The sequence below is a fragment of the Pseudomonas sp. MYb118 genome (genome assembly GCF_040947875.1).
Lineage (GTDB): Bacteria > Pseudomonadota > Gammaproteobacteria > Pseudomonadales > Pseudomonadaceae > Aquipseudomonas.
This window is the reverse complement of record NZ_JBFRXN010000004.1, coordinates 518,873-632,756: the sequence shown is the minus strand read 5'-3', so window position 1 is coordinate 632,756 and position 113,884 is coordinate 518,873. Positions and strand designations below refer to the sequence as shown.

Sequence of the window (113,884 nt, the reverse complement as noted above, 5' to 3'; positions counted from 1 at the left end):
GGCCAGACCACGGCGGTTGAACTGGTCGAGGCCTATCTCGCCCGTGTGGACGCCTACGACGGCGCCGACACCCCCACGGCCCTCAACGCGGTCGTGGTGCGTAACCCCGAGGCCATCAACGAAGCGAAAGCCTCCGATGACCGCCGGGCAAAAGGCCAGACGCTGGGCCCGCTCGACGGCATTCCCTACACGGCCAAGGACAGCTACCTGGTCAAGGGACTGACCGCGGCTTCCGGCAGTCCGGCCTTCGCCAACCTGGTGGCCTATCGTGACGCGTTCACCATCGAACGGCTGCGCGCTGCCGGGGCGATCTGCCTGGGCAAGACCAACATGCCGCCCATGGCCAACGGCGGCATGCAACGCGGGGTCTATGGTCGCGCGGAAAGCCCGTATAACGCCGGCTACCTGACCGCCCCCTTCGCTTCCGGTTCGTCCAACGGCGCCGGCACCGCCACCGCCGCCAGTTTCGCCGCGTTCGGCCTGGCCGAGGAAACCTGGTCGAGCGGTCGCGGCCCGGCGTCCAACAACGGCCTGTGTGCCTACACCCCTTCACGCGGGGTGATCTCGGTCCGCGGCAACTGGCCGTTGACGCCGACCATGGACGTGGTGGTGCCCTACGCGCGGACCATGGCCGACCTGCTCGAAGTCCTCGACGTCGTCGTGGCCGAAGACCCCGACACCCGTGGCGACCTGTGGCGCCTGCAAACCTGGGTGCCGATCCCGAGCGTCGCCTCGGTGCGCCCGGAATCCTACGCCGAACTGGCGGTGAAGGCCGACGCACTGGCCGGCAAGCGCCTGGGCGTGCCGCGCATGTTCATCAACGCCGACCCCGAGGCCGGCACCAGCGAAGCACCGGGCATCGGCGGGCCGACCGGGCAGCGCATCGACACCCGCCCTTCGGTGATGGCGCTGTGGCAAGCAGCCCGCAAGACCCTGGAAGCGGCCGGCGCCGAAGTGGTCGAAGTGGATTTCCCGCTGGTGTCCAATTGCGAGGGCGACCGTCCGGGTGCACCGACGGTGTTCACCCGTGGCTTGGTGTCCAAGGAGTTCCTGCATCATGAGTTGTGGGACCTGACGGCCTGGGCCTTCGACGATTTCCTGCGCGCCAACGACGACCCGAAACTCAACCGGCTGGTGGACGTCGACGGCCCGCTGATCTTCCCCCACGACCCCGGCACCCTGCCCAACCGCGAAGGCGACCTGGTGGCGGGCATGGACGAGTACGTGCGCATGGCCGAGCGCGGCATCACACCGTGGGACCAGATCAGCACCGTGGCCGACGGCCTGCGCGGCCTGGAACAGACCCGGCGCATCGACCTTGAAGACTGGATGGACCGTCTGGGCCTCGACGCGGTGCTGTTCCCGACCGTGGCCGATGTCGCCCCGGCCAACGCCGACATCGACGAGGCCGCCGCCGACATCGCCTGGAGCAACGGCATCTGGGTCGCCAACGGCAACCTGGCCATCCGTCACCTGGGAGTGCCAACGGTCACCGTACCCATGGGCGTCATGGCCGACATCGGCATGCCGGTCGGGTTGACCTTCGCCGGGCGTGCCTATGACGATTCGGCGCTGCTGCGTTTCGCTTCGGCCTTCGAATCCACCGGCAACCTGCGGATGATCCCGCCACGTACCCCGCCGCTGTAAGCCTCGAAAAAATCTCGAACTCGCCGTTGGCCAGCACATCCAATGTGTGACGCCAACGGAGGTACGAGCCATGAACACTCAAGACCGCGACACCGACGACAAACCCGACGCCGTCGATAAAATCATCACGCCGACTTCCCCCCGCACCAAGGAAGAAGAAGCCGAAGCGCTCAAACGCAAGACCGACGCCATCGAACGCAAGGTCGCCGACGGCAACTAGGCCAAAACGGTGAGGCGCTCGGTCTTGCCGTCCTCGATGTCGCTCATTACAATTGCTAATAATTCTCACTAGCAGAAATTATTGATGCGATGAGCGACTCTCCAATTCACCAGCAGAACGCTCGTTGTGTCGAAGCCCTGTACATCGGTCATCAGGGCTGGCTGTTCGCCTGGCTGCAGCGCAAGCTGGGAAACCGCATGGATGCGGCTGACCTGATGCACGATACGTTCATACGCATCCTCGCCCGGCCAATGCCCGAGATCGCCGAGCCAAGGGCCTACCTGACCTGTGTGGCCAAGGGCATCCTGGTGAACTGGTACCAGCGCAAGGCCCTGGAGCGCGCCTACCTGGCGGCGCTGGCGCAGATGCCCGAGCAGCACGCCCCGTCGCCGGAGTTGCGTTGGCTGATCCTGGAAACCCTGCATGAAGTCGATGCCATGCTCGACGCCCTGCCCCCGCAGGTGAAGCGCGCGTTCCTGCTGTCGCAGATCGGCGCGATGAAATACGAAGACATCGCGGTGAAGCTCGACGTCTCGCTGATTACCGTCAAACGCTACATGAAACAGGCCTTTTTGCAGTGCCTGACGTTGATGACCGAATGAAAACGCCTGCGATGATCAGCCCGGCCACCCTGGAAGAAGCCGCCGAGTGGCTGATGCGCCTCAATGAACGCTCGCCCAGCCCCGAAGAACTCGCACAATGGCACCAGTGGCGGGCCAGCAGCGCCGAACGCGAAGGCGCATGGCAGCGCGCCGAAATGCTGCTGGGCAAACTCGGCGGCCTGCCGCCGGAGCTGGCCATGCCGGCCCTGGATCGCCCCGCCAACCCGCAACGCCGGGCCATGCTCGGGCGCCTGGCGGCGTTGCTGGCGCTGGCACCGGCCGGTTGGGCCGGCTGGCAGTTGAACGAACGCCAGGGCTGGACCGCCGACTACCAGAGTGCAATCGGCGCACGTGGCCAGATCACCCTGGTCGACGGCAGCCAGTTGACCCTCAATACCGACACCGCGATCGACGTCGACTACAGCGCGCTGCAACGCCTGATCCGGGTTCGCCGGGGGGAAATCCTGGTGCAGACGGCCCCGGACATCCAGGTGCCCGGACGACCGTTTCGTGTGTCGACGCAGCAGGGCCTCATGCAGGCGCTGGGCACCCGCTTCAGCGTTCGCGAAGACGCCGGCATCACGCGCCTGGCCGTGCTGGAAGGCCAGGTCCGGGTCGAGCTGGAAGGCCGCCCACAGGCAACGCCGACGATCATCGTCGCCGGACAGAAGACCACGTTTTCCGCCACGCAAATGGGCCCCCTGACCCCGGCGGACAACTCCCTGACCACCTGGACCCAGGGCATGCTGGTGGCCGACCGGATGAACCTGGCGGAATTCGCCACCGAGCTGGCCCGTTACCGGCACGGCATCGTGCGCTGCGATCCGGCCGTCGCCCGGGTGCCGATCTCCGGCGCGTTCCCGCTGGACGACACTCGCCGCGCACTGAGCATGCTGGCCTTGACCTACCCGGTGAAAGTCACCACTCACCTGGGCGGTTATTGGGTCACGATTGCCCCGGCGTGACCCTCTCGAAAAAATATTTTCCACGCGGTGATACTTTTTCCGCGGTGGGCTGGCAAGGGAGAACACCCCCTATCCCTGACCGACAGGATTCCTTCTCGATGCCCGTTTACCGCACGCCCCGACTCAGCCCAGCACTCACGCCCAAACTCCGCCGCACAGCCTCCCAGGCCCTGTTCAGCCTGATGATCTCGGGTGCCTGCACCCTGGCCTGGGCCGCAGAACCGCCAGCGTCAGCCCGTACCGATGCGCGCAGCTACCAGATTCCGGCGGGCCCGCTGGGCGTATCGCTGTCACGCTTCGCCGCCAGCAGCAACATTGCCCTGTCGTTCGACCCCAGTCTGACCGATGGCCTGCAAAGCCCCGGCCTGTCCGGCACCTATTCGCCCCTCGAGGCGCTGACCCGGCTGCTCCGCGGCACCGGCCTGGAACTGGTGCAACGCGCCGACGCCAGCTACACCCTGGTCCGTTCCGCCCGCTCCGATGCCCTGCAACTGGGCGCCACGTCGATCACCGGCGAGCGCCTGGGCGTGAACACCGAAGGCACTCATTCCTATACCACCAACGAAGTCAGCATCGGCAAGGGCAACATCAAGCTCAAGGACATCCCGCAGTCGGTGTCGGTGGTCACGCGCCAGCGCATGGATGACCAGAACATGAACAGCCTGCAGGACGCCATGCGCCAGGTCACCGGGGTCACGATCAAGACCTACAACTCGGGGTCGAGCCTCAACGACGTGTACATGCGCGGCTTCCTCGTCGATCAGGTCCAGGTCGATGGCGTGTCGCAACCCACCGGCCAGGGCGACCTGGGCACCAGTTTCGACCTGGCGATGTACGACCGCGTCGAAGTGCTGCGCGGCCCGTCCGGCCTGTACCAGGGGGCCGGCGAACCCGGCGGCACCATCAACGTGGTGCGCAAGCGCGCCCTGGGCAACTTCGCCCTGGGTGGCGAAATCGCCGCCGGTTCCTATGACCACTACCGTTCGATGGTCGACGTCACCGGCCCGCTGAACGACCAGGGCACCCTGCGTGGGCGTTTCATCACCGCCTACGAGAACAACAAGTCGTTCGTCGACTCCGCGCAGAATGAACGCCCGATGGTCTACGGCCGCCTGGAACTGGACCTGGACCCTGCCACCACCCTGTCGGTGGGCGGCGCCTACCAGCAGAACCACTCGACGCCGGCGTTCGGCCTGCCGGCTTTCGCCGACGGCAAATTGCTCGACGCACCGCGCTCGACCTTCGTCGATGCCAGATGGAACACCCTCAACGAGAAGGTCTGGGAAACCTTCGCCGAACTCGACCACGCCCTGGACAACGGCGGCCAGTTCAAGACCACCCTGACCTACCGTGACGCCGAAACCCCGCAGCGCAACTTCACCTGGGCCGACGGTGCGGTCGACCCGGCGACCGGCGACAGCTGGGCCGTGGCCTACGACTACTACACCCACATCAAGACCATCGGTGCCGACAGTTTCGTCACCACGCCGTTCGAGGCCCTGGGCCGCACCCATGAATTCACCGTGGGCGCCGAGTACCAGCATCTGGACAAGGACTTCGCGTACGGTGGCGGCGAGTACTTCCCGATCAATGTCTATGATCCGGACAGCATCGACATTCCGAAAAATGACTACGAGCGGGTCAACGGCAACTGGTCCAAGTCCGATCAGTACGGCCTCTACACCCGCGCCAAAATCAACGTCACCGACTGGCTGGAGCTGATCGGCGGCAGCCGTGTGACCTGGTACGAGAGCGACGCGAAAAACGCCAACGCCTTCTTCGACAACTTCAGCAACGTGCATACCAGCATCAACCGCAAGGTCGTGCCCTATGGCGCCGCCATCGCCAAACTGACCCCGGAACTGTCGGCCTATGCCAGCTACACCGGCGTGTTCAAGCCACAAAGCGAGATCGGCAATGACAACACCCCCATCGGCCCGCGCAAAGGCAAGCAGTACGAGGTCGGTCTCAAGCGCGAGTTCTTCGACGGGCGCTTGAACGCCAGCATCGCGATGTTCCGCATCTACGATGAAAATCGCGCCGAATACGACAACGACACCGCCACCAACAAGGCGCAGGGCAAGGCCCGCAGCCAGGGCTGGGAAACCGAGTTGAGCGGCAACCTCACCGACAACTGGAGCATCGTCACCGGCTACGCCTTCACCAGCACCAAATTGCTCAAGGCCGAGGAAGCGACCGAGGGCAACACCTTCAGCACCATCACGCCCAAGCACAACTTCAACCTGTGGACCAAGTACGACTTCACCGACGGCCCGCTCAAGGACTTCAGCGTCGGCGGTGGTGTGCGTGTGGTCAGCAAGACCTGGTACCAGCGTGAAGTGCGCTTCGAGCAGAGTGGTTACGGCATCGCCACCGCCCAGGTCGGCTACAAGATCAACGACAACCTGTCGGCGACCCTCACCGGCAACAACCTGTTCGATCGCAAGTATTACGATCGGGTAGACGCCTCCTGGGGCACCAACTTCTACGGTGATCCGCGCAGCCTGACCCTGTCGCTGCGCGCGCAGTACTGACAGCGGATCGCTGAGCGAGGCTGCCTGCCCGGCGCAGGCAGCATTTGTCTGTCATCGCAAATGGCTTCATCCTAGGGCTGCGAGAGGAAATTGCCTACGCACCGGGGCGCACGATTGCAGCGCTGCCCCGGCCACCCCATGGAAGAGCGTGAAACATGATCACCTGCTATCTCAAGTACGTACTGGACCCGTATCAGCTCGAAGCCTTCGAACACTACGGCAAACTGTGGATTCCCCTGGTCGAGAAGTTCGGCGGCCAGCATCACGGCTATTTCCTGCCTTCAGAAGGCGCCAACAATATCGCCCTGGCGATGTTCAGTTTCCCCAGCCTGGCGGCTTACGAGCAGTATCGCCAGGACTCGATGAAAGACCCCGAGTGCATCGCTGCCTTCAAGTACGCCGAAGAGACCCGCTGCATCTTGAGTTACGAGCGCAGTTTCTTCCGCCCGGTGTTCGGCGATAAGGCGTAGCAACGCCTGATTCACAAGACTCAGCCAGGAGACGTCCGCATGCGCTGTTTGCCCACCCCTTTCGGCTCCTGGCTGCTGTCGCTGCCCTTGCTGTGCATCGCCAGCAGCGCCGCTGCCGCGTCGGTTCCCGCACACATGGTTTACTTGCGCGCGGTCGACCCGAGCATCGAGCAGGACATTCGCTACGCCACCGCGCACAACTTCACCGGCCATCCACTGGACGGCTACGCCGCAGGTGAATGCCTGCTGACGCGGGACACGGCCAACGCCCTGGCCAGGGTCCAGGCCTCGCTGCGGGCAAAAGGTTACGGGCTGAAAGTGTTCGACTGCTATCGGCCCACGCGTGCGGTGGCCGACATGGGCCGTTTCGCCTCCGAGCCGGGCGACCCGCGCAAGGCCGAGTTCTACCCGCGCGTGGACAAACAGGACTTCTGGCGTTTGGGTTACGTGGCGCGGGTGTCCAACCACTCCCGGGGCTCCACCGTCGACCTGACCCTCATCGGGCCCAAGGCATTGCCGGCCGCGACCTGGACAGCCGGCGCCAGCCAGGCCGACTGCACCGCGCCCTATGCGCAGCGCTGGCATGACGGCGCGCTCGACATGGGCACCGGCTTCGACTGTTTCGACGAACGCACCCACACCGCCAGCCCGTTGATCAACGATGCCGCCAAGGCCAACCGGCAGATTCTGCTCAGTGCGATGGAGAAGGAAGGCTTCGCCGGCTATTCGAAAGAATGGTGGCACTTCACCTACAGCCACAACAGCGCGCCCAACGACGTGATGGATTTCCCGATCACGCCGCTCGACACCAGCACCGCGCTCAACGCCGCCGCGCAATTGATCGTGGTCACCAGCAAAAACTGGAATGACAGCCAGGGCACCGCCCAACGTTATGAGCGTGCCGGCCAGTCCTTCAATAAAATCGGCGAAGCCTTCGCGGTAACGCTGGGCAAGAACGGCATGGCCTGGGGCAAGGGTTTGAACAGCGTCGAGCCCGCAGATGCCCCGGTCAAACGCGAAGGTGACGGCAAGGCCCCCGCCGGGGTGTTCAAGCTCGGCACCGCGTTTGGCTACGAGGCCAGCAGCGCCACCCGCCTGCCCTACCTCGCCCTGACGCCGACCACCGAATGCGTCGATGACAGCCAGTCGCGTCACTACAACGAACTGGTCGACGGCGGGCAAACCGTCAGGGACTGGAACAGTTCCGAACAGATGCGCAACGAAGCCGGTTATCGCCAGGGCATCGTCATCGAGCACAACACCCGCCCGGCCACGCCGGCTGGCGGCTCGTGCATCTTCTTCCACATCTGGCGCAGCCCCACGTCGCCGACCGCAGGCTGCACGGCGATGGACCCGGCAGACATCAACCGTCTGTTCGAGTGGCTCGACCCGCGCCAGTCGCCGCTGCTGGTGCAAATGCCCGAAGCGCAATACGCGCAATGGCGCGAGCGCTGGAACCTGCCGCCGAGGTGAGATCAGCCCTGCTTCAAATCCAGGCAATAGGTGTAGTAGCCGGTGTCGCGCACGTAACCCAGGGACTCATAGAGCTTTTGCGCGGTGTGGTTATCGGTGGCGGTTTCCAACGTCATGCCCTTGGCCCCGGTCAACAGTGCAAAGGCGCGGGCCGTGTTCATCAATTGTGTGGCGACGCCACGACCACGGGCTTCGGGGGCGGTGAACAGGTCGCCGAGCAGCCAGGTGCGGTGCGCGTCGATCGAGGAAAAGGTCGGGAATAGCTGTACGAAGCCCAGTCCCTGGCCCTGCCCGTCCTCGGCGAAAAAGATCACCGATTCATCCCGGGCCATGCGCTCGGCGATGAAGCGGCGCGACTGTTCGAGGTTCGAGGGCTGGCCGTAGAAACCTCGATAGGCGTCGAACAGGGGGGCAACACCGTCGAGGTGGGTGGCGTCGGCGCGATGAATCTGGACATCCATGAACGGGGTCTCCACGCAGCGGATTGGGTGATGTCGATGAAGGGAGTGACGATGAGACTGTAGACGCTCTGGTATTTATCGCGACCCTCTTCACCGATGCCAAAGCGCAGGGGCTCGGGGGTGGACGTGGTGACATGCAGGGTACCGAACATCCAGTCCCACAGGGACAGGTTGGTCGCGAAGTTGCGATTGTGGTGATGCGGCGCGTCGCTGTGGTGGATCTGGTGCTGGGCCGGGCTGTTGAGCACATGCTCAAGCGTCGGGCCGAACGACAGCCAGACATGGCTGTGGCGCAGGTTGGCCGCCAGCGCATTGAAGATGAACACCAGGTACGTCACGCCAAACAGCAAATAGCGGCTGACCTCACCACCGCAGGCGTACCAGAACACCCCCGCATAGGCGCCCATGCCGATCAGCGTTGCCAGCTTCTCGACGATCGTCTCCACGAAATGCACCCGGCTGACCGTTGCGGGCACCAGCACCGGCGCTGAATGGTGCACCTTGTGAAAGGCCCATAGCCACTTAGAGTGAAAGGCGCGATGCACCCAGTAGCCGATGAAGTCATTGACCAGAAACACACCCAACCCGTAGAGCAGGGACAGCAGCAGGTGTTGCTCCACTTGCTCCCGCGCGCCCCAAAGCTGAGTGAAGAACGCTACGTAGTCCCCCGAGCGCAGCAGCAGTGGATCGACCAGGGCGACCACCGGCAGCACCAGCACGACCCTGAGGATCGCCCGCACGAAGTAGTAACGGTAATCGAGCAGCGCCGAGGAATGGAAAAACACCCGCGCACCGCCGATGAACTGCCAGAACGAACGAGCCTGGGTGAGATGGCGATGTTTGCGCACGCGGAACAGCAGGTAAGCGATGCTGAAGGAGCAACACAGGAAGAACAGGCCCATGCGCCCGTTCAGGTCGAACAGCCCGAGAAACTGGCGCACGACCGGGTGGACCACCCACTCGAGCAGGCCGTTGTACAGCAGCGCCAGGAGATCCACCAAGGGCTTACTCCACCGGGCAAGGTCAATAGGGTGCAGTCCATTGCCGGGAGGTTTTTAAGTGTAGTTGTTGTTGGGGATGTTTGAGTGGGATTGTCGGTGTCTGGAAGGAAGTCATCGCGAGCAGGCTCGCTCCCACAACAGGTCTTCAGTGTGATCACTCATGTGGTACACAAATCCCCTGTGGGAGCGAGCCTGCTCGCGATAGGTCCACCGCAAACAGAGCTGATTAAAAAACGATCCCCGCCGCCGGCACCACATCAATCCGCGCCACCGACCCGGTCAGATGCGCCAGGTCCTTGTTGTGCTCGGCAATGATGTCCTCGGCCGTGAGGTTGCCGTTGTCGACGGTAGAATGCGCATCCGCCGCCAGCACCACGTCATAGCCCAGCTTCAGCGCCTGGCGAACCGTGGCATTGACGCAGTAGTCGGTCTGCAAACCGCAGATCACCAGGCGCTCGAAATCCTGGATAGGCAGCAGTTTTTGCAAGGGAGTCTGGTAGAACGAATCGCCGGTGGTCTTGTGCACGTGCCCATCGCCGGGTGCGACATTCAGCCCGGCCGCCAGTTGCCAGCCGTCGGCACCGTGCTTGAACGGGCCGTCCTGTTCCTCATGCTGGACCACCACCACCGGAACCCCGGCCTTGCGCGCACGGGCGCTGAGGTCGTTGATGGTGTCGATGACGCGCGCGATTTCAAAACACTCGTACTCGCCGGCGCAGAGCGCCTGCTGGACATCAATGATTAACAGTGCGCTGGCCATGGTTGCGTCCCTGTAATGTCGGTGAACAAGGGGACAGAACATAAATCCGTCCCCTGGTTCTGACAAGTCCCTAGTAACCCAGCGACAAACCGGTATTACGCCGTGGGTCGTTGGCCCCGTAGAAGCGGTTCTTGCCCACCGGTTTGCCTTCCAGCGACGGCGCACCGACCAGGATCGCCGCCAGGTGGTTGGCGTCCTGGGGACCGGCGAACTTGTGCCCCCAGCTTTCGAGGATCTTCACCGTGTCCGGGCTGGTGGTGAAGGTCTCCAGGTTGGTTTCTTCCGGCAGCCACTGCTGGTGGAAACGCGGCGCGTCCACCGCTTCCTGGATGTTCATGCCGTAGTCGATCACGTTGAGCATGGTCAACAAGGTCGCGGTGATGATGCGACTGCCGCCGGGGGTACCGACGACCATCACCACCTTGCCGTCCTTGGTAACGATGGTCGGGCTCATCGACGACAGCGGCGCCTTGCCGGGAGCGATGGCGTTGGCTTCGCCCTGCACCAGGCCGTACATGTTCGGCACGCCGACCTTGGAGGTGAAGTCATCCATCTCGTCGTTGAGAATGACCCCGGTCTTGCTCGCCATCACCCCGGCGCCAAACCAGTCGTTGAGGGTGTAGGTCACCGAGACCGCGTTGCCCCATTTGTCGACGATCGAGTAATGGGTGGTGTTGCTGCCTTCATGCGGCGCCACGCCGGGCTTGAGTTCGCTGGACACTCCGGCCTTCTGCGGATTGATCGCCGCACGGATTTTCGCCGCGTAGTTCTTGTCCAGCAGGTGGGCGATCGGGTTCTTGACGAAATCCGGGTCGCCCAGGTAGCTGTTGCGGTCCACGTAGGCATGACGCATGGCTTCGATCTGGTAGTGCATGCCCTGCGCCGAGTGGTAGCCCAGCTCTTTCATCGGGTAGCCGTCGAGGATGTTCATGATCTGGCAGATCACCACCCCACCGGAGCTCGGTGGTGGCGCCGAGACCACGTGGTAGCCACGGTAATCGCACTCTACCGGGGCCAGTTCGCGGGTCTTGTACTTATCCAGGTCCGCCTGGGTGATGATGCCCTTGCCGGCTTGGCTGGAGGTGACGATGGCGTCAGCCACCCAGCCTTTGTAGAAACCGTCGGCGCCCTTCTCGGAAATTTCCCGCAAGGTCTTGCCCAGGTCCTTTTGCACCAGCTTCTGCCCGACCTGCATCGGTTCGCCGTTGCTCAGGAAAATCGCGCCGGAATCCTTGATGTCCTTCTTGAACACATCGGTGGCGGTTTCCAGCAGATCGACATCGCCCTGCTCCAGCACGAAGCCGTCTTCGGCCAGCTTGATCGCCGGGGCGATGACTTCCTTGCGTGGCTTGGTGCCGTACTTGCTCAGCGCCAGCTCCATGCCGGACACCGTGCCCGGCACGCCGACCGCCAGGTGGCCGCGGGTGCTGAGTTCGGGTACGACATTGCCAGCCTTATCCAGGTACATGTCGGCGGTCGCGGCCAACGGCGCTTTTTCGCGGAAGTCGAGGAAGGTCTTGCGCCCGTCCGCCAGCTGGATGGTCATGAAACCACCGCCGCCCAGGTTACCGGCGGCCGGGTAGACCACCGCCAGCGCATAGCCGACCGCAACGGCGGCATCGACGGCGTTGCCACCGTTCTTCAGCACGTCCACGCCGACATGGCTGGCCAGGTGCTGGGCGGTGACGACCATGCCGTTTTCGGCGGCCACCGGGGCCACGGAGGCGGCAAAGGCATTAAGGCAGGTGAGCGCCAGGGAGGTCGCGATGAGCGACTTGGCAAAAGGTTCGAACTTCATGGGTCGGTCTCTTTTTGTTTTCAGGCTCTGCGCCGGGCAGAGGACAACGCTTCAAGAGCACAGGCAAGTATGGTCGCGATTGCGTTTTGCGCCTCCCCGATCAGGCAGTATGCTTGCCCCTTGTTCAGCTCTTGGGCGCAGATCCCGGCATGACTTTCACCTGCACCACCATGACCTCGCCCGTGGGCGAACTGACCCTGGTCGCGAACGGTTCGAGACTGGCGGCCATCCTCTGGGAAAACGACAAACCCAACCGGGTCCGACTCGGGCCGATGCGCGAAGCGCCCGACCTGCCGATCCTGGTGACCGCCCGGCAACAATTGACTGAATATTTTGCCGGCAACCGCCAGCGCTTCGACCTGGAGCTGGAGTTCCGCGGCACCGATTTCCAGAAGAAGGTCTGGCAGGCGCTGCTGACCATCCCCTTCGGCGAAACCCGCAGCTACAGCCAGATCGCCGAACAGATTGGCCACCCCAGCGCGGTGCGTGCGGTGGGCGCAGCCAATGGCCGCAACCCGATCTCGATCATCGCGCCGTGTCATCGGGTGATTGGTGCGTCGGGGAAACTGACCGGGTTTGCCGGCGGGCTTGCGGCCAAGGAGTTGTTGCTGAGACTTGAAGGTTTCTGGCTACTGTAACTGTAGGAGCGAGCTTGCTCGCGATGGTCGTCAACGATAACGATGGATGCCTGACACCCCGCGGTGTCCTTGCGCGCATCGCGAGCAAGCTCGCTCCTACAGGGGATCAGGGGATTCGGGAATCAGGCAAACAGTTTTTTCATCGCCGCATACTGCAACAGCATGATGGTCTTCGCGTCGCAGATCTCGCCACGCTCGAACGCTTGCAGCGCGTCGTCGAACGACCACTCCAGCACTTCCAGCTCTTCGGTCTCTTCCTCCAGCCCACCGCCCTCGCCGACCTTCGCCGCGGCGTCGTATTCGGCAATGAAGAAATGCAGCTTTTCCGTGACCGAACCCGGGCTCATGTAGGCCTCGAACACCTTCTGCACATGGTGCACGCGGTAGCCGGTCTCCTCCTGCGCTTCCTCGCGGATACGTACCTCGGGCGCAGCGCCGTCAAGCAGGCCCGCCGCCACTTCGATCAACAGGCCGTCATGGCCGTTGACGAACACCGGCAGGCGAAATTGTCGGGTCAGTATCACGCTGCGCCTGGCGCGGTTGTACAACAGGATCGCCGCGCCATTGCCACGGTCGTAGACCTCGCGGGTCTGGCGTTGCCAATCGCCGTTGTTGCGCAGGTAATCGAAGGTGATTTTCTTCAGCAGGTACCAGTCGTGGGACAGCACCTGCGACTCGATGATGTTGACCCGCTCGGCGGTGTTGGGCATGGCAGGGCGTCCTTCCGTCAGCAAAAAAAGCTCATCAAAAAAACGCCCATCCTAGACAACAGCCACGCTTCATGAAAGCTGCGCCTGGTATTCCTTCTGATACTGCCCGGCGAGGGTTTCCTTCTGCTTGTCGTCGAGCAACTTGCCGGCCATCTGGAAAAATTTCTGCTCTTCTTCCTTGAGGTGGTGATGCACCTTGTCACTGAGCTTCTTCGCCGTGGCCAGCCAGGCCGGGCTGGACATCTCGGTCTCGTCGAGTTCTTCCATCATTTCGTCCATCTCGTGATGCTCGGCGATCGCGTGGCGGCTCAGGTCCACGCCGTTGTCGAACTCCATCAGCGGAATGTAGAAATGCCGCTCTTCGGCCGTTTCGTGGGCCTGCAGTTCCGACTTCAGTTGCTTGTAGGCCTCGACGCGTTCGGGCGTGTCGCCACTGGTCTCGATCAATGCCTTGGCATAGGTACGCTGACGGTCATGGCTTTCGCGCAGGGCTTCAAAAATGTTCATGGCAATCCTCATCGGGCGCGTTCTGAAATGACGCTCTTGAGGCTAGACACCTGCGCGATGACGACGGTTCCGGCGGGGGATGGAACAAACGCGGCAACCGGGATACGCTCGCCGCTCTTCGCCATAAGGATATAGCTGATGACCTTGATCATTGAACACAGACAAGACCCGACCCCGGAAGACCGCGAGGCGATCCTCGCACCGCTGCGCGCCTACAACGTGGCACAAGCCGGTGACGGCAAATCGGAACTGCTGGCGCTGGTGGTGCGCGACGAACAGGGGGAAATCCTCGGCGGTTTGTATGGCCGGTTTTTCTACCGCTGGTTGTTCATCGAACTGCTCTCGGTGCCGGAACAGGCCCGGGGCGACGGCATGGGCTCGAAGCTGATGCGCATGGCCGAGGACATGGCGCGGGAAAAGGCCTGCGTGGGCATCTGGCTGGACACCTTCAGCTTCCAGGCGCCGCAGTTCTACCAGAAGCTGGGGTACAGCGAACTGGGCCAGATCGTCGACTACCCACCGGGGCATCGGCGGCATTTTTTTCAGAAGCGGTTGATCGACAGCATTTGACCCGGTACTGACACTCACCACCGGCCAACTGTGGGAGCGAGCCTGCTCGCGATGGGTGTCCACGACGACGCGGGATGTCTGACACACCGCGTTGTTCGGGCGTTTTTTCGCGAGCAGGCTCGCTCCCACAGTGTGTGTGTGTGGGGGGGGGGGGGGAACCGAGGGGTCAGGAGATCACAGACACGTCGCCAACGCCGCCAGCCGGCGCTTGGCGACGAAGTCATCTTTTTGCGCGTAGTAGTTCAACGCCGTACCCGACGACTCTTCACGGATATCGACGAAGGACTCCGCCGACCGCGTATACACGGTAGAACCGCCGCGCAGGCCCGGCTCCAGGTAGGCGCCGGCATCGACGCCGAACACCGCTTCGTCCTGCCAGGCGAACTGCACGCACTGGGCGACGACTTTTTCCGGTTTGTCCGAGGTCAGGATTTTGGTCGGCGCACCGCCACGGGCATTGTTCATCACAGAACCTGCACATCCGGCCAGCAGCGTTGCTGCCAGGGCCACCATCAGTATTCGCATTGCATGAGCTCGTCAGGAAAAAGCCGACTGTAACACCGTGGGCAGGTGTATCGTTCTGCTTTACTGGCAAATGCCGCATCGTCCTCTTTCAAGGAGCGTCCATGTCGTTACCCGAACAGCAACACGAGCAGGCACTCAAGCGATTTCTCGATGAGCGTCCCGCGTTGCGCGAGGAGCTGGATAACCTCAACCCGCTGCTGGCCCAGGCCAAGGGTGAAACCGCCGCGCAATTTCGCGAAGAGCGCTTGAATGAAGCGTTCGAAGCCGAAGCCGAGCGCCTGGGCTTGTTTGCCTGGGAACTGACCTTGCAACTGACCGCCGCCACCGCCCACGACTACGAAACCCAACGCATGAACGTGCACCGCGAGGTCGCCGAAATGGCGGGGATGGACTGGCGCGAATATTGCGAATTGTATGGCCTGAAACCCTGACCTTCGCCGCTCGAGGAAACCGCCGACGATGCTGCCTTCATCCACCACCGCCCATGCCAGCCCTGGGCACCTGCACACCCAGAAATGGCGCGGACGCGTCGGCCTGACCCTGGTGGCCGCGCTCTCGGTCCTGGCCGGCATGACCGACGCCATCGGCTTCATGGCCAGCGGCGATTTCGTCTCGTTCATGAGCGGCAACACCACCCGCCTCGCGGTGGCCATCAGCGACGGCGACCTCGGCCTGACCCTGCGCCTGTTGCTGGTGGTCGCGACCTTCGTCATCGGCAATGCCCTGGGCATCCTGGTCAGCCGCATCGGCGGACGACGCGCGCTGCCCTTGCTGCTGTGCATCGCCCTGTTGCTGTGCACGGCGGCGGGCTGGCCCTATGACGAGCAACTGCCAGCGCTGCTGGCGGCGATCATCGCCATGGGCATGCTCAACGCCGCCGTCGAAGAGGTGAACGGCCTGCCGGTAGGCCTGACCTACGTCACCGGCGCCCTGTCGCGGTTTGGCCGCGGGCTGGGGCGTTGGCTGCTGGGCGAGCGCCGCAACGGCTGGCGGGTGCAACTGGTGCCCTGGACCGGCATGTTCGCCGGCGCGGTGCTCGGTGCCCTGCTGGAACATCATTTCGGGCTTCAGGCGCTGTTCGCCAGCGGCGTGCTCGCGGGGGTGCTGGGGGTGGTGTCGCTGAAGATTCCGCGGCGGTGGCAGTTGGGGTATATGCCTCGGTAATGGTGTTGGCCTTCAGGCCGCTATCGCGAGCAGGCTCGCTCCCACAGGGGATTTTTGAACGCCATCAATCCATTGTGGGAGCGAGCCTGCTCGCGATGGCCGCAACACAGTCCAAGGCGAACACCTGCCCCCGATAAAGCTTTATCATGGCCGCAGTTTCACAGATCGAGTCCACCATGAAGTTCGCCATCGCCGTATTTTCCGCTGCCCACGCGCCCTCCTCGCGCCGTGCCTTGCTGTTCGCCCAGGCCGTGCTGGCCGGCGGGCATGAGATCGTGCGACTGTTTTTCTACCAGGACGGCGTCTACAACGCCTCCAGCAGCGTGGTCACGCCCCAGGACGAACAGGACTTGCCCAAACAATGGCGCAGCTTCGTCACCGAGCATCAGCTCGATGGCGTGGTGTGCATCGCCGCCGCCCTGCGCCGTGGCGTGCTCAATGGCGAAGAAGCCTCGCGCTACCAGCGTGAAGCCGCAGCAGTAGGCGCGCCATGGGAACTGTCCGGCCTGGGCCAGTTGCATGATGCGGTGCAGGACGCCGACCGCCTGATCTGCTTCGGAGGTGCGTGACATGGCCAAATCCCTGCTGATCATCAGCCGCCAGTCGCCGTGGTCCGGGCCGAGCGCACGCGAGGCACTGGACATCGTGCTCGCCGGCGGTGCGTTCGACCTGCCCATCGGCCTGCTGTTTCTCGATGACGGCGTGTGGCAACTCGCAGCGCAGCAGCAGGCCAAGGCCCTGCAACAGAAGGACCTGAGCGCCAACCTGCAGGCCTTGCCGATGTTCGGCGTCGACGAGCTGTTCGTCTGCGCAGACAGCGCCGCTGAACGCGGCCTGGACCCGGCCGGTTTGGCCCTCGAAGAAGCCCGACTGCTGGCCGCCGGCGAAATCACCGCCCTCATTGACCGTTACGACCAGGTGATCACCCTCTGATGTCGACTTTGCATGTGTTGTCTCACTCCCCGTTCGGCGACGATCGCCTGCGCAGCTGCCTGCGCCTGCTCGGTAGCCAGGACGGGTTGCTGCTGACCGGCGACGCGGTGTACGCGCTGCAGCCTGGCACCGCGCCGTTCACGGCCCTGAGCGAGCGGGCGCCAACCCTGTACGTGCTCGCCGAAGACGCCCAGGCGCGCGCCCTGACCATTCCAGGCCACGCCCGCGCCATCGACTACCCGGCCTTTGTCGAGTTGTCGCTGCACTACGACAAGGTCAACAGCTGGCTATGAACGCACTGACCGTAGGCGAACACGCCATCGCCCTGGACAAGGACGGCTTCCTGGTCGAACTGAACGACTGGTCCGCCGAGGTCGCCAGCGCCCTGGCCGCCGCCGAAGACATCGAATTAAGCCCCGAGCACTGGGAAATCCTCGAGCTGCTGCGTGCCTTCTACGAAGAATTCCAGCTGTCGCCGGCGACGCGCCCGCTGATCAAATACACCGCCCTGAAACTCGGCCCGGACAAAGGCAACAGCCTGCACCTGAACCGCCTGTTCAAAGGCACCCCCGCCAAGCTCGCCGCGAAACTGGCGGGCCTGCCCAAACCGACGAATTGCCTATGACCGACTACCCAGCGTTGACCCTCGAAACGCCTGCCGAGCACCCGTTCGCCCAATTCGTGCGGATCCTCGGCAAAGGCAAGCGCGGCGCCCGCGACCTGACCCGCGAAGAAGCCCGCCAGGCCATGGGCATGGTGCTCGACGAACAGGTCGAGGCCACCCAGTTGGGCGCTTTCCTGATGCTGCTGCGGCACAAGGAAGAGAGCGCCGAGGAAATGGCCGGGTTCACCGAAGCCCTGCGCGAGCGCTTGCAGGCGCCGAAGCTTGCGGTCGATCTGGACTGGCCGACCTATGCCGGCAAGAAACGCCACCTGCCATGGTACCTGCTGGCGGCCAAGTGCCTGGCGCAGAACGGCCTGCGGGTGTTCATGCACGGCGGCGGCGCGCACACCGCCGGGCGGCTGTACAGCGAACAACTGCTGGGCGAATTGAACATCCCGTTGTGCCGCAACTGGCAACAGGTGGGCGACGCTCTGGACCATGGCGGCCTGGCATTCATGCCGCTGGTGGACTGGGCGCCGCAACTGCAACGCATGATCGACCTGCGCAACACCCTGGGCCTGCGTTCGCCGATCCACTCCCTGGCACGCATCCTCAACCCGCTGGGCGCCCGTTGCGGTCTGCAAAGTATCTTCCACCCCGGTTACCAGGCGGTACACCGCGAGGCCAGCCGCCTGCTCGGCGACACCGCCATCGTGATCAAGGGTGACGGCGGCGAAATCGAAATCAACCCCGACGCCGACAGTCACCTGTACGGCACCACCGCTGGCGAAAGCTGGGACGAAGAATGGCCGCAGCTATCGGCGCAGCGCCACGTAAAGCCAGCCGCGCTGGAGACCGCCCATCTGAAGGCCGTATGGCACGGCGAGGTGGTCGACAGCTACCCGCAAATGGCGCTGATTTCGACCATGGCTTTGGCCTTGCGCGGCCTCGGTCAAACCCGCGAGCAAGCCTTCGAAACCGCCCAACATTATTGGGATGCGCGGGACAAATCGAATTAGTCGATAATAACTGTTTAACCTTTGCGCTTTTTTATCGAACCTATCGGAATAGACTCCTCTCCAATCTTTATCGGTTTGAGGAGTCTTGAACATGGGTTTGCTCGTAGAAGGTCAATGGCAGGACAAGTGGTACGAAAGCAGCAAGGACGGCGCGTTCCAGCGCGAACAGGCGCAGCGGCGCAACTGGGTCACGGCTGACGGCCAGCCCGGCCCGAGCGGTGTGGGTGGCTTTGCTGCCGAGGCCGGTCGCTATCACCTCTACGTGTCCCTGGCCTGTCCGTGGGCCCATCGCACGCTGATCCTGCGCAAGCTCAAGGGCCTGGAAAGCCTGATCGACGTGTCGGTGGTCAGTTGGCTGATGCTGGAAAACGGCTGGACCTTCGACCAGCAACTCGGCTCCACCGGCGACAAGCTCGATCACTTCGACTTCATGCACCAGCGCTACACCGCCGACACCGCCGACTACACCGGGCGCGTCACCGTGCCAGTGCTGTGGGACAAGCAGCAGAAACGCATCGTCAGCAATGAATCGGCGGAGATCATCCGCATGTTCAACAGCGCCTTCGACGACCTGACCGGCAATGACCTGGACTTCTACCCCGCCCCGCTAAGCGGCGAGATCGATGCGCTGAACGAACGCATTTACCCGGCCGTGAACAACGGCGTGTACCGCGCAGGCTTCGCCACTTCGCAACAGGCCTACGAAGAAGCGTTCGATGGTTTGTTCGCGGAGCTCGATTACCTGGAAGAGCTGCTGGGGGCCAATCGTTACCTGACCGGCGAATACCTGACCGAAGCCGACATCCGCCTGTTCACCACGCTGATCCGCTTCGACGCGGTGTACCACGGCCACTTCAAGTGCAACCTGCGGCGCATCGCCGACTACCCGAACCTGTCGAACTGGCTGCGGGAAATCTATCAATGGCCGGGAATCGCCGAGACGGTGGACTTTACCCACATCAAGAACCACTACTACGGCAGTCACAAGACCATTAACCCGACTGGAGTAGTGCCGAAGGGGCCGGAGCAGGACTTCATCGGGGCCCATGATCGGGCGCGGTTGAGTGGTAAGGGAGTTTGGCGCAGGGCTTGAGGCCTTTAAAAGCATCGCGAGCAGGCTCGCTCCCACATTGGATCGATGTGAACACAAAATCTGTGATCAACCGATAACCCTGTGGGAGCGAGCCTGCTCGCGATAGGCGCGACGCGGTCTTCAGACCTGCGCCTGCGCCCCCTCGAACCACGCCAGCTTGTCCCGCAACTGCACCACCTCTCCCACGATCACCAGCGTCGGCGCATGCACTTCATGCTCCGCCACCAGTTCCGGCAGGTTGGCCAAGGTGCCGGTGAACACCCGCTGGTTGCTGGTGGTGCCCTGCTGGATCAACGCCGCCGGGGTATCGGCCGCGCGGCCATGCTGGATCAACTGCTCGCAGATCACCGGCAAGCCCACCAGGCCCATGTAGAACACCAGGGTCTGCGCCGGTGCCACCAGGTCGGCCCACGGCAGATCGGTGGAACCGTCCTTGAGGTGACCGGTGACGAAGCGTACCGACTGCGCATAATCACGGTGGGTCAGCGGGATGCCGGCATACGCCGCGCAGCCACTGGCCGCGGTGATGCCCGGCACCACCTGGAACGGAATGCCCTGGGCTGCCAGCTCTTCGATCTCTTCGCCGCCCCGGCCGAAGATGAACGGATCACCGCCCTTCAACCGCACCACGCGCTTGCCCTGTTTGGCCAGTTCCACCAGGTGCTGGTTGATCTGATCCTGGGGCACGGCGTGATCGGCGCGGCGCTTGCCGACGTACACGCGTTCGGCATCGCGACGGCACAGTTCGAGGATCGCCGGAGCCACCAGGCGGTCGTACAGCACCACGTCGGCTTGCTGCATCAGACGCAAGGCGCGGAAGGTCAGCAGATCGGGATCGCCCGGCCCTGCCCCCACCAGGTACACCTCACCCGTGGCCACCGGCGCCTCGCCGGCGATCTTCGCCTGCAACAAACGCTCGGCTTCGGCGCCCTGCCCGGCCAGTTGGCGGTCGGCAATCGGGCCCTGGAACACGTCTTCCCAGAACGCCCGGCGTTGCTGCACATCCGGAAACAGGCCTTTGACCTGGTTGCGGAAACGCGCCGCCAGGCCGGCCAACTGACCGTAGGTCGAAGGAATCCAGGTTTCCAGCTTGGCGCGGATCAGTCGCGCCAGCACCGGCGCATCGCCCCCGCTGGACACGGCAATCACCAATGGCGAACGGTCGACGATCGCCGGGAAAATCACGCTGCACAGCGCCGGCGCGTCCACCACGTTGACCGGCACACAGCGCCGATGGGCGTCGGCAGACACCCGTGCATTCAACGGTTCGTCGTCGGTCGCGGCGATGATCAGCGTGCAGCCGTCCAGATCCGTTTCCAGATAACCGCGCAGCAGGCACTCGCCTTGGCTTGCATCAACCAGCTCACGCAGTTGTGATTCGACTTCAGGAGCAACCACCCGCAATTGCGCACCGGCGTCGGCCAGCAGGCGGGACTTGCGCAAGGCAATCTCCCCCCCACCGACGACCAACACACGACTGCCGCGCAGGTTGTGAAACAGCGGCAGATAGTCCATTTAGCCGATGACCTCAAGGCCACCCATGTATGGCTTGAGGACCTCTGGCACACGGATCGAACCGTCGGCCTGCTGGTAGTTTTCCAGCACCGCCACCAGAGTACGACCGACTGCCAGGCCGGAGCCGTTCAGGGTGTGCACCAGTTCCGGCTTGCCGGTTTCCGGGTTACGGAAACGCGCCTGCATACGGCGGGCCTGGAAGTCGCCGCAGTTGGAGCACGACGAGATCTCGCGGTATTTGTCCTGGCTCGGAATCCACACTTCCAGGTCGTAGGTCTTGACCGCGCTGAAGCCCATGTCGCCGGTGCACAGCGCCAGGGTGCGGTAAGGCAGTTCCAGCAGTTGCAGGACCTTCTCGGCGTTGGCGGTCAGGCTTTCCAGGGCTTCCATGGATTTGGTCGGCTCGACGATTTGCACCATCTCGACCTTGTCGAACTGGTGCTGGCGGATCATGCCGCGGGTGTCACGACCCGACGCGCCGGCTTCACTGCGAAAGCACGGCGTGTGGGCGACGAACTTGATCGGCAGCAGTTTGGCATCGACGATTTCGCCGGCCACGATGTTGGTCAGCGACACTTCGGCGGTCGGGATCAGGTACAGGTCGGCATCGCCTTCGCGGCCGATCTTGAACAGGTCTTCCTCGAATTTCGGCAGTTGGCCGGTGCCTTGCAGCGCCGGGGCCTGGACCAGGTAAGGCGTGTAGGCCTCTTCGTAGCCGTGCTCGGTGACGTGCAGGTTGATCATGAACTGCGCCAGGGCGCGGTGCAGGCGGGCAATCGGGCCACGCAACAGGGCGAAACGTGCGCCGGACAGTTTGGCGGCGGTTTCGAAATCCAGCCAGCCGAACTTCTCGCCCAGGGCTACGTGGTCCAGTACAGGGAAGTCGAACGCGGTCGGCGTGCCCCAGCGGCGCACTTCGACGTTGCCTTCTTCGTCGGCACCGACCGGCACGGACTCGTGCGGCAGGTTGGGGATGCCCAGCAGGATCGAGTCCAGTTCGGTCTGGATGGTGTCCAGCTCGACCTTGCCGGCGCTCAATTCGTTGGCCATGCGCTCGACGTCGGCCATCAATGGCGCGATGTCTTCGCCACGCTGCTTGGCCTGACCGATGGATTTGGAACGGGCATTACGCTCAGCCTGCAGCGCTTCGGTGCGGGTCTGGACGGTCTTGCGCTGTTCTTCCAGCGCTTCGATGCGCGCGACATCCAGTTTGAAACCACGGGAAGTCAGGCGGTCCGCTACGTTCTGAAGATCGCTACGTAACAGTTTGGAATCGAGCATGTCGGTCTCTCGTTATCAAAGTTTGGTCAAGGACAGGCCAGCCCAGGTGGCGAGCAGCCCGCCGAATACGCTGATGGCAGCATAGCCCAGGGCCAGCGGCACTTGCCCGCTTTCCAGCAGGCGCACCGTATCCAGTGAAAAGGATGAAAAAGTCGTCAGCCCCCCGAGGAAGCCAACCATCAACCCGGCACGCACCTCGATCGGTACTTCCGGGCGTATCAAAAAAAGGCCGTACAGGACGCCGATCAGCAAACAGCCGATGATATTAACGGCGAGCGTCGCGGTATAGAAGTGCCGCGGCCAATTGGCGTTGATCCAATTGCCGGTGGCGAAGCGCAACAGGGTGCCGGCCACCCCTCCGACGGACACCGCAACGATCAATGGGAGCACTATTTTCTCCGCTGCCTTGGGCTCAGGCGATCCAGTTGGGCGAGGTGATTGAGCTTCTCGCCGATCTTCAATTCCAGGCCCCGCGGCACCGGCTGATAGAACGGTTGCGGCTCAAGCGCTTCGGGGAAGTAATCTTCGCCGGCGGCGTAGGCATCCGGCTCATCGTGGGCGTAGCGGTACTCGTCGCCGTAACCCAATTGTTTCATCAGCTTGGTCGGCGCATTGCGCAGGTGCAGCGGCACTTCCAGCGAGCCGTGCTCGGCGGCGCTGCGCATGGCGGCCTTGAAGCCCATGTACACCGCGTTGCTTTTCGGCGCACAAGCCAGGTAGGTGATGGCCTGGGCCACCGCCAACTCGCCTTCCGGGCTGCCCAGGCGTTCCTGCACGTCCCAGGCGGCCAGGCACAGACTAAGCGCACGCGGGTCGGCGTTGCCGATGTCTTCGCTGGCCATGCGCACCACGCGGCGAGCCAGGTACAACGGGTCGCAACCGCCGTCGATCATCCGCGCGAACCAGTACAGGGCGCCATCGGGGTTGGAGCCACGCACCGACTTGTGCAGCGCGGAAATCTGGTCATAGAACGCTTCGCCACCCTTGTCGAAGCGCCGACGGGTATCGCCGAGCAGGCTCTGCAACAGGTCGACGCCGATCTCGCTGTGGTCCTCGGCGAGGTCGGAGGCATTTTCCAGCAGGTTGAGCAGACGCCGGCCATCGCCATCGGCGGCGGACAGCAGCATCTGGAAACCTTCATCGTTGATCGTCAGGTGACGCTTGCCCAGGCCACGCTCTTCGGTCAACGCGCGGTGCACCAGTTTGCGCAACGCGGTTTCGTCGAGGCTTTTCAGCACATAGACCCGCGCCCGCGAGAGCAAGGCGTTGTTGAGTTCGAACGAGGGGTTTTCGGTGGTCGCGCCGATGAAAATCAGCGTGCCGTCTTCGACGTAGGGCAGGAACGCGTCCTGCTGGGACTTGTTGAAGCGGTGCACTTCATCAACGAACAGGATGGTGCGCTTGCCGTACTGCCCGGCCTGTTGCTTGGCGATATCCACCGCCTGGCGGATTTCCTTGACCCCGGCGAGGACCGCCGAGACCGTTTCGAAATGCGCATCCGAGACTTCCGCCAGCAACCGCGCCAGGGTGGTCTTGCCCACGCCCGGCGGGCCCCAGAAGATCATCGAATGCAACGCGCCCTGCTCCAGCGCCTCGCGCAAGGGCTTGCCGCGCGCGAGCACGTGTTCCTGACCGACGTACTCGTCCAGGTTGGTCGCACGCAGGCGCGCGGCCAGGGGCTGGGCTATCGGGGCGCTGCGAAACAGGTCCATCACGTGCCGTTGAAACCTCGTTTTGTAAATGCGGCCCTGTAGGAGCGAGCTTGCTCGCGATGCGGTGTGTCAGGTTACAAATACGGAGACTGACACTCCCGCATCGCGAGCAAGCTCGCTCCTACAGGAGACCGTGTTATTCCTGGATCACGTCCGCCCCTTTGGGGATGTCGAACTTGAACCTGGACGCCGGGATCGCTTCGTTGGCCTTCACCCCGGTGAACAGGATGTTGGTGCGCTGGCCGACGCTGTCGATCAGTTGCATGTCATTGACCAGGCCATTGCGGAACGACAGGCGCAGGCTGTCGAACAGGGTGTCCTTGGTCTTTGGCTTCAAGGTGAAGTCGATCACGCCACCGGCTTCCTTGGCGCTGATGTCGAAGCTCTGGCTGATCTTGGACACATCGCCCGACAGCAGCAAGGCCGGGGTCTGGCTCAGGCGCAGGTCGAGGGTCTTGATGGTGGCCTGCTCCAGGTCCGGGTCCCACAGGGTGACCTTCTTGCCGTCGGACACCACGACCTGCTCGGCCGGTGCATCGGTGTGCCAGTAGAACAGCCCCGGACGCTGCACGGACATTTCACCGGCGGTTTCCTGCAACTGGGTGCCGCTGCCGTCGAGGGTCAACTGGGAGAAACGGGCGCTCAGGGTCTGGGATTTTTCCAGCAGTTGGGTCAGGCGCGCCACGTCCTTGTCATCGGCGTGGGCCGAAAGCGTGGTCAGGGCCAGTACCGGCAGCAACAGCATGCGAATCAGACGCATGGGAGTCCTCATAACAGTCGTGGGAGTATGGGCGGCGCCATGGAGGCGCCCCCTGTCAATATCCGATCAGTCGCGTACCGGGCCAGGGGCCAGGACTTCACGCGAACCGTTGGTGTTCATGGCCGTCACGACCCCCGCCATTTCCATGGCTTCGATCATGCGCGCGGCGCGGTTGTAGCCGATTTTCAACTTGCGCTGAACCGCGGAAATGGAAGCCCGGCGGCTTTCCAGGACGAACTGCACCGCTTCGTCGTACAGCGCGTCGGCTTCAGGGTCATCACCATCGCCACCGCCGCTGCTGCCTTCAAAGCCGCTGCCGGCCTCTTCGACACCGTTGAGGATGTCGTCGTTGTACTCCGGCGCACCGCGCAGTTTCCAGGCCTCGACGACCCGGTGAACCTCGTCGTCGGACACGAACGCGCCGTGCACCCGGATCGGCAGGCTGGTGCCCGGCGGCATGTAGAGCATGTCACCGTGGCCCAGCAGTTGCTCGGCGCCACCCTGGTCGATGATGGTCCGCGAGTCGATCTTGCTCGACACCTGGAACGCCATGCGGGTCGGGATGTTAGCCTTGATCAGACCGGTGATCACATCCACCGACGGCCGCTGGGTCGCCAGGATCAGGTGGATACCCGCCGCCCGCGCCTTCTGGGCGATACGGGCGATCAGCTCTTCGACCTTCTTGCCGACGATCATCATCATGTCGGCGAATTCGTCGACGACCACCACGATGGTCGGCAGCTTGCTCAGCAGCGGCGCTTCGTCATGGATGCTTTCGCGCTTGTACAGCGGATCGCTCAACGGCTCGCCGGCCTCGATGGCATCCTTGACCTTGGCGTTGAAGCCCGACAGGTTACGCACGCCGAGCTTGGCCATCAGTTTGTAGCGACGCTCCATCTCCGCCACGCTCCAGCGCAGGGCGTTGGCCGCGTCCTTCATGTCGGTGACCACCGGGCACAGCAGGTGCGGAATGCCCTCGTAGATCGACAACTCGAGCATTTTCGGGTCGATCATGATCAGCTTGGCGTCATCAGGCCCGGACTTGAACAGGATCGACAGGATCATCGCGTTCACACCCACCGACTTACCGGAACCGGTGGTACCGGCCACCAGCAGGTGCGGCATTTTCGCAAGGTCGGTAATGACCGGCTTGCCGCCGATGTCGTGGCCCAGGGCCAGGGTGACCGGGGATTTGAAGTTGTCGTACTCAGGGGTCGACAGCACTTCGGAGAAGCGCACGATCTGCCGGTCTTCGTTGGGGATCTCGATACCAACGGTGGTCTTGCCCGGAATCACTTCCACCACCCGCACGCTGGTCACGGCCAGCGAACGCGCCAGGTCCTTGGCCAGGTTGGCGATGCGGCTGACCTTGACCCCGGCGGCCGGCTGGATTTCGTAGCGGGTGATCACCGGGCCCGGATGGATCGAATCCACCGCGACCTCGACGCCGAACTCCTTGAGCTTGATCTCCAGCAAGTGGCCGACCGCCGCCAGGGATTCAGGCGAGTAATTGAGTTGTTTCTTTTCCGCAGGATCGAGAATCGAGATCGGCGGCAAGGTACCTTCCACGGCGCTGTCGACGAACAACGGCACCTGCTTTTCCTTTTCCACGCGCTTGCTGGGCGCGGCCGGCTTGACCGGTGCCGGGGCAATGACTGGCGGCACCTGCTTCTCGCGCTCCGACATGTGTTTGCTCAGGGCCTGCTCGCGCTCGATCAGGCGCTCCTTGACCTTGGCCTGTTCGCGCTTGTCGGTGACGGTCGGGGCGACCACGTCATGCACGCGGTCGTCGACCTCGCGCAGTTGCGCCACCAGTTGCTTGCGCTCGACCCGCGACGACCACCAGCGATTGGCGGCGCCCTGGACCAGCTCGAACAGGTCGAGGGTGATCTTGCCGGTGAGGTCCATCACCTTGAACCATGACAGGTCGGTGAACACCGTCAGGCCGAACAGGAACAGGGCGATGAACAGCAAGGTGCTGCCCTGGATGTTCAAGGCGTTCTTGGCCAGGTCGCCCAGGCTCTCGCCCAATGCGCCACCCGCGCCAGCCGGCAGGCCGGTCGGGGTATGGAAATGGATGTGTGCCAGCGCCGCACCCGACAGCACCAGGAACACCAGGCCGATCAGGCGCCAGGAGAACAGCCAGCCGCTCCACTGCCAGGGTTCGTGACGCTGGCGGAAGATCTGATAGACCTTGATCGCCAGCAGCAGCGGGAAGATGTAGGCGAAATAACCCAGCACCATGAACAGGATGTCAGCGCTGTACGAGCCGGCCGGACCGCCGAAGTTCTGCACGTCGTCGATTTTGCTGTTGTGGCTCCAGCCCGGATCGTCCTTGCCGTACGTCAGCAAGGCCATCATCAGGAACAGGCACAGGGCGCCGATGGCGATCAATGCACCTTCCTTGAGTCGGTAGTGCAAGTTCTGGCGCCAGATCGGAACGACGGCTGGTTTCGGTGCTGCGGTGGATTTCTTCAAAACGCTTCTTTTCCTGCGCCGCCAACGGCGCGTCCATCTGTTGAATGACTATAAAAAACTGCCCAATCCAGGCAGGTAAAAAAGTTAACGAGCGCAACTGGGACTACTTTTAACATTGCACTCCGGTTTTTATAAACACGGCGTGCAATGCTTATTTTGTTACAAGCCGCATTGTACGGGTTTGTCCGGCCGATGCCATGTTTCACGCGCCTGCATGCAGCATAGCCAACTGTGCGCTTGCTGCGACCCAATTTGAGCATGCATTCTCTTTTGTGACAAAGGCTTATGAGGTGTTTTTATGAGCGAGTCCAAGCATTGCCGCCTGATCATTCTGGGTTCTGGCCCGGCCGGTTACAGTGCAGCGGTGTACGCCGCGCGTGCCAACCTCAAACCCGTGGTCATTACCGGCATACAGGCAGGTGGCCAGCTCACCACCACCGTCGAAGTCGACAACTGGCCCGGTGACGTGGAAGGCCTGACCGGCCCGGCATTGATGGAACGCATGCAAAAACACGCCGAACGCTTTGACACCGAGATCGTTTACGACCACATCCACACGGCCAAGTTGCAACAGCGTCCGTTCGAACTTACCGGTGACAGCGGTACTTATACCTGCGATGCACTGATTATTGCCACGGGCGCCTCGGCGCAATACCTGGGCCTGCCCTCCGAAGACACTTTTGCCGGCAAGGGCGTATCCGCCTGCGCGACCTGCGACGGCTTCTTTTATCGCAACCAGGTGGTCGCCGTGGTGGGCGGCGGCAATACCGCCGTGGAAGAGGCGCTGTATTTGTCCAATATCGCCCGGGAAGTCCACCTGATTCACCGCCGCGATAAATTGCGCGCCGAGAAAATCCTTCAGGACAAACTCTTCGACAAGGCCGCCAATGGTAATGTCCGCCTGCACTGGAACCAGCACCTGGATGAAATCCTCGGCGACGCCAGCGGCGTGACCGGCGCCCGCCTGCGCGACGGCCAGAGCGGGGAAACCCGTGAACTGGCGCTGGCCGGCGTGTTCATCGCCATCGGCCACAAACCCAACACTGACCTGTTCATCGGCCAGCTGGAGATGCATGACGGCTACCTGAAAGTCAGGGGCGGCAGCGAAGGCGACGCCACCGCTACCGCCATTGCCGGCGTATTCGCCGCCGGTGACGTGGCCGATCACGTGTATCGCCAGGCCGTCACCTCCGCCGGGGCCGGTTGCATGGCGGCGCTGGACGCTGAAAAATACCTCGACGACATTCCAACCGTTTGACGGCACACTCACGGTGGGCACACCGCCCACCCCTGCCCTCCCCTTCTGTAAGCCCGGATGCCATGCTGACTTGGTTACAACGCAACTCCCTGACTTTTCCGCCGCTGGAAAAAGCCATGCGCGACCCCAACGGGCTGCTGGCAGCGGGCGGCGATTTGTCTGCCGACCGCCTGGTGCAGGCCTATCGCCATGGCTGCTTTCCATGGTTTTCCGAAGGCCAACCCATTCTCTGGTGGTCGCCGGACCCTCGTACCGTTTTGTTTCCCGACGAACTGCATGTCTCGCGCAGCCTGAACAAGCTGCTGCGCCAGCAACGCTACCAAGTGACCTTCGATCAGGATTTTGCCGCGGTCATTCGCGCCTGCGCCGCACCTCGGGAATACGCCGATGGCACCTGGATTACCGAAGCGATGCAGAACGCTTACCTGGAGCTGCACCGGCGTGGTTATGCGCACTCGGTTGAAGTCTGGGACGATGGCGTACTGGTCGGCGGTCTGTACGGCCTGGCGATGGGCCAATTGTTTTTCGGCGAGTCGATGTTCAGCCGCGCCGACAATGCCTCCAAATTCGGCTTTGCCAACCTGGTCCGACATCTGAAAGACTCGGGCTTCGTACTGATCGACTGCCAAATGCCCACTGATCACCTGCACAGCCTTGGCGCCCGCGCCATCCCTCGCCATGAGTTCGCCAGCTACCTGGCGCGGCACCTGGATCAACCCAACCGTGCCACCTGGGTTTGCTGAGCGACTTTGGCGCGCTTGGCTTACACTTATTCAAAAGCTTATCCCGAGGGTTGATCATGACCGAGTTGGCGCGTTTGAAGTTTTATGCCACTCAACCCCACTCTTGCAGTTATCTGCCCGAGGAGCAGGCCACGACCCTGTTCCTCGATCCCAGCCAGCCCATGGATGTGCATGTCTATGCAGACCTGTCGGAAATGGGCTTTCGTCGCAGCGGCGATCACCTCTACCGACCGCACTGCCAGAACTGCAATGCCTGTGTACCGGCGCGCATCCCCGTGGCGCAATTTGCGCCCAATCGTCAGCAAAAACGCATTTTCAAGCGCAATGCCGACCTGCAGGTGCGTCCCGCCAAGCCCAGGTTCAGCGAAGAATACTTCGAGCTGTATCAGCGCTACATCGAGCAGCGGCATGCCGATGGCGACATGTACCCACCCAGCCGCGATCAGTTTTCCACCTTCCTGGTGCGCGACCTGCCGTTTTCCCGTTTCTACGAATTTCGCCTGAATGACCAGTTGCTGGCCGTTGCCGTCACCGACTTGCTGCCCAACGGCCTGTCGGCGGTCTACACCTTCTACGACCCCGCCGAAGAACGCCGCAGCCTGGGGCGCTACGCGATCCTGTGGCAAATCGCCGAGGCCCGCCGACTGGAACTGGAAGCGGTCTACCTGGGTTACTGGATCAAAAACTGCAAAAAGATGAACTACAAGACCCAATATCGCCCGATTGAACTGCTGATTAACCAGCGCTGGGTCGTCCTTAACTAGAACCCCTTGGCGTAAACCCCATTTTTCGGGCACAATGCACGCCGCTTTTGCCTGGCGCAGTTGCACCGGGCCATTCATTGGACACCGAGGGCTTTACTGCATGTCGAAAGAAGACAGCTTCGAAATGGAAGGCACTGTCGTCGACACCCTGCCCAACACCATGTTTCGCGTGGAGTTGGAAAATGGGCACGTCGTAACCGCGCACATCTCCGGCAAGATGCGCAAGAACTACATTCGTATTCTTACCGGCGACAAAGTGCGCGTCGAGCTGACTCCCTATGACCTGAGCAAAGGGCGCATCACCTACCGCGCCCGTTAATCAAGTCAATACAAAACGCCCGGCTCTGCCGGGCGTTTTTGTTTGTGCGGGAGTGCACTCCCCCTCCCTGTAGGAGCGAGCTTGCTCGCGATGGTCGCCAACGATGACGCTGGGCGCCTGACACTCAGCGGTGTCTATGCGTACATCGCGAGCAAGCTCGCTCCTACAGAGGGGGATGTCGCACATGAAAAAGGCGCCTTTCGGCGCCTTTTTCATTGCAGCAGTCAAACATCAGGCCATTTCAGCCGTGGTCTCGAAATCGAAGGTCAGCTCGCCGTCCTTCAAGTCGATATGCACCACGCCGCCATGGTCGGCCAGTTCGCCAAACAGGATTTCCTCGGCCAGCGGACGCTTGATCTTGTCCTGGATCAAACGTGCCATCGGCCGTGCACCCATTGCCGAGTCGTAGCCACCCTGCGCCAGCCAGCTGCGCGCCGCGTCGGTCACTTCCAGCTGCACGCGCTTGTCTTCCAACTGCGCCTGAAGCTCGGTAAGGAACTTGTCCACCACGCTTTTGATGACCTCATGGCTGAGGCGACCAAACTGGATAATGGTGTCCAGGCGGTTGCGGAACTCGGGCGTGAAGCTCTTCTTGATCACTTCCATCGCATCGGACGAGTGGTCCTGATGGGTGAAACCGATCGAAGCCCGCGCTGCGGTTTCGGCACCGGCGTTGGTCGTCATGATGACGATCACGTTACGGAAATCCGCCTTGCGCCCGTTGTTGTCGGTCAGCGTACCGTGGTCCATCACCTGCAGCAGCAGGTTGAAGACTTCCGGATGCGCCTTCTCGATTTCATCGAGCAACAACACGCAGTGCGGCTGCTTGGTGATGGCTTCGGTCAAGAGGCCGCCCTGGTCGAACCCGACATACCCCGGAGGCGCACCGATCAGACGCGATACGGTGTGGCGCTCCATGTACTCGGACATGTCGAAGCGCACCAGTTCGATCCCCAGCGCCTTGGCCAATTGCCGCGCCGCCTCGGTTTTACCGACGCCGGTAGGCCCGGCGAACAGGAACGAACCGACCGGTTTGTCCGGCGACTTGAGACCGGCGCGGGACAGCTTGATGGCGGTCGACAGCGAGTCGATCGCAGCATCCTGGCCGAACACCGTCAGCTTCAGGTCACGTTCGAGGTTACGCAGCAGCTCTTTATCGGAGCTGGTGACGTGTTTTGGCGGAATCCGCGCGATTTTCGCCACGATGTCCTCGACCTGAGGCACCTCGATGCGTTTCACGCGCTTCTCGCTCGGTTGCAGGCGCTGGAAGGCGCCGGCTTCGTCGATAACGTCGATCGCCTTGTCCGGCATGTGCCGGTCATTGATATAGCGCGAGGCCAGTTCGGCCGCCGCACGCAGGGCTTCATCACTGTATTCGATGTTGTGATGCAGCTCGAAACGCCCCTTGAGGCCGCGCAGGATACCGACGGTGTCTTCCACCGATGGCTCCGTCACATCGACTTTCTGGAAACGTCGCGCCAGGGCACGGTCTTTTTCGAAGATCCCGCGGAATTCCTGGAAGGTGGTCGAACCGATGCAGCGGATATCACCGGACGACAGCAGCGGTTTGAGCAGGTTCGAGGCATCCATGACGCCACCGGACGCAGCACCCGCACCAATGATGGTGTGGATCTCGTCGATGAACAGGATCGCCTGCGGACGTTTTTTCAGCTCGCCGAGCAGCGCCTTGAAGCGCTTCTCGAAATCGCCGCGGTATTTGGTCCCGGCCAGCAAGGCACCGAGGTCAAGGGAGTAGACCACGCTGTTGGCCAGCAGGTCCGGCACCTGATTGTCGACGATGCGCTTGGCCAGACCTTCGGCGATCGCGGTTTTACCCACGCCCGCCTCGCCCACCAGCAACGGGTTGTTCTTGCGGCGACGTGCCAGGATCTGCGCGACACGCTCGACTTCGAGCTCGCGACCGACCAGCGGGTCGATGCGGCCCTGGCGCGCGAGTTCGTTGAGGTTGCTGGCATAAGCATCCAGAGGATTGCCCGAAGCAGAAGACTCACCACCCTCGTCGTCCTGCATATCTTGCTCACCTTCAGAGTGATCGCCATGCCCAGGCACCTTGGAAATGCCATGGGCGATGTAGTTGACGACGTCGATACGGGCAACGCTCTGCTGCTTGAGCAGAAACACTGCCTGACTTTCCTGTTCACTGAAGATTGCAACCAGCACGTTGGCGCCAGTCACTTCGCGTTTGCCCGAGCTCTGCACATGGAAGACAGCACGCTGCAGAACACGCTGGAAGCCCAGGGTTGGCTGAGTCTCGCGGTCCTCGTCATGAACGGGGATCAATGGCGTGGTGGAGTCGATGAACTCCTGCAGGTCATGCTTGAGTTTGTCGAGGTTTGCGCCGCAGGCACGCAAAACGGTGGCGGCAGCCTCATTATCCAATAGGGCCAGCAGGAGATGCTCGACGGTCATGAACTCATGACGCTTCGAACGGGCCTCCTTGAAGGCTAGATTGAGGGTGACTTCGAGCTCGCGGTTTAACATAGCTTCACCTCATACCCAAGTGGTCGGCGATTAACCGTCCTTCTCGATTTCACAGAGTAGCGGATGCTGGCTTTCCCTGGCGTACTGGTTGACCTGCATGGCCTTGGTCTCGGCAATGTCGCGGGTAAACACTCCACATACTGCCCGTCCTTCCGTATGGACGGCCAGCATGACCTTGGTCGCCAGCTCGCGATTCAGGTTAAAAAACACCTCGAGCACTTCGACGACGAAATCCATCGGTGTGTAGTCATCATTGAACAAAACCACCTTGTACATCGGCGGCGCCTGTAAAGCAGGCTTGGCCTCCTGAACAGCAATGCCTGCGGAATCGTCGTCGTGTTCCTCCGGGCGATCATTCTGGAGAGTCGGACGATCCTGATTGAATGTTAGTCGAATCTGGCTGATTGCATGCATGGAAAGAAAGGTTCGTCAGTTGTGCGAATACAGTAGTGGGGGCGGTTTTCAGCGATTTCAACACCGATCGCCGGGTCACCTTGACTATCGGCAAAACGGTGTTACAACCAATAGAACCCACAATGGGTTAAAAAGATCCGCGGAGTCCACTTCTTTTAAGAAAAGCGACTGCGGATGAACTGGATGATACTCCAGTGATGGGGTCTGTTGCAGAGGGATATGAGCATGGCGTTCGGCAAGGTCAAATGGTTCAACAATGCCAAGGGATACGGCTTCATCATCGAAAATGGCAAGACAGAAGACCTGTTTGCCCACTACTCCGCCATCAAGATGGATGGCTACAAGACCTTGAAGGCGGGACAGGCAGTCTCCTTCGAGATCATCCAGGGCCCCAAGGGCCTGCACGCGGTCGATATTCGTGACGCAGCGGTCAAGACAGCTGACGCAACGACAGTCACGGCGTCCAGCATCGCGCATGATACTGCGCTGAGCTGACCGACCCCGTCATCATCCAGTCAAAAAAAACCGCCCGGCTCAATCACTTGAGCCGGGCGGTTCGTTTGTTGCCGACTTACATGTGCTTGATCAGTGCCTCACCGAAGCCGGAAGACGACACCAGCGTGGCGCCGTCCATCAGGCGTTCGAAGTCGTAGGTCACGGTCTTGGCCTTGATCGCGCCGTTGGTGCCCTTGATGATCAGGTCCGCCGCCTCGGTCCAGCCCAGGTGACGCAACATCATCTCGGCCGAAAGGATCACCGAACCCGGGTTGACCTGGTCCTTGCCGGCGTACTTCGGCGCGGTGCCGTGGGTGGCTTCGAACATGGCCACGGTGTCGGACAGGTTGGCGCCCGGCGCGATACCGATACCGCCCACTTCCGCCGCCAGGGCGTCGGAGAGGTAGTCACCGTTGAGGTTCAGGGTGGCGATCACGTCGTATTCGGCCGGACGCAGCAGGATCTGCTGGAGCATGGCGTCGGCGATGGCGTCCTTGACGATGACTTCGCGGCCGGTTTTCGGGTTCTTGAACTTCATCCACGGGCCGCCATCGAGCAGTTCGGCGCCGAATTCATTCTTGGCCACCTCATAACCCCAGTCCTTGAAGGCACCTTCGGTGAACTTCATGATGTTGCCCTTGTGCACGATGGTCAGCGACTTGCGGTCGTTGTCCACCACGTACTGCAAGGCCTTGCGCACCAGGCGCTGGGTGCCCTCCTTCGAGACCGGCTTGATGCCGATACCGCAATCCTGGTCGAAACGGATCTTGGTGACGCCCATTTCTTCCTTGAGGAACTTGATGACCTTGTTGGCCTCGGGCGAGCCGGCCTTCCACTCGATACCGGCATAGATGTCTTCGGAGTTCTCGCGGAAGATCACCATGTCGACGTCGCCTGGTTTTTTCACCGGGCTGGGTACGCCGTCGAACCACACCACCGGACGCAGGCACACGTACAGGTCCAGTTGCTGGCGCAGGGCAACGTTGAGGGAACGGATACCGCCACCGACCGGGGTGGTCAGCGGCCCCTTGATGGAGACGACGTAATCTTTAACGGCGTCCAGGGTTTCCTGGGGCAGCCAGGTGTCCTGGTCGTAGACCTGGGTGGCTTTCTCGCCAGCGTAGACTTCCATCCAGGAAATCTTGCGCTTGCCGCCATAGGCCTTATCCACTGCAGCATCAACCACTTTGATCATTACGGGGCTGACATCGACGCCAATACCGTCGCCTTCGATGAACGGAATGATCGGATTGTCAGGAACATTGAGAGAATGGTCTGCATTGACGGTGATTTTGTCACCGACGGCTGGAACCTGAATCTTCTTGTAACCCATGCTGAACTCCATTGTTTGGATTGAACATCTGGCTTGGTTCGAACATACCCCAGTTGAATCCGCGCGCAAACCCCGGCGGCCACCCATCTGCCGCAAAGCCGCGCAGTTCCTGCCCTACAAGCCTGAAAACCAAGGGAAAAGCGCCAAACTCAAGCACTTTCCCCGACTGTACGCCCCAGGGCCGCCTGCGACCTTTAGACCAATGGACGACAATCGTTGCATATGAACCATCGGCAGATTGCCAGCTACCTATGTATAATGCCGCCCGCTGACCACAGAGTCACGACGGCCGACCTCTCCTGCCACTGTATAAGTAGCCGAGACTTCGGGCCTGAAAAAGCAGGATTGTTATCGCAATCCACACGCTTGCCGCTCGACTGATGCACCCAACATCATCGCGCACAAATCTCGACATTCGGCTCATGGATGACTTTGAACGAACGCGCTTTACCCGGCGCACTCGAGTTTCTGCGCACGCTTTAGCATAGAAGAGAGAGTTAATCCGAATATGCCCACCCGCTCGAAGATCATCTATACCTTCACCGACGAAGCTCCAGCCCTCGCCACCTATTCTCTGTTGCCTATCGTAGAGGCGTTCACCGCCTCGGCCGATATCGCCGTCGAAACCCGCGATATCTCGCTTGCAGGGCGCATCCTGGCCAGCTTCCCCGAGCAATTGGGCGACAAAGCCGTAGCCGACCACCTCGCCGAACTGGGCGCCCTGGCCGTTACGCCTGAAGCCAACATCATCAAGCTGCCGAACATCAGTGCCTCGGTTCCGCAACTGCAAGCCGCGATCAAGGAACTGCAAGCCCAGGGCTACGCCCTGCCGGACTACCCGGAAACCGTGACCAACGACGCCGAAAAAGAAGCCAAGGCGCGTTACGACAAGGTCAAGGGCAGCGCCGTGAACCCGGTCCTGCGTGAAGGCAACTCCGATCGTCGTGCACCTCTGTCGGTCAAGAACTACGCGCGCAAGCACCCGCACAAAATGGGCGCCTGGGCCAAGGACTCCAAGTCCCACGTCGCGCACATGAGCACCGGCGATTTCTACGGCAGCGAAAAGGCCGCCCTGATCGACGCCGCTGGCGCCGTTAAAATCGAACTGATCGCCCAGGACGGCACCACTACCGTCCTGAAAGAGAAGACCACCGTACAAGCCGGTGAGATCCTCGATTGCGCCGTGATGAGCAAAAACGCCCTGCGCGCGTTCATCGCAGCCGAAATCGACAGCGCCAAGCAACAAGGCGTGCTGCTGTCGGTTCACCTCAAAGCCACCATGATGAAGGTTTCCGACCCGATCATGTTCGGCCAGATCGTTGCCGAGTTCTACAAGGACGCCCTGGCCAAGCACGCTGACGTGCTGGCCCAGATCGGCTTCAACCTGAACAACGGCATCGGCGACCTGTACGCTCGTATCAAGACCCTGCCAGCCGAACAGCAAGCCGCTATCGAAGCCGACATCCAGGCGGTCTACGCCGTTCGTCCGGCACTGGCGATGGTCAACTCCGACAAGGGCATCACCAACCTGCACGTGCCGAGCGACGTCATCGTCGACGCCTCGATGCCAGCCATGATCCGTGACTCCGGCAAGATGTGGGGCACCGACGGCCAGCTGCACGACACCAAGGCCGTGATCCCGGACCGTTGCTACGCCACCATCTACCAGGCCGTGATCGAAGATTGCAAGGCCAACGGTGCGTTCGATCCGACCACCATGGGCAGCGTGCCGAACGTTGGCCTGATGGCCAAGAAAGCCGAAGAGTACGGCTCGCACGACAAGACCTTCCAGATCAAGAGCAACGGCGTTGTCCGCGTAACGGACAGCAACGGCGCCCTGCTGCTGGAGCAGTCGGTTGAAGCCGGCGACATCTTCCGCATGTGCCAGACCAAAGACGCGCCGATCCAGGACTGGGTCAAACTGGCCGTCAACCGTGCTCGCGCCAGCAGCACCCCGGCCATCTTCTGGCTGGACCCGATGCGCGCCCACGACGGCGTGGTGATCGAGAAAGTTCAGGCCTACCTGAAGGATCACGACACCGCTGGCCTGGACATCCAGATCATGGCTCCGGTCGACGCGATGAAGCACACCCTGCAGCGCACCCGCGACGGCAAGGACACCATTTCGGTGACCGGCAACGTACTGCGCGACTACCTGACCGACTTGTTCCCGATCATGGAACTGGGCACCAGCGCCAAGATGCTGTCGATCGTGCCGCTGATGAATGGCGGTGGCCTGTTCGAAACCGGCGCCGGCGGTTCGGCTCCGAAACACGTTCAGCAGCTGCTGGAAGAGAACTTCCTGCGCTGGGATTCCCTGGGCGAGTTCCTGGCCCTGGCCGCTTCCCTGGAGCACCTGGGCGTCAACTACAACAACCCCAAGGCGCTGGTTCTGGCCAAGACCCTGGACCAGGCGACCGGCCTGTTCCTGGACAACAACAAGTCGCCATCGCGTAAAGTCGGCAACATCGACAACCGCGGCAGCCACTTCTACCTGGCGCTGTACTGGGCCCAGGCCCTGGCCGCCCAGACCGAAGACGCTGCACTGCAAGCGCAGTTCGCGACCCTGGCCAAGACCCTGACCGAGAACGAAGCAACCATCGTTGCCGAGCTCAACGCCGTCCAGGGCAAGCCAGTGGACATCGGTGGCTACTACCACGCCAGCGCCGAGCTGATCAGCAAGGCCATGCGTCCGAGCGCCACGCTCAACGCGGCGATCGCTGCCCTGGTGTAAGGTTGTAAAGCTGCAAGCAAACCCCGGCCCCGTGCCGGGGTTTGTGTTTCTGGCCCTCACCACAACTCCCCCTGTAGGAGCTGGCTTGCCAGCGATGGCGATTCAACTGTCACCCTTGATGCAGGCTGACCCACCGCTATCGCTGGCAAGCCAGCTCCTACAGGGGTTAGTGTGATGACATTTACACATCGAGGACTCCCATGGACTGGCAACCCCACATCACCGTCGCCACGATCGTCGAGGACAACGGCCGTTTCCTGATGGTCGAAGAGACCAAGCACGGGCGCAACGTACTCAACCAGCCCGCTGGCCACCTGGACCCAAACGAGACCCTGACCGAGGCCGCCGTGCGCGAAACCCTCGAGGAAACCGGCTGGGACGTCGAGCCAACCGGCGTGCTGGGTATCTACCTGTACACCGCCCCCAGCAACGGCGTGACCTATCAACGGGTGTGCTTCATCGCCAAAGCCCTGAAACACCACCCGGACTATCAACTGGACGACGGCATCGTCCGTGCCCGCTGGCTGACCCGCGATGAACTGATCGAGCAGCGCGAGCACTGGCGCAGCGAGCTGATCATGCGCTGCATCGACGATTATCTGGACGGCAAACACTTCGGTCTCGAACTGATCCGCCCTTCTCTTTAGCCTTGTGGGCCGCAGCCTGATAGAATCGCGTCCTTTTTCAAGACACTCATTGAATCCCTATGCGTGATCCAGCCCCTTCTGACACACAAAAGAAGCGCGTCATTGTCGGCATGTCCGGCGGCGTGGACTCTTCCGTTTCCGCCCTCCTGCTGATCGAGCAGGGTTATGAGGTGGAAGGCCTGTTCATGAAGAACTGGGAAGAAGACGATGGAACGGAATACTGCACCGCCATGGATGACCTGGCGGACGCCCAGGCCGTGTGCGACAAGATTGGCATCAAGCTGCACACCGCCAACTTCGCCGCCGAGTACTGGGACAACGTGTTCGAGCACTTCCTGGCCGAATACAAGGCCGGCCGCACGCCGAACCCGGACATCCTGTGCAACCGCGAAATCAAGTTCAAGGCGTTCCTCGACTACGCCATGATGCTCGGCGCCGACCTGATCGCCACCGGTCACTATGTGCGCCGCCGCGACATCGACGGCCGCACCGAACTGCTCAAGGGCCTGGACCCGAACAAGGACCAGAGCTACTTCCTGCACGCCGTCGGCGGTGAACAGATCGCCAAGACCCTGTTCCCGGTCGGCGAGCTGGAAAAACCGCAAGTGCGGGCGATTGCCGAGAAATACGAGCTGGCCACCGCCAAGAAGAAGGATTCCACCGGGATCTGCTTCATCGGCGAACGCCGCTTCAGCGACTTCCTCAAGCAGTACCTGCCGGCGCAGCCGGGCGAGATCAAGACCACCGAAGGCGAAGTCATCGGCCGCCACCATGGCCTGATGTACCACACCATCGGCCAGCGCCAGGGCCTGGGCATCGGCGGCCTGAAAGACGCTGGCGACGAGCCATGGTATGTCCTGATCAAGGACCTGGAGCACAACGAGCTGATCGTCGGCCAGGGCAATGACCACCCGTACCTGTTCTCCCGCGCCCTGCTCGCCTCGGACATCTATTGGGTCAACCCGATCGACCTCAGCCAGCCGCGCAAGCTGACCGCCAAGGTCCGTTATCGCCAGGGCGACCAGCCGTGCACGCTGGAAAAGACCGCCACCGGCTATCGCGCCACCTTCGATGACCCGCAGCGCGCAGTCACGCCGGGGCAATCGGTGGTGTTCTACGACGGTGAAGTCTGCCTGGGCGGCGGCGTCATCGAAGTGGCCGAGCCATGGACCAGCAAGAGCAACGCCTCATGAGCCCCATGCAGGAGCAACTGACGGCACTGGGCGGCGTGTTTCTCGCCGCCGTGCTGGTGGACAGGATCGCCAAGACCGGCCAGACCAGCGAAGCCGGCCTGACCTGCATGCTCGGCAGCCTGCTGATCCGCGACCCCAAGGACACCCTGGAAGTCTACGGTGGCGACGACCTCAACCTGCGTGAAGGTTATCGCGCCCTGATCGGCGCCCTGGAGCGCGATCCGAGCACGCTGCAACGCGAGCCACTGCGCTACGCCCTGGCGATGCTGGGCCTGGAGCGGCAACTGGCCAAGCGCGACGACATGCTGGAGGTGATCGGCAAGCGCCTGCCGCAGATCCAGTCCCAGGTCGAGCACTTCGGCCCGGCCCACGAAAACGTGATCGCCGCGTGCGGCGCCCTGTACCAGGACACCCTGAGCACTTTGCGCCAGCGGATTCAGGTACACGGCGACATGCGCAACCTGCAACAACCGAGCAACGCCTCGAAGATTCGTGCCCTGCTGCTGGCAGGCATCCGTTCGGCGCGCCTGTGGCGCCAGTTGGGCGGGCATCGCTGGCAACTGGTGATCAGCCGCAAGAAACTGCTCAAAGAGCTTTACCCGCTGATGCGCAGCAGCTGAAACGCACCTGCAAGACTTTGTTTGACGAGTAACGCGTAAGACGCTGGTCAGTTGGCAACGGACCGGCGGATTTTTTCATGTATGATACGCGCCCCATTTCGTTGCCCGACTGTCCGAGAACACCCCATGCAGCTCTCTTCGCTCACTGCGGTTTCCCCTGTTGACGGCCGCTACGCCGGCAAAACCCAGGCCCTGCGCCCAATTTTCAGCGAGTACGGCCTGATCCGTGCCCGCGTTCTGGTTGAAGTGCGCTGGCTCCAGCGCCTGGCCGCTCACCCGGGTATCGGCGAAGTGCCGGCGTTCTCCGCCGAAGCCAACGCCGTGCTGAACGCCCTGGCAGAAAACTTCTCCCTGGAGCACGCCGAGCGCGTCAAAGAGATCGAACGCACCACCAACCACGACGTCAAGGCGATCGAGTACCTGCTCAAGGAGCAAGCGGCCAAGTTGCCGGAACTGGCGGCCGTCAGCGAATTCATCCACTTTGCCTGCACCAGCGAGGACATCAACAACCTGTCCCACGCCCTGATGCTGCGCGAAGGCCGTGATGATGTGATGCTGCCGCTGATGCGCCAGACCGCCGAAGCCATCCGTGAACTGGCCATCCGCTTCGCCGACGTGCCGATGCTGTCGCGCACCCATGGCCAGGCCGCATCGCCGACCACCCTGGGCAAGGAACTGGCGAACGTGGTTTACCGCCTGGAGCGCCAGATCGCCCAGGTCGCAGCCGTTCCGCTGCTGGGCAAGATCAACGGTGCCGTGGGCAACTACAACGCCCACCTGTCGGCCTACCCGGAAATCGACTGGGAAGCCAACGCCCGCGCCTTCATCGAAGACGAGCTGGGCCTGAACTTCAACCCGTACACCACGCAGATCGAGCCGCACGACTACATCGCCGAGCTGTTCGACGCGATCGCCCGCTTCAACACCATCCTGATCGACTTCGACCGCGACATCTGGGGCTACATCTCCCTGGGCTACTTCAAGCAGCGCACCATCGCCGGCGAAATCGGTTCGTCGACCATGCCGCACAAGGTCAACCCGATCGACTTCGAAAACTCCGAAGGCAACCTGGGTATCGCCAACGCCCTGTTCCAGCACCTGGCGAGCAAGCTACCGATCTCCCGCTGGCAGCGCGACCTGACCGACTCCACCGTACTGCGCAACCTCGGTGTCGGCTTCGCCCACAGCGTGATCGCGTACGAAGCCAGCCTCAAGGGCATCAGCAAGCTGGAGCTCAACGCGCCGAAAATCGCCGCTGACCTGGACGCCTGCTGGGAAGTCCTGGCCGAGCCGATCCAGACGGTCATGCGTCGCTACAACATCGAAAACCCGTACGAGAAGCTCAAAGAGTTGACCCGTGGCAAGGGTATCAGCCCTGAAGCGCTGCAAACTTTCATCGACGGACTGGACATGCCTGCCGCCGCCAAGGCCGAGCTGAAACTGCTCACCCCGGCGAACTACATCGGCAACGCCGTGGCACAAGCCAAGCGCATCTGATCGAACGCTCTACCCGTTTAAGACGCCCGGCCGCGCCGGGCGTTTTTATTCCAGTCTGAAAAGTGCTTTTTTTCAATAGGTTACACATGAACTCTGATACTCCTCTTCAACTTCTGGGCGGCATCACGGCGCGCGAGTTCCTGCGCGACTACTGGCAGAAAAAACCGCTGCTGATCCGCCAGGCGATTCCCGATTTCGAAAGCCCGATCGAGCCGGACGAACTGGCTGGCCTGGCGCTGGAAGAAGAAGTCGAATCGCGCCTGGTGATCGAACACGGCGAGACCCCTTGGGAAATGCGCCGCGGCCCGTTCGCCGAAGACGAATTCAGCAAGCTGCCGGAACGCGACTGGACCCTGCTGGTCCAGGCTGTCGACCAGTTCGTGCCGGAAGTCGCCGAACTGCTCGAGCAATTCCGCTTCCTGCCGAGCTGGCGTATCGACGACGTGATGATGAGCTTCGCCGCCCCGGGTGGCAGCGTCGGCCCGCACTTCGACAACTACGACGTGTTCCTGCTGCAGGGCCACGGTAAGCGCAACTGGAAAATCGGCCAGATGTGCAACACCGAAAGCCCGCTGCTGCCACACGCCGACCTGCGCATCCTGTCCGACTTCGACACCACCGACGAGTGGGTCCTGGAGCCGGGCGACATGCTCTACCTGCCACCGCGCCTGGCCCACTGGGGCGTGGCCGTGGACGACTGCCTGACCTACTCGGTGGGCTTCCGTGCCCCGAGCGCCGCTGAAGTGCTGACCCACTTCACCGACTTCCTCAGCCAGTTCCTCTCCGACGAAGAGCGCTACACCGACGCCGACGCCCTGCCGGCGGCCGATCCGCACCAGATTCAGCACGATGCCCTGGATCGCCTCAAGGGCCTGTTGGCCGAGCACATGGGCGACGAGCGCCTGCTGCTGACCTGGTTCGGCCAGTTCATGACCGAGCCGCGTTATCCGGAGCTGGTGACCGGCCTGGAAGACCTTGAGGAAGACGACATGCTCGCCAGCCTGCAGGATGGCGCGGTGCTGATCCGCAACCCGAGCGCCCGCCTGGCCTGGTCCGAAGTCGACGAAGACCTGATGCTCTTCGCCAGCGGCCAGAGCCGTTACCTGCCGGGCAAGCTGCGCGAGCTGCTGAAAATGATTTGCGCCGCCGATGCGCTGCACATCGACAACCTCGGCAAATGGCTGAGCGACGAAGACGGTCGCGGCCTGCTGTGCGAACTGATCAAGCAAGGAAGCCTGGGATTTGCCGATGAATAAAATTCACGTACGTGTCGCAGACTGGCAAAAGGATAACGCCGAGATCCGGCGCATTCGTGAAACGGTGTTCATCGCCGAGCAAGCCGTTCCACCTGAACTGGAATGGGATGCCGACGATGCCACGGCCGTGCACTTCCTCGCCTTCGAAGGCGACTTCCCGATTGGCACCGCCCGCCTGCTGCCCGACGGGCATGTGGGCCGGGTTTCGGTGCTGAGGGACTGGCGCGGCCTGAAGGTCGGCGATGCACTGATGCAAGCGGTGATCGGTGAAGCCGAGAAACGCGGGCTCAAGCAGCAGATGCTCAGCGCCCAGGTGCAGGCCACGGCGTTCTATGAGCGCCTGGGGTTCTGCATGGTCAGCGAGGAGTTCCTGGAAGCCGGGATTCCGCATGTCGATATGGTTCGACATTCGGCCTGAGCCCGCGCCGCGAGCAACACCCAAGACGCCCCGCCATTGAACGATGCCGGGGCGTTTTGCCGTCTACGATTCAACTTGCCCCACAGGACGCCGACAAACTGGCAATATCGAAGCATTACTCTTTCCCTGTAGGAGCGAGCTTGCTCGCGATGAACGTCAACGATGACGCCGTACACCTGAATAACCGCGGCGACTGATAAACCATCGCGAGCAAGCTCGCTCCTACAGAAGACCGTTCACAGAAGCCGGAGATAACGGATATGTCCCTACGCACCCTGCTCACCACCCTGCTGCTCGGCTGCAGCTTTTCGGTGATGGCAGCCACAGAAGTCGTACCGCTCAACTACCACACCAGTGCCGACATGCTGCCTATGGCCCAGGACTTCATCGGTCAGGATGGCAAAGTGAGCGCCTATGGCAATCAGCTGATCGTCAACGCCGATCAACGCAAGATCGACGAACTCAAGGCCCTTATCGCCCAGCTCGACACCCAGCCCAAGCGCTTGCTGATCACCGTCGACACCAACGAAAACAACTTCCAGGGCGACCAGGGGTTTTCGGTGAACGGCGCCAAACCCAGCCAGACCCGGATCATCAACCGCAGCACCGACAGTCGCGACGGCGGCATTCAGCAAGTCCAGGCCAGCGAAGGCGCTCCGGCACTGATCCAGGTCGGCCAGAGCGTGCCGCTGACCAGCACGCAGACCGACTCCTACGGCGATCTGCGCAGCCAGACCGAATACCGCAACGTCACCCAGGGTTTTTATGTCACCGCCAACGTCACTGGCGAAATCGTCCACCTGTCGATCAGTACCAACCGTGACCGCATGAGCCAGGAACGTCCCGATGTAGTGAACGTGCAAAGTACCGACACAACCGTCACCGGACGCCTCGGCGAGTGGATCACCCTGGCCGGTGTCAACCGCCAGACCCAGGCCGACAAACAGGGCCTGACCCGCAGCTACTCGACTCAAGGGCGGGATGACATGACCCTGCGGGTGAAAGTCGATACTTTGGACTAAAGCACCGAAAACTGACTGATTAGTCGTATTAGACCAAAGATGTAGTGCTCGAAAAAAAGCACTACAAAACGTTTGACGACGCAAACAAGCGAAGGCATGATGGCCTCGCTCCCGCTAATCAGGGGCCCTGGCAAGGGCCTTCGAGGCGCAGTTTGCATCTACCCCGCGAACCGCTTCGTGTCTGTACCGCCCACAAGGTGTGTTTGACGAGATTGTCGACTGGAACGAAGTTGTCCCGAGGGACGGAAGCGTATTTAGGTAATCCGGCATCACACTGAAGCTCGCATCAAGGCCCACGACGCCCCGATGTGCCCGGCAGTTCGCCCTTACCTGCTCACTTCCCCTCGAGCCCATCGTTCACCCCGTCGCCAGTCCCGCCGAATCCGACTTGACCATCCAAGCTTCTGGTCAGCGAGCGCATGAATATTCCACCGCAGAACAACTTTTCATAAAGACGCGACGAGGTTTATCTCCATGGCACTGACACGCGAACAGCAAATTGCAGCCCTTGAAAAAGACTGGGCTGAAAACCCGCGCTGGAAAGGCGTGACACGCACCTACTCCGCTGCTGACGTCGTCCGCCTGCGTGGCTCGGTTCAACCAGAGCACACCTTTGCAAAAATGGGCGCCGAGAAGCTGTGGAACCTGGTCACCCAGGGTGCCAAGCCAGCCTTCCGTCCTGAGAAAGATTTCGTCAACTGCATGGGCGCCCTGACCGGCGGCCAGGCTGTGCAACAAGTCAAGGCCGGCATCCAGGCGATTTACCTGTCCGGCTGGCAGGTTGCCGCGGACAACAACTCCGCCGAGTCGATGTACCCTGACCAGTCGCTGTACCCGGTGGACTCGGTTCCAACCGTGGTCAAGCGCATCAACAACTCGTTCCGTCGCGCCGACCAGATCCAGTGGAAAGCCGGCAAGAACCCGGGCGATGAAGGCTACATCGACTACTTCGCGCCGATCGTGGCTGACGCCGAAGCCGGTTTCGGTGGCGTACTGAACGCCTACGAGCTGATGAAGAGCATGATCGAAGCAGGCGCCGCCGGCGTTCACTTCGAAGACCAACTGGCTTCCGTGAAAAAATGCGGTCACATGGGCGGCAAGGTACTGGTTCCGACCCAGGAAGCTGTGCAGAAACTGACCGCTGCCCGCCTGGCGGCTGACGTTGCCGGCACGCCGACCATCATCCTGGCCCGCACCGACGCCAACGCGGCTGACCTGCTGACCTCCGACTGCGACCCGTACGACCAGCCGTTCGTGACTGGCGAGCGCACCCAGGAAGGTTTCTACAAAGTCCGTGCCGGCCTGGACCAGGCCATCGCTCGCGGCCTGGCCTACGCGCCGTACGCCGACCTGATCTGGTGCGAAACCGCCAAGCCGGACCTGGACGAAGCCCGTCGCTTCGCCGAAGCGATCAAGAAGGAATACCCGGACCAACTGCTGTCGTACAACTGCTCGCCTTCCTTCAACTGGAAGAAAAACCTGGACGACGCGACCATCGCCAAGTTCCAGCGCGAACTGTCCGCCATGGGCTACAAGCACCAGTTCATCACCCTGGCCGGCATTCACAACATGTGGCACAGCATGTTCAACCTGGCGCACGACTACGCCCGCAACGACATGACCGCCTACGTGAAGCTGCAAGAGCAGGAATTCGCCGACGCCGCCAAAGGCTACACCTTCGTGGCTCACCAGCAGGAAGTGGGCACCGGCTACTTCGACGACATGACCACCGTGATCCAGGGCGGCTCGTCCTCGGTGACCGCGCTGACCGGTTCGACTGAAGAAGAGCAGTTCCACTGATACACCGCTCGCCTGAGCGAGGGCCCTTGCGGACCGAGTAAAAAGCAACCGCAAGGCCTGTGATCTGAAGCCCCGACGTGTTCGGGGCTTTTTTTCGCCTGTCGATTGCCCCAACAGCCACGGCGACGACCCTGTGGGAGCGAGCCTGCTCGCGATAGGCGTTAACGATGACGCGGGTCAGCCTGATGCCCCACGGTGCCTGCACCACCATCGCGAGCAAGCTCGCTCCTACAGAATCACACCGCCCCACTGTGGGAGCGAGCCTGCTCGCGATGCTCGTCAACGATGACGCGGGTCTGCCCGATGCTCCACGGTGCCTGCGCCACCATCGCGAGCAAGCTCGCTCCTACAGGGTCACACCGCCCCACTGTGGGAGCGGGCTTGCTCGCGATGGGCGTTAACGATGATGCGGGTGTGCCTGATGCCCCACGGTGTCTGTGCGGCCATCGCGAGCTTGCTCGCTCCTACAGGATCACATTGCTGGCTACCTTTCCCTGCAGTGGCAAAAAAATCACCACATCGCACACCCGCCCACATTGATCCGGATCACTGTCAGCTCAGGAAAAACCGGGTAAAACGTCGCAGCACAATACTTGCAATAACGAACATATAAGAAAGCGTGTGAAACCCAATCCGGATAACCAGTTTTAAAAACCGCCGCAAACAATATTGATTATCATTTAGCGGCAACTATGTTCGTTACATCTCTCACAAAACATAATTGATGAAAAGCTGGCTAATGCCCGCAACGCCTGGGCTGAAGGGGCTTTGGAGGTGTGCTATGTCCTTATTCCTATAAATAATTTCGCTATAGGAATTTTACTTGCACGGTGTTTAGCCATAAAATCAGCAGGATTGATTGCTGCGACATATCGTCACTGCTTTGTTCTTTCAAGCTCAGAGACCTTTGCTCTCTGTTAAGGATTACCAGCATGCCCGAAGCGACAGGACTCATGGCCCACAACTGGGGCTTTGCCATTTTCCTTCTAGGCGTCATCGGCCTCTGTGCCTTCATGCTGGGCGTTTCCAGCCTCCTCGGGTCAAAAGCCTGGGGCCGCAGCAAAAACGAACCGTTCGAGTCCGGCATGCTACCTACAGGTGGCGCCCGCTTGCGGCTCTCTGCCAAATTCTATCTGGTCGCGATGCTCTTCGTGATCTTCGATATCGAAGCCCTCTTTCTCTTTGCATGGTCTGTGTCCGTCCGCGAAAGCGGCTGGACCGGATTCGTCGAAGCTCTCGTTTTCATAGCAATTCTGTTGGCAGGTCTTGTCTACCTGTTCCGAGTGGGCGCCCTTGACTGGGCTCCGGAAGCTCGTCGCAAGCGGCAGGCGAAGCTGAAACAATGAGGCTTTGGCAATGCAATACAATCTCACCAGGATCGACCCTGATGCTCCTAACGAGCAGTACCCGATCGGCCAACGGGAAACCGTAGCCGATCCGTTAGAGGATCAAGTCCACAAAAACATTTTCATGGGCAAGCTGGAAGACGTGCTTAACGGCACGATCAACTGGGGGCGCAAGAATTCCCTGTGGCCGTACAACTTCGGCCTCTCCTGCTGCTACGTGGAAATGACCACCGCCTTCACGGCGCCCCACGACATCGCGCGCTTCGGCGCCGAAGTTATCCGGGCATCACCGCGTCAGGCCGACTTCATGGTTATCGCCGGTACCTGCTTCGTCAAGATGGCGCCGATCATCCAGCGTCTCTACGAGCAGATGCTCGAACCTAAATGGGTTATCTCCATGGGTTCGTGCGCCAACTCGGGTGGCATGTACGACATCTACTCTGTGGTTCAAGGGGTGGACAAGTTCCTGCCCGTGGATGTTTACGTGCCTGGCTGCCCGCCTCGCCCTGAAGCTTTCCTGCAAGGCTTGATGCTGTTGCAGGAGTCGATTGGCCAGGAGCGTCGCCCACTTTCCTGGGTCGTTGGTGATCAAGGCGTTTATCGCGCCGAGATGCCATCGGAAAAGGAAAAGCGCCGCGAACAGCGTATTCAGGTAACCAACCTGCGCAGCCCCGACGAAGTCTGATCCAGTTCTGCTGTTTCAAAGAAACGAAAAACTGGCTTCATTCTTTACGTTGACCGAAAGCGATAAATAACCATGACTACAGGCAGTGCTCTGTACATCCCGCCTTACAAGGCAGACGACCAGGATGTGGTCGTCGAACTGAACAACCGTTTTGGCCCGGAGGCGTTCACCGCCCAGCCCACCCGCACCGGCATGCCGGTGCTTTGGGTTGCCCGCGCCAAACTCGTCGAAGTCCTGACCTTCCTGCGCAACCTGCCCAAGCCGTACGTCATGCTCTATGACCTGCACGGCGTGGACGAGCGTCTGCGCACCAAGCGTCAAGGGCTGCCCGGCGGCGCCGACTTCACCGTGTTCTATCACCTGATGTCGATCGAACGTAACAGCGACGTGATGATCAAGGTCGCGTTGTCCGAAGGCGACCTCAGCCTGCCGAGCGTCACCAGCATCTGGCCGAACGCCAACTGGTACGAGCGCGAAGTCTGGGACATGTACGGCATCGACTTCAAAGGCCACCCTCACCTGTCGCGCATCATGATGCCGCCGACCTGGGAAGGTCACCCGCTGCGCAAGGACTTCCCGGCGCGCGCCACCGAGTTCGATCCGTTCACCCTGAACCTGGCCAAGCAGCAGCTCGAAGAAGAGTCCGCACGCTTCAAGCCGGAAGACTGGGGCATGAAACGCTCCGGCCCGAACGAGGACTACATGTTCCTCAACCTGGGTCCGAACCACCCTTCGGCGCACGGTGCGTTCCGCATCATCCTGCAGCTGGACGGTGAAGAGATCGTCGACTGCGTACCCGACATCGGCTACCACCACCGTGGTGCCGAGAAGATGGCCGAGCGTCAGTCCTGGCACAGCTTCATTCCGTACACCGACCGTATCGACTACCTCGGCGGCGTGATGAACAACCTGCCGTACGTGCTCTCGGTCGAGAAGCTGGCCGGCATCAAGGTTCCGGAAAAAGTCGACGTCATCCGCATCATGATGGCCGAGTTCTTCCGCATCACCAGCCACCTGCTGTTCCTGGGTACCTACATCCAGGACGTGGGCGCCATGACCCCGGTGTTCTTCACCTTCACCGACCGCCAGCGCGCGTACACGGTGATCGAAGCCATTACCGGTTTCCGTCTGCACCCGGCCTGGTACCGCATCGGCGGCGTCGCTCACGACCTGCCACGCGGCTGGGAAAAACTGGTGAAAGACTTCGTCGAGTGGATGCCAAAGCGTCTGGACGAGTACCAGAAAGCCGCCCTGGACAACAGCATCCTGCGTGGCCGGACCATCGGCGTCGCCGACTACAACACCAAGCAAGCCCTGGAATGGGGTGTCACCGGTGCCGGTCTGCGTTCCACCGGTTGCGACTTCGACCTGCGCAAGGCCCGTCCGTACTCGGGCTACGAAAACTTCGAATTCGAAGTGCCGCTGGCCGCCAATGGCGATGCCTATGACCGTTGCATCGTGCGCGTGGAAGAAATGCGCCAGAGCATCCGGATCATCGACCAGTGCCTGCGCAACATGCCGGAAGGCCCGTACAAGGCGGATCACCCGCTGACCACGCCGCCGCCGAAAGAGCGCACGCTGCAGCACATCGAAACCTTGATCACGCACTTCCTGCAAGTTTCGTGGGGCCCGGTCATGCCGGCCAACGAATCCTTCCAGATGATCGAAGCGACCAAGGGCATCAACAGTTATTACCTGACGAGCGATGGCGGCACCATGAGCTACCGCACCCGGATCCGCACCCCAAGCTTCGCCCACCTGCAACAGATCCCTTCGGTGATCAAAGGCAGCATGGTCGCGGACTTGATCGCGTACCTGGGTAGTATCGACTTCGTTATGGCCGACGTGGACCGCTAAGCATGAACAGCACGCTTATCCAGACAGACCGTTTCACCTTGAGTGAAACCGAGCGCTCGGCCATCGAGCACGAGCTGCATCACTACGAAGACCCGCGCGCGGCGTCCATCGAAGCCCTGAAGATCGTCCAGAAGGAACGCGGCTGGGTGCCGGACGGCGCCCTGTACGCCATCGGCGAAATCCTCGGCATCCCGGCCAGCGACGTTGAAGGCGTGGCGACGTTCTATAGTCAGATCTTCCGTCAACCGGTAGGTCGCCACATCATTCGCGTCTGCGACAGCATGGTCTGCTACATCGGCGGCCACGAGTCCGTGGTCAGCCAGATCCAGAACGAGCTGGGCATTGGCCTGGGCCAGACCACCAGCGACGGTCGCTTCACCTTGCTGCCGGTCTGCTGCCTCGGCAACTGCGACAAGGCACCGGCGCTGATGATCGACGACGACACGTTCGGTGATGTGCAACCGGCCGGCGTTGCCAAACTGCTCGAGGGCTACGTATGACCCTGACTTCCTTCGGTCCTGCCAACCGCATCAAGCGTTCGGCCGAGACCCATCCGCTCACCTGGCGTCTGCGTGACGACGGCGAAGCTGTCTGGCTCGACGAGTACCAGGCCAAGAACGGTTATGCCGCCGCGCGCAAGGCCTTCGCCGACATGGGCCAGGACGACATCGTCCAGACCGTGAAAGACGCCGGCCTCAAGGGCCGCGGCGGTGCGGGCTTCCCCACTGGCGTGAAGTGGGGCCTGATGCCGAAAGACGAATCCATCAACATCCGTTACCTGCTGTGCAACGCGGATGAAATGGAACCCAACACCTGGAAAGACCGCATGCTGATGGAGCAACTGCCCCATCTGCTGATCGAAGGCATGCTGATCAGTGCCCGCGCACTGAAAACCTACCGTGGCTACATCTTCCTGCGTGGCGAGTACACCACCGCCGCCAAGCACCTCAACCGTGCCGTGGAAGAAGCCAAGGCAGCGGGCCTTCTGGGCAAGAACATCCTGGGCAGCGGCTTCGACTTCGAACTGTTCGTCCACACCGGCGCCGGGCGTTACATCTGCGGTGAAGAAACTGCACTGATCAACTCCCTCGAAGGCCGCCGCGCCAACCCGCGCTCCAAGCCGCCCTTCCCTGCCGCCGTTGGCGTGTGGGGCAAGCCGACCTGCGTGAACAACGTCGAAACCCTGTGCAACGTGCCGGCGATCATCGCCGACGGCGTGGACTGGTACAAATCGTTGGCCCGCGAAGGCAGCGAAGACATGGGCACCAAGCTCATGGGCTTCTCCGGCAAGGTCAAGAACCCGGGCCTGTGGGAACTGCCTTTTGGCGTCACCGGTCGCGAGCTGTTCGAAGACTACGCCGGCGGCATGCGCGACGGTTACCAGCTCAAGGCCTGGCAGCCAGGCGGCGCCGGTACCGGCTTCCTGTTGCCGGAGCACCTGGATGCACAAATGTATGCCGGCGGCATCGCCAAGGTGGGCACCCGCATGGGTACCGGCCTGGCCATGGCGGTGGACGACAGCATCAACATGGTGTCCCTGCTGCGCAACATGGAGCAGTTCTTCGCCCGCGAATCCTGCGGTTTCTGCACCCCGTGCCGTGACGGCTTGCCATGGAGCGTCAAGCTTCTGATGGCGATCGAGAACGGTCAGGGCCAAGCCGGCGACATCGAGACCCTGCTGGGTCTGGTGAACTTCCTCGGCCCAGGCAAGACCTTCTGTGCTCACGCACCGGGCGCCGTGGAACCGTTGGGCAGCGCAATCAAATACTTCCGCCACGAGTTCGAAGCCGGCATCGCGCCTACCAGCGCCGCCGTCCCGCCTCTGGCAAAGCCGATCGTAGTCGGCGCGTAAACGCTTGAAAAAAGCGAAGGGTCCGTGCCCTTCGCTTTTCGTGCGATGACGCCTTTGCAGGCTGTGTTGATTCGCGCGAGTAACCAGATTCCATTAGCCACGCCCGCTGACAACGGGCCAACGAAGAACTTTGAACAATGGCCACTATCCACGTAGACGGCAAAGCGCTCGAAGTCGACGGGGCAGACAACCTGTTACAGGCATGTCTGTCGCTAGGCCTCGATATTCCGTATTTCTGCTGGCACCCTGCCCTGGGCAGCGTTGGCGCTTGCCGCCAGTGCGCGGTCAAGCAGTACACCGACGAGAACGACACCCGTGGTCGTATCGTCATGTCCTGCATGACCCCTGCCACCGACAACACCTGGATCTCCATCGACGATGAAGAATCCAAGGCCTTCCGCGCCAGTGTCGTCGAATGGCTGATGACCAACCACCCGCACGACTGCCCGGTCTGTGAGGAAGGCGGTCACTGCCACCTGCAAGACATGACCGTGATGACCGGCCACAACGAGCGCCGTTATCGCTTCAAGAAACGTACCCACCAGAACCAGCAGCTGGGCCCGTTCATTTCCCACGAGATGAACCGCTGCATCGCCTGCTACCGTTGCGTGCGTTTCTACAAGGACTACGCCGGCGGCACCGACCTGGGCGTCTATGGCGCCCACGACAACGTGTACTTCGGTCGCGTTGAAGACGGCACCCTGGAAAGCGAGTTCTCCGGCAACCTCACCGAGGTCTGCCCGACCGGTGTGTTCACCGACAAGACCCACTCCGAGCGCTACAACCGCAAGTGGGACATGCAGTTCGCCCCGAGCATCTGCCATGGCTGCTCCAGCGGTTGCAACATCTCCCCGGGCGAGCGTTACGGTGAACTGCGTCGTATCGAAAACCGCTTCAACGGTTCGGTCAACCAGTACTTCCTGTGCGACCGTGGCCGCTTCGGTTATGGCTACGTCAACCGCACCGACCGTCCACGTCAGCCGCTGCTGGCCAACGGCACCAAGCTGGGCCTGGACGAGGCGCTGGATAAAGCCGCCGACCTGCTGCGCGGTCGCAACATCGTCGGTATCGGTTCGCCCCGTGCCAGCCTCGAAAGCAACTACGCGTTGCGCGAACTGGTCGGCGCCGAGCACTTCTACTCGGGTATCGAAGCGGCTGAACTGGAGCGTATCCGCCTGGTTCTGCAAGTACTCAAAGACAGCCCGCTGCCTGTGCCGAACATGCGCGACATCGAAGACCACGACGCCGTGTTCGTCCTCGGTGAAGACCTGACCCAGACCGCTGCTCGCATGGCCCTGGCCCTGCGCCAATCGGTCAAGGGCAAGGCCGAGGACATGGCCGACGCCATGCGCGTCCAGCCTTGGCTCGACGCCGCCGTGAAGAACATCGGCCAGCACGAGCTGAACCCGCTGTTCATCGCGACCCTGGCTGAAACCAAGCTCGACGACATCGCCGAGGAGTGTGTACACGCCGCTCCTGACGATCTGGCGCGCATCGGTTTCGCCGTGGCCCACGCCCTCGATGCCAGCGCACCAGCCGTCGAAGGCCTGGACAGCGAAGCCCAGGAACTGGTCAAGCGCATCGCCGACGCCCTGCTGGCAGCCAAGCGTCCACTGATCATCGCTGGTACCTCGCTGGGTTCCAAGGCGCTGATCGAAGCGGCCGCCAACATCGCCAAGGCGCTGAAGCTGCGCGAGAAGAACGGCTCCATCAGCCTGGTCGTACCTGAGGCGAACAGCCTCGGCCTGGCCATGCTCGGTGGCGAGTCGGTCGATGCCGCGCTGCAAGCCGTCATCGACGGCCGTGCCGACGCCATCGTCGTGCTGGAAAACGATCTGTACACCCGTACCGACAAGGCGCGCGTCGATGCCGCCCTGACCGCGGCAAAAGTGGTGATCGTTGCCGACCACCAGAAAACCGCCACGGCCGACCGTGCGCACCTGGTCCTGCCCGCGGCGAGCTTCGCCGAAGGCGACGGTACCCTGGTCAGCCAGGAAGGTCGCGCCCAGCGCTTCTTCCAGGTCTTCGACCCGCAATACATGGACGCCAGCATCCTGGTTCACGAAGGCTGGCGCTGGCTGCACGCCCTGCGCGCCACCCTGCTGAACCAGCCGATCGACTGGACCCAGCTGGACCACGTCACCGCTGCCGTTGCCTCGAGCACGCCGCAACTGGCGCGCATCGTCGATGCCGCTCCGTCCGCCGCGTTCCGCATCAAGGGCCTGAAGCTGGCGCGTGAACCGCTGCGCTACTCCGGTCGTACCGCCATGCGCGCCGACATCAGCGTGCACGAGCCGCGTACTCCGCAAGACAAGGACACCGCGTTCGCCTTCTCCATGGAAGGTTATTCGGGTTCGGCCGAACCGCGTCAGCAAGTGCCGTTCGCCTGGTCGCCGGGCTGGAACTCGCCGCAAGCCTGGAACAAGTTCCAGGACGAAGTCGGTGGTCACATCCGCGCTGGCGACCCGGGCACCCGCCTGATCGAAAGCAGTGGTGATTCGCTGAACTGGTTCGCCAGTGTTCCGCGCGCCTTCAACCCGGCCCAGGGCACCTGGCAAGCCGTGCCATTCTTCCACCTGTTCGGCAGCGAAGAGAACTCTTCCAAAGCCGCGCCGGTGCAGGAACGCATCCCGGCCGCCTACGTCGCACTGGCCAAGTCCGAAGCCGATCGCCTGGGTGTCAACGACGGCGCCCTGCTGAGCTTGAACGTGGCCGGCCAGACCCTGCGTCTGCCGCTGCGCATCAACGAAGAGCTGGGTGCTGGCCTGGTGGCCTTGCCGGCCGGTATCGCAGGCATTCCGCCAGCGATCGCAGGCCTTTCCGTTGACGGTCTGCAGGAGGCAGCGCAATGACCTGGTTCACGCCTGAAGTGATTGACGTGATCATCGCGGTCCTCAAGGCCATCGTGATTCTGCTCGCCGTGGTGGTGTGCGGCGCGCTGCTCAGCTGGGTCGAGCGTCGCCTGCTCGCCCTCTGGCAGGACCGTTACGGTCCGAACCGCGTCGGCCCGTTCGGCGCGTTCCAGATCGCGGCCGACATGATCAAGATGTTTTTCAAGGAGGACTGGACCCCGCCGTTCGCCGACAAGATGATCTTCACCCTGGCACCGGTCGTGGCCATGAGCGCCCTGCTGATTGCCTTCGCGATCATCCCGGTCACCCCGACCTGGGGCGTGGCGGACCTGAACATCGGCATCCTGTTCTTCTTCGCCATGGCTGGCCTGTCGGTGTACGCGGTGTTGTTCGCCGGCTGGTCGAGCAACAACAAGTTCGCCCTGCTGGGCAGCCTGCGGGCCTCGGCCCAGACCGTGTCGTACGAAGTGTTCATGGGCCTGTCGCTGATGGGCATCGTGATCCAGGTCGGCTCGTTCAACATGCGCGACATCGTTGACTACCAGGCCCAGAACCTGTGGTTCATCATCCCGCAGATCTTCGGTTTCCTGACCTTCTTCATCGCCGGCGTCGCCGTGACTCACCGTCACCCGTTCGACCAGCCGGAAGCGGAACAGGAACTGGCCGACGGTTACCACATTGAATATGCCGGCATGAAATGGGGCATGTTCTTCGTCGGCGAGTACATCGGCATCGTGCTGATCTCGGCGCTGCTGGTGACCCTGTTCTTCGGTGGCTGGCACGGTCCGTTCAACATCCTGCCGCAGATCCCGTTCATCTGGTTCGCACTGAAAACCGCGTTCTTCATCATGATCTTCATCCTGCTGCGCGCCTCGATCCCGCGCCCACGGTATGACCAAGTGATGGATTTCAGCTGGAAGTTCTGCCTGCCGCTGACCCTCGTCAACATGCTGGTGACCGCTGCGATCGTGTTGCTCAACACGCCCGCCGTCGCGGCTCAGTGAGGATAGAGAATCATGAAGTACATTTTTGACATCGTGCATGGCCTCTACACCCAGCTTCGCAGCCTGGTGATGATTTTCGGCCACGCCTTCCGCAAGCGCGACACGCTGCAGTACCCGGAAGAACCGGTCTACCTGCCGCCGCGCTACCGTGGCCGTATCGTCCTGACCCGTGACCCCGATGGCGAAGAGCGTTGCGTAGCCTGCAACCTGTGCGCCGTGGCCTGCCCGGTCGGGTGCATCTCGCTGCAGAAAGCTGAAACCGAAGACGGTCGCTGGTACCCGGACTTCTTCCGCATCAACTTCTCACGCTGCATTTTCTGCGGCCTCTGCGAGGAAGCCTGCCCGACCACCGCGATCCAGCTGACCCCGGATTTCGAGATGGCCGAGTTCAAACGTCAGGACCTGGTTTACGAGAAAGAAGATCTGCTGATCTCCGGCCCCGGCAAAAACCCTGATTACAACTTCTATCGTGTTGCAGGTATGGCGATTGCGGGCAAGCCGAAAGGCGCCGCGCAGAACGAAGCCGAACCGATCAACGTGAAGAGCTTGCTGCCTTAAGGAAGAAAGATGGAATTCGCTTTCTATTTCGCATCGGGTATCGCTGTGGTGTCCACGCTTCGCGTGATCACCCACACCAACCCCGTGCACGCCCTGCTCTACCTGATCATTTCGCTGATCGCCGTGGCCATGACGTTCTTCGCCCTCGGCGCACCGTTTGCCGGTGTCCTGGAAGTGATCGCCTACGCTGGCGCCATCATGGTGCTGTTCGTGTTCGTGGTGATGATGCTGAACCTGGGCCCGGCCTCGGTCCAGCAGGAGCGCGTCTGGCTCAAGCCCGGAATCTGGGGCGGGCCGGCTGCACTCGCCGCCCTGCTGCTGGTTGAACTGCTGTACGTATTGTTCTCCCAGCAGACCGGCCAGGCCATCGGCCACACCACCGTAGACGCCAAGGCCGTGGGCATCAGCCTGTTCGGTCCGTACCTGCTGGTGGTCGAACTCGCCTCGATGCTGCTGCTTGCCGCAGCCGTCACGGCGTTCCACCTGGGCCGCAACGAAGCCAAGGAGCAATGACAATGGGTGCTATCCCCTTGGAGCATGGTCTGGCAGTCGCCGGCATCCTGTTCTGCCTCGGCCTCGTTGGCCTGATGGTGCGCCGCAACATTCTTTTCGTGCTGATGAGCCTGGAGGTCATGATGAATGCCTCCGCACTGGCGTTCATCGTTGCCGGTAGCCGCTGGGCACAGCCGGATGGACAGATCATGTTCATCCTGGTGATCAGCCTGGCAGCCGCCGAGGCCAGTATCGGCCTGGCGATTCTGTTGCAGCTGTATCGCCGCTTCCACACGCTCGATATCGACGCTGCCAGTGAGATGCGCGGATGAACCTACTCTTTCTGACTTTCGTATTCCCTCTGATCGGTTTCCTGCTGCTGTCGTTCTCCCGTGGACGCATCTCGGAAAACCTGGCGGCCCTGATCGGCGTCGGCTCCGTCGGCCTGTCGGCGATTGTCGCCGCCTACGTGATCTGGCAATTCAACGTCGCCCCGCCTGAAGGCGGTCACTACACCCAGGTGTTGTGGCAGTGGATGGCGGTGGAAGGCTTCACGCCGAACTTCGCCCTGTACCTGGACGGCCTGTCCGTGACCATGCTGGGTGTGGTCGTGGGCGTGGGCTTCCTGATCCACCTGTTCGCCTCGTGGTACATGCGCGGTGAAGCCGGTTACTCGCGCTTCTTCGCCTACACCAACCTGTTCATCGCCAGCATGCTGTTCCTGATACTGGGCGATAACCTGTTGTTCCTGTACTTCGGCTGGGAAGGCGTGGGCCTGTGCTCGTACCTGTTGATCGGTTTCTACTACAGCAACCGCAACAACGGTAACGCGGCACTCAAGGCGTTCATCGTCACCCGCATCGGCGACGTGTTCATGGCCATCGGCCTGTTCATCCTGTTCGTGCAACTGGGTACCCTCAACGTCCAGGAACTGCTGGTGCTGGCACCGCAGAAATTCCAGGCCGGCGATTTCTGGATGGTCCTGGCCACCCTGATGCTGCTGGGTGGCGCGGTCGGTAAATCGGCGCAACTGCCGCTGCAAACCTGGTTGGCGGATGCGATGGCCGGCCCTACCCCGGTTTCGGCACTGATCCACGCCGCGACCATGGTGACCGCCGGTGTCTACCTGATCGCCCGTACCCATGGCTTGTTCAGCCTGGCGCCGGAGATCCTGCACCTGGTTGGCCTGGTCGGTGGCGTGACGCTGGTACTGGCCGGTTTTGCCGCGCTGGTACAGACCGACATCAAGCGTATCCTCGCCTACTCGACCATGAGCCAGATCGGCTACATGTTCCTGGCGCTGGGTGTGGGTGCCTGGGATGGCGCGATTTTCCACCTGATGACCCACGCCTTCTTCAAGGCCCTGCTGTTCCTTGCTTCCGGTGCGGTGATCGTTGCCTGCCACCACGAGCAGAACATCTTCAAGATGGGCGGCCTGTGGAAGAAACTGCCACTGGCCTACGCCAGCTTCATCGTCGGCGGCGCGGCCCTGGCGGCCCTGCCACTGGTGACCGCAGGCTTCTACTCCAAGGACGAAATCCTCTGGGAAGCGTTCGCCAGCGGTAACCAGGGTCTGCTCTACGCAGGTCTGGTCGGCGCGTTCATGACCTCGCTGTACACCTTCCGCCTGATCTTCATCGCGTTCCACGGTGAAGCCAAGACCGAAGCCCACGCTGGCCACGGCATCGCCCACTGGCTGCCACTGTCGGTGCTGATCGTGCTGTCGACCTTCGTCGGCGCCATGATCGTTCCACCGCTGCATGGCGTACTGCCACAAAGCGTCGGCCACGCCGGCGGCGAAGCCAAGCACAGCCTGGAAATCGCCTCGGGCGCCATCGCCCTGGCCGGTATCCTGCTGGCTGCGCTGCTGTTCCTCGGCAAGCGTCGTTTCGTCACCGCCATCGCCAACAGCGGCATCGGCCGTCTCCTTTCGGCCTGGTGGTTCGCTGCCTGGGGCTTCGACTGGATCTACGACAAACTGTTCGTCAAGCCATACCTGGCGATCAGCCACATCCTGCGCAAAGACCCGCTGGACCAGACCATTGGCCTGATCCCGCGTATGGCCAAAGGCGGCCACACCGCCCTGAGCCGTACCGAAACCGGTCAACTGCGTTGGTACGCGGCCTCGATGGCAGCCGGCTCCGTGCTGGTCATCGGCGCCATTGTGCTGGTAGCGGTGTGAATATGAACCTTGCGAACTTGCGAAAGGAATTGAGCCCGTCATGATTCTGCCTTGGCTAATCCTGATCCCCTTCATCGGCGGCCTGCTGTGCTGGATGGGTGAGCGCTTCGGCGCCACCCTCCCCCGCTGGATTGCGCTGTTGACCATGACCCTGGAACTCGCCCTCGGCCTCTGGCTGTGGGCCCACGGTGATTATTCATTTGCTCCGGCACCGGGTGCCGATCCGACCTGGGTGATTGAGTTCAAACACGTCTGGATCCAGCGCTTCGGCATCAACGTGCACCTGGCCCTCGACGGCCTGTCGCTGCTGATGATCCTGCTGACCGGCCTGCTGGGTATCCTCTCGGTACTCTGCTCGTGGAAAGAGATCCAGCGTCACGTTGGCTTCTTCCACCTGAACCTGATGTGGATCCTGGGCGGTGTCGTCGGCGTGTTCCTCGCCCTCGACCTGTTCATGTTCTTCTTCTTCTGGGAAATGATGCTGGTGCCGATGTACTTCCTCATCGCGCTCTGGGGTCACAGTTCTTCGGACGGCAAGAAAACCCGGATCTACGCAGCAACCAAGTTCTTCATCTTCACCCAGGCTTCCGGCCTGATCATGCTGGTGGCGATCCTTGGTCTGGTGCTGGTCAACTTCAACAACACCGGCGTGATTACCTTCAACTACGCCGACCTGTTGAAGGTCAAGATGTCGACCACCACCGAGTACATCCTGATGCTCGGCTTCTTCATCGCCTTCGCGGTGAAACTGCCGGTGGTGCCGTTCCACTCCTGGTTGCCTGACGCTCACGCCCAGGCGCCGACCGCAGGTTCCGTCGACCTCGCCGGTATCCTGCTGAAAACCGCGGCCTACGGTCTGCTGCGTTTCGCCCTGCCGCTGTTCCCGAATGCCTCGGCCGAGTTCGCGCCGATCGCCATGACCCTGGGTCTGATCGGGATCTTCTACGGCGCGTTCCTGGCCTTCGCACAAACCGACATCAAGCGCCTGATCGCCTTCTCGTCCGTTTCCCACATGGGCTTCGTACTGATCGGCATCTACTCCGGCAGCCAACTGGCGCTGCAGGGCGCGGTGATCCAGATGCTGGCGCACGGTGTTTCCGCCGCGGCACTGTTTATCCTGAGTGGTCAGTTGTACGAACGCACCCACACCCGCGACATGCGTGAAATGGGTGGCCTGTGGTCGAAGATCGCCTACCTGCCGGCCATCAGCCTGTTCTTCGCTGCCGCGTCCCTGGGCTTGCCGGGTACCGGTAACTTCGTCGGTGAGTTCCTGATCCTGATCGGCACCTTCGCCTCTTCGCCGTGGATCACCGCAATCGCGACGTCCGGCCTGGTGTTCGGTTCGGTGTACTCGCTGATCATGATTCACCGTGCCTACTTCGGCCCGTCCAAATCGGACGCGGTCATGCATGGCATGGATGCTCGCGAACTGATCATGGTGGTCGGTCTGGCGGTGCTGCTGATCTACATCGGCGTCTACCCGCAACCGTTCCTCGACACCTCTGCTGCGACGATGCATGGCGTGCAGCAATGGCTCGGCACCGCCTTCACTCAACTCGCTTCGGCCCGGTAAGAGCGCTATGGAATTCACGATTCAACACTTTATTGCGCTTGCGCCACTGTTGATCACCAGCCTCACCATTATCGTGGTGATGCTGGCGATCGCCTGGCGTCGCAACCACTCGCAGACCTTCCTGATCTCCGTGGCGGGCCTGAACCTGGCGTTGCTGTCGATCCTGCCGGCACTGAAAGTCGCGCCCCTGGCCGTGACCCCGCTGCTGCAAATCGACACTTTCGCCTGCCTGTACATGGCGCTGATCCTGGTCGCCACCCTCGCCTGCGTCACCCTCGCCCACGCCTACCTCGGTGATGGCGGTTCGGGTTACCCGGGCAACCGCGAAGAACTGTACCTGCTGATCCTGATGGCCGCCGCCGGCGGCCTGGTCCTGGTCAGCGCGCAGCACCTGGCCGGCCTGTTCATCGGTCTGGAACTGCTGTCGGTACCGGTCTACGGCCTGGTGGCGTACGCCTTCTTCAACAAGCGTTCGCTGGAAGCCGGTATCAAGTACATGGTGCTGTCGGCAGCCGGTTCCGCGTTCCTGTTGTTCGGTATGGCCCTGCTCTACGCTGACGCCGGCTCGCTGAGCTTCGTCGGCATCGGCCAGGCCCTGGCGGCCACCGGCCTGCCAAGCGCGCTGGCGCAACTGGGCCTGGGCATGATGCTGATCGGCCTGGCCTTCAAGCTGTCGCTGGTACCGTTCCACCTGTGGACACCGGACGTGTACGAAGGGGCTCCGGCACCGGTCGCCGCGTTCCTCGCCACCGCTTCGAAAGTCGCCGTGTTCGCCGTGATGGTGCGTCTGTTCCAGCTCTCGCCGGCTGCCAGCAGCGGTGTCCTGAGCGACGTGCTGACCATCATCGCCATCGTCTCGATCCTGTTCGGTAACCTGTTGGCCCTGACCCAGAGCAACCTCAAGCGTCTGCTGGGTTACTCGTCCATCGCCCACTTCGGTTACCTGCTGATCGCCCTGGTGGCCAGCAAGGGCCTGGCGGTGGAAGCCATCGGCGTCTACCTGGTCACCTACGTGATCACCAGCCTCGGCGCCTTCGGCGTGATCACCCTGATGTCCTCGCCGTACAACGGTCGTGACGCAGACGCCCTGTACGAGTACCGCGGCCTGTTCTGGCGCCGTCCGTACCTGACCGCCGTACTGACCGTGATGATGCTGTCCCTGGCCGGTATCCCGCTGACCGCGGGCTTCATCGGCAAGTTCTACATCATCGCCACCGGTGTCGAGTCGCATCAATGGTGGCTGGTCGGTTCCCTGGTAATGGGCAGCGCCATCGGCGTCTTCTACTACCTGCGCGTCATGGTCACCCTGTACCTGATCGAGCCTAACCTGCGCCGTCACGACGCCCAGCTGCACTGGGAACAGAAGGCAGGCGGCGTGATGCTGCTGGCCATCGCCGTCCTGGCGTTCTTCCTCGGCCTGTACCCACAACCATTGCTGACCCTGGTTCAGCAGGCGGTACTGGCGGGTTGATCACTGGGTGAAACCTGCAACGAACAAAAACGGCACCTTCGGGTGCCGTTTTTGTTTTGTGGGATTTGTTACCGCTGCTCTCCCCTCCCCTCGCGATCTCCGAAAGCTCTCGCCGGATTACCCGCCCGGTCCTACAGGTAAAATTTGGCGAATGGGGTTACCTTGAACACTCAAAGGACGGAAACATCGAGGCAACCCATGAAACGTGACATCTTCAATGAATCGCAGGACGACCGCAGCGCCTTCCTCGCCGAACATCAGGCCCCCTACAACACCAGCTCCCCCCGTTTCTCTTTCAAGCGTGCGGAAAACACCCGCGGGCCCTTGCTCGTCATGGAACGATCTCGAGCGCGACGCATCGGCGCGATGAAGGGCAAGTTCATCGTCAGCGACGACTTCGATGCGCCCCTTCCAGACGATTTGCTGGATGCCTTCGAAGGACGGCATTTGTGAGGGTTCTGCTCGACACCCACATTCTTCTGTGGGCACTCACCGATGACCAGAAGTTATCCTATGCAGCCCGAGCACTCATCAACAACGCCACGCAAGTCCACGTCAGCGCGGCGACGTTCTGGGAAATGGCGATCAAGGTCGGCCTGGGCAAACTCAGCGTCGACCTGGAGGGAATACGGGAGTTCTGCACCGACAGCGGGTTCATCGAATTGCCGATCGAGGCAGAACATGCCATTGCGGTGAAAGACCTGGCGCCTCATCACCGCGATCCCTTCGACCGCCTCATCGTGGCGACCACCGTCATGGAACCGATGCAGCTGCTGACGGCCGATCCGATCATGACCCGGTACACGCCGTTGGCCATTCTGGTCTAAGGCGTACCGCTTGCAGGCACACAACACATGACGGCACCTTCGGGTGCCGTTTTTATTTGCTCGGCTGTTGATGCCCAGTAGCGTCTTTATCCTGCAAATTTGTATGAGTGCCCTTCAAACAACATAGGAAAAATCTCAATACTAAAATCGCAAATCATCACGAGTCACCCGGCCGCAATAGTTGGCTCACCCCACCATCTGAAATGTCCCACGTATTGCTGGCAAAAATCGCTGAACTTCAGTGCTCACCTATTCGGCAAAGGTCCTGATTCATGAACCGCAATCGTCAATCACCGATTGATGTGTACGTTTTTCCGTACACCGTAAACACCCACTTGGTAACTTCCTGTCATTTTTGACCGATCAATTTGCAGTTCATACAGTTGCTCCGTGCTTGAGCAAGCACACTCACTATCCAACAAAAAGAGAGCGTACAACTATGGGTTACATGGGAAGTATCAACGCCAACAAAATCATTGATCTCGAACTGCAGGATGTCCCTACGGAAGAACAGATCGAAGAGCTGCACCTGAGCGAATCCGAACAGGCCGAACTGGAAGCCGAATAAAACACCCCGCCCCCCTGTAGGAGCGAGCTTGCTCGCGATGGACGATGGAACACCGCGCAGTTTCAGGTTGCCCGCGTCATCGTTGACGACCATCGCGAGCGTGCTCGCTCCTACAGGGGGCGGGGTCGGGTGCTGTTTTTCGAGGGAATGAACAATGGACGGTTTTACCTGTGCGGAACGGGAACTGCCCCTGGAGCAGGCAACGCAGCGGATCGAGGCCGAGTGGCAGAGGCTCGGGCTCTGTGCGCAGTCGCAGCAGTGGGGTCAACGGGTCGTCGCGATACACGTCAGGGCCAGTGACCATGAGGGACGCATCATCGCCCGCGGATCGGGCAAGGGTTATCCGCCTTGTGCGCATGTCGGCGCACTGTATGAAACACTGGAACATCATTTAAGTGATCACGTCAGCCCCGATGATATCTGCTGGGTGACTTCATGTTACTTCGCCAACTCCCGACTGTTTATCGACGACAGCGTTTTATCACCACTGATCGAACAACCGCATGCATTGACAGCCTGTCGGACATATACCGACTACTTGAATCACACGACATTCCATTATCCGGTTGCATTGTGTTCACCCCATTACTCACTGGCACCGCTAAAACAAGACACCACCGATTACAACGTATTAAAACGTTACGCCTCCAACAGCGGAACGGCGATTGGCGCCACTTACCACGAAGCGGTGTTACATGCCGTCAATGAGTGCATCGAGCGCGACGCCGTCGCACTGTTTCTGCTCGATCACTTTTACTACCGCACCCCCTCCACGCTGCGTCGGGTCGCCCGACCGACAGCCGATGACGCACTGGGCAGACTCTGGCGCGACGCCGAAGTGGAGATCGGTGCCGACATCGTCGTGATCGACATCAGCAACGAATTCCTCCCACACACCTTTCTCGCATGTTCAACGCAGGCCGGCTCCCAGCCACGCGTGTTCGGCAGCGGATGCTCGCTCAGCGCCCGCCACGGCGCCTGGCGTGCCGTGACTGAACTGGTGCAATTGCATCACGGGTTGACGCAGCCCGAACAGCAATACCACCTGAGCAACGCGAAAAAGCACCTCAGCCCATTCCCACGCCTGCTGCGCTGCCTGCAATTCGATGTTCACGTCCTGTTGGCCCGCTGCGAGCAACTCACCGTGGAATTGCCCGATGAAGGTCCCACCCGCCCGCTGGCCGATCAAATCGACCGCCTGGCCGCAGACCTGCACCGACACGGGCGTACGCTGGGGATTACCCGGCTGCATGAAACGCCGCTGGGCACCACGCTGGTCAATGTGGTCATTCCCGGGCTGGAGCGGTTTTTCGTCGTCTCGAGCGGCAATGTCGTGGTGCCACAGGCCCGCGGCCGGCGCTTGCGAGTCTCCCAGGGAGTACCCGCATGACCCCGGCCCTGCATCGAGAGCGTCACCTCGCCCGATCCTTCAGCCGCCTGCAGACAGTGCCGGGCCAACTGGATCGCTTCATCGAGCCGTTCGGGCCAGGCCTGCATCATCTGTTCGTGCTGCGCCTCGATGGCATCGAATGGGTGGGCCGCAAGATCCTCCAGCACAACGAAAGCGCCGGCTGGCATCTCAGCAGCCTGCTCCAGCCATGGATGCTGCTCGGCCACCTGATCGAATGGCAATGGGGCAATCAAGGCGCGGTGGTGTACTTTCGCGCCGTCGACGAACAGGAAAAACACAGCGCATTCCACGCCGCTCTGACCCAACCGGAGAGCGAAGTACGCTTCCCGTTTCCGCTGATGGATAAGGCCGGCCGGGAAAGCATCTGCCGCGCCAATGACTGGCAGTGCGACGCCTCGCTCGCCGCCAGGCTGAACGCGGACGAAGCGCATTTTCGCGAGCATTGCGCAGCCCTGCTCAAAACCCTGTCGGCGCCGGGTGCAGTAATCCTCGACCCGGCGTGTTCGACCGGTGAGTTCATTGCCCACCTGGCGCACGCGCTGCCCGACCGCCAGTACCTGGGTTCGGACCGCTCGGCTTCGATGATCGAACATGCGCTCAGGCGGCATGGCCATGGCGCCGTCCGATTCAGCCTGGGCGATGCCCGCCTCGTCGCAGCGTCCGGCATCCGTTGCGATGTGCTGGTCCTGCGGTTTCTCAATGCCGAAGTCATGACGCGCAAAGACGCCCAGGGCCTGTTCACGGACCTGGTGGCCTGTGTCAAACCCGGCGGCACGATCCTGCTGTTCGGCCACACGCCGGTATTACTGGGTGTGCCCTATCTGGCGCAGGTATGGAAACTGGCGCTGATCAGCCGCGTTGCGGCCCGTCCCGGTCGTTCGGAACTGTTCCAGTTCTATCAATTGAGGATGCCCCTGCAATGGTGACCCGAGGCTATTACCCCACCGACGACGGTCACCAACTCTATTGGGAGCGTTGGGGCACACCGGGTGGCGAACCCGTCTTTTTCCTGCATGGCGGACCTGGGGGCTGCAGCAATCGCCACCATCTCGAGTTTTTCGATGAGCAGCATTTCGAGATCATTCTGTTCGACCAGCGCGGCTGCGGGCGCTCCCTTCCCCATGGCGAGCGTCAACTCAATGATACCGGCCGTTGCGTGGAGGACATTGATGGCCTGCGACTGCACCTGGGCTTCGCGAGGATCAGCCTGCTCGGTGTCTCGTGGGGCAGTTGGCTGGCGATTCAATACCAGCAGCGCTATCCCGAAGCGGTGCTCAAGACCACACTGGCGTCGATCTTCGTGCCGTTTGCGGAAAACGTCAGCGCCTACGATGACAACTTCACCAAAGGCCTGTCGGCCATCCATGACGGCAACTGCGCCGGCAGCGCCGAGGCGATCTACGAGATCCTCGACAAGGGCTGCGCCCTGCGACAGCGGCAGGCTGCCCTGCACTGGCTACGCGCCAGCCTGTACCTGAGCGGACAGTCGATGTCCCCCGATGCCCTGGGCAATTTCGTCGACCAGGAAGCCGTGCGTGCGATCCGCCTGGAATTGCACTATCACGTTAACCGGTACTTCTTCACGCGCGCCCACGAACGGCTGTCACTCGATGCCAATACGCAGGTCATCCAAGGCACCCGGGACCTGTTCGGCATGTCCAGCGTGCGGTGGTTGCGGCGGCGCCTGCCGTTGCAGTTCCGCCTGTTCCAGGCCGGCCACAACGCATTTGAGCCGGCCATCCTGAAAGCCGTGCGCCAAGCGTTGAAACGCGCCATCGTGCACTGACAAAAACGGCACCCGAAGGTGCCGTTGAGTACGGTGGTGCGATGCTTACTTGCGGGCATCCGCCCAGGATTTCAGCAGCTCGTTGTAGTTCACGGTTTCGCCCTTGGGCTTTTCGTTCGCCAGTTTCGGTTTCGGTGCGCCCGGCTGGTCGAACCAGTACTGCGCGTCACGCTCGGGGTTCATCTTCGGCGCGCAGGTGGCTTGCGCCTTCGAACGTTCCAGACGGGTCATGATCGCGTCCTGGTCCTTGGCCAGGCCATCGAGCGCCTGTTGCGGGGTTTTCTCGCCGCTGGCCGCTTCGGCGATGTGGCTCCACCACAGTTGCGCCAGACGCGGATAGTCCGGCACGTTGGTCCCGGTCGGGGACCATTGCACGCGGGCCGGGCTGCGGTAGAACTCCACCAGGCCACCGAGTTTCGGTGCCAGGTCGGTCATCGCCTGGGAGTTGATGTCCGACTCGCGGATCGGCGTCAGGCCGACGATGGTTTTCTTCAGCGACACGGTTTTCGAGGTGACGAACTGCGCGTACAACCAGGCCGCGAGTTTCTGTTTCTCAGGCGTGGAGTTCATGAAAGTCCAGGAACCCACGTCCTGATAACCGAGCTTCATGCCCTCTTCCCAGTAAGGCCCCTTGGGTGAAGGCGCCATGCGCCATTTCGGCGTGCCGTCGGCGTTCATCACCGCCAGGCCCGGCTTGGTCATGTCGGCAGTGAAGGCTGTGTACCAGAAGATCTGCTGGGCGATGTTGCCCTGGGACGGCACCGGGCCGGACTCGGAGAAGGTCATGCCCGCGGCTTCCGGTGGCGCATATTTCTTCAGCCACTCCACGTATTTGGTGGTGGCGAACACGGCCGCCGGGCCGTTGGTGTCGCCGCCACGGGTCACGCTGGAACCTACCGGATGGCAGTCCTCGACGCGGATGCCCCACTCGTCCACCGGCAAGCCGTTGGGCAGGCCCTTGTCGCCGCCACCGGCCATGGAGAACCAGGCATCGGTGAAGCGCCAGCCCAGCGACGGGTCCTTCTTGCCGTAATCCATGTGCCCGTAGACGCGCTTGCCGTCGATTTCCTTGACGTCTTCGCTGAAGAACTTGGCGATGTCTTCATAGGCCGACCAGTTCACTGGCACGCCCAGTTCATAACCGTACTTTTCCTTGAACTTGGCTTTGAGGTCCGCACGTTCGAACCAGTCGGCACGGAACCAGTACAGGTTGGCGAACTGCTGGTCGGGCAATTGATAGATCTTGCCGTCCGGCGCGGTGGTGAACGAAATGCCGATGAAGTCCTTGAGGTCCAGGGTCGGCGAGGTGAAGTTCTTGCCCTCGTTGGCCATCAGGTCGGTGATCGACTGAGTCTTGCCGTAGCGAAAGTGCGTGCCGATCAGGTCCGAGTCGTTGACCCAGCCGTCATAGATGCTCTTGCCCGACTGCATCTCGGTCTGCAGCTTTTCCACCACGTCGCCTTCCTGCAGCAGGTCGTGGGTCAGCTTGATCCCGGTGATTTCGCTGAAGGCCTTGGCCAGCACCTTGGACTCGTATTCGTGGGTGGCGATGGTTTCCGAAACCACCTTGATGTTCATCCCGCGAAACGGCTCGGCGGCCTTGATGAACCATTTCAGTTCTTCCAGCTGTTGCTCGGCCGTCAGGGTGGACGGCTTGAACTCACTGCCGATCCATTTCTTCGCGGCATCTTCATAGGCATCGGCCCAGGCCGAAGCGCTCAAGCCGCTGAGTGCCAGTACTGCTGCCAATGAAATGCTATGTCGCAGCTTATTGTTTTTATCGAACATAGAAACCTCCTTATTGAGTTTCGGAGCGCCGAGCGATTCGACTAGCCCCAACGCATCACAGACAACAGCCACACCAGGGACAACGCGAACGCCACCCAGATGCTCCAGTCGGTTACGCCGATGACCAGCAAATGCAGGTAGGCGCTGCCGAGAAGACCGATAAACAAACGATCGCCACGGGTGGTGGCCATCGGTAAAAAGCCACGGCGAAGGACACTCGGCGAACGCAGCTCCCAGGTCGTCATGCCGATCAGGATCAAGGCGATCACGCCGAAGAACGCCGCCGTCGGGACGGTCCAGCTCATCCATTCCATCATCAGTTCCTCATACCCGGCCCAGGGCAAAGCCCTTGGCCACATGGTTGCGTACGAACCAGATCACCAGCATGCCGGGCAGGATGGTCAGCACCCCCGCCGCGGCCAGCACGCCCCAGTCGATGCCGGAAGCCGACACCGTGCGAGTCATCACCGCCGCGATCGGCTTGGCATTGACCGAGGTCAGGGTGCGCGCCAGCAGCAGTTCGACCCAGGAAAACATGAAGCAGAAAAACGCCGTCACGCCGATGCCGGAGCCAATCAGCGGGATGAAGATCTTCACGAAGAACTTGGGAAAGCTGTAGCCGTCGATGTAGGCGGTTTCGTCGATTTCCTTCGGCACCCCGGACATGAAACCTTCGAGAATCCACACCGCCAGCGGCACGTTGAACAGGCAGTGCGCCAGGGCCACGGCAATGTGGGTATCGAACAGGCCGATCGACGAATACAGCTGGAAGAACGGCAACAGGAACACCGCCGGTGGTGCCATGCGGTTGGTCAGCAGCCAGAAAAACAGATGCTTGTCGCCCAGGAAGCGGTAGCGGGAAAACGCGTACGCCGCGGGCAATGCCACGGCCAGGGAGATGACCGTGTTCAAGGTCACGTAGTAGGCCGAGTTGATATACCCGGTGTACCAGCTCGGGTCGGTGAAGATCACCTTGTAGTTGGCCAACGTGAAGTCCTGCGGGAACAGCGTCAGGCCGCCGAGGATTTCGGTGTTGCTCTTGAAGGACATGTTCAGCAGCCAATAGATCGGCACCAGCACGAACAGGATGTACAGCAGCAAGGGAATCAGCTTTCTTTTGCTCATGGCGCGGCCTCAACGGTTGGCGTCAGAGTGAGTCATGGCCGTATAGAACAGCCAGGACACCAACAGGATGATCAGGAAGTACACCAGCGAGAAAGCCGCCGCAGGTCCCAGGTCGAATTGCCCGACCGCCATTTGCGTCAACGTCTGGCTGAGGAAGGTCGTGGCATTGCCCGGCCCGCCGCCCGTGAGCACGAACGGTTCGGTGTAGATCATGAAGCTGTCCATGAAGCGCAGCATCACCGCGATCAGCAGCACGCTCTTGAGCTTGGGCAACTGGATGTGGCGGAACACCGCCCAGGCCGAGGCCCGGTCGATCCGCGCCGCCTGGTAGTACACGTCCGGAATGGCACGCAACCCCGAGAAACACAACAAGGCCACCAGCGAGGTCCAGTGCCACACGTCCATCACCAGTACGGTGACCCAGGCATCCATGGTGTTCGCCGCATAGTTGTAGCTGATACCCATGGCGTTGAGCGTCGAACCGAGCAGGCCGATGTCGGCCCGGCCGAAAATCTGCCAGATGGTGCCGACCACGTTCCACGGGATCAGCAGCGGAATCGCCAGGACAATCAACACCACCGACGACCAGCGGCCCTTGGTGGGCATGGTCAGGGCGATGGCGATGCCCAGCGGAATCTCGATCAGCAGCACACAGGCCGAGTAGATGAACTGACGCAGCAACGAGTCGTGCAGACGCGGGTCGAGCAGCACCTGCTTGTACCAGTCGGCACCGACGAAGTAGCGGCTGGACTGGTCGAAGATGTCCTGCACCGAGTAGTTGACCACGGTCATCATCGGGATCACCGCACTGAACGCCACCAGCAGGAACACCGGCAGCACCAGCCACCAGGCCTTGTTGTTCTGCACCTTGTTCATGGCTGCACCTCCCCGACCGCGTGTGGCTCCAGCAGGAAATCGTCGGCGTAGACCATCAGCCACTGGGCCGGGAAGCTGATATACGCCGTGCCTTCCGGCACCGGCTTGTCTTCGGCCAGGCGCACTTTGAGCGGCTGGCCATCGAGGTCCAGGGTCATGATCTTGTAGGTGCCGAGGTCTTCGACGTGGACGACTTTTGCCCTCAGGGCGTCGTCGAACGGCTCGTCCCAGACGTGGACGAATTCCGGGCGGATGCCGACCTTGAGGGTGTGCCAGGTGGATTCAGCGATGCGTTTCTGCATGGCGTCGGACAGCGGCAGATGGGTCGAGGCGAAACCGACACCCCCCGCTTGCGGCTGCACTTCGATCAGGTTCATGCCGGGGCTGCCAATGAAGTAGCCGACGAAGGTGTGGCTCGGGCGCTCGAACAACTCCCGTGGCGTGCCGAACTGCACGATCTGCCCGCCGTACATCACCGCGATCTTGTCGGCGAAGGTCGAGGCCTCCAGTTGATCGTGGGTGACGTAGACCATGGTGATGTTGAACTGCTCGTGGATCTGCTTGAGCTTGCGCCGCAGCTTCCACTTCAGGTGCGGGTCGATCACCGTCAGCGGTTCGTCGAAGAGGATCGCCGAAACGTCGTCGCGCACCAGTCCACGGCCCATGGAGACTTTCTGCTTTTCGTCGGCGGTGAGGTTGCGCGCCTTCTTGCTCAAGAGGTTCTGCAGGTCGAGGACCTCGGCGATTTCCTGCACCTTGCTGTGGATTTTCGCCTCGGCCATACCCTGGTTGCGCAAGGGGAACGCCAGGTTGTCGAACACCGTCATGGTGTCGTAGACCACCGGAAACTGGAACACCTGGGCGATGTTGCGCTTTTCCGGGGTCAGGTCGTTGACCGCGCGGCCGTCGAACAGCACATGGCCCTGGGACGGGCTGAGCAAGCCGGAAATGATGTTGAGCAAGGTCGATTTGCCGCAGCCCGAAGGCCCGAGCAAGGCAAACGCACCGCCCTGCTCCCAGATATGGTCCATCTGGCGGATCGCGTAATCCTCGGGGCCGGCGGGCGTCGCGGTGTAGCTGTGGGCGAGGTTCTGCAAGCGAATTTCGGCCATCAGGCAACCCTCGCGATACGCCGGCCCGGCGCCTGGACCAGGCGGCCCTGCGCATCGAACACGAACAGTTTATGGGTCGGGATATAGATACGGATCGGCGCATCGACGTCGTATTCGTGAACCCCGGGCAGGTGCAGCACCAGCAGGAAATGCTCGTTGCGCACGTGCAGGAAGGTTTCCGAACCGCTGATCTCGGCAACCTCGACGGTCACGGCCAGTTCGAGGTCGTCATCGTTGCTGGGCACCAGCGAGATGTGGCTGGGGCGCACGCCAAAGCGGAATTCGCCCTCGCCCACCGGGCGCAGGTCCACGTTCAGCGGAAAATGCACGAAATTGGCGAAGCTGACTTCGTTGCCAGCAATGCGCCCGGGCATCAGGTTGATCGGTGGCTCGGAGAACAGTTCGGCGGCGAGCACGGTCTGCGGCTGGTGGTAGACCTCGGCGGCCTTGCCGCTCTGGATCACCCGGCCCTCGTGCAGGATGGTGGTGGTGCCGCCCAGCGCCAATGCCTCGTTGGGCTCGGTGGTGGCGTACACCGCAATGGTGTGCCGCGCCTTGAACAGCTCGCGCATTTCCTGGCGCAGCTCTTCGCGTAGCTTGTAATCGAGGTTGACCAGGGGTTCGTCGAACAGGATCAGCTCGGCATCCTTGACCAGCGCCCGCGCCATCGCCGTGCGCTGCTGCTGACCGCCCGAGAGTTCCAGCGGGTAGCGCTTCAGGAATTTCTCGATGCGCAGCATCCTGGCGGTTTCCTGCACCTTGGCCTGGATGATCTCGTTGGCCACACCGGCCTGGCGCAAGGGCGAGGCGATGTTGTCGAAAACGGTCATGGTCGGGTAATTGATGAACTGCTGATAGACCATCGACACGTTGCGCAAACGCACCGGACGTTGAGTGACGTCGACGCCGTTCATCAGGATGCGCCCACTGTCGGGCTTGTCCAGGCCGGCCATCAGGCGCATGAGACTGGTTTTGCCGGACAGCGTACGGCCCAGCAGAACATTGAAGGATCCGGGTTCGAAATTCAGGCACGCATCGTCGATCCAGGTCTGGCCCTCGACGGTACGGCTGACGTGCTCCAGGGTGAGTGACATGGCTCGGCCTTTTTATTATTGGAGTCAAGCGACCGCAGCTACAGAGCGACTTTCGTGCCAGAAAATGCAAATGGTTGATCTGTTGGGAAAATCAGGAAAAAGCAGGACATACCGTGTTCGTTGCTGAACAAAAATGAACAACTCTGGTTGAACAATTGAACAGTTCAGCGATTGACAATGAACAAGGGTGAACAACACTCTACGGATTGTTCACACAGCCGATGGCCCCCGACTTCCCCTGTGAGAGCGAGCCTGCTCGCGATGGTAGACCAGACACCGCGAGGCACCAGCAAGCCAGCGTTATCGTTGACGACCATCGCGAGCAGGCTCGCTCCCACAGGGATTCCCTCCGGGGGATCCCCTCAGGGGTTTGTGTGATCTGCACCATAACAACAATAAAAAACACCCAGAGATCGACTGCCATGGCCGCACCCGCCTCGCCGCTCTCCCACGACGCCATCATTGCCGACTCATGGTCACGCTGCCGCGCGTTCGGCCTCGACCATCAAAGCACGCCCGCCTTCGACCAGTTGCCCGCCGAGGGCATTGCCCAGTTGCTCGAAAGCCAGCATTCACTGGTGCAGACCACCCACCAGGAAGTGCTGCCCTACTACGAAAACATCCTGAGCAATTCCAATTGCCTGATCATGCTGGCCGATAATCAGGGCCAGGTCCTGACCTCCTGGGGCACCCAGCGCTTCATCGAGCCGGGCCTGGCGCGTGGTTTCAGTGCCGGCGCCAGCTGGATGGAACGTTGCAGCGGCACCAACGCCATCGGCACCGCCCTGGCCTGTGAACAGGCGGTGCACATCGAGCACGACGAACACTTCCTCAAGGCCAACCGCTTCATGACCGGTTCCGCCGCGCCGATTTTCGATGCCGAACGCAAGGTGATCGCGGTGCTCGACGTGTCCAGCGACAGCTACCTGCCGCCCTCGCACACCCTCGGCATGGTCAAGATGATGAGCCAGACCGTGGAAAACCGGCTGATCCTCAACCTGTTCCATGGCCAGCATTTTCAACTGACGTTCAACACCGGCCTGAACAACCTCGACAGCCAATGGGCCGGGTTGCTGATCTTCGATGAAACCGGCCAAGTGCTCTCGGCCAATCGCCGGGCCGACAACCTGCTGGGCGTGCGCCTGTCGCGGATCAGTGTCGAAAGCCTGTTCAAGGTGTCGTTGCTGGAACTGCTCAACCAGCCTGATGGCCTGCCCTTTGCTCTGCAAGCCTCGGGGCGCAACCGTTTCCAGTGCGTGTTGCGCCGGCCGAAACAGGCGCCGATCCAGCCGCGCATCTTTACGCGAAAAGACAGCGCCCCCACCGAACGCGCCGAACCCGCCCCCGCCGCGATCAGCCTCGGCACCCTGCACTTCGGCGACAGCCGCGTGGAAAAGGCCGTACGCCAGGCCGAGCGCCTGCTGGAAAAGGACATTCCGTTGTTGATCCACGGCGAAACCGGTGTCGGCAAGGAGGTGTTCGTCAAGGCGCTGCACCAGGCCAGTTCGCGCAGCAAACAGCCGTTCATTGCCGTCAACTGTGCAGCGATCCCCGCCGAACTGGTGGAATCGGAGCTGTTCGGCTATGAGAAAGGCGCCTTCACCGGCGCCAACCAGAAAGGCAGCATCGGCCTGATTCGCAAGGCGGACAAAGGCACGCTGTTCCTCGACGAGATCGGCGACATGCCGTTGCCCACCCAGGCGCGTCTGTTGCGGGTATTGCAGGAGCGTTGCGTGCAACCGGTGGGCAGCAGCGAGTTATTCGCCGTGGACATCCGCATCATTTCGGCGACCAACCGTTCGCTACGCGAGCAGGTGCAACTGGGGCGCTTTCGCGAAGACCTGTATTACCGCATCGGCGGCCTGACCCTGGAGCTGCCGCCCCTGCGCGAACGCAGCGACAAGCAGGCACTGTTCAAGCGCTTGTGGGAACAGCATCGCGAGCCGTCGCAATGGGCAGGCCTGAGCCGCGAGGTGCTGGAGCTGTTCAGCCGTCATCCGTGGCCGGGCAACCTGCGCCAGGTCAGCAGCGTGATGCAGGTGGCGCTGGCCATGGCCGAGGAACAACCGGTGCGGCCGGAGCATTTGCCGGATGATTTTTTCGTCGACCTGGAGATGGAGCCGGTGGAGACACCCGAGCCGTTGGCGGTGGACCTGGATGATGCCGAAGACCTGAATCGGCAGTTGCGGGCGGTGGGGGGCAATATTTCCCATTTGGCGCGGCGGTTGGGGGTTAGTCGCAATACCTTGTACAAAAGGTTGCGGCAGACCGAGTGACCGCGGTGGGTGTGGACCCTATCGCGAGCAGGCTCGCTCCCACAGTTCAGGCCTCATCGCAACCCATTGTGGGAGCGAGCCTGCTCGCGATGAGGCCGGCCAGCACACCGCAATATCCAAAACCTGCAAACAAACAAAAACCCGCACAAGGCGGGTTTTTGTCTCAAACGGCTCAGCCAATCAATCAGCCAAACGCCAGGTCGTGCCGCCCTTGCCGTCTTCCAGCACCACGCCCATGGCGGTGAGCTGGTCGCGGATGCGGTCGGATTCGGCCCAGTCCTTGGCCGCGCGCGCCGCCAGGCGGGCTGCGATCAGGGCATCGACCTCGGCTGCATCCACACGCCCTTCGGCGCCGGCCTGCAGGAAGTCTTCGGCTTCGAGCTGCAACACACCCAGCACATCGGCCAGTTGCTTCAAGCGCGCCGCCAGACCGGCCGCCGCGTCGAGATCGCTCTCGCGCAGACGGTTGATCTCACGCACCATCTCGAACAGCACCGCACAGGCTTCCGGCGTGCCGAAGTCGTCGTTCATCACTTGGGTAAAGCGCTCGACGAACGCCTCGCCACCGGCTGGAGCGACCTTCGGCAGGCCTTTCAACGCATGGTAGAAACGCTCGAGGGCGCCTTTGGCGTCCTTGAGGTTGTCTTCCGAATAGTTGATCGCGCTGCGGTAGTGGCTCGACACCAGCAGGTAACGCACGACTTCCGGGTGGTACTTTTCCAGCACGTCGCGAATGGTGAAGAAGTTGTTCAAGGACTTGGACATCTTCTCGCCATTGATGCGGATCATGCCGCAATGCATCCACGCGTTGGCGTAGGTCTTGCCGGTGGCCGCTTCGCTCTGGGCGATTTCGTTCTCGTGGTGCGGGAACTCCAGGTCGCTGCCGCCGCCATGAATGTCGAAGGTCTCGCCCAGGCAGCAGGTCGACATCACCGAGCACTCGATGTGCCAGCCCGGACGACCGTCGCCCCAAGGCGATGGCCAGCTCGGCTCACCCGGCTTGGCGCCTTTCCACAGCACGAAGTCCAGCGGGTCCTGCTTGGACTCGTCGACTTCGATGCGCGCGCCGATGCGCAGGTCTTCGATCTTCTTGCGCGACAGCTTGCCGTAACCCATGAACTTGGCGACGCGGTAGTACACGTCGCCATTGCCCGGGGCGTAGGCGTAGCCCTTGTCGATCAGAGTCTGGATCATCGCGTGCATGCCGGGGATATGCCCGGTGGCGCGCGGCTCCATGTCCGGCTTCTTGATGTTCAGGCGCGCTTCGTCTTCGTGCATCGCCGCGATCATGCGTTCGGTCAGCGCTTCGAACGACTCGCCGTTCTCATTGGCCCGATTGATGATCTTGTCGTCAATGTCGGTGATGTTGCGCACATAGGTCAGGTCGTAGCCGCTGAACCGCAACCAGCGGGTCACCAGGTCGAAAGCGACCATGCTGCGGCCATGGCCCAGGTGGCAGTAGTCGTACACGGTCATCCCGCACACGTACATGCGCACCTTGTTGCCATCCAGCGGTTTGAAGACTTCTTTGCTCTTGGTGAGCGTGTTGTAGATCGTCAGCACGTCAGAGGTTTCCTTGAATCACTGGCCCCACGAATCACGCAAGGTCACGGTACGGTTGAAGACCGGAGCGCCCGGTTTCGAGTCCTTGATATCCGCGCAGAAGTAACCTTCGCGCTCGAACTGGAAACGGTCTTCCGGCTGTGCGTCGCCCAGCGAGGGTTCGGCACGACAACCAGTCAGTACTTGCAGGGAGTCAGGGTTGATATTGTCGAGGAAACTCGCGCTGTCTTCGGCCTTCTCCGGGTTCGGCGAACGGAACAGGCGATCGTACAGACGCACTTCGCACTCGATGCTGGCCGCTGCCGGCACCCAGTGGATCACGCCCTTGACCTTGCGGCCTTCAGGGTTCTTGCCCAGGGTGTCCGGATCGTACGAGCAACGCAGTTCGACGATGTTGCCATCGGCGTCCTTGATCGCTTCGTCGGCACGGATCACGTAGCTGCCGCGCAGGCGCACTTCGCCGTTTGGTTCCAGGCGCTTGTAGCCCTTCGGTGGCTCTTCCATGAAGTCATCGCGGTCGATGTAGATTTCACGGGCGAACGGCAGCTTGCGCACACCGAGTTCTTCTTTCTGTGGATGACGCGGCAGTTCGAGATTATCGACCTGGTCTTCCGGGTAGTTGGTGATCACCACTTTCAACGGACGCAGCACGCACATGGCGCGAGGGGCGTTCGCGTCGAGGTCCTGGCGGATGCTGAATTCGAGCATGCCGAAGTCGACCACGCCGTCAGAGCGGTTGGTGCCGACCATGTCGCAGAAGTTGCGGATCGAAGCCGGTGTGTAGCCACGGCGACGGAAGCCCGACAGCGTGGACATGCGCGGATCGTCCCAGCCGTTGACGTGCTTTTCATCGACCAGTTGCTTGAGCTTGCGCTTGCTGGTGATGGTGTAGTTCAGGTTCAGGCGGCTGAACTCGTACTGGCGCGGGTTGGCCGGCACCGGCAGGTTCTCCAGGAACCACTCGTACAGCGGACGATGGCTTTCGAACTCCAGGGTGCAGATCGAGTGGGTGATGCCTTCGATGGCATCCGACTGACCGTGGGTGAAGTCATAGTTGGGGTAGATGCACCACTTGTCGCCGGTCTGGTGGTGATGGGCGTGACGGATGCGGTACATGATCGGGTCGCGCAGGTTCATGTTCGGCGACGCCATGTCGATTTTCGCGCGCAGCACACGGGCGCCGTCCGGGAACTCGCCGGCACGCATGCGGGCGAACCAGTCGAGGTTCTCTTCCACCGAGCGATCACGGAACGGGCTGTTGCGGCCTGGTTCGGTCAGGGTGCCACGGTATTCCTTGGCCTGCTCCGGGCTCAGGTCGTCGACATAGGCCTTGCCGGCCTTGATCAGCTCGACGGCCCAGTCGTGCAACTGGTCGAAATACTGCGAGGCGTAGCGCACTTCGCCGGACCATTCGAAGCCCAGCCATTTGACGTCGCTTTCGATCGCGTCGATGTATTCCTGGTCTTCCTTGGCCGGGTTGGTGTCGTCGAAACGCAGGTGCGTGACGCCGCCGAACTCCTGGGCCAGGCCGAAGTTCACACAGATCGACTTGGCGTGACCGATGTGCAGGTAACCGTTGGGCTCAGGCGGGAAACGGGTGACGATCTGCGTGTGCTTACCCGAGTCCAGGTCCGCCTGGATGATCGGGCGCAGGAAATTGACCGGTACGGCAGGGCCGGTCTTGGAATTCGAGGTAGGGTCGACAGTGGGCTTGCTCATAGGATCCTTGAACGTACAAGTGCGCGGCCGGAAGACAGCCAGACAAAACAAAGCCGCTATCATAGCCGATGCCGTCAAGTACCTGACAGAGCGCACTCGGCAAACGGTCGCATTTAATCGGGCATAAAAGAAAAAACTGCCTCGAAATTCGCGCCTGTCACGCTAAACTGCGCTCCTTGGCCGACAAGGCTGAACCGGTAGCGGGACAAAATGTTCCAATACCCACGAATTCCCTAGAAAGAGTACCGATCATGACCCAAGTCAAACTGACGACCAACTTTGGCGACATCGTTCTGGAACTGAACGCCGAGAAAGCCCCGATCACCGTGGCCAACTTCGTTGAATACGTCAAAGCCGGTCACTACGAAAACACCATTTTTCACCGTGTCATCGGTAACTTCATGATCCAGGGCGGCGGTTTCGAGCCAGGCATGAAAGAGAAGAAAGACAAGCGCCCAAGCATCCAGAACGAAGCCGACAACGGTCTTTCCAACGACAAGTACACCATCGCCATGGCCCGTACCATGGAGCCGCATTCGGCGTCGGCGCAGTTCTTCATCAACGTCACCGACAACAGCTTCCTGAACCACAGCGGCAAGAACACCCAGGGCTGGGGCTACGCGGTATTCGGTAAAGTGACTGCCGGCACCGACGTCGTCGACAAGATCAAAGGCGTTTCCACCACCATGAAGGCCGGCCACCAGGACGTGCCAGCAGACGACGTGATCATCGAGAAAGCCGAGATCATTGAGTGATATTGCTGATTTCAGACTTGCATCTGGAAGAGGAGCGCCCGGACATCACCCGGGCGTTTCTGGATTTGCTCGCCGGACGTGCCCGTTCGGCGAGTGCGTTGTACATCCTCGGGGATTTTTTCGAGGCATGGATTGGCGATGACGCCATGACGCCCTTCCAACGCTCCATCTGCCAGGCCCTGCGTGATCTCAGCGACAGCGGCACGGCCATTTTCCTCATGCACGGCAATCGCGACTTCATGCTCGGCCAGGCCTTCTGTAAACAGGCCGGCTGCACCCTGCTGAAAGATCCGAGTGTCGTGCAGTTCTTCGATGAACCGGTGCTGCTGATGCACGGCGACAGCCTGTGCACCCGCGACGAAGCCTACATGAAGCTGCGTCGTTACCTGCGCAACCCCATCACCCTGTTCATCCTGCGCCACCTGCCCCTGCGGACCCGGCATAAGCTGGCACGCAAGCTGCGCAGCGAAAGCCGGGCGCAGACGCGGATGAAGGCCAACGACATTGTCGATGTCACCCCGGAAGAAATTCCGCGGATCATGCAGCAATATGGGGTGAAAACCCTGGTCCACGGCCACACCCACCGCCCCGCCATCCACAAGCTGCAACTGGGCGACCAGGCCGCCCGGCGCATCGTGCTGGGCGATTGGGATCGCCAGGGCTGGGCCTTGCAGGTGGACGAAAGCGGCTACGCCCTGACCCCGTTCGACTTCGCCCCGCCGCCGGCGCTGGCTGCGCCTACGGCCTGACGAGTCCCCCTGTAGGAGCGAGCTTGCTCGCGATGTCGGTGTGTCAGCCAATATGATGTTGGCTGACACTCCGTCATCGCGAGCAAGCTCGCTCCTACAGGGGGCGTGTGTGTTGGTTTAATGACCGGACGCCGCAGGCCCCGCCTTCGCCGCGAACGGCGGTTTGGCCAGCCAGACGATCACGATCAACGCCATGAACGCCCAGCCCAGCAGCGTGAAGTAATCCACCGTGGACAGCATGTAGGCCTGGCTGGTCAACACGTGATCGAGCTGCGCGTACGCCGGGCTGCCCGCCCCGCCGAGGTTTTGCAGGGCGTCGCGGGTGGCCGGGTCGTAGGTGGTGATGCTTTCGCTCAGGTACGCATGGTGCTGGTCGGCGCGGCGGATCCAGATCCAGGTGGTCAGCGACGCGGCAAAACTGCCGCCCAGGGTGCGCAGGAAGGTCGCCAGGCCGGCGCCATCGGCGATCTGGCTCGGTGGCAGGTCGGACATCAGGATGCTCAGGGTCGGCATGAAGAACAGCGCCACGCCGATGCCCATGAACAACTGCACCAGGGCGATGTGCTGGAAGTCCACTTCGTTGGTGAAGCCGGCACGCATGAAGCAACTCAGGCCAATGGCCAGGAACGCCAGCCCCGCCAGCAGGCGCAGGTCGAACTTGTGCGCGTACTTGCCGACGAACGGCGACATCAGCACCGGCAGGATGCCGATGGGCGCGACCGCCAGGCCGGCCCAGGTGGCCGTGTAGCCCATCTGGGTCTGCAGCCATTGCGGCAGAATCAGGTTGATGCCGAAGAACCCGGCGTAGCCGAGCACCAGCACCAGGGTGCCGATGCGGAAGTTACGGTAGGCGAACAGGCGCAGGTTGACCACCGGGTGCGCATCGGTCATTTCCCAGATCACGAACACCGCCAGGGCAATCACCGAAATGGCCGCGCCGATCAGGATGAAGTTCGATTCGAACCAGTCCAGGTCGTTGCCCTTGTCGAGGATCACCTGCAACGCACCGACGCCGATGATCAGCGAGATCAGGCCGACGTAGTCCATCGGCTGGCGGCTGGTTTCAACCGGACGCGCCTTGAGCTGCTGGCGCACCACCATCACCGCGAAAATGCCGATGGGCACGTTGATGAAGAAAATCCACGGCCAGCTGTAGCTGTCGGTGATCCAGCCGCCGAGAATCGGCCCGGCAATCGGCGCCACCACCGTGACCATCGCCAGCAACGCCAGGGCCATGCCGCGCCTGGCCGGCGGATAGACGGCGATCAGCAGCGTCTGGGTCATCGGGTACAAGGGCCCGGCCACCAGGCCCTGCAACACTCGAAAGCCGATCAGTTCGGGCATCGAGGTGGACACACCGCAAAGAAACGAAGCCAATACGAACAGCATCGTCGCCCACAGAAACAGCTTCACCTCGCCAAAGCGCCGGCTCAGCCAACCGGTCAGCGGCAGCGCGATGGCGTTGCTCACGGCGAACGAGGTGATCACCCAGGTGCCCTGCTCCGAACTCACGCCCAGGTTGCCGGAAATGGTCGGCAACGCCACGTTGGCGATGGTGGTGTCGAGCACCTGCATGAAAGTCGCCAGCGACAGGCCGATGGTGCTGAGCAGCAGGCTGGGCGGCGTGAAAGACGCGTTATTGCTCATCGCGAATCCTATGCAAACATGAGGACGGGCGCAGCCGCCCCACCCTGTTTCTGTGGGAGCGAGCCTGCTCGCGATGGTGTGTCAGTGACATGAGTGTTGACTGACACACCATCGCGAGCAGGCTCGCTCCCACACAGGAGATTTGTGTGGTATCAGCGCTGTGCGGTTTTGCTGGCGGCGGCGCTGTTGTCGTGGATCAACTGGGTGATCATCGCGTCGGCCTCGGCCAACTGGCGGTCGTAGACCGTGGTGCTGAACGACGCCTTTTGTGGCGGCTGCTGCGCCAGAACCGGGCCGCTCTGGTCACGCAGGTTGACATCGACCTGGGTCGACAGGCCCACACGCAACGGGTGCTTGGCCAGTTCTTCGGCGTTGATGTGAATACGCACCGGCACCCGCTGGACGATCTTGATCCAGTTACCGGTGGCGTTCTGCGCCGGCAGCAGGGCAAACGCGCTGCCAGTGCCGGCGCCCAGGCTGTCGATGGTGCCGCTGAACTTCACGTCGCTGCCGTAGAGGTCGGCCTCGATGTCCACCGGTTGGCCGATGCGCATGTCACGCAGTTGGGTTTCCTTGAAGTTGGCGTCGATCCACAACTGATCCAGCGGAATCACCGCCATCAGCGCGGTGCCCGGCTGGACCCGCTGGCCGAGCTGCACGGAACGCTTGGCGACGTAACCGGTGACCGGCGCGATCAGGGTGCTGCGGGCGTTGTTGAGGTAGGCCTGGCGCAGTTGCGCGGCAGCTTCCATCACATCCGGGTGCGACGAGACCACGGTGTCATCGACCAGCGCGCTGGTGGTTTTCAGTTGCTGTTTGGCATTGGCCAGGGCGTTTTGCGCCGAGGTCAGGTCGTCGCGGGCGTGGGACAGTTCTTCCTGGGAAATCGCCCCGCCGGCGGCGAGGTTTTTCCGACGGTTGAAGTTGTCCTGGGCCTTCTGCACTTCTGCCTGCTGGGCGTTGACCTGGGCCTTCATGCCATCGACGTTGCTGTACAGGCCGCGCACCTGGCGCACAGTACGGGCCAGCTTGGCCTGGGCACTTTGCAGGCCGACTTGCGCGTCGTTCGGGTCGAAGTTGACCAGCACCTGGCCTTCGTGGACCAGGTCACCATCATCGGCGCCGATGCTGACCACGGTGCCGGTGACCAGCGGCGTGATTTCCACCACGTTGCCGTTCACGTAGGCGTCGTCGGTGCTTTCGTTCCAGCGCCCGTAGAATTCGTGATAACCCCAGACGCCGGCACCGACGAGGAGCACCACCACGGCCAGCGCGAGCAGCATGACCTTGCGTTTGCGCGGGTTGCCGTTGTCGGTGGCTTCAGGGGTTTGAGTATTGGCAGTGGCCATGACAATTACCTTGAATTAGTGGGTCTGCGTGGCTGATGTTGTGTTGGCTGCGTTGGCCGCCAGGGAGTCGCCCTGAAAACCGCCGCCCAGGGCCTGCATCAATTGGATCGACAGGTCAATCTGCTCGGCATTCAGGTTGGCCAGCTGACGCTGGGCCTGGAGCAACTGCTGCTCGATGCTGAGCACGTCCAGGTAGTTGCCGATGCCGGAACCGTAGCGCTGGACCACGGTGTTGTAGGAGTCCTGGGCAATGTCGGTGGCGTGCTGCTGGGCACCGATCTGCCGGCCGATATCGCGCAACTGGTTGATGGTGTCGCTGACATCGCCCAGCGCTTTCACCAGGCTCTTGTTGTACTGCGCCACCGCGAGGTCGTAATCGGCATCGCGCGAATCGAGGTCGGCACGCAGGCGGCCGCCATCGAAAATTGGCACCGAAATGGTCGGGGCGATGTTGAAGAAACGACTGGCGGACCCGAACATCGCGTCGCCCAACAAGGATTCGGCACCGGCGGCGGCGCTAAGGTTCAAGTTGGGATAAAAGCGTGTCTTGCTCGCGTCGATGTCCTTGCTCGCCGCCTCGACCCGCCAGCGCGCGGCCACCAGGTCTGGCCGGCGACCGAGCAATTCGGCGGGCAACACCGACGGCAAGGCGACCGCGCCCGGTTGCAGGATTTTCGGCCGGGCGATCTCGTTGCCGCGGTCCGGACCTTTGCCGAGCAGCACCGCCAGGGCGATTTTCGCGCTTTGCAGGCGTTTTTCCGCGTCGATCAGGCTGGCCTGGGACGAGGCTTCCAGGCTTTCGGTCTGCTGGAACTGGTACTGGCTGTCGATGCCGGCGCTCAGGCGGCGCTGGCTGAGATCGAGCATCTGCCGGGTGCGCTTGAGGTCTTCGCTTGCCAGGTCGTGCACGATGTGCGCCTGGCCCAGATCGCTGTAGGCCCGGGCGACGTCGGCCGCCAGGGTCAGTTGCGCGGCCTGCTGATCGACTTCGGCGGCGCGGGCCTGGCCCAACGCGGCCTCCCAGGCGGCACGCTGACCGCCCCAGAGGTCGAAGTTGTAATTGAACGTGGCACTGATGTTGCGCACCGTGGAGTAGGCATCGCCCTGCCCCAGCGGGTCCTGATCACGGGCCAGGCGCGAGCGGCTGACGCCGGCGCTGGCATCCAGGGTCGGCATGCGCGTGGCATCGGCGGCATAGGCGGCGGCGCTGGCCTGATGGGCCCGGGCGTCGGCGATCTGCATGTCGGGGCTGTCTTTCAGCGCCTCGCGGATCAGCCCGTCGAGTTGCGGGTCGCCGAGGCTTTTCCACCAGTCGCTTTTCGGCCAGGCCGCAGGCGACAGGGTCACGCCACTCAAGGATTGCCCGGTTTGCAGGGTTTTCGCATCGAGACTTTTGCCCGAGGTGACCAGACCGCTGTAATTGGCACAACCGGCCAGCACCATGGCCGCGAGCACCAGGCTCAGGCCGGTCCGCAAGGTCTGGCCGTTCATTTGTCACCTACCCGCAGCAAGGTGATCGAGTCACCGGCTGCCACCAGGATTTTCTTCAGGATGTGTTCCAGGGTGACCAGCTCTTGCGGCGTGATCGCCCCCGCCAGTTCGTTCATCGCCTGGGCGCCAATGTGCGGCAGGCGGTCGGCGAGTGTCTGGCCTTCGGTGGTCAGCACCAACTGCACCTGCCGGCGATCCGCTTCGGAACGCTGGCGCTCGAGGAAACCTTTCTGCTCCAGGCGATCGAGCATGCGCGTCATCGAACCGCTGTCGAGCGACAGGTGGCGGCACAATTCGGCGGGGGTATCGACGCCGTACTGGGCCATGATGATCAGCACCTTGAACTGCGCGGCGGTGATGCCGTGGGGTTCCATGTGCGTGTCGATGATGCGGTCCTTGAGCAGCGCGGCGCGGCCGAGCAGGAGACCGAGGTGGCAGTTGTGGAAATTGTCGGGGGTGAAGTGAGTCATCTGATCACCAATTAGCTGCCTAGGCAGTGAATGTATGACGAGATGTTACTGCCTAGGCAGCAAATGGCCAAGCATTAGTTAGTTAGCTTTTTATTTAATTGACAGGCGGGGGGTGAAATTCTGTGGGCGCTGGATTGCCAGCGATGGCGGGTTTACGGTGTACATATCCGTTTTTTGCGGTCATGGCCGCCTAAGGTTCCGCCCTTACGGCGGGTTACTTTGTCGCGCCAAAGTAACCAAAACGCCACGCCCCTGACGTACGGCCCTTCGCTGGCGCTCCGGGTTCCCTCGCTCCGGTCCCGCTCCGAGGGCCCGCCGCCATCGGCCATCCTTGGCCGAGGGCGGCTAACCCGGCATCCATGCCGGGTTACCCACTACGCAGAACCTCCACTCGGCCTTCCGACGGGGCAATCTGTGGCGCCTGGTAGTCCTCGACCAGAAGATCAAAATCACAAGCGGAACGCGGTCCCTGTGGGAGCGAGCCTGCTCGCGATGGTGACTCAGACACCACAGGCATCCAGACAGCCCGCGTCATCGTTAACGACCTTCGCGAGCAGGCTCGCTCCCACAAAAGATCAAGATCAAAAGCCGAGCACGCCCCCCTGTAGGAGCGAGCTTGCTCGCGATGGTAGCCCAGACACCACAGGCATCCAGACAGCCCGCGTCATCGTTAACGACCATCGCGAGCAGGCTCGCTCCCACAAAAGATCAAGATCAAAAGCCGAGCACGCCCCCCTGTAGGAGCGAGCATGCTCGCGATGATAGCCCAGACACCACAGGCATCCAGACAGCCCGCGTCATCGTTAATGACCATCGCGAGCAGGCTCGCTCCCACAAAAGATCAAGATCAAAAACCGAGCACGACCCCCTCCCTGTAGGAGCGAGCTTGCTCGCGATGGTAGCCCAGACACCACAGGCATCCAGACAGCCCGCGTCATCGTTAACGACCATCGCGAGCAGGCTCGCTCCCACAAAAGATCAAGATCAAAAGCCGAGCACGCCCCCCTGTAGGAGCGAGCATGCTCGCGATGATAGCCCAGACACCACAGGCATCCAGACAGCCCGCGTCATCGTTAACGACCATCGCGAGCAGGCTCGCTCCCACAAAAGATCAAGATCAAAAACCGAGCACGACCCCCTCCCTGTAGGAGCGAGCTTGCTCGCGATGGCAGCCCAGACACCGCAGGCATCCAGACAGCCCGCGTCATCGTTAACGACCATCGCGAGCAGGCTCGCTCCCACAAAAGATCAAGATCAAAAGCCGAGCACGCCCCCCCTGTAGGAGCGAGCTTGCTCGCGATGGTAGCCCAGACACCACAGGCATCCAGACAGCCCGCGTCATCGTTAACGTCCATCGCGAGCAAGCCCGCTCCCACAGAAGATCAAGATCAAAAGCCGATCACCACACCCTGTAGGAGCGAGCATGCTCGCGATGGACGAGCGGACACCGAGGGGTGTCAGGCCGCCAACGTCACCGTTAACGACCATCGCGAGCATGCTCGCTCCTACAGAAATAGAAACAGAAACAAAGCCGCGATCCCACAGGCGACGCAGATTGCCCCGTCGGAAGGCCGAGTGGAGGTTCTGCGCAGTGGGTAACCCGGCATGGATGCCGGGTTAGCCGCCCTCGGCCAAGGATGGCCGATGGCGGCGCGCCCACGGAGCAGGACCGGAGCGAGGGAACCCGGAGCGCCAGCGAAGGGCCGTACGTCAGGGGCGTGGCGTTTTGGTTACTTTGGCGCGACAAAGTAACCCGCCGTAAGGGCGGAACCCTTAGGCAGCCGTTACCGCAGAAACGGATATGTACACCCGTAAGGCCGCCATCGCGGGCAAGCCAGCTCCTACAGAGCCCCAAAGTCACCCGCCGTAAGGGCGGAACCTTAGGCAGCCGTACCGCAGAACCGGATATGTACACCCGTAAGGACGCCATCGCGGGCAAGCCCGCTCCCACATAGTCACCCGCCGTAAGGGCGGAACCTTAGGCGGCCGTTGCCGCAGCAATGGATACGTACACCGTAAGACGCCATCGCTGGCAAGCCAGCTCCCACAGGTTTGGTAGTTACAACAACGGAATCGAGTAACTCACAAACACCCGATTCTGATCCTGGTCGCGAGCCACCTCGCTGCGGGAGACGCCGTTGCGCCAGCCAAAGCCCACGTTCTTCAACGGCCCGCTCTGAATCACATAATCCAGCGAGATATCGCGCTCCCACTCACTCGCGTCATGCCCGCTGGTGGTCTTGATGTTGTCACCCTTGAGGTACATGACCGACGCCTTCAACCCCGGAACACCCAACCCGGCAAAGTCATAGGCGTATTGCGCAAAAGCCGTGCGCTCGCCGGCCTGGATGAACGTCTGCACGGTCCGGTCGGTATACAGATAAAGGCTCGCCCCACCTTCGCCCTTGCCCACCAGCCCACCCTGATTGAGTTGGACAAAGTTACTGTCGTCGGAAACGCTCTGATAACCGGCGGTAATGGCATGGCTACCCAGGGAATAGATGAACGCCGCACTCCAGGTGTCGTTATCAATTTCCCCGCTGCCATCTTTGGTATAACCACTCAACTTGTAGCCACTGGCACGGCCGGCGGCGTTGCCGTTCTTGCCATCGGAGGTGGTCTTGAAATAACGCAGGTCGGTTTTCAGCGAGCCGTATTCACCCAGCGGCAATACATGCAACAACCCGGCGAAGTGTTGTTGGTAATAGTCTTCAAGATTGGCGTAGTAATACTGCGCCGTCAGGTCTTTGGTCAGTTTGTAGTCGCCACCGGCAAAGGTGAATTTATTGCTTTCCTGGGTGCCACCCGCCACCGCCAGGCCGGAGCGGTCGCTGGAACCACGGCCCGTGGCATGTTCCAGTTGGCCGGCGGTGAAGGTCAGGTTATCCAGTTCGTTGCTGGTGATCTGCCCACCCTCGAAGGTCTGCGGCAGCAGGCGGCCGTCGTTGGCCACCAGGATCGGCAACTTCGGCTGCAAGGTGCCGTAGCGCAACTCGGTCTTGGAGAAGCGCACCTTGCCCGTCGCGCCGAAACGGCTCCATTCGTCCGCCGCTTTGTCGCCATCGTTGGGGATCATCGAACTGCCGACATGCCGCCCTTCGCCACTGTCCAGCGTGATACCCAGCAAGCCGATGGCATCGACACCAAAACCAACGGTGCCTTCGGTAAAGCCCGACTGATAGTTGAGCATGAAGCCCTGGCCCCACTCTTCAGTCTTCGACGGCGCCGCCGTGCCATCACGGTTATCGTTATTGAAATAGAAGTTACGCAAGTTCAGGTTGGCCTTGCTGTCACTCAGAAAATCAGCGGACGCCAACGGGCTCAAGACCATGCCCAAACCGCCGGTCAATACACTCAATACTTGAAACGAGACTTTCATCAGGGCGAACTCCAGCGCAGAAGCCATGTTCTGTGCACAGTAAAAAAGACAGCAGGAAGCGCCCGGCCAACTAAGGATTTGGCCGGTGCGCGGATTCATCTTTGCGATAAACGTTGGATAACTGCTTTAAGTGCCTGTTGTTAAAACCTCCCGGTTTTCCAAGGTCAGTCGATCAATCCATCAGCGTCATAAAACGGATAAGGCCCGGCGAACTCGCCAAACACGGCGTTGTGGGTCACCAGGCCCTGTTGCGGGTGCCAGTGATGCAGCAGGTAGCCCGCTGGTTCCAGGTTGAAGTGGGCCGGGGCCGACTCCTGAAAATCCAGCACGATCTGGTGGGACGTGCCGGGGCACACGCAACTGATCGAGCCGCCGAAACGGCGCTGCATCGGCCGGTGCAAATGCCCGCACAGCAGGCGCTCGACCTGCGGATGGCGGGCGACGACGGATTTCAGCCCGGCGGCATTGATGAACGGCTCACGGTCCATGTGGCCAATACCGGTGATGAATGGCGGGTGATGCAGAATCAACAGCGTCGGCACGTCCGGGCGCCGCGACAGTTGCGCATCGAGCCAGAGCAACTGGCTGTCCAGCACCTGGCCACCGTGTTGCCCTGGAATGGTCGAGTCCAGCCCGATCAGGCGCACCGGGTGCTCTTCCACCACCCAGTCGAGCGGTGCGCGGGCGTTGATCGGCAGGTAAGCGTGCTGGGCGAACTCCGCCAGCAGATGCTCGCGCACGTCATGGTTGCCGGGCACCAGGTAGAACGGCATGTGCAGGCGCGCCAGTTCCATGCCGAGCACGGCGTACTCTTCCGGGCGACCAAAATCCACCAGGTCGCCACTGATCACCACGATGTCGGGGCGTGGCTGGCTGGCGTTCAGATGATCGACCGCACGGCGCAGCGCGCCCAGGCAATCGACCACGCCGTAGGTCAGCTTGTGATCGGCTTTCAGGTGCAGATCGCTGATCTGCGCAACAACAAACGGCTTGTTCAAGATAAGAGCTCTGGGCAAAGACATTACGAATGCAGGGTGAACAAAACTTGCGGCTCGACGGCCAGGGCGATCAGCGCGCCCGTGGCATGCACGACGTGCTCGGCGCTGTCGACCAGCAACGGCTGTGCGCCACCGACGTCGACCAGCAGGCGACTTTGCGCCCCCTGGAAAAACTGCCCGACCAGGCGCCCATGCAAATGCCCACCCTCGTCCATCACGCGCAAATGCTCGGGGCGGCAATACACGGTCGAAGGCGCCTGTGCGCCCTTCCACGGCAATTCGCCGCCGTTGACCTTCAAGCCATTGCTCGTCGATTCGAGCACCGGGAAGGCATTGAGGTTGCCGACAAAACCGGCGACGAAGGCGTTGGCCGGCTGCTGGTAGATGTCGCGGGGGGTGGCCAGTTGCGCGACGCGACCGCGCTCCATCACCAGGATCCGGTCCCCCAGCGCCATGGCCTCGCCCTGGTCGTGGGTGACGAACACCGAGGTGATGCGCAGGCTGCGCAGCAGTTGGTCGAGTTCGCTGCGCAGGCGTTCGCGCAGTTGCGCATCCAGCGCCGCCAGCGGTTCATCGAGCAGCAGCACCCGCGGCCTGGGCGCCAATGCCCGGGCCAGGGCGACCCGTTGGCGCTGGCCACCGGACAGTTCATGGATGCGCCGTTGGCCGTGGTCCTGCAACCCGACCAGTTCCAGCAGTTCGGCGCAACGCTTGTTGCGTTCGGCAGCTGACAGGCCGCGAATCTTCAGGCCGTAGACAATGTTGCCGGCCACATCCAGGTTGGGAAACAGCGCATAGTTCTGAAACACCATGCCCACGTCGCGGCGCTCGATGGGCAGGCGCGTGACGTCGTTGTCGCCGAAGAACACCTGCCCGCTGTCCGGGCGCTCGAGGCCGGCGATCATGCGCAGCGTGGTGGTTTTGCCACAGCCCGACGGGCCGAGGATTGCCAGGGTCTCCCCGGCTTCGATGGTCAGGTTGAGGTTTTCTACAGCAACGGTGCCGTCAGAGAATGCCTTACGGCAGCCCTGCAGGCGAATGGGGGTTCCACTCATCGACGCTCTCCACGGGAAAGTCGGGCACTGATGGCCTGCAACGCAATCAACAGCGGCACGATCATCAACAGGAATATCAGGGTGTAGGCACTGGCCACTTCCAGGCGCGCCGAGGCGTAGCTGTCGGCCAGGCCCACCGGCAGGGTCTTGGTCATGGGGGTGTGGAGCATCCAGGTCAGGTTGAACTCACCCAGCGACAGGGTGACGACCATCAGCACCCCGGCAAGGATCCCCGCCCGGCAATTGGGCACCACCACGCTGAAGAAACGCTTGATCGGCCCGGCGCCAAGGCTCGCCGCCGCTTCCTCCAGCGTCGGCAGTTGCTGGCGCTGCATCACGGCCATGACCGGGCGCACCAGGAACGGCAAGGTGAACAGCACATGCCCGACCAGGATGAACAGCCAGCTGCGGCGCAGTTCGCCGAACTGCCCGTAGGTCAGCAACAGGGCCAGGGCACTGGCGAGGCCGGGCATCGCCACCGGTAGCACCATCAGCTCTTCGAAGGCCCGGCTGAAGCGGTTGTTCATGCGCACCAGGGCATAGGCCGCCGGCACGCCGATCACGCAGACGCACACCGCACAGGCCACGGCCAATTGCAGCGACAGCCAGACCGTCGGCGAATAGGCCTGCCAGACCTGGATCAGCCAGTCGAACGTCAGGCCGCTGGAGACGCCGACAAAATAGTTGCGGGTCAGCCCGGCCAGCAACGACAGCAGCACCGGCACCAGCATGAAGGCGCAGACCAGCAGGGTAAAAAGCAGTTGGGCGAAAAACAGTGTCGAGCGCTTCACAGGACCGTCCCCGATTGCTTGGCCAGCTTGCGGGCCAGCAACAGCACCGCCCACGTCAACGCCCCTAGGATCACCGACAGCGCGGCGGCCACGGTGAAGTTGGCGTAGTTGGTGAACACGTTGTAGATCGCCACGGGCGTGACATTCAGTTGCGTGCCAAGGGTGAACGCGGTGCCAAAGGCGCCCATCGAGGTGGCGAAACAGATCGCCCCGCACGACACCAGCGCCGGCGCCAGCCCCGGCACGATCACGTCCCACACCACCCGCCAGGAACCGGCGCCCAGCGAGCGCGCGGCCTCCTCCAGGCTGGTGTCGAGGCTTTCACAGGCGGCCATCACCGTGAGGATCACCCGCGGGATCGAGAAGTACAGGTACCCCAGGAACAACCCCACCAGCGAGTAGGCGAACACCCAGCGTTCGCCGGCCAGCTGCATGCCCAAAGTGGCGAACAGGCCTTGGCGACCGGCCAGCAGGATCACCAGAAAACCCACCACTACTCCAGGAAAGGCCAGCGGAAAGGTCAGCAAGGCCACCAGCGCCGAGCGCCCGAAGAATTGCTGGCGCGCCAGGAACACCCCGCTGATGCCGCCCACCAGCAAGGCCGCGAACGTCACCACCAGCGCCAACACGCAGGTCTGCGCCAGGCTGCCCAGGTATTGCGCGCTGCCCAGCACTTGCCAGTAGCCGCTGGCGCTGCCTTCACGTGATTGCCCGCCGAGCACCATCAACTGCGCCAATGGCAGCAACCAGAACGCCAGCAACACTGCCGCCGCCGGGGCCAGCGCCCAGGCAGCGGTCGGACGCAGGCGCCGCCAGATATCACGGCCAGGCGAAACGCCCAGCGCGCTGAGCCGCACAGTCGTCACTTACTTGACCTCGCTCAGGTAAAGCGCGGCGAAGGCTTCCTGCACCGCGGCCATTTTTTCGTAGTCGACCACGCCAGCGCGGGCATAGTCGCTGTCCGGCAGGAACTGCGCGGCGACGTCAGCCGGCATCTTCATCTGCCGCACCGGGCGCAGGTAGGCCTTGGCCCACAACGCCTGGCCTTCATCGGACAGGACAAAATCCAGCACCTTCTCGGCGTTGCCCCGGTGCGGCGCGTTGCCCACCAGGCTCATCACGTAAGGCACGCTGACACTGCCTTCCTGGGGGATGACGAACGCGACGTTGGCCTTGTCCTTGTAGCGGGCGCGGTAAGCGTTGAAGTCGTAGTCGACCAGGATCGGCAGCTCGCCCGACAGCACCCGCGCATAAGCGGTCTGTTTCGGCACGATGGGCGCGTTTTTCGCCAGTTTGCGGAAGTAGTCGATGGCCGGCGCGAAGTTGTCCAGGTCGCCGCCCATGGCACGGTTGATCGCCACCGCCGACACGTAGCCGACGAAAGCGCTGGATGGATCGAGGTAACCGACCATGCCCTTGTACTCAGGCTTGAGCAGGTCAGCCCAGCTCTGCGGCACCGGCAAGCCACCCAGGGCATCGACGTTGACCATGATGCCAAGGGTGCCGGAATGAATCGCGAACCAGTGGCCCTGCGGGTCCTTCAGGCCAGTGGGAATCTGCTCCCAACCCTTGGGTTTGTAGGTGCCGACCACGCCGGCCTTCTGCGCCTGTAAACCGAAGGTCACGCCGTAATACACCACGTCCGCCACCGGAGCGGCCTGCTCGGCCACCAGTTGCGCCAGGGACTGGCCGGAGTTCTTGTTGTCCAGCGGCACTTGCACGCCGGTGCTGTCGGCGATCGCCTTGAGCTGCGTGCCCCAGTCCGCCCATTCCGGCGGGCAGTTGTAGCAGATCGCGGTTTCGGCAGCCTGGGCCAGGCTGGCCAAGGCGCACAGGCCTAAGGCCGCCAGGGTTTTAGTGAAGCGGATCATCGAGCGACTCCTTGTAGGGTTGAGTACTTTCACCCGGCCGGACATGGCAAGGCAGGCAATGGGAAACCGGGGCGGCACCGGCGATCTGCGCCAGCAATTGCTCGATCACGGTGCTGGCCAGGGTGGCGATCGGCTGCACCACCGTGCACAGCGTCGGGTGCATTTGCGTGCCCAGGGCAATGCCGTCGAAACCCACCACCGACAGTTGCTGCGGCACGTTCCAGCCATTGCGGCGCAGTTCGGCGATCAGGCTGATCGCCAGCAGGTCGTTGGAGCACACCAGTGCGCTGGGGGCCTGGGGCCCGGACAGGAACGGTTCGAGGGCGGCGAAATCGGCCTGGGTATGTGCCGGCATTTCGATCACCGGCAGGCTGCCCAGGCCCTGTTCGGCCATGGCATCGCAGTAACCGGCGTAACGCAGGCGTGCGCGGTCCGACTGCAACGCGGGGCCGGCGACCATGCCGATGCGCGTGTGTCCGGCGTCCAGCAGGTAACGTGTGGCCAGGGCCATGCCGTTACGGTTGTCCACCGACACCGCGCTGTACTCCGGGTTGCCCGGTTGGTGATAGGCCAGCACGAAGGGTGTGTCCTCACTGGCCAGGCTTTGCAGCACGCGATTGCTTTGCGCATCGGTAACGGTCAGCACCAGCCCGTCGACCCGCTGGCGCAGCAGTTCCTCGACCACCGCGCTTTCGCGCTCGCTGTCGTAGTCGGTGGTGGCCAGCAGCAGGTTGTAGCCACGCAGGCGCGCCGCCTGTTCCATGGCCTGGAACTGTTCGGCGAACACCGGGTTGAGCAGGTTGGGCACCACCACCCCGATCAGGTTGGTGGTTTGCAGGCGCAGTTGGCGGCCCAGACGATTGGGCCGGAAACCCAGTTCGCGGGCGGCGGCGAACACCTGCTCGCGGGTCGCCGGGCGCACCACTTCCGGGGAAGCGAAGGTGCGCGCAGCGGTCGCCCGGGACACCCCGGCCAGTCGTGCAACATCTTTCAAATCGGTCATTGTCACTCGCTTGAGATCGTTCTCATTGGCGAGGACCTTACTCAGCGAACATGGCGTTCACGCGATAGATGAATGACAGTTTGATGTCAGGCAGGACCGCGACGCCGCCAGCGGCGACGCGGTTTCCTTGGGAAAACGGGCCTAGAAATCCCGCTTGTAGAAGATGTCCAGCGAGCTGGCTACGCCGCCCGCCGCTTCGAGATAGACCTTCTTGCTCAGCTTGTAGCGCAGGGCGATGGTGTTGGCCGGCTCGAACACGCCGACGCCATAACGCAGGCTGAGTTTTTCCGAAAGGTTGCCGCTGGCCACCACGCTGGTGGTGTTACCGCTGCCTTCGGTGTCGAGCTGGAAGTCGTCGATGCCCAGGTCGCTGGCCAGCTTGCCGGTGACCCCGGAACTGCCCATCAGGCCCAGCCCCAGCGCCGCCTGCGCGAGCATGTTGTTGTCTTCGCCGGTGGTGCTCAGCGGACGCCCCAGTACCAGGTAGGACAGGGCCTGCTCCTGGCTCATCGCCGGTTCCGAGAAGATCTGCGTGGTCGGCTGCTCGGCGCTGCCGCTCAGGCGAATGCCGGCGATCACGTCATCGGTCTGGCGAATCGCTTCGATATCCAGGTACGGCTGGTCGATGGGCCCGGCAAACAACAGGCGTGCCCGGCGCACGCTCAGGCGCTGGCCGTAGGCGCGATAACGCCCGTCGTTGAGCCACAGTTCGCCACGGGTGTCGAGGTTGTCGCCGATGTGCACGTGGCCCTGCACGTTGGCGGTCAGGCCGAATCCGGCAAAGCTCAGCTTGTCCTCGCCGACCTGCACGTCAATGTCCATTTTCATGGCCACCGGCGGTTTGCCCTCTTCGGTCTGCTCGCCGATGATCACCGCATCATCCGACAGCTTGACCGTCGATGGCGGCAATTCGCGCACGGTGATTTCGCCGCGAGGCACACGGACCTTGCCGGCGACCGCCAGTTCTTCGCCCTTCATCGAGATTTTCAGGTCCGGCTCGACCTCGAGCTTGGCGTAGGGCTCGACCGTCACCGGCAACTGCGTGCCCTTGAGCGCCAGGTCCACTACCAGCGCCTGGCCCCAGGCAATGTCGCCGCTGAGGCTGCCCTGCCCGCTCTTGCCGCTTTTCCAGCCACCGTTCAGTTGCACGGTTTCGCCGGCGATGAGCGCTTGCACCCGCAGGTCTTGCAGTTCCATCGGCAACTCGGGACCAGAGACCTCGCCATCGCTGAGCAACAGATTGCCGTTGACCAGCGGCGCCATCAGCGTCCCGGCGAGGGTGCCGCTGCCGTTGAGGCGTCCGCCGATTTTCTCGACCATTGGCACGAACGGTCGCGCCACCGACAGATCGAGGCCACTGAGGCGGAACGAGCCATTGAGCGGTTTGTTCTTCGCCAGCGGATTGATCTGCGCCTGTACGTTCAGTTCGCCGAGCTTTTCACCGACGAAGTTCAGCTCGCTGTCGATGCGCTTGGGCGTGAGTTTGCTGTTGAGCCGCAGGGTCTGGTAGGGAAAGTCCAGCCACTGGTCCTTTTCCTTGATACGCAAGGTGCCGCCGCTGGCATCCAGGCTGATCACGCCATTCGGGCCGCTGGCCGGCAGGTCCAGTTGCACGTCAGCATTGAGCACGCCCTTCCAGGCGAAATCCTTGGGCAACCACTGCGCCAGACTCTCGATGGGGAATTGCTTGAGGTGATAACGCAGCTTCGGCTCCGGCATCAGACGCTGGTCCTCGCCGCACAGGCTGGCCGCGCCGGACATCCAGCAATGGGCGCCGAAGTTGATCTTGCCGTCGGCCAGCCGTTCGAGTTTCGCCGGGCCTTGCAGCCTCCAGTCCTGGCCACCGGCCTGGATGTCACCGCTGGCCAGGCGCCCGCGCCAGTTGCCCTTGTCCAGTGCGCCATCGAGGCCCAGGGCCAGTTTCAATTTCGGGCCTTGCAGGTCGAGGGTCAGCTGCTGTTTCCTGATATCGCCCTGGCCGCTGGCGGTCAGCGTGCCCAGCGCGGTGTCGCCGACCTGGATACCGCTGCCCTTGAGATCGACTTTGGCTCGCTGCGCATTGTCGAGGGTGGCGTCGAGGTTGAGGCTTTGCAGGCGGTTGTCCTGAAACGCCAGTTGCGTGCCCTGCAGCCCGAGTTTGCCCTGGGGCGCCTTGAGCGTGCCGGCGAGGTCGATCCGGCCATTGAGTTGCCCGCGCAGCTGTGGCCAGAGCTGGGCCAGGCGCGGCAGCTTGAGATCCACCTGCCCGGCGAGTCGCTGGTGCAGGCTGCCCTGGCCGCTGATGCTGTTATCGCCCAGGCGCACTTGCAGCGCGCTGAGGTTCCATTGCTCACCACCGCCATCGGCCTTGGCCTGGATCACCGCAGGCTGGCCCCGCAGTTTGCCCTTGAGGTCGAGATCGGCATTGAGGCTGAGCGTGTCGTTTTTCAGTTCACCTTTGCTGCGCAAGGGGCCGGCCAGCACGCCTGGCAACTCGGCGACCCAGTACGCCGGGTTGATGGCCGACAGGTCGAGCGCAGTGTCCCAGGCAATGCCATCGGCAAATTGCAGGTTCAGGTGACCTTCGGCCTTGCCCTGCCCGGCTTCGAGCTGGATCTGTTGCAGATGGATTGTCGTCAGGTCGCCGGCGAATGGGCTGCTCAGGCTGAATGCCCCGGCCGGGCCATCCAGGGCGGCCTTGAAATTGCCCAGGTACTGACCGTCGGTGTAGGAGACTTCGCCGTTGAAGCGGCGCAGGGTCACGTCCGGTTCGTCGATCAGCGGATACAGGCGATGCCAGGGGAAATCCAGCCAGTCGACGTTCGCCGTGGCGCTCAGGCCCTTGCTCCAGTCAACGACGCCCGTGAGCTTGAGGTGTTGCTGGTCGCTGGCTGTGAGGTCCAGCCCGGCGATTTGCGCACCGTTGGCGTCGACCTTGCCTTGCAATGCCAGCGCGACCGGGCCCTGTTCAGCCGGCAAAGTGGCATTGCCGCGCAACTGATAGCCGCTTTTCAGGTCGCCTTCGCCGGTCAGTTCCAGCTGGTTGAGTTGCAGGGTGTCGGGCAGATCGGCGCTGGGCTTGAAGCCATCCGCCGTGATGCGCACCTTGGCCGGCAGGTTTTCCACCAGCGGTTGCAGCTCGCCGCTCAACTGGCCTTCGAGGTAACCACTGCTGTCGGCGTTGAGTTTCAGGGTGTCCAGCAGGTCGCCGTCGACGTTCAGGTCCACGGTCCAGGGCGCCGGGGTGGCCAGGCGCAGTTGACCCGCTGCGCGCAACGGCCAGTTGCCAGTGGGTTGCAGCAGGCCGGACAGTTTCAGGCTGATGTCGTCCCGTTGCAACTGCACCGCGTCGATCTGCATGCCCTGAGCGGTCCAGTGCGCCGCCAGTTGCAGGCCCTTGAGTTCCTCGCTGCCGTTGAACAGCAGGCGACCGACCTGCACGTCGCCCAGTTCCAGGGCCAGTGGCAACTTCAGGTCCGGCAGGCTGATCGGGCCGCTGCCGCCCTCTTCCGGCCCCGGCGGGAATTGCAGGCTGACCTGATCGGTCTTCAACTGTTCGATGCACAGGGTCATGCGCGTCAGGCACAGGGGCGACCAGGCGAAAATCACCCGGTCCAGCTCAACCCGGCTGGCGTCCTGCTGCCACAGCAGATGATCCGCGCTCCACTGCCCACCCAGGCGGCCCTGGAAATTCTCCACCGACAAACCCGGCACCAAGCCCAGCGCCCAGCGGCTGCCCGTCGCCGTGCCCAGCACGGTGGTGACGGCCAGCAGCAACAGCATCAGCAGCGCCAGAATCGCCAGCAGGGAAATTTTCAAACCACGCTTCACAACTCGGGCCCCATGGAAAAGTGCAATCGAATGCCGCCGTCATCGTCCATTGCGTGGGCCAGGTCGAGGCGGATCGGCCCCACCGGCGAAACCCAGCGCACGCCGATACCGACCCCGGTCTTGAGGTTGGGCAGTTCGAGTTTGTTGAAGGAGTTGCCCTGGTCGATGAACGTCGCGACCCGCCATTTTTCGGCGATGGAATATTGATACTCGACGCTGGCGGCCACCATGTAGCGGCCACCGATGCGGTCGCCCTCGGAGTTTTCCGGCGACAGGCTCTGGTAGTCGTAGCCACGCACGCTCTGATCGCCACCGGCGAAGAAGCGCAGCGACGGCGGAACCGACTTGTAGCCATTGGTAGCGCTGCCGCCGACCTGCATCCGGCCCAGGAAGCGGTGTTTGTCGAAGACCGTGGTCAGGCCTTTGACCAGGGCGGTGCCATAAAGCAGGTTGTTGTCCGACCCCAGGCCCACTTTGGCGACCTTGGTGTCGAACTCCAGGCGATAGCCGTTGTGCGGGTCGATGCGGTTGTCGCTCTTGAGGTACGAATAGCTCACACCGGGCATCAGCAAAGTGCTGAGCCCGGAGTCGTCACCCAGGCGATATTCTTCGCGTTGCCATTTCAGCGACACCACCCGCTGCCAGCCGCTGGGCAACTTGCTGTGCCACTCGGGGCCCAGGGTCAGCAATTTGCTGAGGCTGTCCTTGTCGGCGATTTCTTCGTTCTGATAACCACCGGCGAAACGCAGCTTGTCGGTCAGCGGCGGGTCCAGTGGAATGTCGTAGAACACCCCGACGTTCTGCCGCGGTGCGGAAATTTCGGTTTCCCAGCCATAGCTGTGGCCCTGGGGGTTGACCCAGTGTCGGGTCCAGTTGGCCTTGACCCGCGGGCCGACGTCGGTCGAGTAACCCAGGCCGAGCCCCATGGTGCGCGGTTTGCGGGTCTCCAGTTTGACGTCCACCGGGATCACGTCTTCCTTGGACGCGGTCGGCGCCGCGTCAACGCGCACGCCTTCGAAATAGCCGCTTGATTGCAGGTTGCGGTTGAGTTCGGCGATCAGCTCGGAGTCGTACGGCGTGCCCGCCTTGAACGGCACCATGCGTTGCAACAGGTCTTCGTCGAACGGTGTGTCACCCTCGAAACTGACTTTGCCCAGGGCATAACGCGGGCCGCTGTCGTACACCAGTTCGATATCGGCGACACCCGCGCGCGGGTCGATGGCCAGTTTCTGCCGGGTTAAACGGCCGCTGAAGAAGCCATAACGCGACGCCTGGTTCTGGATCAGCCGCTTGGCGTCTTCGTAATGCCCATGGTTGAGCACCGCGCCGGTTTTCAGCGCCGCGCTTTTCGGGACCTTGAAGGCTTTCAGCGAGGCCGCCGGGCCGTCGATGCGCACCGTGACTTCGCGCAAGTGGATCGGCTCGCCGGGTTCGATATTAAGGATCAGGCGCGGATTCTTGCCGCCCTTCACGTCGCTGTCGATCTGCGGCTGGTAATAGCCCAGGGCCTGGGCAGCCTTGCGCGCCTGTTCCTCGGCGCCACGGCTGAAGCGCAGCAAGGCTTCTTCGTCGCGATCGCCGAGGCTGCCGATGTAGCCTTCGATATTGGCTTTCAGCTCGTCGTTGGACGGTTTGATCCGCACATCCAATTCACTTTGCGCCAACGCCGCGCAGCTGGTGAACAGCATCAGCACGGCGCTGGTGATTCTTCCTGGAAACGTCATAGGCGCGGATGCTAACACGAGCTTGGGAGCGTGATAGAACCTCGCGTGGCGCGAAAGTTCTACCGTTTATGCCGAGGCGCTTTGCAGCACCTGCGGATTGGCATGGAAAAACACATGCTCGCGGATCGGTCCGACGGCCACCTCACCGATTTCCTCATAGCCCTGGCGCTTGTAGAAATCCAGGTAACGCGGGTTGCCGGTATCGAGCACCACGCCCTGGGAATGTTCATCCACCGCGCACCAGTTGTGCACCGCTTGCAGCAGTTGTTCGCCGAAGTGCTGGCCCTGGAATTGCGGGTGAATGCCCAGCAGGGGCAGCAGATGCACCGAATCGGATGGCACGCAGGCCATCACCGCATCGTGGTACTCGAGGTAGCGCCGGGTGCAGCGAAAGCCGGTGCTGAGCACCATGCGCAGGCGCCAGGCCCAGCTTTCGGTGATGCCCAGGCGCCGTTGCGGCGGCGCGATCAATGCGATGCCGATCAACCGGTCGTTGACCAGCAGGCCGATGGCCGGCAGATCCTGGAGAAAATGCTGTTTGACCAGTTCGCGCACGGTGGCGCGCACCCGCTGCTCGTAACCCGGGCGTTCGGCTTCGAACAGATAACCGAAGGTCGGCTCGTGCCGGTACGCCTGGTACAGCAGCGAGCGGGCTTCGCGGGAATAGCCGCTGTCGAGCATGTGGATGGCGGCGGTTGAGGTTTCAGGCATGCGGTGGATCTCCCCGGCACAGTTTGGGTGGCTGTGTTCTTATTGGTACGAGCGTTTGGGTGGTGATGCAGTTCCGTTTTGCTCTTAGATCGGTGTGATGGCGTGGAAAAGCTCGCGAGCAGGGCTCGCTCCCACACAGGTATAGACCAACTTGTGGGAGCGAGCCTGCTCGCGATGAGGCCGTCACTTCCTATATAGATTAGACAGAACGCTCACCCCACACTGGCCCCAATCCCACAGGTCAGCTAGCATCGCCCTTTTGCCAGGACTGCCGACCATGAAGATCGTCTCCTTCAACATCAACGGGCTGCGCGCTCGCCCCCATCAGCTGGCGGCGCTGATCGAAAAGCATCAACCGGACGTGATCGGCCTGCAGGAAACCAAGGTGCACGACGACCAGTTCCCGCTGGACGAGATCCAGGCGCTGGGTTACCACGTGCATTTCCACGGGCAGAAGGGTCACTACGGCGTCGCCCTGCTCTCGCGCCTGGCCCCGCTGGCCCTGCACAAGGGTTTTGCCACCGATGAGGAAGACGCCCAGCGTCGTTTCATCTGGGGCACCTTCGCCGACGCCAATGGCGTGCCGGTGACCATCATGAACGGCTACTTCCCCCAGGGCGAAAGCCGCGACCACCCGACCAAGTTCCCGGCCAAGCAGCGCTTCTACAGCGACTTGCAGCAACTGCTGGAGAGCCAGTTCAAAAATGACCAGGCGCTGGTGGTGATGGGCGACGTGAACATTTCCCCGGAAGACTGCGACATCGGCATCGGCCCGGACAACATGAAGCGCTGGCTGAAAACCGGCAAATGCAGCTTCCTGCCGGAAGAGCGTGAGTGGATGGCGCGCTTGAAGAACTGGGGCCTGACCGACAGCTTCCGCCACCTGAACCCGGACATCGCCGACCGCTTCAGCTGGTTCGACTACCGCAGCCGCGGTTTCGAGGACGAACCCAAGCGCGGCCTGCGCATCGACCTGATCCTCGCCTCCCACGGCCTGCTGCCACGGGTGAAGGATGCCGGGGTGGACTACGAACTGCGCGGAATGGAAAAACCCTCGGACCATGCGCCGATCTGGTTGGAACTACTGTAGGAGCGAGCTTGCTCGCGATGCTCGTTAACGATGACGCGGGCTGTCTGATGCCCTGCGGTGTCCTTGCTACCATCGCGAGCAAGCTCGCTCCTACAGGGATCACGCCGTACCTGTGGGAGCGGGCTTGCCCGCGATGGCGGTGTTTCAGTTGATAGCTGTGCCAACTGACACTCCGCAATCGCGAGCAAGCCCGCTCCCACAGGTGCTGTGTAAACCCAACCGTCATCTGCCCGAAACATTACTGACTTAATCTCCCGGCTCTTTCCTTTTATCAAGGTGCCGGCATGTCGCTGCGCTTTTTTTGCCTGTTGATGCTCTGCGCGGTGACCGCGCAGGCTGCGGACTTGCCGATTCCCCCGCAAGGCCCGGCGCTGCGCATCCAGGGTTCCAATACCATCGGTGCGGCATTGGGCCCGGCGCTGGTTGAAGGGCTGATGCGCGAGCAAGGCTTGCTCAAGGTGCACAGCGAAGCACCGGACACCGCCAACGAACTGCGCGTGGTCGGCGAAACGCTGCAGGGGCAGCGGGTCGAGGTGGAAATTGCCGCACACGGTTCGAGCACCGGGTTCGCCGCGCTGAAAAACGCCACGGCGGACCTCGCCGCCTCATCACGCCCGATCAAGGACAGCGAAGTGCTGGCCCTCGCCTCCCGTGGCGACCTCAAGAGCCCCGGCGCCGAGCAGGTGATCGCCATCGACGGCCTGGCCATCATCCTTCATCCGCAAAACCCGCTGACGCAACTCAACACCGAGCAACTGGCGCGGATCTTCAGCGGCGAGGCAAAAACCTGGGAAGAACTCGGCGGCCACGGCGGACCGATCCACCTGTACGCCCGCGATGATCAGTCGGGCACCTACGACACCTTCAAGGAACTGGTGCTCAGCCGTCGCGGCAAGAGCCTGGGCGGCGCAGCCAAACGCTTCGAGTCCAGCGAGCAATTGTCCGACGCGGTCAGCCTCGACCCGCAGGGCATCGGTTTCATCGGCCTGCCGTACGTGCGCAAGGCCAAGGCTGTGGCCATTGTCGATGGCCAGTCCCAGGCCATGATGCCGCTCAGCAGCCTGATTGCCACCGAGGACTACCCCCTCTCGCGCCGGCTGTTCCTGTACCTGCCGCCCAACGGCAAGAACCCCTGGGCCGAAGCCCTGGTGACCTTCGCCCAGAGCGCCAAGGGCCAGGCGATCGTCGCCGACAACGGTTTCATTGCCCAGACCGTGCAGGCCATGAGCGTCGCACCGAACGCGCTGATGCCCGAGGGTTATCAGGCGATCAGCCGCCACGCCCAGCGCCTGAGCGTGAACTTTCGCTTCGAAGAAGGCAGCGCCAGCCTGGACAACAAGGCCTTGCAGGACCTGACGCGGGTGCTCGATTACCTGCGCCAGCACGGCAAGACCGAGCGCCTGGTCACGCTGGTAGGCTTTGGCGATGCCAAGAGCGACCCGGCCCGCGCCGACCTGCTGTCAAAACTGCGGGCCATGGCGGTGCGCCGCGAACTGGTGAAAAACGGCGTGGTGTTCCGCGAGATTCGCGGGTTCGGCGCCGAGATGCCGGTGGCGGCGAACAGCGCCGATGAAGGGCGGATCAAAAATCGGCGGGTTGAGGTTTGGGTTTACTGAGTCGTGGGGCTGAAGAACTGTGGGAGCGGGCTTGCTCGCGAAGGCGGTGTGTCAGTCAGCACATTTGTAAACTGACACACCGCCTTCGCGAGCAAGCCCGCTCCCACAAAAGTTGCTCACTGACTTTTAGAAACAGAATCAGCCCAACAACTTCTGCAATTGCGCCGTGGTATCGACCGCGCCCATGGTTTTCGCCGCGTCCAGCGCCGACACGCCGTTGGCGTCCTTGGCCTTGGGGTCAGCGCCTTTGCTGATCAGGTAGTCGACGATTGCCACGCGGTTGAACATCGCCGCCATCATCAGTGCCGTGCGGCCGTCGAACGACGAGCCTTCTACCTGCGCGCCCCCCTCCACCAGCGCCGTGACCACCGCCAGGTCACCCTTGAACGCGGCGCCGGCAATCGGGCTTTGGCCGTTGTCGTTGCGAATTTCCGGATCGGCCTTGTGTTCGAGCAACACTTTCACCGTGTCGACATGGCCATGGTAGGCGGCAAGCATCAGCAGGGTGTCGCCCTTGTGGTTGCGCAGGTTGGCGGGCAGGCCTTTGCTCAGCAGCGCGGCCATCATCGCCGCATCCCCTTCGCGTGCCTTGTTGAAGACCTGCTCGGCAAATTCGGCGGCTTCTTCCGGGGTCATCTGGCGGCCTTGGTCGGACATTGGAAACTCCATTCACAGTTATTCGCAAAGCCGACAGTTTCCCGAGAGCCCCCAGGCCTGTCACTTGTTTTTTCTCAAGTCGCGCCATAGCCGCCGTCAATAACGGAAGTGCCCGCCGTGAATCTGCGCCAGCAACTGTTCGGTGACCTGCACATAGGTGTCGCTGCCCGGCAGCCAGGCATAGATCGGGTCGTCGCCGGTTTTGCCCGGGTCGAAGGCTTCATCCTTGAGCCGGGTCTTCTGGTATTTGAACGTGCCGGTGGTTTCCATTTTCACCTTCACCCGCAGAAACAGCGGCACCGCGTAGGCCGGCATGCGTTCGCGGGTAAAGGCCAGCAGCTCGCTGAAATCCAGGGTCGCCAGGGACTCGGCGGGAGTGATCGCCGCCATGCCCGCGCGCCCGTTGGTGTTATGCACTTCCACGCCATAGGCCACGGCTTCGCAGATGTTCGGGTGTTGCAACAGAATGTTCTCGACCTCGGTGGTGGACACGTTTTCGCCCTTCCAGCGATAGGTATCGCCCAGGCGGTCGACGAACTGGGCATGGCCAAACCCGATGTTGCGCAACAGGTCGCCGGTGTTGAAGTAGCGGTCGCCCTTCTCGAACACGTCGTGCAGCACGACTTTCTCGGTCTTCTGCGGGTCGGTGTAACCGTCCAGCGGCGCCTTGTCGTCGATCTTCGCCAGCAACAGCCCGCGCTCACCCTTGGACACCTTGCGCATGAAACCCGTGGCATCGCGCAGCGGCAAGCCACTGTCGTGGTCATAGGCAGCCAGTTCCCAGGACATCAGCGAAAAACCCACGGTGTTGTCGAAGTTGAGCACGTTGGTGAAACCGATGTTGCCGTCGCTGGCAGCGTACAACTCGCAGATGTGCCGCACGCCAAAGCGCGTCTTGAACTCATGCCACGCGCCGGGGCGCAGGCCGTTGCCGATCATCCGCGTCACGCCGTGGCGATTGTCGTCGGCACAGGCCGGCTGGTCGACCAGGTAGCGACACAATTCGCCGACGTAGCCGATGGTGGTCGCCCGGTAGGCCCGCACGTCCCCCCAGAACTGGCTGGCGCTGAACTTGCGGCGGATGGCGAACCCCGACGCCCCGCTGACCGCCGAGCCCCAGCACACGCAAAGCCCGGTGGCGTGGTACAGCGGCAAGGTGCAATAGAGGATGTCGTCGGGGCGCATGTCCAGGGCGATCTGGCCGAAACTCGCGGAGCTGCGCATCCAGCGGCCATGCTTGAACACTCCGGCCTTGGGCAGGCCGGTGGTGCCCGAGGTGTAGATGTAAAAACAGGGATCGTCGAAAAACACCTGCTGGCTGCTGGCGGGGTTACCCTCTGGCTCGTCGAGCGCCGCACTCATGAGGTTGATGAAGCCGTCCGGGGCAATGCCGGGCTGGCGCGAAGTGTCCTGGTCGGCGACGAACCAGGTCCGTTGCGCCTCAATCGCCAGCTGCGGACGAACCGCCGAATACGCCGGCAGCAGTTCTTCGCCGACGATGATCGCCACCGGCGCCACCAGGTTCAGGCTGTGCAGCAGGGTGTCGCGGGTTTGCGCGGTGTTGAGCAAAGCACTGACCGCGCCGACCTTGGCCACCGCGAGGATCGTCACCAGCAATTCCGGGCGGTTGTCGATGAACACCGCCACCACATCGCCCTTGCCGATGCCCTGGGCGATCAGATGATGGGCAATGCGATTGGCCCACTGGTTGACCTGCCGGTAGCTGAGCACCACTTCCCCTTGCAGCAGGGCCGGGCCATCGGGGTTGCGCAGGGTTGCCTGCTCGAAACTCCAGCCCAGGCCACACGTCTGGGTCGGGTCCTTGACGTTCGCCGCCTGCATGCCCCTCACCACTCTGGGTATGGCTTTGGCAATCGCAGGCAGTTTGCGGAGCATCATGCTCCAGGTGATCGTGTCGTTCGTGGTGTCGCGCATGCAGGCTCCCGTTCGATCTTCTTATAGTCGGTCAACGGTGATTGAGCCCGAAAATACGTCAACGGTTCTGGCGCTGTACACGCGGTTTTTGCAATGTTTTGTATCCGCAAACGCGGGTGCCGCCGACGTGAACATCAAAGGTTCAAATGGTTCCGTGCAAGCGACGCTCATCACGCAAAATGCAGGATGCACGATGGCCGTTCATGCAGATTGCACGAAAGCAAAAATGGCTAAAAAAATTAAATAATTGATTTATAAGGAGAATTATAAATAGCGAATGCTGGCACAAACGCTGCAACTCCCTGGACATGCTTGCCAATCAAGAGCCAAGGAGCCAATAGACATGAGCCTGATCCAGGAAAAATTTTCGTCGCTGTTCTCCAACTTCGAAGTCACCACCCTGCCTCGTCCCGACGGTGGCATCCTGCTGACCTTGCGCAGCAGTGAAGGCCGGGTATTCAAGCGCTCGATCTCGTACCAGCAATTGCATGCCGGTGATCAACTGTCGTGGGTGATCAGCGCCATCCGCCGCGACTTGGCCGAACAGGCCAGCGAACTGCCGCAGATTTCCATGCTGCAGAGCCAGCAGCGGTTTGCGTTGCCGACTTATCATTCGGCTTGATCGCAACCCCGAGTTAACCTGTCACCTGTAGGAGCGAGCTTGCTCGCGATGGACGACCAGACGACGCGGGGATTCAGTCCGGCATGCGTTATCGTTCAAGTCCATCGCGAGCAAGCTCGCTCCTACAGGGGTTCTGGGTTAGGGGCCGAGGGTTAGAACGCCTCAGGCTCAATGTGAGCGAAACTCTCCACCGTCACATGCCCCTCCAGTTCACCACCCTCTCGCGCCAGGCCGCAGGTTTTCATGCCCGCCTGGTGTGCCGCTTCCAGCTCCTGGACGATGTCCGACAGGAACAGGATTTCCTCCGCGTGCAGGCCAATGGCCTGGGTGATGCGCTGATAGGACTGCGCCTCACGCTTGGGCCCTGACGTGGTGTCGAAGTAGCCGTTGAACAGCCCCGACAGATCCCCCGCCTCCGAGCAGCCGAAGATCAGCTTCTGCGCCTGGATCGACCCTGACGAATACACATACAACTGCAAGCCCTGGCGATGCCAATCCTGCAACGCCTGAACGGCATCCGGGTAGACGTGGCCTTTCAACTGCCCGGCCTGATAACCCTGCTCCCAGACCATGCCCTGCAACGCCTTGAGTGGTGTGGCCTTGCGGTCTTCGGCGATCCAGCCCAGCAGGATCTCGATGACCCGCTCGACATCCGCGCCCGGCTCGGCGCTGTCCAGGCGCACGGCGTCCAGTTGCTCGGCGACGTCGGCGCGCGTGGCGTGCTGACGGACGAACCCCGGCAGATGGCGGGCGGCGTAGGGAAACAGCACGTCGAAGACAAAACTCACCGCGCTGGTGGTGCCTTCGATGTCGGTGAGGATGGCTTTGATCGGCATCGACTCAGTCCTCGAGACGCGGGAAGTGGCTGGCGATGTCGTCGCCGGTGAAGTTGGCCACCCAGCCTTCGGGGTTGTTGAACAGGCGGATCGCCACGAAATGCGGGTTCTCGCCCATGTCGAACCAGTGCGGAGTGCCGGCCGGTACCGAGATCAGGTCGTTCTTTTCGCACAACACGGCGTACACGTAATCACCCAGATGCAGGGTGAACAGACCACGCCCGGCGACGAAAAACCTGACTTCGTCTTCGCCATGGCGGTGTTCGTCGAGAAACTTGGCGCGCAGTTCGGCCTTTTGCGGGTGATCGCTGTTGAGGCTGATCACATCGACGGTGATGTAACCGCGTTCGGTCATCAGCTTGTCGATCTGCTCTTTATAGGCGGCGATCACCTCTTCCTGGCTGGCGCCCGGCTGGATTTTCGCCGCGGCTTGCCAGCGGTCGAAACGCACGCCCTGCTCGGCCAGGGTCGAGGCGATGTCTTCGAAATGGGTCAGCACCTTGTTCGGAATGTCAGGGCTTGAGACGTGGTAAACGGACAGGCTGCTCATCAGGGCAACTCCTTAACGGTTCAGGCTTGGCGGTTTAGCACCGCTCGGGTTTTCAACTCGCACTCGAACAAAAATTCGAAGGCCTCGATCTGCCGCAGTGCATCGCTCATACGCGCGCCCCAGGTGTAGAGGCCGTGGCCGCGGATCAGGTAACCGGCGCAATCGGGGTGGGCGTCGAGCCAAGGCTGCACCTTGGCGGCCAGGCGCGCAATGTCCTGGTCGTTGTCGAAAATCGGCACGCGCACCCGCGATTCATGGGTGGTGACCCCACTGAAAGCCTTTTGCAGTTCGTAGTCTTCGAATTCGATGAAGTCCTGCGGCGTCAGGCGCGACAGCACCGTGGCGTTGACCGAATGGGTGTGCAGCACCGCGCCGATTTCCGCGCGCCAGCTGTAGAGCTGGGTATGCAGCAGGGTTTCGGCGGACGGTTTCTTGCCCGGCTCCAGGCTGTTGCCGGACAGGTCCGTGGCCAGCACATCGTCCGGGCCCAACTGGCCCTTGTGCTTGCCGGAGACGGTCAACAGCGCCTGGGTCGGCGACAGGCGCGCCGAATAATTGCTGCTGGTGGCCGGCGACCAGCCGCGGCCATACAGAAAACGCCCGGCATCGATGATTTCCTGGGCGAGGTGTTCACGGGTAAGGCTCATGGCCTGTCCTCTTGCATACGTGTGGCAATGATAACGGCAGCGGCGAACGCTGCGAGACTGGCAATACTAAAGGTCCATGCGGCGCCCAGGGCGTTCCAGCTGTAACCGGAATACAGGGCGCCCAATGCGCCGCCGGTACCGGCCAGGGCGGCATACAATGCCTGGCCCTGCCCTTGCTGGCGCGCGCCGAAACTACGTTGCACGAAGTGGATGGCAGCGGCGTGAAAGCTGCCGAACGTCGCCGCGTGCAGCACCTGGGCAAACAGCAGCACGCCGACGAACTCGGCCAGCGAACCCAGCAACAGCCAGCGCAGCGCCGCCAGCAGGAAACTGGCCAGCAGCACCCGGCGCACGGAAAACCGCGCCAGGATTTTGCTCATGGCCATGAACACCAGCACTTCGGCGACCACCCCCAGTGCCCAGAGCATACCGATCAGGCCTCGGCTGTAACCGAGCTGTTCCAGGTGCAGGGTAAGGAACGTGTAATACGGGCCGTGGCTCATCTGCATCAGCGCCACGCACGCGTAGAACGCCAACACGCCAGGGCTGCGCAACTGCTTGAGAAAACCGTCGCCGGCCAGGCGCTCGCCCTGGGCCGGCTGGGCATTGGGCACCCACAGGCTGCTGAGCACGATACCGGCCATGATGGTCACCAGCGCCACCGGGTAGATGTCCAGGCTCAGCCATTCGAACAGCCGCCCCAGCGCAACCACGGTGATGATGAAACCGATCGAGCCCCACAGGCGGATCTGGCTGTAGCGCTGGGCCTGGCCCTGCAAATGCGCCAGGGTGATGACTTCGAACTGTGGCAACACCGCGTGCCAGAAGAACGCGTGCAGGGCCATGACCATCGCCAGCCAGGCGTAGCTTTTGCTGACGAAGATCAGCGAAAACGTCAGCAGGGTACAGATCGCCCCGAAGCGTACGATGGCCAGGCGCCGACCGGTGTAGTCACCGAGCCAGCCCCAGAGGTTCGGCGCCACGCAACGCATCAGCATGGGAATGGCCACCAGCTCGCCAATGCGCGCGGCGCTGAATCCCAGGTGATGGAAGTACAGCGCCAGAAACGGCGCCGTCGAGCCAAGCAAGGCGAAATAGAACAGATAGAAACTGGAAAGCCGCCAGTACGGGAGCGCCACGGCCATCAGACCGTGGCGACTTGCAGGGCTTGGCTCAAAGCTGACCCAGCACCGGCGTGCTGACGCGTACGTCGGCGTTCTGCCCACGGTGGCGCAGCAGGTGATCCATCAGCACGATGGCCATCATCGCTTCGGCGATTGGCGTGGCGCGGATACCCACGCACGGATCGTGGCGACCCTTGGTGATCACGTCCACCGGGTTGCCATGGATGTCGATCGAACGGCCCGGGGTGGTGATGCTTGAGGTCGGCTTCAGGGCGATGTGCGCCACGATTGGCTGACCGGACGAGATGCCGCCGAGGATGCCGCCGGCGTTGTTGCTGAGGAAACCTTCCGGCGTCAGCTCATCGCGGTGCTCGGTGCCACGCTGGGCAACGCTGGCGAAACCGGCGCCGATTTCCACGCCCTTGACCGCGTTGATGCTCATCAGCGCATGGGCCAGCTCGGCGTCGAGACGGTCGAAGATCGGCTCGCCCAGGCCCGGCATCACGCCTTCGGCGACCACGGTGATCTTGGCGCCCACCGAATCCTGGTCGCGACGCAGTTGGTCCATATAGGCTTCCAGCTCCGGCACCTTGTCCGGGTCGGGGCTGAAGAAAGCGTTCTGCTCGACCGAGTCCCAGGTCTTGAACGGGATTTCGATCGGGCCGAGCTGGCTCATGTAGCCGCGAATGACGATGCCCTGGGACGCCAGGAATTTCTTGGCAATCGCCCCCGCCGCCACGCGCATGGCGGTTTCGCGCGCCGAGCTGCGTCCGCCGCCGCGATAATCGCGCTCGCCGTATTTGTGGTGGTAGGTGTAGTCGGCGTGGGCCGGGCGGAACAGGTCCTTGATCGCCGAGTAGTCCTTGGACTTCTGGTCGGTGTTGCGAATCAACAGGCCAATGGCGCACCCGGTGGTGCGGCCTTCGAACACGCCCGAGAGGATCTCGACTTCGTCGGCTTCTTGGCGCTGGGTGGTGTGACGGCTGGTGCCGGGCTTGCGGCGATCAAGGTCGCGCTGCAGATCCTCCAGGGAAATTTCAAGCCCCGGCGGGCAGCCGTCGACAATGGCGACCAACGCCGGCCCATGGCTCTCGCCTGCGGTGGTGACAGTGAACAGCTTGCCGTAGGTATTGCCGGACATCAGGACGCTCCGTGAAATCGAACCCAAATACGTAATGCGCGCCAGTATACGCAGGCTCCCCGAGTAGTTCATCCTCGAACCTTCTGCAGGCCCGCCAGTCCAACCGGGATCCTTGTGAATGATGGCGTCATGATGCTGCGAGCTTTAGTCTTGAGTCTTACCCTTTTCAGCGGTTTTGTGCAGGCCACCGTGCTGCAACGACCGATCAGCCTGGACACCGGCACCGGGGAACTGTTCGGCTCCCTGCTGCTGCCAAAATCCGACAAACCGGTGCCTGTTGTCCTGATCATTTCCGGCTCCGGTCCTACCGACCGCGACGGCAACAACCCCGACGGCGGGCGCAACGACAGCCTCAAGCGCCTGGCCTGGGTGCTGGCCAAACACAACATCGCCAGCGTGCGTTACGACAAGCGCGGCGTCGCGGCGAGCCTCGCGGCCACGCCCGACGAGCGCAACCTGTCGGTGGAGGCCTACGTGGCGGACGCCGAAGCCTGGGGACGCAAACTCAAGAGCGATCCGCGTTTCGGTCCGTTGATCCTGCTGGGGCACAGCGAAGGCGCGTTGATTGCCAGCCTCGCGGCGCCGAGCGTCGACGCCGCCGCGGTCATTTCCATGTCCGGCACCGCCCGCCCGGTCGATCAGCTGTTGCGCCAGCAACTGGCCCGCAGCCTGCCGCCGGCGCTGATGCAACGCAGCAATGAACTGATCGACAGCCTCAAGGCCGGGAAAACCGACGCCAACGTTCCCGCGCCGCTACAGGTGATTTTTCGCCCGAGCGTGCAGCCGTACCTGATTTCGCTGTTCCGCCAGGACCCGGCCGCCGCGTTCGCCCGACTGAAGATGCCGGCGCTGATCATCCAGGGTAGCAACGACATCCAGGTCAGTGTCGAGGATGCGCGGCAACTCAAGGCTGCCAAACCGGATGCCGAACTGGCGCTGATCGAGGGCATGAACCACGTCATGCGCATCGTGCCCAACGACGTCAAACGGCAATTGGCGTCCTACAAAGACCCGAATTTGCCCCTGGCCGCCGAACTCGGAACACGAATCCTTGGATTTATTGACGGACTTCGCACCCGTTAAGCGCTTTTTGCCCTCCAGTACTTGGGAAAACGGCCGATAAGCCTTTGTCGCCAGCGCACGTGCGGGCGACATGCTGAGCTTGGACAGGATCTCGCCGTTATGACCGATACCCAGACTTCACCCGACACCACCGCTGAAAAAGAAGCACCGCCAGCGGTCGAGCTGCCCTGGGCAGACGTCCACGTCGAGCACCACAAGATGCTCCGCCTGGCGCCGTTGCAGACCGACCGCAACACCGGCGGGCGGCCACTGCGCTTCGTCGAGTTCGGCTACGCCGAGCGCAATGACAAGAAGCACAGCCTGCTGCGCATGACCATCTCCCTGCCCGGCCAGCGTGTGCGCAAGGAACAGAATCATCTGGACGTGTGGGTCGATCACGCCGAAAAGCGCGTGCATTTCGAACCGGAGAGCCTGCAGATCGAGCCGATGAACCGGGGTATCGGCCGCTATCTGGCCGCCCAGGGCATCAGTTGGGCGAAAAAGCGCTGGCCGACGTACACCTTCGACGGCACCGACCTGAATAACAAGGACGCCCTCAACGAAGACACCCGCCTGCGCCGCGATCATTTTCTGCGCATGCATGGCTTTGACGTGGTGTATGCCGATGCCCAACATCTCAAGGGCAGCGTCAAGGCCGCGCGGATCGGCGACCTGCTGACGGACTGGAACACGGAAAAACTGCAACAGGTGGAAATCCTCGAAGCCGCGCAGATGCTCCAGCAGGCCGAGCAGAACCTGGCCGAGCAGGAAGTGAAGCTTCGCAAGCATGAGGAAAAGGTCAGCAAGTACAAGCGTGAGGACGCTGGGCTGCGTTTTACCATTACTTGCCTGGTGGCGTTTGCGGTGTTTCAGGCGGGGTTGTTGATCTGGATTGCTACGCATCGTTGAGGCTCGCGCTGGCGGCCTGCAGGTGTACATATCCATTCTTGCGGTAACGGCCGCCTAAGGTTCCGCCCTTACGGCGGATTACTCTGTAGGAGCGGGCTTGCCCGCGATGGCGTCTTTACGGATGTACATATCCATTCCTGCGGTAACCGCCGCTTAGGGTTCCGCCCTTACGGCGGGTGACTCTGTGGGAGCGGGCTTGCCCGCGATGGCGACCTTACGGGTGTACATATCCGTTTCTGCGGTAACGGCCACTCAAGGTTCCGCCCTTACGGCGGGTTACTTTGTCGCGCCAAAGTAACCAAAACGCCCGGCCCCTGACGTACGGCCCTTCGCTGACGCTCAGGGTTCCCTCGCTCCGGTCCCGCTCCGTGGGCCCGCCGCCATCGGCCATCCTTGGCCGAGGGCGGCTAACCCGGCATCCATGCCGGGTTGCCCACTACGCAGAACCTCCACTCGGCCTTCCGACGGGGCAATCTTCGTCGCCTGGTAATTCTCGGTCAGAAGCTCAAGATCAAAAGCACAACGCCCTTCCCCTGTGGGAGCGAGCCTGCTCGCGATGGTAGCCCAGACACCGCAGGCATCCAGACAGCCCGCGTCATCGTTAACGACCATCGCGAGCAAGCCCGCTCCCACAAAAGATCAAGATCAAAAGCCGAGCACGCCCCCCTGTAGGAGCGAGCTTGCTCGCGATGGTAGCCCAGACACCGCAGGCATCCAGACAGCCCGCGTCATCGTTAACGACCATCGCGAGCAAGCCCGCTCCCACAAAAGATCAAGATCAAAAGCCGAGCACGACCCCCTGTAGGAGCGAGCTTGCTCGCGATGGTAGCCCAGACACCGCAGGCTCCCAGACAGCCCGCGTCATCGTTCACGACCATCGCGAGCAGGCTCGCCCCCACAGAAGATCAAAATCAAAAGCCGAGCACGACCCCCTGTAGGAGCGAGCTTGCTCGCGATGGTAGCCCAGACACCGCAGGCATCCAGACAGCCCGCGTCACTGTTGACGACCATCGCGAGCAAGCTCGCCCCCACAGAAGATCAAAATCAAAAGCCGAGCACGACCCCCTGTAGGAGCGAGCTTGCTCGCGATGGTAGCCCAGACACCGCAGGCATCCAGACAGCCCGCGTCACTGTTGACGACCATCGCGAGCAAGCTCGCTCCTACAGAAAGAAAAGCCGCGATCCCACAGGCGACGCAGATTGCCCCGTCGGAAGGCCGAGTGGAGGTTCTGCGTAGTGGGCAATCCGGCATGGATGCCGGGTTAGCCGCCCTCGGCCAAGGATGGCCGATGGCGGCGGGCCCACGGAGCAGGGCCGGAACGAGGGAACCCTGAGCGTCAGCGAAGGGCCGTACGTCAGGGGCCAAGCGTTTTGGTTACTTTGTCGCCCCAAAGTCACCCGCCGTAAGGGCGGAACCATT

The 113,884-nt window shown here is 62.1% G+C and carries 105 protein-coding genes (1 of these 105 only partly in view); 59 read left to right on the top strand and 46 right to left on the bottom strand.

Features of this window, described 5'->3' with window-relative positions; translation table 11 throughout:
• The 7 genes from ABVN20_RS28920 to ABVN20_RS28890 form a co-directional block, all read left to right on the top strand.
• Nucleotides 1-1,647: the 3' portion of an amidase gene (locus tag ABVN20_RS28920; protein WP_368559198.1), read on the top strand. It extends 54 nt beyond the left edge of the window; only the last 1,647 of its 1,701 coding nucleotides appear in the window; its start codon lies beyond the left edge, outside the window; the stop codon is at nt 1,645-1,647.
• Between the two features lie 70 nt (nt 1,648-1,717).
• The gene (locus ABVN20_RS28915; protein ID WP_368559197.1) at nt 1,718-1,867 is read left to right on the top strand and encodes a hypothetical protein; all 150 of its coding nucleotides are present in this window, start codon (nt 1,718-1,720) and stop codon (nt 1,865-1,867) included.
• A gap of 89 nt (nt 1,868-1,956) precedes the next feature.
• Nucleotides 1,957-2,469 (top strand): sigma-70 family RNA polymerase sigma factor, encoded by a 513-nt coding sequence (locus tag ABVN20_RS28910; RefSeq protein ID WP_368559196.1) that lies wholly within the window; start codon nt 1,957-1,959, stop codon nt 2,467-2,469.
• A complete protein-coding gene (locus tag ABVN20_RS28905; RefSeq protein ID WP_368559195.1) occupies nt 2,466-3,434 on the top strand; it encodes a FecR domain-containing protein in 969 nt (322 codons plus the stop codon). The genes ABVN20_RS28910 and ABVN20_RS28905 overlap by 4 nt, the downstream gene beginning before the upstream one ends.
• Nucleotides 3,435-3,532: 98 nt before the next feature.
• Complete coding sequence (locus ABVN20_RS28900; RefSeq protein ID WP_368559194.1) at nt 3,533-5,968, top strand: TonB-dependent siderophore receptor; 2,436 nt, start codon at nt 3,533-3,535, stop codon at nt 5,966-5,968.
• 155 nt (nt 5,969-6,123) lie between these two features.
• Nucleotides 6,124-6,438 carry an NIPSNAP family protein gene (locus ABVN20_RS28895; protein ID WP_368559193.1) on the top strand — a complete coding sequence of 105 codons (315 nt, stop codon included), beginning with the start codon at nt 6,124-6,126 and terminating at the stop codon, nt 6,436-6,438.
• 39 nt (nt 6,439-6,477) lie between these two features.
• Nucleotides 6,478-7,911 (top strand): M15 family metallopeptidase, encoded by a 1,434-nt coding sequence (locus ABVN20_RS28890; protein WP_368559192.1) that lies wholly within the window; start codon nt 6,478-6,480, stop codon nt 7,909-7,911.
• A gap of 2 nt (nt 7,912-7,913) precedes the next feature.
• Here the strand turns inward: ABVN20_RS28890 and ABVN20_RS28885 are convergent, their stop codons facing one another.
• The 4 genes from ABVN20_RS28885 to ggt all read right to left on the bottom strand — a co-directional run bounded on the left by ABVN20_RS28885 (nt 7,914) and on the right by ggt (nt 11,931).
• Nucleotides 7,914-8,318: a GNAT family N-acetyltransferase gene (locus tag ABVN20_RS28885; RefSeq protein WP_368559428.1), complete on the bottom strand. Its 405-nt coding sequence runs from the start codon at nt 8,316-8,318 to the stop codon at nt 7,914-7,916.
• Complete coding sequence (locus ABVN20_RS28880) at nt 8,222-9,370, bottom strand: sterol desaturase family protein (RefSeq protein ID WP_368559426.1); 1,149 nt, start codon at nt 9,368-9,370, stop codon at nt 8,222-8,224. Before ABVN20_RS28880 ends, ABVN20_RS28885 begins: the two co-directional genes overlap by 97 nt.
• A 229-nt stretch (nt 9,371-9,599) precedes the next feature.
• On the bottom strand, nt 9,600-10,133 hold the full coding sequence (locus tag ABVN20_RS28875) for a cysteine hydrolase family protein (RefSeq protein WP_368559191.1): 534 nt from the start codon (nt 10,131-10,133) through the stop codon (nt 9,600-9,602).
• A gap of 70 nt (nt 10,134-10,203) precedes the next feature.
• A complete protein-coding gene (ggt, locus tag ABVN20_RS28870; RefSeq protein ID WP_368559190.1) occupies nt 10,204-11,931 on the bottom strand; it encodes a gamma-glutamyltransferase in 1,728 nt (575 codons plus the stop codon).
• Between the two features lie 149 nt (nt 11,932-12,080).
• Here ggt and ABVN20_RS28865 point away from each other — a divergent pair, with 149 nt between their 5' ends.
• Nucleotides 12,081-12,569 (top strand): methylated-DNA--[protein]-cysteine S-methyltransferase, encoded by a 489-nt coding sequence (locus ABVN20_RS28865; RefSeq protein WP_368559189.1) that lies wholly within the window; start codon nt 12,081-12,083, stop codon nt 12,567-12,569.
• A 122-nt stretch (nt 12,570-12,691) separates the two neighbouring features.
• Here ABVN20_RS28865 and ABVN20_RS28860 read toward each other — a convergent pair whose 3' ends face one another.
• A complete protein-coding gene (locus tag ABVN20_RS28860) occupies nt 12,692-13,279 on the bottom strand; it encodes an NUDIX domain-containing protein (protein WP_368559188.1) in 588 nt (195 codons plus the stop codon).
• Between the two features lie 69 nt (nt 13,280-13,348).
• A complete protein-coding gene (locus ABVN20_RS28855; RefSeq protein ID WP_368559187.1) occupies nt 13,349-13,786 on the bottom strand; it encodes a hemerythrin domain-containing protein in 438 nt (145 codons plus the stop codon).
• A 138-nt stretch (nt 13,787-13,924) separates the two neighbouring features.
• Between ABVN20_RS28855 and ABVN20_RS28850 the strand changes: the two genes are divergently transcribed.
• A complete protein-coding gene (locus tag ABVN20_RS28850; protein WP_368559186.1) occupies nt 13,925-14,356 on the top strand; it encodes a GNAT family N-acetyltransferase in 432 nt (143 codons plus the stop codon).
• Between the two features lie 174 nt (nt 14,357-14,530).
• Here ABVN20_RS28850 and ABVN20_RS28845 read toward each other — a convergent pair whose 3' ends face one another.
• Nucleotides 14,531-14,881 carry a hypothetical protein gene (locus ABVN20_RS28845; RefSeq protein ID WP_368559185.1) on the bottom strand — a complete coding sequence of 117 codons (351 nt, stop codon included), beginning with the start codon at nt 14,879-14,881 and terminating at the stop codon, nt 14,531-14,533.
• A 101-nt stretch (nt 14,882-14,982) separates the two neighbouring features.
• Here ABVN20_RS28845 and ABVN20_RS28840 point away from each other — a divergent pair, with 101 nt between their 5' ends.
• The 8 genes from ABVN20_RS28840 (at nt 14,983) to ABVN20_RS28805 (ending at nt 19,694) form a co-directional block, all read left to right on the top strand.
• Nucleotides 14,983-15,312: a DUF6388 family protein gene (locus tag ABVN20_RS28840; protein ID WP_368559184.1), complete on the top strand. Its 330-nt coding sequence runs from the start codon at nt 14,983-14,985 to the stop codon at nt 15,310-15,312.
• A gap of 28 nt (nt 15,313-15,340) precedes the next feature.
• A complete protein-coding gene (locus ABVN20_RS28835) occupies nt 15,341-16,045 on the top strand; it encodes a YoaK family protein (RefSeq protein WP_368559183.1) in 705 nt (234 codons plus the stop codon).
• Between the two features lie 176 nt (nt 16,046-16,221).
• Nucleotides 16,222-16,614 carry a sulfurtransferase complex subunit TusD gene (tusD, locus tag ABVN20_RS28830; RefSeq protein ID WP_368559424.1) on the top strand — a complete coding sequence of 131 codons (393 nt, stop codon included), beginning with the start codon at nt 16,222-16,224 and terminating at the stop codon, nt 16,612-16,614.
• A 1-nt stretch (nt 16,615) separates the two neighbouring features.
• Nucleotides 16,616-16,978, top strand: a complete 363-nt coding sequence (tusC, locus tag ABVN20_RS28825; protein WP_368559182.1) for a sulfurtransferase complex subunit TusC — start codon at nt 16,616-16,618, stop codon at nt 16,976-16,978.
• Nucleotides 16,978-17,271, top strand: coding sequence for a sulfurtransferase complex subunit TusB (gene tusB, locus ABVN20_RS28820; RefSeq protein WP_368559181.1), 294 nt, complete (start codon nt 16,978-16,980; stop codon nt 17,269-17,271). Before tusC ends, tusB begins: the two co-directional genes overlap by 1 nt.
• Complete coding sequence (locus ABVN20_RS28815) at nt 17,268-17,603, top strand: TusE/DsrC/DsvC family sulfur relay protein (RefSeq protein ID WP_368559180.1); 336 nt, start codon at nt 17,268-17,270, stop codon at nt 17,601-17,603. Before tusB ends, ABVN20_RS28815 begins: the two co-directional genes overlap by 4 nt.
• Nucleotides 17,600-18,601 (top strand): glycosyl transferase family protein, encoded by a 1,002-nt coding sequence (locus ABVN20_RS28810; RefSeq protein ID WP_368559179.1) that lies wholly within the window; start codon nt 17,600-17,602, stop codon nt 18,599-18,601. The genes ABVN20_RS28815 and ABVN20_RS28810 overlap by 4 nt, the downstream gene beginning before the upstream one ends.
• A gap of 91 nt (nt 18,602-18,692) precedes the next feature.
• On the top strand, nt 18,693-19,694 hold the full coding sequence (locus ABVN20_RS28805) for a glutathione S-transferase family protein (protein WP_368559178.1): 1,002 nt from the start codon (nt 18,693-18,695) through the stop codon (nt 19,692-19,694).
• 120 nt (nt 19,695-19,814) lie between these two features.
• Here the strand turns inward: ABVN20_RS28805 and cysG are convergent, their stop codons facing one another.
• From cysG to ABVN20_RS28770, 7 genes are all read right to left on the bottom strand, one after another.
• Complete coding sequence (cysG, locus tag ABVN20_RS28800; protein ID WP_368559177.1) at nt 19,815-21,209, bottom strand: siroheme synthase CysG; 1,395 nt, start codon at nt 21,207-21,209, stop codon at nt 19,815-19,817.
• Entirely contained in the window at nt 21,210-22,490 is a 1,281-nt protein-coding gene (gene serS, locus ABVN20_RS28795; RefSeq protein ID WP_368559176.1) for a serine--tRNA ligase, read from the bottom strand.
• A gap of 15 nt (nt 22,491-22,505) precedes the next feature.
• A complete protein-coding gene (gene crcB, locus ABVN20_RS28790; RefSeq protein ID WP_368559175.1) occupies nt 22,506-22,880 on the bottom strand; it encodes a fluoride efflux transporter CrcB in 375 nt (124 codons plus the stop codon).
• On the bottom strand, nt 22,880-24,202 hold the full coding sequence (locus ABVN20_RS28785; protein WP_368559174.1) for a replication-associated recombination protein A: 1,323 nt from the start codon (nt 24,200-24,202) through the stop codon (nt 22,880-22,882). Before ABVN20_RS28785 ends, crcB begins: the two co-directional genes overlap by 1 nt.
• Before the next feature lie 136 nt (nt 24,203-24,338).
• Nucleotides 24,339-24,962 carry an outer membrane lipoprotein chaperone LolA gene (gene lolA / locus ABVN20_RS28780; protein WP_368559173.1) on the bottom strand — a complete coding sequence of 208 codons (624 nt, stop codon included), beginning with the start codon at nt 24,960-24,962 and terminating at the stop codon, nt 24,339-24,341.
• 66 nt (nt 24,963-25,028) lie between these two features.
• Nucleotides 25,029-27,440: a DNA translocase FtsK gene (locus ABVN20_RS28775; protein ID WP_368559172.1), complete on the bottom strand. Its 2,412-nt coding sequence runs from the start codon at nt 27,438-27,440 to the stop codon at nt 25,029-25,031.
• Nucleotides 27,437-27,700, bottom strand: coding sequence for a hypothetical protein (locus ABVN20_RS28770; RefSeq protein ID WP_368559171.1), 264 nt, complete (start codon nt 27,698-27,700; stop codon nt 27,437-27,439). Before ABVN20_RS28770 ends, ABVN20_RS28775 begins: the two co-directional genes overlap by 4 nt.
• 38 nt (nt 27,701-27,738) lie before the next feature.
• Between ABVN20_RS28770 and trxB the strand changes: the two genes are divergently transcribed.
• The 4 genes from trxB to infA all read left to right on the top strand — a co-directional run bounded on the left by trxB (nt 27,739) and on the right by infA (nt 30,524).
• Nucleotides 27,739-28,698 carry a thioredoxin-disulfide reductase gene (gene trxB, locus ABVN20_RS28765; protein WP_368559170.1) on the top strand — a complete coding sequence of 320 codons (960 nt, stop codon included), beginning with the start codon at nt 27,739-27,741 and terminating at the stop codon, nt 28,696-28,698.
• Between the two features lie 62 nt (nt 28,699-28,760).
• Nucleotides 28,761-29,441: a leucyl/phenylalanyl-tRNA--protein transferase gene (aat, locus tag ABVN20_RS28760; RefSeq protein ID WP_368559169.1), complete on the top strand. Its 681-nt coding sequence runs from the start codon at nt 28,761-28,763 to the stop codon at nt 29,439-29,441.
• A 56-nt stretch (nt 29,442-29,497) separates the two neighbouring features.
• Complete coding sequence (locus tag ABVN20_RS28755; protein WP_368559168.1) at nt 29,498-30,205, top strand: arginyltransferase; 708 nt, start codon at nt 29,498-29,500, stop codon at nt 30,203-30,205.
• Between the two features lie 100 nt (nt 30,206-30,305).
• Entirely contained in the window at nt 30,306-30,524 is a 219-nt protein-coding gene (gene infA / locus ABVN20_RS28750; protein WP_002553999.1) for a translation initiation factor IF-1, read from the top strand.
• A 231-nt stretch (nt 30,525-30,755) separates the two neighbouring features.
• Here infA and clpA read toward each other — a convergent pair whose 3' ends face one another.
• Together clpA and clpS are read right to left on the bottom strand one after the other, a co-directional pair.
• On the bottom strand, nt 30,756-33,026 hold the full coding sequence (gene clpA / locus ABVN20_RS28745) for an ATP-dependent Clp protease ATP-binding subunit ClpA (RefSeq protein WP_368559167.1): 2,271 nt from the start codon (nt 33,024-33,026) through the stop codon (nt 30,756-30,758).
• 30 nt (nt 33,027-33,056) lie between these two features.
• The gene (gene clpS, locus ABVN20_RS28740) at nt 33,057-33,440 is read right to left on the bottom strand and encodes an ATP-dependent Clp protease adapter ClpS (RefSeq protein ID WP_192304177.1); all 384 of its coding nucleotides are present in this window, start codon (nt 33,438-33,440) and stop codon (nt 33,057-33,059) included.
• Nucleotides 33,441-33,665: 225 nt separating this feature from the next.
• Between clpS and cspD the strand changes: the two genes are divergently transcribed.
• Nucleotides 33,666-33,935 carry a cold shock domain-containing protein CspD gene (cspD, locus tag ABVN20_RS28735; RefSeq protein WP_368559166.1) on the top strand — a complete coding sequence of 90 codons (270 nt, stop codon included), beginning with the start codon at nt 33,666-33,668 and terminating at the stop codon, nt 33,933-33,935.
• Between the two features lie 76 nt (nt 33,936-34,011).
• Here the strand turns inward: cspD and icd are convergent, their stop codons facing one another.
• Nucleotides 34,012-35,268, bottom strand: a complete 1,257-nt coding sequence (icd, locus tag ABVN20_RS28730) for an NADP-dependent isocitrate dehydrogenase (RefSeq protein ID WP_368559165.1) — start codon at nt 35,266-35,268, stop codon at nt 34,012-34,014.
• 508 nt (nt 35,269-35,776) lie between these two features.
• Between icd and ABVN20_RS28725 the strand changes: the two genes are divergently transcribed.
• From ABVN20_RS28725 to ABVN20_RS28590, 28 genes are all read left to right on the top strand, one after another.
• Nucleotides 35,777-38,002, top strand: a complete 2,226-nt coding sequence (locus tag ABVN20_RS28725) for an NADP-dependent isocitrate dehydrogenase (RefSeq protein ID WP_368559164.1) — start codon at nt 35,777-35,779, stop codon at nt 38,000-38,002.
• A gap of 200 nt (nt 38,003-38,202) precedes the next feature.
• Entirely contained in the window at nt 38,203-38,649 is a 447-nt protein-coding gene (locus ABVN20_RS28720; protein WP_368559163.1) for an NUDIX hydrolase, read from the top strand.
• Between the two features lie 59 nt (nt 38,650-38,708).
• Nucleotides 38,709-39,842: a tRNA 2-thiouridine(34) synthase MnmA gene (gene mnmA, locus ABVN20_RS28715; RefSeq protein ID WP_368559162.1), complete on the top strand. Its 1,134-nt coding sequence runs from the start codon at nt 38,709-38,711 to the stop codon at nt 39,840-39,842.
• Nucleotides 39,839-40,462 carry a high frequency lysogenization protein HflD gene (gene hflD, locus ABVN20_RS28710; protein WP_368559161.1) on the top strand — a complete coding sequence of 208 codons (624 nt, stop codon included), beginning with the start codon at nt 39,839-39,841 and terminating at the stop codon, nt 40,460-40,462. Before mnmA ends, hflD begins: the two co-directional genes overlap by 4 nt.
• A 126-nt stretch (nt 40,463-40,588) precedes the next feature.
• Nucleotides 40,589-41,959, top strand: a complete 1,371-nt coding sequence (gene purB, locus ABVN20_RS28705) for an adenylosuccinate lyase (RefSeq protein WP_368559160.1) — start codon at nt 40,589-40,591, stop codon at nt 41,957-41,959.
• 86 nt (nt 41,960-42,045) lie between these two features.
• Nucleotides 42,046-43,215, top strand: a complete 1,170-nt coding sequence (locus ABVN20_RS28700; RefSeq protein WP_368559159.1) for a cupin domain-containing protein — start codon at nt 42,046-42,048, stop codon at nt 43,213-43,215.
• Complete coding sequence (locus ABVN20_RS28695; protein ID WP_368559158.1) at nt 43,208-43,633, top strand: GNAT family N-acetyltransferase; 426 nt, start codon at nt 43,208-43,210, stop codon at nt 43,631-43,633. The genes ABVN20_RS28700 and ABVN20_RS28695 overlap by 8 nt, the downstream gene beginning before the upstream one ends.
• A 260-nt stretch (nt 43,634-43,893) precedes the next feature.
• Nucleotides 43,894-44,655: a secretin N-terminal domain-containing protein gene (locus tag ABVN20_RS28690; RefSeq protein ID WP_368559157.1), complete on the top strand. Its 762-nt coding sequence runs from the start codon at nt 43,894-43,896 to the stop codon at nt 44,653-44,655.
• A gap of 474 nt (nt 44,656-45,129) precedes the next feature.
• On the top strand, nt 45,130-46,455 hold the full coding sequence (gene aceA / locus ABVN20_RS28685; protein ID WP_019689825.1) for an isocitrate lyase: 1,326 nt from the start codon (nt 45,130-45,132) through the stop codon (nt 46,453-46,455).
• Between the two features lie 932 nt (nt 46,456-47,387).
• The gene (locus ABVN20_RS28680) at nt 47,388-47,801 is read left to right on the top strand and encodes an NADH-quinone oxidoreductase subunit A (RefSeq protein ID WP_077045930.1); all 414 of its coding nucleotides are present in this window, start codon (nt 47,388-47,390) and stop codon (nt 47,799-47,801) included.
• Between the two features lie 10 nt (nt 47,802-47,811).
• The gene (locus ABVN20_RS28675) at nt 47,812-48,486 is read left to right on the top strand and encodes an NADH-quinone oxidoreductase subunit B family protein (RefSeq protein WP_368559156.1); all 675 of its coding nucleotides are present in this window, start codon (nt 47,812-47,814) and stop codon (nt 48,484-48,486) included.
• Between the two features lie 72 nt (nt 48,487-48,558).
• Nucleotides 48,559-50,343 (top strand): NADH-quinone oxidoreductase subunit C/D, encoded by a 1,785-nt coding sequence (gene nuoC, locus ABVN20_RS28670; protein ID WP_368559155.1) that lies wholly within the window; start codon nt 48,559-48,561, stop codon nt 50,341-50,343.
• 2 nt (nt 50,344-50,345) lie between these two features.
• Nucleotides 50,346-50,843 carry an NADH-quinone oxidoreductase subunit NuoE gene (gene nuoE, locus ABVN20_RS28665; protein ID WP_368559154.1) on the top strand — a complete coding sequence of 166 codons (498 nt, stop codon included), beginning with the start codon at nt 50,346-50,348 and terminating at the stop codon, nt 50,841-50,843.
• Entirely contained in the window at nt 50,840-52,195 is a 1,356-nt protein-coding gene (gene nuoF, locus ABVN20_RS28660) for an NADH-quinone oxidoreductase subunit NuoF (protein WP_368559153.1), read from the top strand. Before nuoE ends, nuoF begins: the two co-directional genes overlap by 4 nt.
• A 137-nt stretch (nt 52,196-52,332) precedes the next feature.
• The gene (nuoG, locus tag ABVN20_RS28655; protein ID WP_368559152.1) at nt 52,333-55,047 is read left to right on the top strand and encodes an NADH-quinone oxidoreductase subunit NuoG; all 2,715 of its coding nucleotides are present in this window, start codon (nt 52,333-52,335) and stop codon (nt 55,045-55,047) included.
• Nucleotides 55,044-56,051, top strand: coding sequence for an NADH-quinone oxidoreductase subunit NuoH (gene nuoH, locus ABVN20_RS28650; RefSeq protein ID WP_368559151.1), 1,008 nt, complete (start codon nt 55,044-55,046; stop codon nt 56,049-56,051). Before nuoG ends, nuoH begins: the two co-directional genes overlap by 4 nt.
• 9 nt (nt 56,052-56,060) lie before the next feature.
• Nucleotides 56,061-56,609 (top strand): NADH-quinone oxidoreductase subunit NuoI, encoded by a 549-nt coding sequence (gene nuoI / locus ABVN20_RS28645; RefSeq protein WP_192304871.1) that lies wholly within the window; start codon nt 56,061-56,063, stop codon nt 56,607-56,609.
• 9 nt (nt 56,610-56,618) lie between these two features.
• Nucleotides 56,619-57,122, top strand: a complete 504-nt coding sequence (gene nuoJ, locus ABVN20_RS28640) for an NADH-quinone oxidoreductase subunit J (protein ID WP_368559150.1) — start codon at nt 56,619-56,621, stop codon at nt 57,120-57,122.
• A gap of 2 nt (nt 57,123-57,124) precedes the next feature.
• The gene (nuoK, locus tag ABVN20_RS28635; protein ID WP_368559149.1) at nt 57,125-57,433 is read left to right on the top strand and encodes an NADH-quinone oxidoreductase subunit NuoK; all 309 of its coding nucleotides are present in this window, start codon (nt 57,125-57,127) and stop codon (nt 57,431-57,433) included.
• A complete protein-coding gene (gene nuoL, locus ABVN20_RS28630) occupies nt 57,430-59,283 on the top strand; it encodes an NADH-quinone oxidoreductase subunit L (RefSeq protein WP_368559148.1) in 1,854 nt (617 codons plus the stop codon). Before nuoK ends, nuoL begins: the two co-directional genes overlap by 4 nt.
• Before the next feature lie 40 nt (nt 59,284-59,323).
• Complete coding sequence (gene nuoM, locus ABVN20_RS28625; protein ID WP_368559147.1) at nt 59,324-60,856, top strand: NADH-quinone oxidoreductase subunit M; 1,533 nt, start codon at nt 59,324-59,326, stop codon at nt 60,854-60,856.
• Nucleotides 60,857-60,863: 7 nt separating this feature from the next.
• Nucleotides 60,864-62,327 carry an NADH-quinone oxidoreductase subunit NuoN gene (gene nuoN, locus ABVN20_RS28620; protein ID WP_368559146.1) on the top strand — a complete coding sequence of 488 codons (1,464 nt, stop codon included), beginning with the start codon at nt 60,864-60,866 and terminating at the stop codon, nt 62,325-62,327.
• A gap of 198 nt (nt 62,328-62,525) precedes the next feature.
• Nucleotides 62,526-62,780: a hypothetical protein gene (locus ABVN20_RS28615; protein ID WP_368559145.1), complete on the top strand. Its 255-nt coding sequence runs from the start codon at nt 62,526-62,528 to the stop codon at nt 62,778-62,780.
• Nucleotides 62,777-63,154, top strand: a complete 378-nt coding sequence (locus tag ABVN20_RS28610) for a type II toxin-antitoxin system VapC family toxin (RefSeq protein WP_368559144.1) — start codon at nt 62,777-62,779, stop codon at nt 63,152-63,154. The genes ABVN20_RS28615 and ABVN20_RS28610 overlap by 4 nt, the downstream gene beginning before the upstream one ends.
• 439 nt (nt 63,155-63,593) lie before the next feature.
• Nucleotides 63,594-63,722, top strand: a complete 129-nt coding sequence (locus ABVN20_RS28605; protein ID WP_368559143.1) for a hypothetical protein — start codon at nt 63,594-63,596, stop codon at nt 63,720-63,722.
• A 154-nt stretch (nt 63,723-63,876) separates the two neighbouring features.
• Nucleotides 63,877-65,112 (top strand): YcaO-like family protein, encoded by a 1,236-nt coding sequence (locus ABVN20_RS28600; protein ID WP_368559142.1) that lies wholly within the window; start codon nt 63,877-63,879, stop codon nt 65,110-65,112.
• A complete protein-coding gene (locus ABVN20_RS28595) occupies nt 65,109-66,059 on the top strand; it encodes a trans-aconitate 2-methyltransferase (RefSeq protein WP_368559141.1) in 951 nt (316 codons plus the stop codon). The genes ABVN20_RS28600 and ABVN20_RS28595 overlap by 4 nt, the downstream gene beginning before the upstream one ends.
• Entirely contained in the window at nt 66,053-66,919 is an 867-nt protein-coding gene (locus ABVN20_RS28590) for an alpha/beta fold hydrolase (protein ID WP_368559140.1), read from the top strand. Before ABVN20_RS28595 ends, ABVN20_RS28590 begins: the two co-directional genes overlap by 7 nt.
• Nucleotides 66,920-66,964: 45 nt before the next feature.
• On the opposite strand, the gene ABVN20_RS28585 is transcribed toward ABVN20_RS28590, so the two are convergent.
• From ABVN20_RS28585 to ABVN20_RS28560, 6 genes are read right to left on the bottom strand one after another with little or no spacing between them, the layout of a single operon-like run.
• Nucleotides 66,965-68,707 carry an ABC transporter substrate-binding protein gene (locus tag ABVN20_RS28585; protein WP_368559139.1) on the bottom strand — a complete coding sequence of 581 codons (1,743 nt, stop codon included), beginning with the start codon at nt 68,705-68,707 and terminating at the stop codon, nt 66,965-66,967.
• A 41-nt stretch (nt 68,708-68,748) separates the two neighbouring features.
• A complete protein-coding gene (locus ABVN20_RS28580) occupies nt 68,749-69,021 on the bottom strand; it encodes a DUF2160 domain-containing protein (protein ID WP_368559138.1) in 273 nt (90 codons plus the stop codon).
• A 10-nt stretch (nt 69,022-69,031) separates the two neighbouring features.
• Entirely contained in the window at nt 69,032-69,832 is an 801-nt protein-coding gene (locus ABVN20_RS28575) for a carbohydrate ABC transporter permease (RefSeq protein ID WP_368559137.1), read from the bottom strand.
• Nucleotides 69,833-69,841: 9 nt separating this feature from the next.
• Nucleotides 69,842-70,708, bottom strand: a complete 867-nt coding sequence (locus ABVN20_RS28570; RefSeq protein WP_368559136.1) for a carbohydrate ABC transporter permease — start codon at nt 70,706-70,708, stop codon at nt 69,842-69,844.
• Entirely contained in the window at nt 70,705-71,820 is a 1,116-nt protein-coding gene (locus tag ABVN20_RS28565; protein ID WP_368559135.1) for an ABC transporter ATP-binding protein, read from the bottom strand. Before ABVN20_RS28565 ends, ABVN20_RS28570 begins: the two co-directional genes overlap by 4 nt.
• Nucleotides 71,820-72,914 (bottom strand): ABC transporter ATP-binding protein, encoded by a 1,095-nt coding sequence (locus tag ABVN20_RS28560; RefSeq protein WP_368559134.1) that lies wholly within the window; start codon nt 72,912-72,914, stop codon nt 71,820-71,822. Before ABVN20_RS28560 ends, ABVN20_RS28565 begins: the two co-directional genes overlap by 1 nt.
• A gap of 422 nt (nt 72,915-73,336) precedes the next feature.
• Here ABVN20_RS28560 and ABVN20_RS28555 point away from each other — a divergent pair, with 422 nt between their 5' ends.
• Nucleotides 73,337-75,190: a sigma-54-dependent Fis family transcriptional regulator gene (locus ABVN20_RS28555; RefSeq protein ID WP_368559133.1), complete on the top strand. Its 1,854-nt coding sequence runs from the start codon at nt 73,337-73,339 to the stop codon at nt 75,188-75,190.
• Between the two features lie 180 nt (nt 75,191-75,370).
• Here the strand turns inward: ABVN20_RS28555 and cysS are convergent, their stop codons facing one another.
• Together cysS and ABVN20_RS28545 are read right to left on the bottom strand one after the other, a co-directional pair.
• Nucleotides 75,371-76,753: a cysteine--tRNA ligase gene (gene cysS / locus ABVN20_RS28550; RefSeq protein WP_368559132.1), complete on the bottom strand. Its 1,383-nt coding sequence runs from the start codon at nt 76,751-76,753 to the stop codon at nt 75,371-75,373.
• An 18-nt stretch (nt 76,754-76,771) separates the two neighbouring features.
• On the bottom strand, nt 76,772-78,472 hold the full coding sequence (locus tag ABVN20_RS28545) for a glutamine--tRNA ligase/YqeY domain fusion protein (protein WP_368559131.1): 1,701 nt from the start codon (nt 78,470-78,472) through the stop codon (nt 76,772-76,774).
• Between the two features lie 251 nt (nt 78,473-78,723).
• Here ABVN20_RS28545 and ABVN20_RS28540 point away from each other — a divergent pair, with 251 nt between their 5' ends.
• Both ABVN20_RS28540 and lpxH read left to right on the top strand, forming a co-directional pair.
• On the top strand, nt 78,724-79,227 hold the full coding sequence (locus ABVN20_RS28540; RefSeq protein WP_368559130.1) for a peptidylprolyl isomerase: 504 nt from the start codon (nt 78,724-78,726) through the stop codon (nt 79,225-79,227).
• Nucleotides 79,224-79,976, top strand: a complete 753-nt coding sequence (lpxH, locus tag ABVN20_RS28535) for a UDP-2,3-diacylglucosamine diphosphatase (protein ID WP_368559129.1) — start codon at nt 79,224-79,226, stop codon at nt 79,974-79,976. Before ABVN20_RS28540 ends, lpxH begins: the two co-directional genes overlap by 4 nt.
• A 117-nt stretch (nt 79,977-80,093) precedes the next feature.
• Here the strand turns inward: lpxH and ABVN20_RS28530 are convergent, their stop codons facing one another.
• The 14 genes from ABVN20_RS28530 to ABVN20_RS28465 form a co-directional block, all read right to left on the bottom strand.
• On the bottom strand, nt 80,094-81,623 hold the full coding sequence (locus ABVN20_RS28530; RefSeq protein WP_368559128.1) for a DHA2 family efflux MFS transporter permease subunit: 1,530 nt from the start codon (nt 81,621-81,623) through the stop codon (nt 80,094-80,096).
• Nucleotides 81,624-81,775: 152 nt separating this feature from the next.
• Nucleotides 81,776-82,972, bottom strand: coding sequence for an HlyD family efflux transporter periplasmic adaptor subunit (locus ABVN20_RS28525; protein ID WP_368559127.1), 1,197 nt, complete (start codon nt 82,970-82,972; stop codon nt 81,776-81,778).
• Nucleotides 82,973-82,987: 15 nt separating this feature from the next.
• Nucleotides 82,988-84,463, bottom strand: coding sequence for an efflux transporter outer membrane subunit (locus ABVN20_RS28520; RefSeq protein ID WP_368559126.1), 1,476 nt, complete (start codon nt 84,461-84,463; stop codon nt 82,988-82,990).
• Nucleotides 84,460-84,933: a MarR family winged helix-turn-helix transcriptional regulator gene (locus ABVN20_RS28515; protein ID WP_368559125.1), complete on the bottom strand. Its 474-nt coding sequence runs from the start codon at nt 84,931-84,933 to the stop codon at nt 84,460-84,462. The genes ABVN20_RS28520 and ABVN20_RS28515 overlap by 4 nt, the downstream gene beginning before the upstream one ends.
• Before the next feature lie 2,059 nt (nt 84,934-86,992).
• On the bottom strand, nt 86,993-88,312 hold the full coding sequence (locus ABVN20_RS28510; RefSeq protein ID WP_368559124.1) for an OprD family porin: 1,320 nt from the start codon (nt 88,310-88,312) through the stop codon (nt 86,993-86,995).
• A gap of 164 nt (nt 88,313-88,476) precedes the next feature.
• Nucleotides 88,477-89,310, bottom strand: a complete 834-nt coding sequence (locus ABVN20_RS28505) for a phosphodiesterase (RefSeq protein WP_368559123.1) — start codon at nt 89,308-89,310, stop codon at nt 88,477-88,479.
• Between the two features lie 23 nt (nt 89,311-89,333).
• Nucleotides 89,334-90,365 carry an ABC transporter ATP-binding protein gene (locus ABVN20_RS28500; protein ID WP_368559122.1) on the bottom strand — a complete coding sequence of 344 codons (1,032 nt, stop codon included), beginning with the start codon at nt 90,363-90,365 and terminating at the stop codon, nt 89,334-89,336.
• Nucleotides 90,362-91,156, bottom strand: coding sequence for an ABC transporter permease (locus ABVN20_RS28495; RefSeq protein WP_368559121.1), 795 nt, complete (start codon nt 91,154-91,156; stop codon nt 90,362-90,364). The genes ABVN20_RS28500 and ABVN20_RS28495 overlap by 4 nt, the downstream gene beginning before the upstream one ends.
• Nucleotides 91,153-91,974, bottom strand: a complete 822-nt coding sequence (locus ABVN20_RS28490; RefSeq protein ID WP_368559422.1) for an ABC transporter permease — start codon at nt 91,972-91,974, stop codon at nt 91,153-91,155. Before ABVN20_RS28490 ends, ABVN20_RS28495 begins: the two co-directional genes overlap by 4 nt.
• 48 nt (nt 91,975-92,022) lie before the next feature.
• Entirely contained in the window at nt 92,023-93,027 is a 1,005-nt protein-coding gene (locus ABVN20_RS28485; RefSeq protein WP_368559120.1) for an ABC transporter substrate-binding protein, read from the bottom strand.
• Complete coding sequence (locus ABVN20_RS28480; RefSeq protein WP_368559119.1) at nt 93,011-94,030, bottom strand: LacI family DNA-binding transcriptional regulator; 1,020 nt, start codon at nt 94,028-94,030, stop codon at nt 93,011-93,013. Before ABVN20_RS28480 ends, ABVN20_RS28485 begins: the two co-directional genes overlap by 17 nt.
• 141 nt (nt 94,031-94,171) lie before the next feature.
• On the bottom strand, nt 94,172-97,840 hold the full coding sequence (locus ABVN20_RS28475) for a translocation/assembly module TamB domain-containing protein (protein WP_368559118.1): 3,669 nt from the start codon (nt 97,838-97,840) through the stop codon (nt 94,172-94,174).
• Nucleotides 97,837-99,564, bottom strand: coding sequence for an autotransporter assembly complex family protein (locus tag ABVN20_RS28470; RefSeq protein WP_368559117.1), 1,728 nt, complete (start codon nt 99,562-99,564; stop codon nt 97,837-97,839). The genes ABVN20_RS28475 and ABVN20_RS28470 overlap by 4 nt, the downstream gene beginning before the upstream one ends.
• A gap of 66 nt (nt 99,565-99,630) precedes the next feature.
• Nucleotides 99,631-100,275 carry a GNAT family N-acetyltransferase gene (locus ABVN20_RS28465; protein WP_368559116.1) on the bottom strand — a complete coding sequence of 215 codons (645 nt, stop codon included), beginning with the start codon at nt 100,273-100,275 and terminating at the stop codon, nt 99,631-99,633.
• 277 nt (nt 100,276-100,552) lie between these two features.
• Between ABVN20_RS28465 and xthA the strand changes: the two genes are divergently transcribed.
• Nucleotides 100,553-101,365: an exodeoxyribonuclease III gene (gene xthA, locus ABVN20_RS28460; protein WP_368559115.1), complete on the top strand. Its 813-nt coding sequence runs from the start codon at nt 100,553-100,555 to the stop codon at nt 101,363-101,365.
• A gap of 284 nt (nt 101,366-101,649) precedes the next feature.
• Nucleotides 101,650-102,981 carry a substrate-binding domain-containing protein gene (locus ABVN20_RS28455; RefSeq protein WP_368559114.1) on the top strand — a complete coding sequence of 444 codons (1,332 nt, stop codon included), beginning with the start codon at nt 101,650-101,652 and terminating at the stop codon, nt 102,979-102,981.
• A gap of 138 nt (nt 102,982-103,119) precedes the next feature.
• On the opposite strand, the gene ABVN20_RS28450 is transcribed toward ABVN20_RS28455, so the two are convergent.
• Both ABVN20_RS28450 and ABVN20_RS28445 read right to left on the bottom strand, forming a co-directional pair.
• A complete protein-coding gene (locus tag ABVN20_RS28450; RefSeq protein ID WP_368559113.1) occupies nt 103,120-103,638 on the bottom strand; it encodes an ankyrin repeat domain-containing protein in 519 nt (172 codons plus the stop codon).
• 96 nt (nt 103,639-103,734) lie between these two features.
• The gene (locus ABVN20_RS28445) at nt 103,735-105,573 is read right to left on the bottom strand and encodes a long-chain-acyl-CoA synthetase (protein ID WP_368559112.1); all 1,839 of its coding nucleotides are present in this window, start codon (nt 105,571-105,573) and stop codon (nt 103,735-103,737) included.
• On the opposite strand from ABVN20_RS28445, the gene ABVN20_RS28440 reads away from it, so the two are divergent.
• Together ABVN20_RS28440 and ABVN20_RS28435 are read left to right on the top strand one after the other, a co-directional pair.
• Entirely contained in the window at nt 105,572-105,820 is a 249-nt protein-coding gene (locus ABVN20_RS28440) for a hypothetical protein (protein WP_368559111.1), read from the top strand. The genes ABVN20_RS28445 and ABVN20_RS28440 overlap by 2 nt on opposite strands.
• 96 nt (nt 105,821-105,916) lie before the next feature.
• Nucleotides 105,917-106,195 (top strand): DUF3509 domain-containing protein, encoded by a 279-nt coding sequence (locus ABVN20_RS28435; RefSeq protein WP_368559110.1) that lies wholly within the window; start codon nt 105,917-105,919, stop codon nt 106,193-106,195.
• A gap of 152 nt (nt 106,196-106,347) precedes the next feature.
• Here the strand turns inward: ABVN20_RS28435 and mtnC are convergent, their stop codons facing one another.
• The 5 genes from mtnC to aroC are packed head-to-tail and all read right to left on the bottom strand — an operon-like array spanning nt 106,348 to nt 110,493.
• On the bottom strand, nt 106,348-107,031 hold the full coding sequence (gene mtnC / locus ABVN20_RS28430; RefSeq protein ID WP_368559109.1) for an acireductone synthase: 684 nt from the start codon (nt 107,029-107,031) through the stop codon (nt 106,348-106,350).
• A 4-nt stretch (nt 107,032-107,035) separates the two neighbouring features.
• The gene (locus tag ABVN20_RS28425) at nt 107,036-107,581 is read right to left on the bottom strand and encodes an acireductone dioxygenase (RefSeq protein WP_368559108.1); all 546 of its coding nucleotides are present in this window, start codon (nt 107,579-107,581) and stop codon (nt 107,036-107,038) included.
• A 20-nt stretch (nt 107,582-107,601) separates the two neighbouring features.
• On the bottom strand, nt 107,602-108,228 hold the full coding sequence (locus ABVN20_RS28420; protein WP_368559107.1) for a methylthioribulose 1-phosphate dehydratase: 627 nt from the start codon (nt 108,226-108,228) through the stop codon (nt 107,602-107,604).
• Nucleotides 108,225-109,373, bottom strand: a complete 1,149-nt coding sequence (locus ABVN20_RS28415; protein ID WP_368559106.1) for an MFS transporter — start codon at nt 109,371-109,373, stop codon at nt 108,225-108,227. Before ABVN20_RS28415 ends, ABVN20_RS28420 begins: the two co-directional genes overlap by 4 nt.
• Before the next feature lie 28 nt (nt 109,374-109,401).
• Nucleotides 109,402-110,493, bottom strand: a complete 1,092-nt coding sequence (aroC, locus tag ABVN20_RS28410) for a chorismate synthase (protein WP_368559105.1) — start codon at nt 110,491-110,493, stop codon at nt 109,402-109,404.
• A gap of 129 nt (nt 110,494-110,622) precedes the next feature.
• Between aroC and ABVN20_RS28405 the strand changes: the two genes are divergently transcribed.
• Nucleotides 110,623-111,576, top strand: coding sequence for an alpha/beta hydrolase (locus tag ABVN20_RS28405; RefSeq protein WP_368559104.1), 954 nt, complete (start codon nt 110,623-110,625; stop codon nt 111,574-111,576).
• A 99-nt stretch (nt 111,577-111,675) separates the two neighbouring features.
• Nucleotides 111,676-112,464, top strand: coding sequence for a hypothetical protein (locus tag ABVN20_RS28400; protein ID WP_368559103.1), 789 nt, complete (start codon nt 111,676-111,678; stop codon nt 112,462-112,464).
• The last annotated feature ends 1,420 nt before the right edge of the window (nt 112,465-113,884 follow it).

What these genes read in the sequence shown, in the direction of transcription:
- ABVN20_RS28875 (WP_368559191.1), bottom strand. Translation starts at nt 10,133, where the DNA reads ATGGCCAGCGCACTGTTAATCATTGATGTCCAGCAGGCGCTCTGCGCC.
- trxB (WP_368559170.1), top strand. Translation starts at nt 27,739, where the DNA reads ATGAGCGAGTCCAAGCATTGCCGCCTGATCATTCTGGGTTCTGGCCCG.
- nuoK (WP_368559149.1), top strand. Translation starts at nt 57,125, where the DNA reads ATGGGTGCTATCCCCTTGGAGCATGGTCTGGCAGTCGCCGGCATCCTG.
- ABVN20_RS28865 (WP_368559189.1), top strand. Translation starts at nt 12,081, where the DNA reads ATGACTTTCACCTGCACCACCATGACCTCGCCCGTGGGCGAACTGACC.
- ABVN20_RS28595 (WP_368559141.1), top strand. Translation starts at nt 65,109, where the DNA reads ATGACCCCGGCCCTGCATCGAGAGCGTCACCTCGCCCGATCCTTCAGC.
- ABVN20_RS28600 (WP_368559142.1), top strand. Translation starts at nt 63,877, where the DNA reads ATGGACGGTTTTACCTGTGCGGAACGGGAACTGCCCCTGGAGCAGGCA.
- clpS (WP_192304177.1), bottom strand. Translation starts at nt 33,440, where the DNA reads ATGCATGCAATCAGCCAGATTCGACTAACATTCAATCAGGATCGTCCG.
- ABVN20_RS28540 (WP_368559130.1), top strand. Translation starts at nt 78,724, where the DNA reads ATGACCCAAGTCAAACTGACGACCAACTTTGGCGACATCGTTCTGGAA.
- aroC (WP_368559105.1), bottom strand. Translation starts at nt 110,493, where the DNA reads ATGTCCGGCAATACCTACGGCAAGCTGTTCACTGTCACCACCGCAGGC.
- ABVN20_RS28530 (WP_368559128.1), bottom strand. Translation starts at nt 81,623, where the DNA reads ATGAGCAATAACGCGTCTTTCACGCCGCCCAGCCTGCTGCTCAGCACC.
- ABVN20_RS28910 (WP_368559196.1), top strand. Translation starts at nt 1,957, where the DNA reads ATGAGCGACTCTCCAATTCACCAGCAGAACGCTCGTTGTGTCGAAGCC.
- ABVN20_RS28525 (WP_368559127.1), bottom strand. Translation starts at nt 82,972, where the DNA reads ATGGCCACTGCCAATACTCAAACCCCTGAAGCCACCGACAACGGCAAC.
- ABVN20_RS28450 (WP_368559113.1), bottom strand. Translation starts at nt 103,638, where the DNA reads ATGTCCGACCAAGGCCGCCAGATGACCCCGGAAGAAGCCGCCGAATTT.
- ABVN20_RS28405 (WP_368559104.1), top strand. Translation starts at nt 110,623, where the DNA reads ATGATGCTGCGAGCTTTAGTCTTGAGTCTTACCCTTTTCAGCGGTTTT.
- ABVN20_RS28555 (WP_368559133.1), top strand. Translation starts at nt 73,337, where the DNA reads ATGGCCGCACCCGCCTCGCCGCTCTCCCACGACGCCATCATTGCCGAC.
- ABVN20_RS28720 (WP_368559163.1), top strand. Translation starts at nt 38,203, where the DNA reads ATGGACTGGCAACCCCACATCACCGTCGCCACGATCGTCGAGGACAAC.
- ABVN20_RS28565 (WP_368559135.1), bottom strand. Translation starts at nt 71,820, where the DNA reads ATGGCCGAAATTCGCTTGCAGAACCTCGCCCACAGCTACACCGCGACG.
- ABVN20_RS28590 (WP_368559140.1), top strand. Translation starts at nt 66,053, where the DNA reads ATGGTGACCCGAGGCTATTACCCCACCGACGACGGTCACCAACTCTAT.
- tusC (WP_368559182.1), top strand. Translation starts at nt 16,616, where the DNA reads ATGGCCAAATCCCTGCTGATCATCAGCCGCCAGTCGCCGTGGTCCGGG.
- ABVN20_RS28455 (WP_368559114.1), top strand. Translation starts at nt 101,650, where the DNA reads ATGTCGCTGCGCTTTTTTTGCCTGTTGATGCTCTGCGCGGTGACCGCG.
- nuoH (WP_368559151.1), top strand. Translation starts at nt 55,044, where the DNA reads ATGACCTGGTTCACGCCTGAAGTGATTGACGTGATCATCGCGGTCCTC.
- ABVN20_RS28770 (WP_368559171.1), bottom strand. Translation starts at nt 27,700, where the DNA reads ATGCTCAAATTGGGTCGCAGCAAGCGCACAGTTGGCTATGCTGCATGC.
- nuoJ (WP_368559150.1), top strand. Translation starts at nt 56,619, where the DNA reads ATGGAATTCGCTTTCTATTTCGCATCGGGTATCGCTGTGGTGTCCACG.
- ABVN20_RS28815 (WP_368559180.1), top strand. Translation starts at nt 17,268, where the DNA reads ATGAACGCACTGACCGTAGGCGAACACGCCATCGCCCTGGACAAGGAC.
- aceA (WP_019689825.1), top strand. Translation starts at nt 45,130, where the DNA reads ATGGCACTGACACGCGAACAGCAAATTGCAGCCCTTGAAAAAGACTGG.
- ABVN20_RS28835 (WP_368559183.1), top strand. Translation starts at nt 15,341, where the DNA reads ATGCTGCCTTCATCCACCACCGCCCATGCCAGCCCTGGGCACCTGCAC.
- nuoN (WP_368559146.1), top strand. Translation starts at nt 60,864, where the DNA reads ATGGAATTCACGATTCAACACTTTATTGCGCTTGCGCCACTGTTGATC.
- xthA (WP_368559115.1), top strand. Translation starts at nt 100,553, where the DNA reads ATGAAGATCGTCTCCTTCAACATCAACGGGCTGCGCGCTCGCCCCCAT.
- purB (WP_368559160.1), top strand. Translation starts at nt 40,589, where the DNA reads ATGCAGCTCTCTTCGCTCACTGCGGTTTCCCCTGTTGACGGCCGCTAC.
- ABVN20_RS28465 (WP_368559116.1), bottom strand. Translation starts at nt 100,275, where the DNA reads ATGCCTGAAACCTCAACCGCCGCCATCCACATGCTCGACAGCGGCTAT.
- ABVN20_RS28520 (WP_368559126.1), bottom strand. Translation starts at nt 84,463, where the DNA reads ATGAACGGCCAGACCTTGCGGACCGGCCTGAGCCTGGTGCTCGCGGCC.
- serS (WP_368559176.1), bottom strand. Translation starts at nt 22,490, where the DNA reads ATGCTCGATTCCAAACTGTTACGTAGCGATCTTCAGAACGTAGCGGAC.
- ABVN20_RS28855 (WP_368559187.1), bottom strand. Translation starts at nt 13,786, where the DNA reads ATGAACATTTTTGAAGCCCTGCGCGAAAGCCATGACCGTCAGCGTACC.
- ABVN20_RS28470 (WP_368559117.1), bottom strand. Translation starts at nt 99,564, where the DNA reads ATGACGTTTCCAGGAAGAATCACCAGCGCCGTGCTGATGCTGTTCACC.
- icd (WP_368559165.1), bottom strand. Translation starts at nt 35,268, where the DNA reads ATGGGTTACAAGAAGATTCAGGTTCCAGCCGTCGGTGACAAAATCACC.
- nuoG (WP_368559152.1), top strand. Translation starts at nt 52,333, where the DNA reads ATGGCCACTATCCACGTAGACGGCAAAGCGCTCGAAGTCGACGGGGCA.
- ABVN20_RS28435 (WP_368559110.1), top strand. Translation starts at nt 105,917, where the DNA reads ATGAGCCTGATCCAGGAAAAATTTTCGTCGCTGTTCTCCAACTTCGAA.
- ABVN20_RS28860 (WP_368559188.1), bottom strand. Translation starts at nt 13,279, where the DNA reads ATGCCCAACACCGCCGAGCGGGTCAACATCATCGAGTCGCAGGTGCTG.
- ABVN20_RS28895 (WP_368559193.1), top strand. Translation starts at nt 6,124, where the DNA reads ATGATCACCTGCTATCTCAAGTACGTACTGGACCCGTATCAGCTCGAA.
- clpA (WP_368559167.1), bottom strand. Translation starts at nt 33,026, where the DNA reads ATGTTAAACCGCGAGCTCGAAGTCACCCTCAATCTAGCCTTCAAGGAG.
- mnmA (WP_368559162.1), top strand. Translation starts at nt 38,709, where the DNA reads ATGCGTGATCCAGCCCCTTCTGACACACAAAAGAAGCGCGTCATTGTC.
- ABVN20_RS28440 (WP_368559111.1), top strand. Translation starts at nt 105,572, where the DNA reads ATGCAGGCTCCCGTTCGATCTTCTTATAGTCGGTCAACGGTGATTGAG.
- ABVN20_RS28515 (WP_368559125.1), bottom strand. Translation starts at nt 84,933, where the DNA reads ATGACTCACTTCACCCCCGACAATTTCCACAACTGCCACCTCGGTCTC.
- ABVN20_RS28510 (WP_368559124.1), bottom strand. Translation starts at nt 88,312, where the DNA reads ATGAAAGTCTCGTTTCAAGTATTGAGTGTATTGACCGGCGGTTTGGGC.
- nuoE (WP_368559154.1), top strand. Translation starts at nt 50,346, where the DNA reads ATGAACAGCACGCTTATCCAGACAGACCGTTTCACCTTGAGTGAAACC.
- ABVN20_RS28900 (WP_368559194.1), top strand. Translation starts at nt 3,533, where the DNA reads ATGCCCGTTTACCGCACGCCCCGACTCAGCCCAGCACTCACGCCCAAA.
- ABVN20_RS28690 (WP_368559157.1), top strand. Translation starts at nt 43,894, where the DNA reads ATGTCCCTACGCACCCTGCTCACCACCCTGCTGCTCGGCTGCAGCTTT.
- ABVN20_RS28725 (WP_368559164.1), top strand. Translation starts at nt 35,777, where the DNA reads ATGCCCACCCGCTCGAAGATCATCTATACCTTCACCGACGAAGCTCCA.
- ABVN20_RS28905 (WP_368559195.1), top strand. Translation starts at nt 2,466, where the DNA reads ATGAAAACGCCTGCGATGATCAGCCCGGCCACCCTGGAAGAAGCCGCC.
- infA (WP_002553999.1), top strand. Translation starts at nt 30,306, where the DNA reads ATGTCGAAAGAAGACAGCTTCGAAATGGAAGGCACTGTCGTCGACACC.
- nuoL (WP_368559148.1), top strand. Translation starts at nt 57,430, where the DNA reads ATGAACCTACTCTTTCTGACTTTCGTATTCCCTCTGATCGGTTTCCTG.
- ABVN20_RS28845 (WP_368559185.1), bottom strand. Translation starts at nt 14,881, where the DNA reads ATGCGAATACTGATGGTGGCCCTGGCAGCAACGCTGCTGGCCGGATGT.
- ABVN20_RS28890 (WP_368559192.1), top strand. Translation starts at nt 6,478, where the DNA reads ATGCGCTGTTTGCCCACCCCTTTCGGCTCCTGGCTGCTGTCGCTGCCC.
- cysG (WP_368559177.1), bottom strand. Translation starts at nt 21,209, where the DNA reads ATGGACTATCTGCCGCTGTTTCACAACCTGCGCGGCAGTCGTGTGTTG.
- ABVN20_RS28420 (WP_368559107.1), bottom strand. Translation starts at nt 108,228, where the DNA reads ATGAGCCTTACCCGTGAACACCTCGCCCAGGAAATCATCGATGCCGGG.
- tusD (WP_368559424.1), top strand. Translation starts at nt 16,222, where the DNA reads ATGAAGTTCGCCATCGCCGTATTTTCCGCTGCCCACGCGCCCTCCTCG.
- nuoC (WP_368559155.1), top strand. Translation starts at nt 48,559, where the DNA reads ATGACTACAGGCAGTGCTCTGTACATCCCGCCTTACAAGGCAGACGAC.
- ABVN20_RS28570 (WP_368559136.1), bottom strand. Translation starts at nt 70,708, where the DNA reads ATGAACAAGGTGCAGAACAACAAGGCCTGGTGGCTGGTGCTGCCGGTG.
- ABVN20_RS28605 (WP_368559143.1), top strand. Translation starts at nt 63,594, where the DNA reads ATGGGTTACATGGGAAGTATCAACGCCAACAAAATCATTGATCTCGAA.
- ABVN20_RS28400 (WP_368559103.1), top strand. Translation starts at nt 111,676, where the DNA reads ATGACCGATACCCAGACTTCACCCGACACCACCGCTGAAAAAGAAGCA.
- lolA (WP_368559173.1), bottom strand. Translation starts at nt 24,962, where the DNA reads ATGCGTCTGATTCGCATGCTGTTGCTGCCGGTACTGGCCCTGACCACG.
- ABVN20_RS28755 (WP_368559168.1), top strand. Translation starts at nt 29,498, where the DNA reads ATGACCGAGTTGGCGCGTTTGAAGTTTTATGCCACTCAACCCCACTCT.
- ABVN20_RS28585 (WP_368559139.1), bottom strand. Translation starts at nt 68,707, where the DNA reads ATGTTCGATAAAAACAATAAGCTGCGACATAGCATTTCATTGGCAGCA.
- ABVN20_RS28700 (WP_368559159.1), top strand. Translation starts at nt 42,046, where the DNA reads ATGAACTCTGATACTCCTCTTCAACTTCTGGGCGGCATCACGGCGCGC.
- ABVN20_RS28805 (WP_368559178.1), top strand. Translation starts at nt 18,693, where the DNA reads ATGGGTTTGCTCGTAGAAGGTCAATGGCAGGACAAGTGGTACGAAAGC.
- ABVN20_RS28485 (WP_368559120.1), bottom strand. Translation starts at nt 93,027, where the DNA reads ATGATCCGCTTCACTAAAACCCTGGCGGCCTTAGGCCTGTGCGCCTTG.
- ABVN20_RS28500 (WP_368559122.1), bottom strand. Translation starts at nt 90,365, where the DNA reads ATGAGTGGAACCCCCATTCGCCTGCAGGGCTGCCGTAAGGCATTCTCT.
- hflD (WP_368559161.1), top strand. Translation starts at nt 39,839, where the DNA reads ATGAGCCCCATGCAGGAGCAACTGACGGCACTGGGCGGCGTGTTTCTC.
- ABVN20_RS28560 (WP_368559134.1), bottom strand. Translation starts at nt 72,914, where the DNA reads ATGTCACTCACCCTGGAGCACGTCAGCCGTACCGTCGAGGGCCAGACC.
- cspD (WP_368559166.1), top strand. Translation starts at nt 33,666, where the DNA reads ATGGCGTTCGGCAAGGTCAAATGGTTCAACAATGCCAAGGGATACGGC.
- ABVN20_RS28840 (WP_368559184.1), top strand. Translation starts at nt 14,983, where the DNA reads ATGTCGTTACCCGAACAGCAACACGAGCAGGCACTCAAGCGATTTCTC.
- tusB (WP_368559181.1), top strand. Translation starts at nt 16,978, where the DNA reads ATGTCGACTTTGCATGTGTTGTCTCACTCCCCGTTCGGCGACGATCGC.
- ABVN20_RS28425 (WP_368559108.1), bottom strand. Translation starts at nt 107,581, where the DNA reads ATGAGCAGCCTGTCCGTTTACCACGTCTCAAGCCCTGACATTCCGAAC.
- ABVN20_RS28850 (WP_368559186.1), top strand. Translation starts at nt 13,925, where the DNA reads ATGACCTTGATCATTGAACACAGACAAGACCCGACCCCGGAAGACCGC.
- ABVN20_RS28580 (WP_368559138.1), bottom strand. Translation starts at nt 69,021, where the DNA reads ATGGAATGGATGAGCTGGACCGTCCCGACGGCGGCGTTCTTCGGCGTG.
- ABVN20_RS28695 (WP_368559158.1), top strand. Translation starts at nt 43,208, where the DNA reads ATGAATAAAATTCACGTACGTGTCGCAGACTGGCAAAAGGATAACGCC.
- ABVN20_RS28680 (WP_077045930.1), top strand. Translation starts at nt 47,388, where the DNA reads ATGCCCGAAGCGACAGGACTCATGGCCCACAACTGGGGCTTTGCCATT.
- nuoM (WP_368559147.1), top strand. Translation starts at nt 59,324, where the DNA reads ATGATTCTGCCTTGGCTAATCCTGATCCCCTTCATCGGCGGCCTGCTG.
- ABVN20_RS28785 (WP_368559174.1), bottom strand. Translation starts at nt 24,202, where the DNA reads ATGGACCTGTTTCGCAGCGCCCCGATAGCCCAGCCCCTGGCCGCGCGC.
- ggt (WP_368559190.1), bottom strand. Translation starts at nt 11,931, where the DNA reads ATGAAGTTCGAACCTTTTGCCAAGTCGCTCATCGCGACCTCCCTGGCG.
- nuoF (WP_368559153.1), top strand. Translation starts at nt 50,840, where the DNA reads ATGACCCTGACTTCCTTCGGTCCTGCCAACCGCATCAAGCGTTCGGCC.
- ABVN20_RS28675 (WP_368559156.1), top strand. Translation starts at nt 47,812, where the DNA reads ATGCAATACAATCTCACCAGGATCGACCCTGATGCTCCTAACGAGCAG.
- ABVN20_RS28545 (WP_368559131.1), bottom strand. Translation starts at nt 78,472, where the DNA reads ATGAGCAAGCCCACTGTCGACCCTACCTCGAATTCCAAGACCGGCCCT.
- ABVN20_RS28915 (WP_368559197.1), top strand. Translation starts at nt 1,718, where the DNA reads ATGAACACTCAAGACCGCGACACCGACGACAAACCCGACGCCGTCGAT.
- ABVN20_RS28445 (WP_368559112.1), bottom strand. Translation starts at nt 105,573, where the DNA reads ATGCGCGACACCACGAACGACACGATCACCTGGAGCATGATGCTCCGC.
- ABVN20_RS28415 (WP_368559106.1), bottom strand. Translation starts at nt 109,373, where the DNA reads ATGGCCGTGGCGCTCCCGTACTGGCGGCTTTCCAGTTTCTATCTGTTC.
- ABVN20_RS28575 (WP_368559137.1), bottom strand. Translation starts at nt 69,832, where the DNA reads ATGAGCAAAAGAAAGCTGATTCCCTTGCTGCTGTACATCCTGTTCGTG.
- aat (WP_368559169.1), top strand. Translation starts at nt 28,761, where the DNA reads ATGCTGACTTGGTTACAACGCAACTCCCTGACTTTTCCGCCGCTGGAA.
- ABVN20_RS28480 (WP_368559119.1), bottom strand. Translation starts at nt 94,030, where the DNA reads ATGACCGATTTGAAAGATGTTGCACGACTGGCCGGGGTGTCCCGGGCG.
- mtnC (WP_368559109.1), bottom strand. Translation starts at nt 107,031, where the DNA reads ATGCCGATCAAAGCCATCCTCACCGACATCGAAGGCACCACCAGCGCG.
- ABVN20_RS28810 (WP_368559179.1), top strand. Translation starts at nt 17,600, where the DNA reads ATGACCGACTACCCAGCGTTGACCCTCGAAACGCCTGCCGAGCACCCG.
- ABVN20_RS28615 (WP_368559145.1), top strand. Translation starts at nt 62,526, where the DNA reads ATGAAACGTGACATCTTCAATGAATCGCAGGACGACCGCAGCGCCTTC.